The 112,257-nt window shown below is 71.2% G+C and carries 103 protein-coding genes (2 of these 103 running past the window's edge); 58 read left to right on the top strand and 45 right to left on the bottom strand.

Features of this window, described 5'->3' with window-relative positions; translation table 11 throughout:
- A protein-coding gene (locus ACFPIH_RS16370; protein ID WP_381172318.1) for a DUF4145 domain-containing protein crosses the window boundary here: on the top strand, positions 1-169 show its 3' end. It extends 365 nt beyond the left edge of the window; 169 of the gene's 534 nt are visible here — the last part of the coding sequence; its start codon lies beyond the left edge, outside the window; the stop codon is at positions 167-169.
- A 90-nt stretch (positions 170-259) separates the two neighbouring features.
- Here the strand turns inward: ACFPIH_RS16370 and ACFPIH_RS16365 are convergent, their stop codons facing one another.
- Entirely contained in the window at positions 260-664 is a 405-nt protein-coding gene (locus ACFPIH_RS16365; RefSeq protein WP_381172320.1) for a VOC family protein, read from the bottom strand.
- A gap of 119 nt (positions 665-783) precedes the next feature.
- Complete coding sequence (locus ACFPIH_RS16360; protein ID WP_381172322.1) at positions 784-1,668, bottom strand: helix-turn-helix domain-containing protein; 885 nt, start codon at positions 1,666-1,668, stop codon at positions 784-786.
- A gap of 101 nt (positions 1,669-1,769) precedes the next feature.
- On the opposite strand from ACFPIH_RS16360, the gene ACFPIH_RS16355 reads away from it, so the two are divergent.
- The 3 genes from ACFPIH_RS16355 to ACFPIH_RS16345 all read left to right on the top strand — a co-directional run bounded on the left by ACFPIH_RS16355 (position 1,770) and on the right by ACFPIH_RS16345 (position 3,870).
- Positions 1,770-2,570 (top strand): SDR family NAD(P)-dependent oxidoreductase, encoded by an 801-nt coding sequence (locus ACFPIH_RS16355; protein ID WP_381172324.1) that lies wholly within the window; start codon positions 1,770-1,772, stop codon positions 2,568-2,570.
- A gap of 53 nt (positions 2,571-2,623) precedes the next feature.
- Entirely contained in the window at positions 2,624-3,040 is a 417-nt protein-coding gene (locus ACFPIH_RS16350) for a DUF4267 domain-containing protein (RefSeq protein ID WP_381172326.1), read from the top strand.
- A 320-nt stretch (positions 3,041-3,360) separates the two neighbouring features.
- Complete coding sequence (locus ACFPIH_RS16345; protein WP_381172328.1) at positions 3,361-3,870, top strand: nuclear transport factor 2 family protein; 510 nt, start codon at positions 3,361-3,363, stop codon at positions 3,868-3,870.
- A gap of 45 nt (positions 3,871-3,915) precedes the next feature.
- Here ACFPIH_RS16345 and ACFPIH_RS16340 read toward each other — a convergent pair whose 3' ends face one another.
- The 9 genes from ACFPIH_RS16340 to ACFPIH_RS16300 all read right to left on the bottom strand — a co-directional run bounded on the left by ACFPIH_RS16340 (position 3,916) and on the right by ACFPIH_RS16300 (position 12,537).
- On the bottom strand, positions 3,916-4,578 hold the full coding sequence (locus ACFPIH_RS16340) for a TetR/AcrR family transcriptional regulator (RefSeq protein WP_381172330.1): 663 nt from the start codon (positions 4,576-4,578) through the stop codon (positions 3,916-3,918).
- A 65-nt stretch (positions 4,579-4,643) separates the two neighbouring features.
- A complete protein-coding gene (locus ACFPIH_RS16335) occupies positions 4,644-5,417 on the bottom strand; it encodes a TetR/AcrR family transcriptional regulator (RefSeq protein WP_381172332.1) in 774 nt (257 codons plus the stop codon).
- A 106-nt stretch (positions 5,418-5,523) separates the two neighbouring features.
- Positions 5,524-6,060, bottom strand: coding sequence for an NAD(P)H-dependent oxidoreductase (locus tag ACFPIH_RS16330; RefSeq protein WP_381172335.1), 537 nt, complete (start codon positions 6,058-6,060; stop codon positions 5,524-5,526).
- Positions 6,061-6,140: 80 nt separating this feature from the next.
- Entirely contained in the window at positions 6,141-7,064 is a 924-nt protein-coding gene (gene mmsB, locus ACFPIH_RS16325) for a 3-hydroxyisobutyrate dehydrogenase (RefSeq protein WP_381172337.1), read from the bottom strand.
- On the bottom strand, positions 7,061-8,152 hold the full coding sequence (locus tag ACFPIH_RS16320; RefSeq protein ID WP_381172339.1) for an enoyl-CoA hydratase/isomerase family protein: 1,092 nt from the start codon (positions 8,150-8,152) through the stop codon (positions 7,061-7,063). Before ACFPIH_RS16320 ends, mmsB begins: the two co-directional genes overlap by 4 nt.
- A 71-nt stretch (positions 8,153-8,223) precedes the next feature.
- Positions 8,224-8,985 (bottom strand): SDR family NAD(P)-dependent oxidoreductase, encoded by a 762-nt coding sequence (locus tag ACFPIH_RS16315; protein ID WP_381172341.1) that lies wholly within the window; start codon positions 8,983-8,985, stop codon positions 8,224-8,226.
- A gap of 89 nt (positions 8,986-9,074) precedes the next feature.
- Positions 9,075-10,493 (bottom strand): FAD-binding oxidoreductase, encoded by a 1,419-nt coding sequence (locus ACFPIH_RS16310; RefSeq protein WP_381172344.1) that lies wholly within the window; start codon positions 10,491-10,493, stop codon positions 9,075-9,077.
- Positions 10,494-10,747: 254 nt separating this feature from the next.
- Positions 10,748-11,641 carry an NADP-dependent oxidoreductase gene (locus ACFPIH_RS16305; protein WP_381172346.1) on the bottom strand — a complete coding sequence of 298 codons (894 nt, stop codon included), beginning with the start codon at positions 11,639-11,641 and terminating at the stop codon, positions 10,748-10,750.
- Positions 11,642-11,697: 56 nt separating this feature from the next.
- Positions 11,698-12,537, bottom strand: a complete 840-nt coding sequence (locus ACFPIH_RS16300; RefSeq protein WP_381172348.1) for an ester cyclase — start codon at positions 12,535-12,537, stop codon at positions 11,698-11,700.
- 131 nt (positions 12,538-12,668) lie between these two features.
- Between ACFPIH_RS16300 and ACFPIH_RS16295 the strand changes: the two genes are divergently transcribed.
- The 3 genes from ACFPIH_RS16295 (at position 12,669) to ACFPIH_RS16285 (ending at position 15,711) form a co-directional block, all read left to right on the top strand.
- Complete coding sequence (locus ACFPIH_RS16295; protein WP_381172350.1) at positions 12,669-13,334, top strand: TetR/AcrR family transcriptional regulator; 666 nt, start codon at positions 12,669-12,671, stop codon at positions 13,332-13,334.
- A gap of 67 nt (positions 13,335-13,401) precedes the next feature.
- The gene (locus ACFPIH_RS16290) at positions 13,402-14,469 is read left to right on the top strand and encodes an LLM class flavin-dependent oxidoreductase (RefSeq protein WP_381172352.1); all 1,068 of its coding nucleotides are present in this window, start codon (positions 13,402-13,404) and stop codon (positions 14,467-14,469) included.
- A gap of 93 nt (positions 14,470-14,562) precedes the next feature.
- A complete protein-coding gene (locus ACFPIH_RS16285; protein ID WP_381172354.1) occupies positions 14,563-15,711 on the top strand; it encodes a thiolase family protein in 1,149 nt (382 codons plus the stop codon).
- A 114-nt stretch (positions 15,712-15,825) separates the two neighbouring features.
- On the opposite strand, the gene ACFPIH_RS16280 is transcribed toward ACFPIH_RS16285, so the two are convergent.
- Positions 15,826-16,455, bottom strand: coding sequence for a TetR/AcrR family transcriptional regulator (locus tag ACFPIH_RS16280; RefSeq protein WP_381172356.1), 630 nt, complete (start codon positions 16,453-16,455; stop codon positions 15,826-15,828).
- Between the two features lie 145 nt (positions 16,456-16,600).
- Between ACFPIH_RS16280 and ACFPIH_RS16275 the strand changes: the two genes are divergently transcribed.
- The 4 genes from ACFPIH_RS16275 to ACFPIH_RS16260 all read left to right on the top strand — a co-directional run bounded on the left by ACFPIH_RS16275 (position 16,601) and on the right by ACFPIH_RS16260 (position 18,873).
- Positions 16,601-17,368 (top strand): SDR family NAD(P)-dependent oxidoreductase, encoded by a 768-nt coding sequence (locus ACFPIH_RS16275; RefSeq protein ID WP_381172358.1) that lies wholly within the window; start codon positions 16,601-16,603, stop codon positions 17,366-17,368.
- A 76-nt stretch (positions 17,369-17,444) separates the two neighbouring features.
- On the top strand, positions 17,445-17,633 hold the full coding sequence (locus ACFPIH_RS16270; protein WP_385876993.1) for a hypothetical protein: 189 nt from the start codon (positions 17,445-17,447) through the stop codon (positions 17,631-17,633).
- Complete coding sequence (locus ACFPIH_RS16265; protein WP_381172363.1) at positions 17,630-18,289, top strand: DsbA family oxidoreductase; 660 nt, start codon at positions 17,630-17,632, stop codon at positions 18,287-18,289. The genes ACFPIH_RS16270 and ACFPIH_RS16265 overlap by 4 nt, the downstream gene beginning before the upstream one ends.
- Positions 18,290-18,351: 62 nt before the next feature.
- Positions 18,352-18,873 carry a nuclear transport factor 2 family protein gene (locus ACFPIH_RS16260; RefSeq protein WP_381172365.1) on the top strand — a complete coding sequence of 174 codons (522 nt, stop codon included), beginning with the start codon at positions 18,352-18,354 and terminating at the stop codon, positions 18,871-18,873.
- Between the two features lie 68 nt (positions 18,874-18,941).
- Here ACFPIH_RS16260 and ACFPIH_RS16255 read toward each other — a convergent pair whose 3' ends face one another.
- Both ACFPIH_RS16255 and ACFPIH_RS16250 read right to left on the bottom strand, forming a co-directional pair.
- A complete protein-coding gene (locus tag ACFPIH_RS16255) occupies positions 18,942-22,586 on the bottom strand; it encodes a S8 family peptidase (protein WP_381172367.1) in 3,645 nt (1,214 codons plus the stop codon).
- 275 nt (positions 22,587-22,861) lie between these two features.
- Positions 22,862-23,701 (bottom strand): helix-turn-helix transcriptional regulator, encoded by an 840-nt coding sequence (locus tag ACFPIH_RS16250; RefSeq protein WP_381172369.1) that lies wholly within the window; start codon positions 23,699-23,701, stop codon positions 22,862-22,864.
- Between the two features lie 175 nt (positions 23,702-23,876).
- Between ACFPIH_RS16250 and ACFPIH_RS16245 the strand changes: the two genes are divergently transcribed.
- Together ACFPIH_RS16245 and ACFPIH_RS16240 are read left to right on the top strand one after the other, a co-directional pair.
- A complete protein-coding gene (locus tag ACFPIH_RS16245) occupies positions 23,877-24,578 on the top strand; it encodes an alpha/beta fold hydrolase (RefSeq protein WP_381172371.1) in 702 nt (233 codons plus the stop codon).
- Between the two features lies 1 nt (position 24,579).
- Positions 24,580-25,437, top strand: a complete 858-nt coding sequence (locus ACFPIH_RS16240; protein ID WP_381172373.1) for an alpha/beta hydrolase — start codon at positions 24,580-24,582, stop codon at positions 25,435-25,437.
- 198 nt (positions 25,438-25,635) lie between these two features.
- On the opposite strand, the gene ACFPIH_RS16235 is transcribed toward ACFPIH_RS16240, so the two are convergent.
- Entirely contained in the window at positions 25,636-26,016 is a 381-nt protein-coding gene (locus ACFPIH_RS16235; protein WP_381172375.1) for a nuclear transport factor 2 family protein, read from the bottom strand.
- A 52-nt stretch (positions 26,017-26,068) separates the two neighbouring features.
- Positions 26,069-26,818: an SDR family oxidoreductase gene (locus tag ACFPIH_RS16230; protein ID WP_381172377.1), complete on the bottom strand. Its 750-nt coding sequence runs from the start codon at positions 26,816-26,818 to the stop codon at positions 26,069-26,071.
- 276 nt (positions 26,819-27,094) lie between these two features.
- Here ACFPIH_RS16230 and ACFPIH_RS16225 point away from each other — a divergent pair, with 276 nt between their 5' ends.
- Genes ACFPIH_RS16225 through ACFPIH_RS16210 form a run of 4 tightly spaced genes read left to right on the top strand, consistent with a single transcriptional unit; the run spans position 27,095 to position 29,800 of the window.
- Positions 27,095-27,403 (top strand): 2Fe-2S iron-sulfur cluster-binding protein, encoded by a 309-nt coding sequence (locus tag ACFPIH_RS16225; protein ID WP_381172379.1) that lies wholly within the window; start codon positions 27,095-27,097, stop codon positions 27,401-27,403.
- Between the two features lie 52 nt (positions 27,404-27,455).
- Positions 27,456-28,040 (top strand): VOC family protein, encoded by a 585-nt coding sequence (locus tag ACFPIH_RS16220; RefSeq protein WP_381172381.1) that lies wholly within the window; start codon positions 27,456-27,458, stop codon positions 28,038-28,040.
- Positions 28,041-28,053: 13 nt separating this feature from the next.
- A complete protein-coding gene (locus tag ACFPIH_RS16215) occupies positions 28,054-29,250 on the top strand; it encodes an NAD(P)/FAD-dependent oxidoreductase (RefSeq protein WP_381172383.1) in 1,197 nt (398 codons plus the stop codon).
- A gap of 37 nt (positions 29,251-29,287) precedes the next feature.
- The gene (locus tag ACFPIH_RS16210) at positions 29,288-29,800 is read left to right on the top strand and encodes a flavin reductase family protein (protein ID WP_381172385.1); all 513 of its coding nucleotides are present in this window, start codon (positions 29,288-29,290) and stop codon (positions 29,798-29,800) included.
- 46 nt (positions 29,801-29,846) lie between these two features.
- Here the strand turns inward: ACFPIH_RS16210 and ACFPIH_RS16205 are convergent, their stop codons facing one another.
- The 3 genes from ACFPIH_RS16205 to ACFPIH_RS16195 form a co-directional block, all read right to left on the bottom strand.
- Positions 29,847-30,935 (bottom strand): FAD-dependent oxidoreductase, encoded by a 1,089-nt coding sequence (locus ACFPIH_RS16205; RefSeq protein ID WP_381172387.1) that lies wholly within the window; start codon positions 30,933-30,935, stop codon positions 29,847-29,849.
- Between the two features lie 187 nt (positions 30,936-31,122).
- Positions 31,123-31,638, bottom strand: a complete 516-nt coding sequence (locus tag ACFPIH_RS16200; protein ID WP_381172389.1) for a chromate resistance protein ChrB domain-containing protein — start codon at positions 31,636-31,638, stop codon at positions 31,123-31,125.
- Between the two features lie 30 nt (positions 31,639-31,668).
- On the bottom strand, positions 31,669-32,664 hold the full coding sequence (locus ACFPIH_RS16195) for a fumarylacetoacetate hydrolase family protein (protein ID WP_381172391.1): 996 nt from the start codon (positions 32,662-32,664) through the stop codon (positions 31,669-31,671).
- A 209-nt stretch (positions 32,665-32,873) separates the two neighbouring features.
- Here ACFPIH_RS16195 and ACFPIH_RS16190 point away from each other — a divergent pair, with 209 nt between their 5' ends.
- From ACFPIH_RS16190 to ACFPIH_RS16145, 10 genes are all read left to right on the top strand, one after another.
- Positions 32,874-33,182 (top strand): 2Fe-2S iron-sulfur cluster-binding protein, encoded by a 309-nt coding sequence (locus ACFPIH_RS16190; RefSeq protein ID WP_381172393.1) that lies wholly within the window; start codon positions 32,874-32,876, stop codon positions 33,180-33,182.
- Between the two features lie 133 nt (positions 33,183-33,315).
- Positions 33,316-35,661, top strand: coding sequence for a transketolase-like TK C-terminal-containing protein (locus ACFPIH_RS16185; protein WP_381172395.1), 2,346 nt, complete (start codon positions 33,316-33,318; stop codon positions 35,659-35,661).
- A 150-nt stretch (positions 35,662-35,811) separates the two neighbouring features.
- On the top strand, positions 35,812-37,365 hold the full coding sequence (locus ACFPIH_RS16180; RefSeq protein WP_381172397.1) for an FAD-dependent monooxygenase: 1,554 nt from the start codon (positions 35,812-35,814) through the stop codon (positions 37,363-37,365).
- Positions 37,362-37,856 (top strand): acyl-CoA thioesterase, encoded by a 495-nt coding sequence (locus ACFPIH_RS16175; RefSeq protein ID WP_381172399.1) that lies wholly within the window; start codon positions 37,362-37,364, stop codon positions 37,854-37,856. The genes ACFPIH_RS16180 and ACFPIH_RS16175 overlap by 4 nt, the downstream gene beginning before the upstream one ends.
- Before the next feature lie 8 nt (positions 37,857-37,864).
- Positions 37,865-38,713 carry a VOC family protein gene (locus tag ACFPIH_RS16170; RefSeq protein ID WP_381172401.1) on the top strand — a complete coding sequence of 283 codons (849 nt, stop codon included), beginning with the start codon at positions 37,865-37,867 and terminating at the stop codon, positions 38,711-38,713.
- Entirely contained in the window at positions 38,710-39,993 is a 1,284-nt protein-coding gene (locus tag ACFPIH_RS16165) for an alpha/beta fold hydrolase (RefSeq protein WP_381172403.1), read from the top strand. Before ACFPIH_RS16170 ends, ACFPIH_RS16165 begins: the two co-directional genes overlap by 4 nt.
- Complete coding sequence (locus tag ACFPIH_RS16160; RefSeq protein ID WP_381172405.1) at positions 39,990-41,696, top strand: (2,3-dihydroxybenzoyl)adenylate synthase; 1,707 nt, start codon at positions 39,990-39,992, stop codon at positions 41,694-41,696. The genes ACFPIH_RS16165 and ACFPIH_RS16160 overlap by 4 nt, the downstream gene beginning before the upstream one ends.
- Before the next feature lie 56 nt (positions 41,697-41,752).
- Positions 41,753-42,163: a GlcG/HbpS family heme-binding protein gene (locus ACFPIH_RS16155; RefSeq protein WP_381172407.1), complete on the top strand. Its 411-nt coding sequence runs from the start codon at positions 41,753-41,755 to the stop codon at positions 42,161-42,163.
- Positions 42,164-42,272: 109 nt separating this feature from the next.
- The gene (locus ACFPIH_RS16150; protein WP_381172409.1) at positions 42,273-43,526 is read left to right on the top strand and encodes a CaiB/BaiF CoA transferase family protein; all 1,254 of its coding nucleotides are present in this window, start codon (positions 42,273-42,275) and stop codon (positions 43,524-43,526) included.
- A gap of 63 nt (positions 43,527-43,589) precedes the next feature.
- Positions 43,590-44,525, top strand: coding sequence for a hydroxymethylglutaryl-CoA lyase (locus ACFPIH_RS16145; RefSeq protein ID WP_381172411.1), 936 nt, complete (start codon positions 43,590-43,592; stop codon positions 44,523-44,525).
- A 77-nt stretch (positions 44,526-44,602) separates the two neighbouring features.
- Here ACFPIH_RS16145 and ACFPIH_RS16140 read toward each other — a convergent pair whose 3' ends face one another.
- Positions 44,603-46,027: an FAD-binding oxidoreductase gene (locus ACFPIH_RS16140; protein ID WP_381172413.1), complete on the bottom strand. Its 1,425-nt coding sequence runs from the start codon at positions 46,025-46,027 to the stop codon at positions 44,603-44,605.
- 29 nt (positions 46,028-46,056) lie between these two features.
- On the bottom strand, positions 46,057-47,241 hold the full coding sequence (locus ACFPIH_RS16135) for an acyl-CoA dehydrogenase family protein (protein ID WP_381172414.1): 1,185 nt from the start codon (positions 47,239-47,241) through the stop codon (positions 46,057-46,059).
- Between the two features lie 277 nt (positions 47,242-47,518).
- Between ACFPIH_RS16135 and ACFPIH_RS16130 the strand changes: the two genes are divergently transcribed.
- Entirely contained in the window at positions 47,519-48,733 is a 1,215-nt protein-coding gene (locus ACFPIH_RS16130; protein WP_381172415.1) for a cytochrome P450, read from the top strand.
- Here the strand turns inward: ACFPIH_RS16130 and ACFPIH_RS16125 are convergent.
- Positions 48,705-49,058 (bottom strand): aldo-keto reductase family protein, encoded by a 354-nt coding sequence (locus ACFPIH_RS16125; protein WP_381172417.1) that lies wholly within the window; start codon positions 49,056-49,058, stop codon positions 48,705-48,707. The genes ACFPIH_RS16130 and ACFPIH_RS16125 overlap by 29 nt on opposite strands.
- 239 nt (positions 49,059-49,297) lie before the next feature.
- Between ACFPIH_RS16125 and ACFPIH_RS16120 the strand changes: the two genes are divergently transcribed.
- Complete coding sequence (locus ACFPIH_RS16120; protein WP_381172419.1) at positions 49,298-50,194, top strand: helix-turn-helix transcriptional regulator; 897 nt, start codon at positions 49,298-49,300, stop codon at positions 50,192-50,194.
- Positions 50,195-50,314: 120 nt separating this feature from the next.
- Here the strand turns inward: ACFPIH_RS16120 and ACFPIH_RS16115 are convergent, their stop codons facing one another.
- The 7 genes from ACFPIH_RS16115 to ACFPIH_RS16085 all read right to left on the bottom strand — a co-directional run bounded on the left by ACFPIH_RS16115 (position 50,315) and on the right by ACFPIH_RS16085 (position 57,685).
- Entirely contained in the window at positions 50,315-51,451 is a 1,137-nt protein-coding gene (locus tag ACFPIH_RS16115; protein ID WP_381172422.1) for an XdhC family protein, read from the bottom strand.
- Between the two features lie 82 nt (positions 51,452-51,533).
- Positions 51,534-53,729: a xanthine dehydrogenase family protein molybdopterin-binding subunit gene (locus tag ACFPIH_RS16110; RefSeq protein ID WP_381172424.1), complete on the bottom strand. Its 2,196-nt coding sequence runs from the start codon at positions 53,727-53,729 to the stop codon at positions 51,534-51,536.
- The gene (locus ACFPIH_RS16105) at positions 53,726-54,706 is read right to left on the bottom strand and encodes an FAD binding domain-containing protein (RefSeq protein ID WP_381172426.1); all 981 of its coding nucleotides are present in this window, start codon (positions 54,704-54,706) and stop codon (positions 53,726-53,728) included. Before ACFPIH_RS16105 ends, ACFPIH_RS16110 begins: the two co-directional genes overlap by 4 nt.
- A gap of 6 nt (positions 54,707-54,712) precedes the next feature.
- The gene (locus tag ACFPIH_RS16100) at positions 54,713-55,354 is read right to left on the bottom strand and encodes a (2Fe-2S)-binding protein (RefSeq protein ID WP_381172428.1); all 642 of its coding nucleotides are present in this window, start codon (positions 55,352-55,354) and stop codon (positions 54,713-54,715) included.
- Between the two features lie 233 nt (positions 55,355-55,587).
- Positions 55,588-56,412 carry a flavodoxin gene (locus ACFPIH_RS16095; protein ID WP_381172430.1) on the bottom strand — a complete coding sequence of 275 codons (825 nt, stop codon included), beginning with the start codon at positions 56,410-56,412 and terminating at the stop codon, positions 55,588-55,590.
- Between the two features lie 137 nt (positions 56,413-56,549).
- Entirely contained in the window at positions 56,550-57,401 is an 852-nt protein-coding gene (locus ACFPIH_RS16090) for an aldo/keto reductase (RefSeq protein ID WP_381172432.1), read from the bottom strand.
- A gap of 44 nt (positions 57,402-57,445) precedes the next feature.
- Positions 57,446-57,685 carry a hypothetical protein gene (locus tag ACFPIH_RS16085; protein WP_381172434.1) on the bottom strand — a complete coding sequence of 80 codons (240 nt, stop codon included), beginning with the start codon at positions 57,683-57,685 and terminating at the stop codon, positions 57,446-57,448.
- 164 nt (positions 57,686-57,849) lie between these two features.
- Here ACFPIH_RS16085 and ACFPIH_RS16080 point away from each other — a divergent pair, with 164 nt between their 5' ends.
- On the top strand, positions 57,850-58,746 hold the full coding sequence (locus tag ACFPIH_RS16080; protein WP_381172436.1) for a helix-turn-helix transcriptional regulator: 897 nt from the start codon (positions 57,850-57,852) through the stop codon (positions 58,744-58,746).
- Positions 58,747-58,758: 12 nt separating this feature from the next.
- Here ACFPIH_RS16080 and ACFPIH_RS16075 read toward each other — a convergent pair whose 3' ends face one another.
- The 3 genes from ACFPIH_RS16075 to ACFPIH_RS16065 all read right to left on the bottom strand — a co-directional run bounded on the left by ACFPIH_RS16075 (position 58,759) and on the right by ACFPIH_RS16065 (position 63,419).
- Positions 58,759-59,673 (bottom strand): helix-turn-helix transcriptional regulator, encoded by a 915-nt coding sequence (locus ACFPIH_RS16075; protein WP_381172438.1) that lies wholly within the window; start codon positions 59,671-59,673, stop codon positions 58,759-58,761.
- Between the two features lie 489 nt (positions 59,674-60,162).
- Positions 60,163-61,830 carry an amidohydrolase gene (locus ACFPIH_RS16070; RefSeq protein WP_381172440.1) on the bottom strand — a complete coding sequence of 556 codons (1,668 nt, stop codon included), beginning with the start codon at positions 61,828-61,830 and terminating at the stop codon, positions 60,163-60,165.
- A 47-nt stretch (positions 61,831-61,877) separates the two neighbouring features.
- Positions 61,878-63,419 carry an APC family permease gene (locus tag ACFPIH_RS16065; protein WP_381172442.1) on the bottom strand — a complete coding sequence of 514 codons (1,542 nt, stop codon included), beginning with the start codon at positions 63,417-63,419 and terminating at the stop codon, positions 61,878-61,880.
- Positions 63,420-63,568: 149 nt separating this feature from the next.
- Here ACFPIH_RS16065 and ACFPIH_RS16060 point away from each other — a divergent pair, with 149 nt between their 5' ends.
- From ACFPIH_RS16060 to ACFPIH_RS16050, 3 genes are all read left to right on the top strand, one after another.
- Complete coding sequence (locus ACFPIH_RS16060; RefSeq protein ID WP_381172444.1) at positions 63,569-64,282, top strand: TetR/AcrR family transcriptional regulator; 714 nt, start codon at positions 63,569-63,571, stop codon at positions 64,280-64,282.
- A gap of 160 nt (positions 64,283-64,442) precedes the next feature.
- Entirely contained in the window at positions 64,443-65,288 is an 846-nt protein-coding gene (locus ACFPIH_RS16055) for an oxygenase MpaB family protein (RefSeq protein WP_381172446.1), read from the top strand.
- A gap of 54 nt (positions 65,289-65,342) precedes the next feature.
- The gene (locus ACFPIH_RS16050; protein WP_381172449.1) at positions 65,343-67,631 is read left to right on the top strand and encodes a serine/threonine-protein kinase; all 2,289 of its coding nucleotides are present in this window, start codon (positions 65,343-65,345) and stop codon (positions 67,629-67,631) included.
- A gap of 43 nt (positions 67,632-67,674) precedes the next feature.
- Here ACFPIH_RS16050 and ACFPIH_RS16045 read toward each other — a convergent pair whose 3' ends face one another.
- Positions 67,675-68,523 (bottom strand): NUDIX hydrolase, encoded by an 849-nt coding sequence (locus ACFPIH_RS16045; protein ID WP_381172452.1) that lies wholly within the window; start codon positions 68,521-68,523, stop codon positions 67,675-67,677.
- A gap of 25 nt (positions 68,524-68,548) precedes the next feature.
- On the opposite strand from ACFPIH_RS16045, the gene ACFPIH_RS16040 reads away from it, so the two are divergent.
- Complete coding sequence (locus ACFPIH_RS16040) at positions 68,549-70,111, top strand: phytoene desaturase family protein (RefSeq protein WP_381172454.1); 1,563 nt, start codon at positions 68,549-68,551, stop codon at positions 70,109-70,111.
- Between the two features lie 3 nt (positions 70,112-70,114).
- Here the strand turns inward: ACFPIH_RS16040 and ACFPIH_RS16035 are convergent, their stop codons facing one another.
- Positions 70,115-70,900 carry an SDR family NAD(P)-dependent oxidoreductase gene (locus ACFPIH_RS16035; RefSeq protein ID WP_381172456.1) on the bottom strand — a complete coding sequence of 262 codons (786 nt, stop codon included), beginning with the start codon at positions 70,898-70,900 and terminating at the stop codon, positions 70,115-70,117.
- Positions 70,901-70,987: 87 nt separating this feature from the next.
- On the opposite strand from ACFPIH_RS16035, the gene ACFPIH_RS16030 reads away from it, so the two are divergent.
- The 8 genes from ACFPIH_RS16030 (at position 70,988) to ACFPIH_RS15995 (ending at position 80,444) form a co-directional block, all read left to right on the top strand.
- Positions 70,988-71,854: a helix-turn-helix transcriptional regulator gene (locus tag ACFPIH_RS16030; RefSeq protein WP_381172458.1), complete on the top strand. Its 867-nt coding sequence runs from the start codon at positions 70,988-70,990 to the stop codon at positions 71,852-71,854.
- A gap of 54 nt (positions 71,855-71,908) precedes the next feature.
- Positions 71,909-73,018 (top strand): NAD(P)H-dependent flavin oxidoreductase, encoded by a 1,110-nt coding sequence (locus tag ACFPIH_RS16025; RefSeq protein WP_381172460.1) that lies wholly within the window; start codon positions 71,909-71,911, stop codon positions 73,016-73,018.
- On the top strand, positions 73,015-74,574 hold the full coding sequence (locus ACFPIH_RS16020; protein WP_381172462.1) for an acyl-CoA synthetase: 1,560 nt from the start codon (positions 73,015-73,017) through the stop codon (positions 74,572-74,574). Before ACFPIH_RS16025 ends, ACFPIH_RS16020 begins: the two co-directional genes overlap by 4 nt.
- A gap of 49 nt (positions 74,575-74,623) precedes the next feature.
- A complete protein-coding gene (locus ACFPIH_RS16015) occupies positions 74,624-75,715 on the top strand; it encodes a sensor histidine kinase (RefSeq protein WP_381172464.1) in 1,092 nt (363 codons plus the stop codon).
- The gene (locus ACFPIH_RS16010) at positions 75,712-76,371 is read left to right on the top strand and encodes a response regulator (RefSeq protein ID WP_381172466.1); all 660 of its coding nucleotides are present in this window, start codon (positions 75,712-75,714) and stop codon (positions 76,369-76,371) included. The genes ACFPIH_RS16015 and ACFPIH_RS16010 overlap by 4 nt, the downstream gene beginning before the upstream one ends.
- 89 nt (positions 76,372-76,460) lie before the next feature.
- On the top strand, positions 76,461-77,384 hold the full coding sequence (locus tag ACFPIH_RS16005; RefSeq protein ID WP_381172468.1) for a hypothetical protein: 924 nt from the start codon (positions 76,461-76,463) through the stop codon (positions 77,382-77,384).
- Positions 77,381-78,892, top strand: coding sequence for an acyl-CoA synthetase (locus tag ACFPIH_RS16000; RefSeq protein WP_381172471.1), 1,512 nt, complete (start codon positions 77,381-77,383; stop codon positions 78,890-78,892). The genes ACFPIH_RS16005 and ACFPIH_RS16000 overlap by 4 nt, the downstream gene beginning before the upstream one ends.
- 82 nt (positions 78,893-78,974) lie before the next feature.
- Positions 78,975-80,444 carry a purple acid phosphatase family protein gene (locus tag ACFPIH_RS15995; RefSeq protein ID WP_381172473.1) on the top strand — a complete coding sequence of 490 codons (1,470 nt, stop codon included), beginning with the start codon at positions 78,975-78,977 and terminating at the stop codon, positions 80,442-80,444.
- Here the strand turns inward: ACFPIH_RS15995 and paaK are convergent.
- Positions 80,410-81,708, bottom strand: a complete 1,299-nt coding sequence (gene paaK, locus ACFPIH_RS15990; RefSeq protein WP_381172475.1) for a phenylacetate--CoA ligase PaaK — start codon at positions 81,706-81,708, stop codon at positions 80,410-80,412. The two genes, ACFPIH_RS15995 and paaK, sit on opposite strands and share 35 nt — an antisense overlap.
- A gap of 154 nt (positions 81,709-81,862) precedes the next feature.
- On the opposite strand from paaK, the gene ACFPIH_RS15985 reads away from it, so the two are divergent.
- On the top strand, positions 81,863-82,747 hold the full coding sequence (locus ACFPIH_RS15985) for an alpha/beta fold hydrolase (RefSeq protein ID WP_381172477.1): 885 nt from the start codon (positions 81,863-81,865) through the stop codon (positions 82,745-82,747).
- Here ACFPIH_RS15985 and ACFPIH_RS15980 read toward each other — a convergent pair.
- Positions 82,705-84,309: an acyl-CoA synthetase gene (locus ACFPIH_RS15980; RefSeq protein ID WP_381172479.1), complete on the bottom strand. Its 1,605-nt coding sequence runs from the start codon at positions 84,307-84,309 to the stop codon at positions 82,705-82,707. The two genes, ACFPIH_RS15985 and ACFPIH_RS15980, sit on opposite strands and share 43 nt — an antisense overlap.
- A 167-nt stretch (positions 84,310-84,476) precedes the next feature.
- Between ACFPIH_RS15980 and ACFPIH_RS15975 the strand changes: the two genes are divergently transcribed.
- The 8 genes from ACFPIH_RS15975 to ACFPIH_RS15940 all read left to right on the top strand — a co-directional run bounded on the left by ACFPIH_RS15975 (position 84,477) and on the right by ACFPIH_RS15940 (position 93,415).
- Positions 84,477-85,277 carry a crotonase/enoyl-CoA hydratase family protein gene (locus ACFPIH_RS15975; protein ID WP_381172481.1) on the top strand — a complete coding sequence of 267 codons (801 nt, stop codon included), beginning with the start codon at positions 84,477-84,479 and terminating at the stop codon, positions 85,275-85,277.
- A 120-nt stretch (positions 85,278-85,397) separates the two neighbouring features.
- Positions 85,398-86,339: a Zn-ribbon domain-containing OB-fold protein gene (locus tag ACFPIH_RS15970; protein ID WP_381172483.1), complete on the top strand. Its 942-nt coding sequence runs from the start codon at positions 85,398-85,400 to the stop codon at positions 86,337-86,339.
- Entirely contained in the window at positions 86,336-87,379 is a 1,044-nt protein-coding gene (locus ACFPIH_RS15965; RefSeq protein ID WP_381172486.1) for a thiolase domain-containing protein, read from the top strand. The genes ACFPIH_RS15970 and ACFPIH_RS15965 overlap by 4 nt, the downstream gene beginning before the upstream one ends.
- Positions 87,376-88,542: a thiolase domain-containing protein gene (locus tag ACFPIH_RS15960; protein ID WP_381172488.1), complete on the top strand. Its 1,167-nt coding sequence runs from the start codon at positions 87,376-87,378 to the stop codon at positions 88,540-88,542. The genes ACFPIH_RS15965 and ACFPIH_RS15960 overlap by 4 nt, the downstream gene beginning before the upstream one ends.
- 82 nt (positions 88,543-88,624) lie before the next feature.
- Positions 88,625-88,867, top strand: coding sequence for a DUF397 domain-containing protein (locus ACFPIH_RS15955; protein ID WP_381172490.1), 243 nt, complete (start codon positions 88,625-88,627; stop codon positions 88,865-88,867).
- A gap of 120 nt (positions 88,868-88,987) precedes the next feature.
- Positions 88,988-89,896: a universal stress protein gene (locus ACFPIH_RS15950; RefSeq protein WP_381172492.1), complete on the top strand. Its 909-nt coding sequence runs from the start codon at positions 88,988-88,990 to the stop codon at positions 89,894-89,896.
- A 121-nt stretch (positions 89,897-90,017) separates the two neighbouring features.
- A complete protein-coding gene (locus ACFPIH_RS15945; RefSeq protein ID WP_381172494.1) occupies positions 90,018-92,810 on the top strand; it encodes an ATP-binding protein in 2,793 nt (930 codons plus the stop codon).
- A 107-nt stretch (positions 92,811-92,917) separates the two neighbouring features.
- Positions 92,918-93,415, top strand: a complete 498-nt coding sequence (locus tag ACFPIH_RS15940) for a hypothetical protein (protein ID WP_381172496.1) — start codon at positions 92,918-92,920, stop codon at positions 93,413-93,415.
- 12 nt (positions 93,416-93,427) lie between these two features.
- Here the strand turns inward: ACFPIH_RS15940 and ACFPIH_RS15935 are convergent, their stop codons facing one another.
- Positions 93,428-95,377: an N-acetylmuramoyl-L-alanine amidase gene (locus tag ACFPIH_RS15935; protein WP_381172498.1), complete on the bottom strand. Its 1,950-nt coding sequence runs from the start codon at positions 95,375-95,377 to the stop codon at positions 93,428-93,430.
- Positions 95,378-95,554: 177 nt separating this feature from the next.
- Positions 95,555-96,694, bottom strand: coding sequence for an aminoglycoside phosphotransferase family protein (locus ACFPIH_RS15930; RefSeq protein ID WP_381172500.1), 1,140 nt, complete (start codon positions 96,692-96,694; stop codon positions 95,555-95,557).
- A 232-nt stretch (positions 96,695-96,926) separates the two neighbouring features.
- On the opposite strand from ACFPIH_RS15930, the gene ACFPIH_RS15925 reads away from it, so the two are divergent.
- Positions 96,927-98,435 carry a DNA-binding protein NsdB gene (locus ACFPIH_RS15925; protein WP_381172502.1) on the top strand — a complete coding sequence of 503 codons (1,509 nt, stop codon included), beginning with the start codon at positions 96,927-96,929 and terminating at the stop codon, positions 98,433-98,435.
- 54 nt (positions 98,436-98,489) lie between these two features.
- Here ACFPIH_RS15925 and ACFPIH_RS15920 read toward each other — a convergent pair whose 3' ends face one another.
- The gene (locus ACFPIH_RS15920) at positions 98,490-99,887 is read right to left on the bottom strand and encodes a PP2C family protein-serine/threonine phosphatase (RefSeq protein WP_381172504.1); all 1,398 of its coding nucleotides are present in this window, start codon (positions 99,885-99,887) and stop codon (positions 98,490-98,492) included.
- A gap of 360 nt (positions 99,888-100,247) precedes the next feature.
- Between ACFPIH_RS15920 and ACFPIH_RS15915 the strand changes: the two genes are divergently transcribed.
- Positions 100,248-100,661, top strand: coding sequence for an SsgA family sporulation/cell division regulator (locus tag ACFPIH_RS15915; protein WP_381172506.1), 414 nt, complete (start codon positions 100,248-100,250; stop codon positions 100,659-100,661).
- Positions 100,662-100,677: 16 nt separating this feature from the next.
- Here the strand turns inward: ACFPIH_RS15915 and ACFPIH_RS15910 are convergent, their stop codons facing one another.
- On the bottom strand, positions 100,678-101,697 hold the full coding sequence (locus tag ACFPIH_RS15910; protein ID WP_381172509.1) for a Gfo/Idh/MocA family protein: 1,020 nt from the start codon (positions 101,695-101,697) through the stop codon (positions 100,678-100,680).
- A 125-nt stretch (positions 101,698-101,822) separates the two neighbouring features.
- Here ACFPIH_RS15910 and ACFPIH_RS15905 point away from each other — a divergent pair, with 125 nt between their 5' ends.
- The gene (locus tag ACFPIH_RS15905) at positions 101,823-102,608 is read left to right on the top strand and encodes an alpha/beta fold hydrolase (protein ID WP_381172511.1); all 786 of its coding nucleotides are present in this window, start codon (positions 101,823-101,825) and stop codon (positions 102,606-102,608) included.
- Here the strand turns inward: ACFPIH_RS15905 and ACFPIH_RS15900 are convergent.
- Both ACFPIH_RS15900 and ACFPIH_RS15895 read right to left on the bottom strand, forming a co-directional pair.
- The gene (locus ACFPIH_RS15900; RefSeq protein WP_381172513.1) at positions 102,601-104,061 is read right to left on the bottom strand and encodes a glutamate synthase-related protein; all 1,461 of its coding nucleotides are present in this window, start codon (positions 104,059-104,061) and stop codon (positions 102,601-102,603) included. The genes ACFPIH_RS15905 and ACFPIH_RS15900 overlap by 8 nt on opposite strands.
- A complete protein-coding gene (locus ACFPIH_RS15895) occupies positions 104,062-105,672 on the bottom strand; it encodes an alpha/beta hydrolase (RefSeq protein ID WP_381172515.1) in 1,611 nt (536 codons plus the stop codon).
- A 282-nt stretch (positions 105,673-105,954) separates the two neighbouring features.
- On the opposite strand from ACFPIH_RS15895, the gene ACFPIH_RS15890 reads away from it, so the two are divergent.
- Positions 105,955-106,644, top strand: coding sequence for a chaplin (locus ACFPIH_RS15890; RefSeq protein WP_381172517.1), 690 nt, complete (start codon positions 105,955-105,957; stop codon positions 106,642-106,644).
- 769 nt (positions 106,645-107,413) lie between these two features.
- On the opposite strand, the gene ACFPIH_RS15885 is transcribed toward ACFPIH_RS15890, so the two are convergent.
- On the bottom strand, positions 107,414-107,890 hold the full coding sequence (locus ACFPIH_RS15885; RefSeq protein WP_381172519.1) for a nucleoside deaminase: 477 nt from the start codon (positions 107,888-107,890) through the stop codon (positions 107,414-107,416).
- A 93-nt stretch (positions 107,891-107,983) separates the two neighbouring features.
- On the opposite strand from ACFPIH_RS15885, the gene ACFPIH_RS15880 reads away from it, so the two are divergent.
- The gene (locus ACFPIH_RS15880; protein ID WP_381172521.1) at positions 107,984-108,760 is read left to right on the top strand and encodes a GNAT family N-acetyltransferase; all 777 of its coding nucleotides are present in this window, start codon (positions 107,984-107,986) and stop codon (positions 108,758-108,760) included.
- A gap of 490 nt (positions 108,761-109,250) precedes the next feature.
- Here the strand turns inward: ACFPIH_RS15880 and ACFPIH_RS15875 are convergent, their stop codons facing one another.
- Positions 109,251-109,514, bottom strand: coding sequence for a GlsB/YeaQ/YmgE family stress response membrane protein (locus tag ACFPIH_RS15875; RefSeq protein ID WP_381172524.1), 264 nt, complete (start codon positions 109,512-109,514; stop codon positions 109,251-109,253).
- Positions 109,515-109,769: 255 nt separating this feature from the next.
- Here ACFPIH_RS15875 and ACFPIH_RS15870 point away from each other — a divergent pair, with 255 nt between their 5' ends.
- A complete protein-coding gene (locus ACFPIH_RS15870) occupies positions 109,770-111,227 on the top strand; it encodes a hydrolase (RefSeq protein WP_381172526.1) in 1,458 nt (485 codons plus the stop codon).
- A 27-nt stretch (positions 111,228-111,254) separates the two neighbouring features.
- On the opposite strand, the gene ACFPIH_RS15865 is transcribed toward ACFPIH_RS15870, so the two are convergent.
- Positions 111,255-111,854, bottom strand: coding sequence for a GNAT family N-acetyltransferase (locus tag ACFPIH_RS15865; RefSeq protein ID WP_381172528.1), 600 nt, complete (start codon positions 111,852-111,854; stop codon positions 111,255-111,257).
- An 86-nt stretch (positions 111,855-111,940) separates the two neighbouring features.
- Here ACFPIH_RS15865 and ACFPIH_RS15860 point away from each other — a divergent pair, with 86 nt between their 5' ends.
- Positions 111,941-112,257, top strand: partial view of an ArsR/SmtB family transcription factor gene (locus tag ACFPIH_RS15860; protein ID WP_381172531.1) — the 5' end (the start) only. It continues 460 nt past the right edge of the window; 317 of the gene's 777 nt are visible here — the first part of the coding sequence; the start codon lies at positions 111,941-111,943; the stop codon falls past the right edge of the window.

The raw sequence follows: 112,257 nt of genomic DNA, 5'->3' as shown, positions 1-112,257 counted from the left end.
TGTCGGGAGCCATGAGGACCGCTTGCAGATCCCTGACGTCCTGGACGGCGTCGAGATGCTGGACTTCACGCTCGAACTGATCTATGACGACAGGCGAGATGAAATCAAGAAGAAGGCGGCTGCGATCACTGCCCGAAAAGGGATTCCAAAGAGGGCCAGAGGCGTGTGACCAGACAGCCCCTTCCGGCCTTGCGTTGATGCGCGCCTTGTCTGGACTGACGACGGCTCAGTGGCTGTGACCAGCGCGGTCGCACAATGCCTAGTCGTCGAGCTCGGTGAAGAGAGTCAACTGAAGAGCGCCCGGTGCCTCAAGCCGTGAGTTCAGTGAGTTCCAGGGGGTGCGCGTCGGCTCGGCGACCACCTGGGCTCCGGCGGCGGCCAGCTTCGACGTGGTGGCGACGGAGTCGTCGACCTGGAAGGCGACCCGGATGGGGCCGGCTACTCGCCGCCCGACCTCGACTTCGTCGATGAAGGCAGCGTGGTTGGGATCTGTCAGCTCCAAGGTGGCCCGGCCGGCGTCAAGGATGGTGACGCGTCCGTCGGGAGAGGTGAACGCGCCGCGCTCGGTCAGGCCGAGGACGTCGCGGTAGAAGTGCAGCGCCTCATCGTAGTCGGCTGCCGTGACCACTAAGCGGAGTTCACGGACGGCGGGTTCGTCGGTCATGCCAGCTCCTCTGAGATCTCGAGTACTGACTCGGCAACCCGGTGATCGGCCTGACGATTCCCCGGCCGGATGGCTTTGACGATCTCGCAACCGCTGCACGACCGTGCCGGTCGCACGCCCTACGTGCTGTCGGCTCCGGGGTCGACGGACGGGACGGCATCGACGGCATCGACGTCGTCGACGTCCCAGCTGGCCAGGATGGGCAGGAGCCGGGCGGTGGGCGAATGGGGTTCGGCGGTGTAGACGATGAGCATCTGGTCCGCGTCGTGCGGTGAGACGACGATCTCGATGTCGAAGGACAGGGCTCCGGCGGTGGGGTGCCGGATGCGCTTGGAGACGGACGTGTAGTCGCGGACGGTGTGGTCCTCCCACCAGCGGGCGACGTCGGCGTCGGTGGCGCGCAGTTCCTCGACGAGGGCCAGCAGCGCCCGGTCGTGCGGTCGGCGGCCGCTTTCCCTGCGCAGCGTGGCGACGGCGGCGGCGGCGACTTCGGGCCAGTTGGTGATCCGTTCACGGGCGACCGGGTCCTGGAGCAGGTAGCGCATGAAGGAGGTGCCAGGCTCCAGGGGGCGGCCGAGTACGGCGCGCAACAGCGTGTTGCGGGCGAGCACGTCTCCGCGGTGGCCGAGCAGCAGCGCCGGGACGTGGTCGAGCGTGCGGATCAGACGCAGCATGCCGGGGTCGGGACGCTGGGCCGCCGGCGCGTGCGTCTGACGGCGGGGCGCGGGGGCGGCGAGGTCGTGCAGGTGGGCGCGTTCGACCTGGTCCAGGCGCAGCGCGCGGGCGAGGGCGTCGAGGACCTCGGTGGAGATGTTCGCCTGGCGTCCCTGTTCGAGCCTGCTGTAGTAGTCCGTGCTCAGGCCGGCCAGGAACGCGAGTTCCTCGCGGCGCAGGCCCGGAACGCGCCGGTCGCCGGGGAACGCTGTGATTCCCGCCTGGGCGGGGGTGAGGCGGTCACGGCGGGAGCGTAGGAAGGCTGCGAGCGCGGCACGGTCGGAGGACATGTCTCCAGGGTAGGAGCGATGGCTGGGGAGTGGGTGGTCCTGTCATGCCTAGGTACGTCCTGACCTGGCCCGATGCCGCACGCGGCCGTAGACATGGAGGCATGACTTCCACCTCTGTGAACCCCGGCAACCCCCTCACCCCCGCCGCCCGTCTGGCGGGGCGCACCGCCCTCGTCACCGGCGCGACCAGCGGGCTCGGTGCCGCGATCGCCCGGACGCTGGCCGGCGAGGGCGCCCATGTCGTCGTCAGCGGCCGGGACGCCGCTCGCGGCAAGGACGTCGTCGAGGAGATCCGTGGCGCCGGCGGCCGTGCCGACTTCGTCGAAGCGGACCTGGCAGGCAGCTACGAACAGCTGCGTGCCTTCGCCGCAGACGCCACCTCCGCCCTCGGCGGGCGCGTCGGCATCCTGGTCAACAACGCGGGCCTGTACCCGACCACCGCGACCGCGGAGCTGCCCGACGCCGACCTCGACGCCATGCTCGCGGTCAATGTCCGCGCCCCGCACGTGCTGGTCGGCACCCTGGCGCCCGCCATGGCCGAGCGCGGCAGCGGAGCGATCATCAACCTGGGTTCCTGGATGGCCCGGGTCGGCAATCCCTTCGGGGCGATGTACACCGCGACCAAGGCCGCCGGCGAGCAGCTCACGCGCGCCTGGGCAGCCGAGTTCGGGCCGCGCGGCGTACGCGTGAACGCCGTGGCGCCCGGCGTGACGCTCACCGAGGGCAACGAGGCACAGCGTGAGCTGATGGACGCGATGACCGCCCCGACTCCTGCCGGTGAGGTGCTTCAGCCCGACGACATCGCTCAGGGAGTCCTGTACCTCGTCTCCGACGCCGCCGCCAAGGTCCACGGCGTCACGCTCTACATCGACGGCGGAATCTCCCACACCCGCCTGAACTAGAGCTGCCGCGAGGCACCAACACCGCAGGACAAAGAACCCTTCAGGAGACCCTCGTGACAACCGCAACCGCACTGCCTCCCCTCGTCAAGAGACTGAGCCTCATATCGGCCGCCATGCTGTTCGGCGCCGGTCTGGGCTGGATCGCCCTGCCGTCCACACTCGTCGATCTGTTCGGCGTTCCGCTGGCAGACGAGTCGCACGCCTACGCCACCCTCAAAGGCATGGAGGACATCCTGCCCGCACTGCTGGTCGGGCTGTTCGTCATCCAGAACAACCGCCGGGCGCTGCGCACCTCCCTGTACGTCATGCTGCTCCTGCCCATGGTGGACAGCACGCTTGTCGTGATCGAAAAGGGCCTGACGACGGCCCTTCTGATGCAGCTGCCGTATGTGCTCGTTCCGCTCGCGGCCGCACGTCTCCTCGGTGAGTCCGCTCGCGTCCCTTCCGCGGCAGGAGCCGTCAGCGGGTGAGTGGGTGACGGCCACCACGTACAGGGCGAGGTCGTCGGGTTTCCTGCTGTCGGCTGCCGCTGAGGCCGGCGCGGCACGTTGGATACGCCGTACAACGCCGTCACGGTTCCGCCCTCCTCATGACGGGGCGACGACCTGGGCGCCTGCGGGAGCGTTGCCGCAAGTAGGGACCGCCAATCCATGGACAAACTCTCCTCTCCCGCCCTTGCAGAGATGCTTTTACGGTCGGTACTGCACCTCCCGGCTGGTGGGGCGACGCTCCGCAGCCGGACCGCCTCGGGGCGCGCGAACCAACTGTGTCCAACCCCCTGGAGATGACCATGAAGACCTCTGTCTCTCGCCGTCAAGCCGCCCTGGCTGCTGTCGGCGCGATCACCGCAGTCACGCTCACCGTCGCGGGTACGGCCTCGGCCAGTCCGGAGTCCGGTGGCAGAGACCACCGCCCGGAGAGCCAGGTGCAGCACAACGAGCGCGTCGCCGTTGCCTTCCTGGACCTGGCCTTCAACAAGAAGCAGCCCCAGGCGGCCGCGGACCGTTACGTGGGCGCGCGGTTCATCCAGCACAACCCGCTGTCCGCCGACGGTACGAAGCCGTTCGTCGAGTACGTGACGTGGCGGACCACCCTGTCGCCGGAGCTGAAGTTCGACTTCAAGCGGGTGTTCGGCGAGAAGAACCTGGTGGCGGTGCACTACAAGAGAACCTACGACGCGACCGACCGCGGCGCCGCGGTGATGGACATCTTCCGGTTCGCGAAGGGCAAGATCGTCGAGCACTGGGACGTCATCCAGGACATCCCCGAGACGTCCGCGAACGACAACACCATGTTCTGAGCAGCTGCCGTCCTGTCGACCAGTGAGCTCTCGACTCGCCTTTGGTCATAGGCCGTACATGGTGCGGAAGAACTGGTCGATCTCCCGGCGGCCGGGGGCCGGTTGGGCCAGTGTCTCGGTGCCGGGGGCGCGCAGTCCGTCGAGGAGTACGCCGACACAGCGGTCGGTCAGGTCCGCCGTGGGGCCGTCGTCCTCGGCATCGGGCAGGCGTGGCGGGATCGAGTTGAGCATCAGTACGACGTCGTAGGCGGTCACGTCCTCGCGCATGGCTCCCGCGCGCTGGGTCCGGGCCACCAGGTCTTCCAGGGCGGTCAGGAGCTGTGTACGGATGGCGGCCAGTTCGGGGCCCGGCTCCTTGGCACGGCCGCGGGACACGGGGAAGAGCTGGCTGCTGCGCAGCCGCACCATGTGGCGCACCACCCGGGTGAAGGCGCTCCACGTGGCCGGTTGTTCGGCCACGGCGCGTTGCACCTCGGCCAAGCTCTCCTGCATCACCTTGACGGCGATGTGCTCCACCAGGGCGGTCTTGTTCGGGAAGTGCCGGTAGATGGTGCCCATGCCCAGGCCGGAGCGCCGGGCGACCTCGGCGATCGACGCCTGGTATCCGAGGTCGGCGAAGACGTCCTGGGCGACCTGGAGGATCTGCTCGACGTTCTGACGGGCGTCGGCGCGCAGCGGTCGCTCATCAGGGGGTGTGGACGGGCTCATGAGACTCCGATGTCAGCCACCGTACGATGTGGCAGGAAACTGATTCTCCGGTCGACGGGGATCTCCTAGGAGTCGTCGCGGGTCTGTTCGTCGAGTGTCCGTTCCAGGTAGTCGAGGTCCTGGCGCAGTAGCGCGAGGGCGGCCTTGGGGCCGGGAGTGTCGGGGGTCCTCAGGGTGGTCTGCTGCACCATGGCCACCGTTAGTTCCGCGATCTGGTCCGCGACGTCCTCGGGGCTCTGGCCGTGCTCGCCGCCCGGGTGGTACCACCAGGCCACCCAGTTGCACATCCCGGCGACCGCGAGTGCGGCCGTGCGTGTCTCGACCGGACGGAACTGTCCTTTGAGGACGCCTTCGTCGATCACCTGGATCAGGTGGCGCAGGGTGCCGCGCTGGGCGGCCCGCTGGGCCTCGGCCACCGCCGGCGGAAGGTCCGCCTCCGAGCGCAGCAGCAGCTGGAAGCGGCTCGGCTGGCTCGCCCGTTGCAGAGTGATCAGGTGTGCGATGCGGCGCAGCCGGTCCGAAGGATCAGCTGCGGTGTCCGCCGCGAGGGCCTCGATCTCCGTCGCCGGCCCTTCGGTCATCTCCTCGACGAGCTTGGCCAGCAGCTCGTCCTTGCTCTTCACGTAGTAGTAGAGGGCCGGGCGGGTGATGCCCATGGCCTCCGCGATGTCCCCCAGGTTGGTGCCGGCGAAGCCTCGCTCGGCGAACAGCCGGGACGCCTGCTCGAACATCTCGTTCTCGACGAGCTCGCGCCGGGCCGAAGGCCGACCGGCCGAAGTCTCCTTCGCCCCGCTGGTGGGTGTGGACTCGGCTGCGGTCTTTCGCGTGCTTTTCGTCATGAAGACGATGGTAGCGACGCCGGACACACTGGAGTTGCATAAATTCTTTGCTGATAGCGAATTTTTGACGTTGAAGTAGTTCGGGTCGGCCTCGGCTCGTCGCAGGTCAGGAGAAGGAGGTCAGCAGTGCGCGGTACTGCTTGCCCGCGGTCACGACGTCCTCGTGCGGGACGCCGAAGTCGGTGCCGTACAGCTTGAAGACCGGCTGTATGTCGAACTGGCACAGGCGCAGTGTGCTGTCCCAGTTGTTGAGCAGTTCCTCGGCGGTACGGCCGACCAGGCCCTCGCAGGTGTAGTGGTCCTGTGTACCGCCGATGGTGACGACGACCATGCCCTTCTTGCCGGCCGTCCGGCTCCGTCTGCCCTCGTAGTTGAAGGCCCAGCCGTAGGTCAGGACGGTGTCCTGCCACTGCTTGAAGAGGGGGGTGGTGTTGTACCAGTACACGGGGTGCTGGAAGACGATGACATCGTGCTGGGCGATCAGGTCCCGCTCCGCGTCGCCGTCGACGGCGAAATCGGGGTACGTGGCGTAGAGATCGTGCACGGTCACGTGGTCGAGGTCCTTGACACCGTCGAGCAGCGCCGCGTTGTGCTTCGACCGGGACAGATCGGGATGGCCGACGAGGATGAGTACTTTCGACATGGTGGGCCGACCTTTTCGTTGTTTCCGGGGGAGGGAATCGGAGTCGGTGCCGGAAGGGTTCGTCTGTGCGGCGGCGCCGGTCACCCGGGACTGCTGCCGTCCGGTGGGCGCGTGTTCTCCCCCTCCCTGATGACTCGTACGATCCCGGAGAAGTCCTCGTGCGCCCCCGCGCCCTGGGCGAACTCCGCGTACAACTCGGCTGCGCGCAGGCCCAGTTCGGCGTTCACCCCGCCGGCCCGGGCGGCGCTCGCGGCGAGGCCCAGGTCCTTGGCCATCAGTGGGGCGGCGAAACCGGGCCGGTATCCGTGATTGGCGGGGCTCGTCGGAACCGGGCCGGGTACCGGGCAGTTGACCGTCAGTGCCCAGCACTGTCCGGAGGAGGTGGAGGCCACGTCGTAGAGCGCCTCGTGGGACAGGCCCAGGCTCTCGGCGAGTACGAACGCCTCGCTCACCGCGATCATGGAGATGCCCACGATCATGTTGTTGCAGATCTTGGCCGCCTGGCCGGCGCCCGGGGGACCGCAGTGCACCACCTTGCGGCCCATGGCCGCCAACAGCGGTTCGGCCTGCGGGAGATCCTCCGCGCCACCGCCCACCATGAAGGTCAACGTGGCGGCCTCGGCACCGACCACACCCCCGGACACCGGCGCGTCCAGGGCGCGGTGACCGGCCCGGACGGCGGCTTCGTGGGCAGCGCGCGCATCGGCCACGTCGATGGTCGAGCAGTCGATGAACAGGGTGCCGGGCGCTGCCGCCGCGAGCAGTCCCTCCTCCTGGTAGACGGAGAGGACATGACGGCCGACGGGCAGCATCGTGATCACCACATCCGCGCCCGCCGCGGCCTCCGGCGCAGCCCCGACCACTTGGACGCCCGCCTCGGCTGCCGCCGCCCGCGCTTCGGGGGCCAGGTCGAAGCCGCGTACCCGGTACCCGGCCTTGACCAGATGGGCGGCCATCGGTCCGCCCATGTGGCCGAGACCGACGAAACCCACGTGTGCGTTCACTGGGGCACCTCCTGTACGAAGTCGTCGAGGGCGATGGTGAGTTCCCGCTCGCCGAGCGGGGCGAAGAAGCGCGCCACGGTGTCGTCCGTGACATCGCGCAGGGAGGCGGGGGACCAGCGTGGGGCGCGGTCCTTGTCGATGATCCGGGCCCGGATGCCCTCCACCAGATCGGGAGAGGCAAGGGCCGCACACGACACCCGGTACTCCTGCTCCAGCACACGTTCCAGCGAGTCCAGGGAACGAGCCCGGCGCAGCGCGGCCAAGGTGACCTTGAGAGCGGTGGGTGACATGGTCAGGATCGTGTCGGCGGTGGCTTTCGCCTCCGGGACGCCGCACCCGAGCAGTCGGTCCACGATCTCCTCGACCGAGTCCGCGGCGTAGCAGTGATCGATCCACTCGCGGTGCCCGGACAGTTCACCGGCCGGTGGCTCCGCGGCGTAACGGGCGAGCCCCTCGGGCACGGGTGCTCCGGCGAGGGAGGCGAGGAGCCCCGGCACCAGTACGGACGGCACGAAGTGATCGGCGAGCCCGCAGAGGACGGCATCGGCCGCGCCGACCGGAGCGCCGGTCAGCGCCAGATGCGTACCGAGTTCGCCGGGCGTGCGTGCCAGCAGATACGTGCCCCCCACGTCGGGGGCGAGGCCGATGGCGGTCTCGGGCATGGCGACCTGCGAGCGTTCCGTGACGATCCGTACGCTGCCATGGGCCGACACGCCGACCCCGCCGCCCATCACGATGCCGTCCATGACGGCGACATAGGGCTTGGGGAAGCGGGCGATCCGGGCGTTGAGACGGTACTCGTCGGCCCAGAAGGCAGCCGACGCCCTGCCGTCCCCGGTGCGCGCGTCGTCGTGGAAGAGGCGGATGTCGCCGCCGGCGCACAGGCCCCGCTCTCCCGCGCCGGTCATCACCACCGTCGCGACAGCCGGGTCGCGCGCCCAGGCGGCGAGCGCCGCGTCGATCGTGCGGACCATGGGGTGGGTCAGGGCGTTGAGCTTTTCGGGTCTGTTGAGAGTGACATGGCCGGCCCGGCCTTCGACCCGCAGCAGTACATCGGTCTCGGCGACGTCACCGCCGGCCGAGGTCATCGGACAGTCCCCGGCGTGCCGTGGGCGACAGCGAAAGGCATGATCGTCTCGTTTCCTTCGCTCCCTGCCGCTCAGTGCATGTCGGTGGGGCGGACCATGACGTCGTTCACGGTGACGCGGCGTGGCCGGGTGACGATGTACTCGATCGCGTCGGCGATGTCCTCGGGCCACAGCTTCTCCACGTTCGCCAGCCACTGCTCGAAGTGCTCCCGGACGACCGGCCGCTGGTGGTCGAACAACTCGGTGTCCACGGCGCCGGGTTCGACGATCGAGACCCGCACGTTGTGCGGAGCGGCCTCCTGGCGCAGGGCTTCGCTGAAGGTGTTCACGCTCATCTTGGTCGCGGCGTAGACGGCCGCACCGCCGCGGGCCGTCCGGGCGGCGCCGGAGCTGACGTTGACCAGGTCGGCGACCCGGCGCGAACTGCTCTCCGCCCCGCTGATGAGGTGGGGGAGGGCCGCGTGCGAGACGTACAGCAGCCCCATGAGGTTCAGTGAGACCATCCGCTCCCACTCCTCCACGGGTGCCTCGTCGGCGGGGCCGGTGAGCATCACCCCCGCGCAGTTCACGACGGTGTCCAGCCGTCCCAGCTCGGTCATCGTGCGCTCCACCGCGGTGGACGCCTGCTTGCGGTCGGTGATGTCCGCGTCCACGACCGTGACGGTGCCTCCCGCCGCGCTGATCTCGTGCGCCAGTTCCGTCAGCCGGTCCTTGCGGCGCGCCACGAGTGCGACGGCGGCACCCCGTGCGGCCAGTTGCCGGGCCGCGGCCCGGCCGATGCCGCTGCTCGCGCCGGTGACCATCGCTACGGTGCCGTCCAGTTGCTCAGCCATGTGTTCGGTACTTCCTTCCGAGAAACGCGGGTTGAGGAATCTGCCGAAGAGATGAAGAAGGGAGGAGGGGCCCGGCCGCTCGCCATGGATCACCCGGCGTCGGCCGGGGTGATGTTCTTGTTGTGGCGGAGCAGGTTGCGCGGATCCCAGGCCGTCTTGACCTCGGTCAGACGGCGGAACTTCTCCGGGCTGCCGTGGACACCACGGCGCCACTCCTCACCCTGGTCGTCGGTGAGGTTGGTGTAGCCGTTCGCCAACGCGTGCGGGCGGACCGCCGCGAGCGTGGCCTCGGCCCACTCGTCGTACCGCGCGTCGTGCTCCGGCGCCTGCCACATGGTGACGGCCTCCCACAGGAAGGCGGCGCCCTCGCGGGAGAAGGCGACGGCGTCCTCGTCGACGTCCTCGGAGATCGCGCCGCCCAGGCACCACACGTTGAACGTCGTGCTCGCGTCGGGGTGGCGCGGTGCAGCGGCGGCACGCTCCAGCAGGACGTCGATGACGTCGTCGGTGAGAGCGGGGAGGTATCCCCCGCGAAGGGTCATCCGTACGCCGTAGGGGGCGATGGCGTCGAGCATCGAGTTGGCCTGTACCCACGGGGTCCTGGCGACCAGATTGGCCACGGAGTGGCCGAGGGCGGCGAGGGGTTCGATCACCTTGTCCGCCGTTTCCGGGTCCCCGGTGTACACCGGGACGAGGACCAGCACCGGCCGGCCGTGCGCCTCCTTGGGCAGGGCCGGCAGCGGGGGTGCGTCGGTGATCGCGATCAGCAGCCCGAGTTCACGGGGGGCGTCCGCCATGTGACCGGGAATCTTGGCGAGGATGGAGGCGGCCTGGTCCCCGGGGAAGATGATCTGCCCGCTGACGACGTCGGGGCCCACCCGGTGGGCCTGGAACTCGAACGCGGTGACGACTCCGAAGTTGCCGCCACCGCCTCGCAGTGCCCAGAACAGCTCGGGGTTCTCCTTCTCGTCCGCGCGGACCCTGCGACCGTCGACGGTGACCATCTCGCAGGCCAGCAGATTGTCGACGGTCGCTCCGAAGCGGCGCATGAGGTGCCCGATGCCACCTCCGAGAGTGAGTCCGGCGACCCCGGTGGTGCTGACCGTCCCGGCCGGCACCACCAGACCGTGCTGCTGTGTGGCGGCGTCCAGTTCCCCGAGCAGCACACCGGGCTGTGCCCGCACTACTCGCGTCTCCGGGTCGACACTGAGCGCCCGCATGCCGGACAGGTCGACGACCAGGGCACCGCCGGGCATCGCCAGGCCGTCCGACATGTGGCCGCCACCCCGCACGGCGACCGGGATGTCCCCGGCGGACGCGTACCGCAGGACGGTGACGACGTCCTCCTCGTCCGTGCACCGCGCGATCAACGCGGGCCCGGAGTCGGCGGCACGGCCGTTGTACACGGCCCTGGCCTCGTCGTAGCCGTCGTCACCGGGGCGGAAGACGGCGCCGCGGAAGTCGGCGGGGAAGTCGAGGTGCGGGTTCGAGGTAGGGGTCGTGCTCATACATGCCTCCAGGCTGGATCACTTCAAGCTAAACGGAAATTGAATTTCCGTTTACGGGACGAGGCTAACGCAGCTCCGGATGATCTTCGGCTTGGGTCCCGAGCCCCTTGCGTCCCCGAGTCCGTCGGGTCCGAGGGTGCTTACCGCCACTCAATGTGTCGACGGTGTCAATTATCTAACCGTAGTGTCGATGGACGTCAAGGTGGCGGGACGGCGAATTTAACGACGCGTTGACACGTCGTTCGCACTCGCGCTCACGGCAGCAGCACCAACCGTCCCCGCACTCCGCCCTCCGCCAGTCGGGCATGCGCCCGCGTCGCCGCATCGAGGGAGAAGGTCTCGGCGACCCGGGTGGTGAGGGTCCCCGCGTCGAGTAGCGCCGTCAGCTCCGCGAGCCGCGCGCCGTCCGCCGCGACCGACACCGTGGCGGTCCGTATCCCCCGCACCGGAGCCGGTTCGGCCTGCGTGACCACGCCGGTGTACGCGCCCTGGTCACGTACCCACTCCAGCGCCGGGGTGCCGACGACCGCCGCGTCCAGGACGGCGTCGTGCGGGGTCGCCGCACTCCCGCGCACCGCGAAACGGGCCGCACCCAGCTCGGTCACGAGTTGCTCGTCGGCCTCGCCCGCGAGGGCGGTCACCTGGATGCCCTGGTGCGCCGCCAACTGCACCGCGTAACCGCCCACGGCGCCCGCCGCTCCTGTGACCAGCAGAGTCTGCCCGGGGCTGAGGTCCAGCAGGTCGAGGGCCTGGGCGGCGGTCAGGGCGTTCAGCGGCAGCGTGGACGCGTGCACCGCGTCCACGGTCTTCGGCGCCGCCGCCACCGCTGTCGCGTCCACGACCACGTACTCCGCGTGCGTGCCCAGGGCTGTCTTCAGCACACCGTGGTGGAGTGCGACCACCGCGTCGCCCACCGCCCAGTCGCTTCCCGGACCGGTCGCGTCGACCGTCCCCGCCGCGTCCCAGCCAAGGCCGAGCCGCACGCCGTCTCCGCCGACCGCGCCGGAGCGGACCACCGCGTCCACCGGGTTCAGCGCCGCCGCGGCGACCTTGATCCGTATCTGTCCGGCAGTCGGCTCGGGTACTTCCGTCTCCACGATCCGCACGACCTCGGGTCCACCGAAAGCCGTCACGACAGCAGCACGCATGGTGTTTTCTCCTCTTGGGGGTGTTGGGTCTTTCCGGGTGCGCGTGGCGAGTGCGGCTACTGGAGCTGGCCGAGAACCGTGGCCTGGTCGTACAGGCCCCAGTGCTCGGCGATCCTGCCGTTCTCGATGCGGCGGACACGGATCTCCGCGAAGCGGACCCGCTTGCCGGTGGCCGGGATGCCGTAGAACTCGGTGCCGGTGTGGGTGCCGACCGTCTCGAAGTGCAGAACCAGCCGATCCCCGTCGACGACGGTGTTGACGGGGGTGAGGGTGGCGTCGGGGAACGCGGCGAAGAACGCTCCGATGACCTCCCGGTACCACTCGATCCCGACGTCGCCCTGCGGTTCGTGGGAGACGAAGTCCGGCGCGTGCAGGGCGACGAGTCCGTCGAGGTCGTGGGCGTTGGCGAGACGGAAGTGCTCGTCGGCGAGACGACGCAGCGCCTCGTCCGTGGTCGGCGTGGCGGCGGTGATGCCGGTGGTGGTGGGTACTCCGTCGGTGAGTTGCTGGAGGAATCCCGCGAAGTCGAGGTCCGCCCAGTGCTCCACGATGTGGCCGTCCTCGACCCGGTCGACGGCCGTTCCGGTCAGGAAGGCGGTCCTCCCCGAGGCGGGTATGCCGGAGAACTCCCCGGTGTGTGTTCCGCCGAGGCGGTAGCGGGTGGCGACCTTGGCTCCCTCGGCGACCTGGTCGAGCACGGTGAGCCCGAAGTCGTCGAAGGCGGGGAAGAGCGTCCTGTCGACGGCGAGCCATGCCGTGCGGTCGTACGCGCCGCCCATCACGTGGTTGACCAGTTCGGTGGAGACGTACTTCTCGAAACTCGCGTCCAGGTCCCTGTCGTTGTAGCTCTCGTAGAACGCGCGGGCGGTGTCCTTGGCGGTCTGGCTGTCGCTCATGAGGTCCCTCTCGGAGCCGGCCGATTATCGGAGCCGGCCGATTATCGGAGCCGGCCGATTAAGTGACGCAGGTGCGTCACTTGCCGAACGGGGCATCCAGGGCTGTTATTCCGGCCCCGTACGATCAGGGCATGAGTGAGTCCGGACTGCGTGCGGATGCCGAGCGGAACCGGCAGCTGATCCTGGCGGCGGCGCGGGAGCTGTTCGCGAGTGAGGGGGTCGGCGTCTCGATGCGGCAGATCGCGCTGCGGGCCGGGGTCGGCGAACCCACCCTGCGCAGGCGGTTCGCCTCGAAGGGCGCGCTGCTGGCGGAGACCTTCCAGGACCGGGCCACCGCGTACGCCGACCTCGCCGAGCAGGCGCTGGACGACCCCGATCCCTGGCACGGGTTCGTGACGTTCGTCGAACAGGTCGCCGGCATGCAACTCGCCGACCGCGGCTTCACCGAGGTACTCACCATGAGCTTCCCCGAGTCCATCCGGTTCGCGAAGGAACGGCGGCGCGCGTATACGGCGTTCCAGCAGGTCATCGCTCGCGCGCAGGAGGCGGGCCGGCTGCGCGAGGACTTCGTCCCCGAGGATCTGATCATGCTGCTCCTCGCCCACGCGGGCGTGGTCGCGGGTGGCGGCGGGCAGGCGGGCCGGTTCTCCGCCAGGCTCATCGCCTACCTCGTGCATGCCGTCAAGGCGACCGCGGAGGCGGAGCCGCTGCCCCCGGCGCCCTCGGCCGCCGAAACCTACGGGGAACTGCGTCGGCTGAGTCGTTCCGCCGGGTCCGCGAAGGACCGGCCGAGCTAAGTGGAATACATGCGCCACTTATGCGGTTCTCCCCGCCGTGAACCCTTGGGGAGAGGACTGATACGGCATGGAGATCGGCGCATTCACCTTCGCGGACGTCGCCATCGGACCAGGTGTCGACGCCGCACGGCGCGTTCCGGAGCTGATCGAGGAGATCGTCCTGGCCGACCAGGTCGGCCTTGACGTGTTCGGCATCGGCGAGCACCATCGCGCCGGCTTCGCGGCGCCGGCACCCGCGGTGATCCTGGCCGCCGCCGCAGCCCGTACCCGGAACATCCGGCTGACCAGTGCCGTGACCGTTCTGAGCTCGGACGACCCTGTGCGCGTGTTCGAGCAGTTCACCGCCGCCGACCTGGTGTCCCGGGGGCGCGTCGAGATCATGGCGGGACGCGGGGCCCTGCTGGACTCCTTCCGGCTGTTCGGCCAGGACGTACAGGACTACGACGCACTCTTCGCGGAGAAGCTCGACCTCCTCCTCGCGCTGCGCTCCGGCAAGCCGGTCACCTGGTCGGGCAGGTTCCGCGCTCCGCTGGTCGACGAGCTGGTCCTGCCCAGGCCCGTCCAGGATCCGCTTCCGGTGTGGCTCGGGGTCGGCGGCAATCCGGGTTCGGTCGTTCGCGCGGGCCGACTGGGCCTGCCGATGGCGCTGGCCATGCTGGGCGGTCACCCTGCCCGGTTCGCTCCGCTGCTGGATCTGCACCGCCAGGCGCTGGAGCAGTCCGGTCACGCCCCGCAGCCGGCTGCCGTCACCCTGCACGGCTTCGTCGCCAGGACGTCCCAGGAAGCCGCCGACACCTACTACCCGGCGGACGCGGAACTGTTCGCGTCGGTCGCCGCCGAGCGGGGCATGCCACCGATGACCCGCGCCGAGTTCGACGAGAAGGCCGGCCCACTGGGTGTCTACGCCGTGGGATCGCCGCAGCAGGTCATCGAAAAGCTCCTGCTGCACCACGAACTCTTCGGTCACCAGCGCACCCTGATCCAACTCGCGGTGGGTTCCCTGCCGCATCTCGAACTGATGCGGGCCATCGAACTCCTCGGGACGGAGGTCGCCCCCGTGGTCCGGGCCGAGGTCCGGCGGCGGACGGCCGCCCAAGCTGACTCCGCTCTCGCGCCGCGACGGAATTTGACGTGATCGATAATTAAGTGACTAGGGTGTTGATGATGGTGGCGTGACGGGGTTAGCGTCTTTCACACAGCGTTTGAACCAGGTGAAAGGTGGCACGCCATGCCCCGTGACGCAGTGGTCGTGGAAGCGGTGCGGACGCCGATCGGCAAGCGCAAAGGCGCGTACGCGGACGTTCATCCGGTGGACCTGTCGGCGCATGTGCTCGACGCGCTGACCCACCGGTCCGGCCTCGACCCGGCGCTGGTGGACGACGTCGTGTGGGGCGTCGTCGAGCAGGTCGGTGAGCAGGCGTTCAACCTGGGCCGGAGTGCCGTACTGGCGGCCGACTGGCCGGAGTCGGTCCCGGCCGTCACGGTGGACCGGCAGTGTGGATCGTCGCAGCAGGCGGTGCACTTCGCCGCCGCCGGAGTGATCTCGGGTCAGTACGACATCGCCGTGGCCGGCGGTGTCGAGTCGATGACGCGGGTGCCGATGGGGACCGCCTCCGGCGGAGACCTGGAGAGGCCGATGGGTCCGATGGCCGTCGCCCGGTATGCCGGGCAGCGGATCCACCAGGGGCTCGGCGCCGAGTTGATCGCCGAGAAGTGGGGGCTGTCGCGGCAGCAGTTGGACGAGTACGCGGCCGTCTCCCACGCGAGGGCGGCGGCGGCCATCGACTCCGGAGCCCTGGACAGGCAGTACACCTTCGTACCGGGGACCGGGCTGACCGCCGACGAGGGCGTGCGGCGCGGGACGAGCGTGGAGAGCCTGTCGACGCTGAAACCGGTCTTCAAGGAGGACGGCGTCGTCCACGCGGGGAACGCGTCGCAGATGTCCGACGGCTCCGGCGCCCTGCTGATCATGACGTCCGAGCGGGCCCGGGAGCTGGGGTTCAAGCCTCTGGTACGGCTGCACTCGTTCGCGTTGGCCGGGGACGACCCGGTGATGGTCCTGACCGGACCCATCCCGGCGACCGCCAAGGCCCTCGCGCGGTCAGGTCTGTCGATCGGCGACATCGGGGCGTTCGAATGCAATGAGGCGTTCGCCCCGGTCGTCCTGGCGTGGATGGCCGAGACCGGCGCCGACCCGGCGCTGGTGAACCCGCTCGGCGGAGCGATAGCCGTCGGCCACCCCCTCGGCGGCTCGGGCGCGATCCTGATGACCCGGCTGATCCACCACATGGTGGACAACAGGATCCGCTACGGACTGCAGACCATGTGCGAGGGCGGCGGGCTGGCCAACGCCACCATCCTGGAACTGATCGCATGAACTAGGTCGTGTGCCTCGGCCTGGCCCCGAACTTCCGCGTGGCACGCGAGGCTGTGCCGTACGGGGCGGCGCTGTCATGTCTGTGGCGAGGCGCAACGGACGCGGCCGGACCCGTCAGGGCGTGCCGGTGAGGTTGCCCATCACCTGGTACATCTGCTGCGAGGTCAGCGGCCCGGTGGGGAGCGGGTGGGCGGCCTCGGTGCGCAGGCCGTCGAGCATGAAGGCGGCACTGCGGCGCCAGGCGTCGGGGGCGGTGTCCTTGGCGGCGCGGGCCAGCAGGGCGTTCGTGCCGAAGATGAACAGCAGGTCCTCGCGGGTGAAGTCGGGGCGCAGGGCGCCGGCCTGCTGGGCGCGTTCGATGATGCGCGCGGTGGCGGCGTAGGAGCGTTCGCAGACGGTCATCAGGCGCTCGGCGCCCGGGTAGCGGCCGGCGACCACGTCACCGATCGCGGGGTCGGTGGCCTGCAGCTCGCAGAGTGTCTCGATGTAGTACGCGAACCCCTCCCAGGCGTCTTCCCGCGCCAGGGCCTGCTCGGCGGCCTCGTCGAGGCGGGTCGCCGCCAGGTCGGTCACCACCTCGTCGATGAGCGCCTCGCGGGTGCCGAAGAGGTTGTAGAGGGTGCCGTGGCTCACGCCGGCCCGGCGGGCGATCTCCTTCAGGGGCGCCTGGAGGCCACGTTCGCGGAAGAGCTCGGCTGCTGCTGTGCGCAGCTTGTCCGCGTTGCGTTGCGCGTCGGCCCGCATTCGGTGTTCCTCCTGGTCGTGTGTCCGGACTCCATGGTCCCATTCCCTCACCCAGTCAACTTGACCTCGGGGTCAACTTCCATGTTACCGTCGGAAGTGAAGTTGACCTTTGGGTCAAGATACCTCTGTCGCAAGGAGCCGCCCCATGTCCAAAGTGATCGCCGTCTTCGGCGCCGGTACCGGCCTCGGTGCGTGCGTCGCCCGGCGCTTCGGTCGTGAGGGGTTCCGTGTGGCCCTGGTCGCCCGTCGCAAGGACCGCCTGGAGACCCTCGTCGCACAGCTTGCCGAGGAGGGCGTCGAGGCGGCGGCCTTCCCCGCCGACCTGTCCGACACCGCCGCGGTTCCGGGCCTCGTCGACGCCATTCGTGACCGCTTCGGCCGCATCGATGTCGTCGAGTACGCCCCGATCGCCGCCGACATGACGTTCACCCCGGCCACCGAACTGGACGCGGCCACCCTGGAGTCGCTGGCCCGGCTGTACCTGTTCACCCCGGTGGAGGTGTTCCACGCGGTGCTGCCGGAGATGATCGAGCGCGGTGACGGCGCCGTTCTGATGGGCACCGGCTACTCGGCGGTCCAGCCGATGCCGAACGCCAGCGGGGTCGGCCCGGCGATGGCCGGGGCCCGCAACTACCTCTACTCCCTCAACGCCGAACTGGCCGACAAGGGCGTCTACGCCGGCACGCTCTCCGTCGCCGCCCTGATCGCCAACAGTGCCGCCGCCGTGGCCGTCGAGGCCCAGACAGGGGCCCCGGTCGGGACCGAGCCCATCACGATGCCCAACGGTTTCGAACTCCCCGTGGTCGACCCGGACGACCTCGCCGAGCACTACTGGGACATGTACACCAAGCGCGACCGCGTCGAGCGGATCCACCCCGAGCCCGTGGCCCCGCAGCCCGGCACCACCGCGTAACCGCCGGGCGACGCTCACCTCTCGTCCGACCCCGCTTCCGCCCCCCCGTACGGCACCGACGGCGCACGCCGACGTGATGACGATTGGATTCCTGATGCCCAACCCCCTTCTCCAGAACGGCACGGCGGGCCCGGCCGTCGAAACCGCTCCCGACGGACCCGACACGACGGCCGAGGACCGTCCCGGTACGGATGCCGCCCCTCTCCTCATGAACCTCGGTTCGGATGACGCGGCCGTCTGCACGGACGGGGTGTGTGTCCTGTGAGCGCGCTGCGTATCGACATCTGGTCGGACGTCGTCTGCCCGTGGTGCTACATCGGCAAGCGACGCCTGGAAACGGCGATCGACCGCTTCGAGCACGCCGACGCGGTCGAGATCCACTGGCACAGCTTCCAACTCGACCCCGACCACCCCAAGGGCCACCGCCGGCCGGTGTTCGAGACACTGGTGCAGAAGACCGGCGCCCCGATCGCCCAGGTGCGGTCGATGACCCGGCAGATCACCGAACTCGCCACCGTCGAAGGGCTGACGTACGACCTTGAGCGGGCCGTCTCGGTCAACACGATCGACGCCCACCGCCTGAGCCACCTGGCCGCCACCCACGGGCTGGGCGACCACATGCACGAGCGGCTGCTGCGCGCCCACTTGGGCGAGGGCGAGATCGTCGACGATCCCGACACGCTGGTGCGGCTCGGCGCCGAGGTCGGCGTCCCCGAGGACGAGACCCGGCGGATGCTGGCCGGCGACGAGTACGCGGACGCCGTACAGGCCGACTTCCGCGAGGCACGCGCATACGGTGCCACAGGCGTGCCGTTCTTCGTCATCAACCGGGCCTACGGTCTTTCCGGCGCCCAGCCGGTCGACACCTTCCTCTCAGCCCTGCGCACCGCCCACGCGGACGCCGTCCAGGCCACCCCCTGAGCCGAACCGGCCCGATCTGCCCGTCCCTTCCTCGAACACGCCCACCACGAGAGCAAGAAGCCATGCACCACCCGTCCAACGGCACCAGGAAGGCGGCCCGTCTCCTCGTGGCGGCAGCCACGTCCGGCGCACTGCTCGCCGGAGCCTCCGCGGCGTCGGCGGCTCCGCCGCGATCCGCTCCGGTGACGCCCGCGTACGGCGCCGAGCACCGGACGGCCCCGAACAAGGCGCTGGTGGTCACGTTCTTCAACCAGCTCTTCGACGACGGCGACCTCGCCGCCGTCGACAGGTTCGTGCGGCCCGACTACACCCAGCACAACCCCATGCTCGCCGACGGCCCGCAGGCACTGGGTGACTGGGTGACCGGCCTGAAGGCGGCCTACCCCGAGTCCCACGTGACGATCAAGCGAGTCATCGCGGAGGGCGACCTCGTCATCCTGCACAGCAACTTCGTCCTGGAACCGGGTACCGCAGGAACGGCGGCCATCGACACCTTCCGGCTCGACCAGGGCATGATCGCCGAGCACTGGGACGTGCTCCAGCCGGTCCCGGAGACCTCCGCCAACGGCAACACCATGTTCTGACGGGAGCGGCTGGAGGGCCGGCGCACATGCTGCCGCGCGGCCCTCCAGTACTTCGGTACTTCGGTGTGTCAGGACTGCTTGAGCTTGTACGCCTTCTTGACCGTGACCTCGAAGGACGAGACGCGATCCGTTCCCTTGACGCGCAGGCTGACGTAACCGTGCCCGTTGCGGTCGAGCTGCCCGGCGGGCAGCGTGGCGAGATCCGGGTGCGTGATGAGTGCCCGGTTCCTGACGACCGGCACCGTCTCCCAGGTCGTACCGCCGTCGAAGGACGCCTCGACGGTCAGCGCGCGCAGCCTGCCGCGTGCCTGGTCGCCGGTGCGCTGGATGTCGAACGGAACGGCGACGACCTGGTTGTGCTCGGCGCGCGACCACTCGTCGACCGGCGGTGTGAAGCGCACGGTGGTGAGGGGCAGTGCGGCCGTCCCGCCCTCGGCGACCCGGCCGGAACGGAAGGTCCAGACGGCGTCCAGTTCAGGGGCCGTGCTCCACTTCGGCTTGCCGTCCCACGTCAGGCGGCTGGCGCGGGCCCTGAGGGTGTACGTGCCGGTGTCGGCAGGGACCGTCCAGGCCGCGAGCGCGGTGTTGCGCGGGGACTCCGTCGCGCCGTTCCTGCTCTTGGCGATCTCCTTGCCGTCCCGGCTGAGGGCGTAGGAGTAGTCGGCACTGAAGTCCTCGGTCCGGAACAGGTGCCGTCTGTCGGTGTCGCCGCCCAGCGGCAGGTCGACGGTGACGGTGTCGCCGGTGCGGGTGAACTGGCGGCCGTCGGGGGAGAGGGCGACGGTGCTCACCGGATAGTTCCAGTACTCGGTGCGGGGTCCGGGCCGGTACGCCCGGGGCTCGGTGAACAGGGCGCCGTTCGCCACCGAGCCCGTGCCGTCGGCGTTCTGCCAGTACCTGCGCAGTTCCTGGGTCCAGGTGATGTCCTTGGAGGCGGTGTAGAACTCCGTGCGTGTGCTCGGCGAGGGCACGTTGACGCGACGGCCGCCGAGCGGGATGCCCTTGAGGGTCGCGGTGGCCAGCTTCGACCTCAGCGGGAAGTACCGGTCGGCGGTGCCGGTCTGCTCGGCGGAGCCGTAGTGGGCCTCGGTGCGCGCGAGTTGGGAGTCCCTCACCCGAGGGGTGAGGTCGGCGGGGATGCCGCCCTCATGGATAGCGCCGAGGTAGTAGATCGGGCCGCTGGCGGTGGGGTAGTCGTACCCGTCGCTGGGTGCGCCGTCGGGGATGTCGCCGGTCCGGTAGCCCTCGGCGAGGTCCTCGCGGTAGTACGTCGTGTAGGTGGCCTCGCTACGGGTCGTGGAGGGGACCGCCCAGTACACCGGCGGGAGGTGGTTGAACGACACGGTGGTGTCCACGCTCAGCGGGCTGTCGAGCCCGGCCGGTGTCGTCTTCTGCTTCTGGAGGATGCCGATGGCCTGGTGGATCCGCTCCACCTTGTCGTTGTCCACCGTGTGACCGAGCTTGACGGCCGCCGTGCCGCCCAGCGTCATGGTGGTGTCCTTGTCCACCTGTACCAGCGGTTCACCGGCGGCGATGATGTCGCTGTCGTACCAGTACGTGTCGGGACCGGTGTGGCGTCCGACGAGCGCGGAGACGCCGTACGCACCCGCGGGCACCCGGAGTTCGATGGACGAGCCGACGGTGACCTGGTGCATGCCCTCGAACGGCTCCAGGCCCCGGTCGAGCGGCATGACATCGACGATCGAGATGCCGTGGGCCGGATCGCCCAGCTGGTCCCGGAGGTTGAGCGTGAGCCCGTAGCTCTCTGGTTCGAGGGTGAGGCCGACCGGAACCTGTACGGTCGTCGCGCCGTCACCGCTCCCGGCGGCGCTCTTGGCGGTCAGCAGGGCGGAGAGGGTACCGCCGGTACGGACACCCGTGTCGCGGAACTCGACGACCGCGGAGGCCGTGCCGTGGGCGGGCACGGTCAGCCGGTTCTCGGCCAGGCCGAGCAGTGCGGCGGGCAGGTCGCCCCGGGTGGACGTGACGTCGAGGGAGAGGTCCAGTGCGACCTCCTGGTCGGAGTCGTTGGTGAAGGCCACCTTGCGCCGGTTGTCGTCGGTGCGGGGCCAGGTGAGGCGGCCGAAGTCGATGGTGGACAACGTGGCCTGCACCGGTTGGTCGATGGCCCGCTGGACGTCGATCAGGCCGGCGCCCTGGTCGTACACGGTCTCGCCGGGACTGGGGCGGGCGCTGGAGGTGAGCGCCCGGGTCACCTGCTGAGGCGTCCAGTCCGGGTGGGCCTGCATGACGAGGGCCGCCGCTCCGGTGACCGCGGGCGCCGCCATCGACGTACCGGACAGGCGGGTGTAGTTGTCGTCGACCGGTCCGACGGGACCCGCCGGGTCGGCGTCGCCGATGGAGGTGCCCTTGGCGCGGGCCGCCGTCACGGCGACCCCGGGTGCCTTGACGTTGGGCTTGACGTTGTAGTCGCCGAAGAGCGGGCCACGGCTGGAGAAGCTTGCTATCGCGTCGTCGCCCCCGGCCGCACCGACGGCCAGCGCTCCCTCGGCGGCGGCGGGCGGGGAGACGGAGAAGGAGCCCGGGCCGGAGTTGCCTGCCGAGACGACCGGGAGCACTCCCCGCTCCAGCAACGCGTCGGTGGCCAGCGACCAGGGGTCGGTGCCGTCGGTCCGCGCGCTCGACCCGAGGCTCATGTTGACGATGTCGACGCCCTCGTCGGCCGCCCACTCCATGCCGTCGATGACGTCGGAGATCGAGCCGCCCAGCGGGCCGGACAGCACCCGGCCGCTGAGGATCTCGGCCCCGGGCGCGACACCCGTGTACTTCCCGTTGGAGGCCGCACCCGTACCGGCGATGATTCCGGCGACGTGCGTACCGTGCCCGTCGATGTCGCCCGTCTCGTTGTCCGAGCCGATGAAGTTCGCGGACTTGGAGACCCGGTCGGCCAGGTCGGGGTGGGTGGCGCGTACGCCCGTGTCGATGACGGCGACCCGGACGCCCGTGCCGTCCAGGCCCTGGTCCCGGACGCCGTCCGCGTTGATCTGCCCGACCAGGTCGGAGACCGTGACATCCCCTTGCGGGGTGGTCTCCGGGGGGTCCGCCGCGACCTGCGCGTCCGTGAGCTCGACCGGTGTGTCCAGCCACACGGTCTCGATCGCGGGACGGAGGCCGCCTTCCGCACTCCCGGCCGGGGCGGTGAGGGTCTTCCACAGCTCGCCCTTGTCGCGCTCCGGGACGGTCACGGCGGTGGAGTCGATCGATTCCAGCGGGACGGTTTCCTGCTGGACGGCCTCGGCACGGGTGGCGGCCGGCAGCCGCTGGCCACTGTGCCGGATGATCAACGGCAGTGCCCGGTTCCCGGCGGCGTCGTCGAGGCCCAGGCGTTCCAGGGCGCTGAGGTTGAAGAGCTGTTCGTCGACCTGGCCGGAGGCCACCAGCGGGGCGACATCGGTGGGGACGACGCTGATGTCGTCGCCCGTCCTGGTCTGCAGGAAACCGACGCGCTCGCGGCCCGGAGCCGGTTCGGTATCGACGCGGGCTCCGCTTCCGGACCCCTCGACGGTGACGACGTCTCCGGTGACGAGCGTGAACGTCTTGCCCTGAAGGGCGGCGGGAGCGGCATCAGCCGCGGTGGGTAAGGGGGAGGCGCTGGGCAAGGAGGAGGCGGTGGATATACCGCTCTGGGTGGTGACGAGCAGGACGGCCGCGAGGGCACCGCTCGTCCAGGCCGCGACATGACGTCTTGTCACGCGAACTCCGTTCGATGTGGGGGTGCTGTGGGGAAGGAGGAACGAAGGAGCAAGCGTGAAGATAGCGTAAAGAGTAGGCTCAGTTGTACGATTTTTGTCCCTCAAGTCAAAAGAACAGCAAGGGAGTTGAGGAAGCGAGTCGCTGTTCAGGATGACGGTGCGGCCATGGACTGTCGCGGTCGCCGAACCGGCGGGAGAGCGTGCTCTCCCCACCCTGGCCGCTCGCCGCAGCCGACGACACGGACCGAGGCGGGATCCGACCCCGGTCCAGGACGTCAGGGAGTGAGCTGCTGGTGTCCTATGACGGAGAGCAGTTCGAGCTTGCTGTGGCTCTCCGTGCCGGGGCGGGTGGTCAGCACCACGAGGGTCTGGGCGCGGTTGTCGGTGAAGAGGACCTGGCCGTCGACCTCGATGCGGCCGAGTTGGGGATGGACGATTGTCTTGCTCTCGTCGTAGCGCTGGGCGACCTCCTGGAGTTCCCACGCGCGGACGAACTCGGGGCTGCGTTCCTGGAGTTCGGCGAGGATGCGGGCGGCCCGGGGGGTGTCACTGCCGGCGGTCAGCGCGACCCGCAGCCGGGCTGCCTGGGTGCGGCTGTGGTGCGCGTGGTCTTCCTCTGGGTAGACCAGGCGTTCGGCGGGGTCCATGAACCAGCGGTAGTAGGCGCTGCGGGCCAGGCCGGTGTGGCGGGTCTGGTCGCCGAGCAGTGCGATGGCGAGCGGGTTCATCGCGAGGGTGTCGGCCATGTCGGTCAGCACCAGGGCCGGGGAGTCGTCCAGGCGGTCCAGGACCCGCATCAGGGTCGGGCTGACGTGCTCGGAGCGCTGGAGGCGGGCCGGGGCGTTGTGGCCGATGAGGACGAAGAGGTGGTCGCGCTCGTCCAGGGTCAGCCGCAACGCCCGGGCGAGGGCGGTGGTGATCTGAATGGAGGGCTGCGGGGCACGCTGCTGTTCCAGGCGGGCGTAGTAGTCCGTGGACATGCCGGCGAGCTGGGCGACCTCCTCGCGGCGCAGCCCCTGGGTACGCCTGCGCGGACCCTCGACCATTCCGACGTCGCGGGGGCGCAACATCTCACGCCGCCGGCGCAGGAATTCCGCCAGTTCCTTCTTGTCCATGTCCCCATCCTCGCCGCATCCCGCCCGGCTATCCAGAGACCGCCGATCCATGGACAAGCGGTCCCCTCCCGCCCCCGCGAAGGTGCTCATAGGGTCGGCGCCGAGGGCGCTCACAGCAAGACGAGCCGCGTCACGCCGCTGCCGACCAGCTCCCTCCGAGCGAACGGAAGAACAGATGACCGTTTTCAGCGATCACAGCATCGAGCTTTCGCAATTGACTTTTCACTATCGCGAGGCGGGCGATCCGGCTGCGCCGCCAGTCGTTCTGCTGCATGGTCTCATGTACGACGCGCGGGACTGGGACGAGATCGCGAGCTTCCTCGCCGAGCACTATCACGTCCTGGCCCTCACGCAACGCGGCCATGGCGAAAGTGCGTGGCCCGGCACGTACTCCTTCGAGCTGGGGTGCGGCGATCTCGAAGCGTTCACCGCCGCGCTTTCCCTGGACCGCTTCACGCTGATCGGCCATTCGATGGGCGCACGGGTCGGGTGCATCTTCGCGGAGAAATGGCCCGAGCGGATCGAGCGGATGGTCTGGGAGGACACCGCTCCCATCGACGTGGACTTCCCTGAAGGTTCCGGCGAGGTTCCTGGTGGGGTGTCCATCGACTTTTCCGCGGCCACCTCACTCGTACACCAGATCCACAACCCCGATCCGTCCTGGTGGAACGACCTCCCCAAGATCACCGCCCCGACGCTCATCATCGGCGGAGGGGCCACCAGCTACACCCCCCAGGACAAGCTGGCCGAGGCTGCCCGACTCCTCCCCGCGGGTCACCTGGAGACGATCGAGGGCGCGGGACACATGGTTCACCGGACTTTCCCGCAGGAATACAAGGAGCTTTTGCAGAAGTTCCTTCTGGAGAACGGCAACTAGAATGACTGCGCACCGCATCACACTCGACCTGGGGGACACCCGGATTACCGGCATAGAGGAACCGGGCCGTCCCGGAATGCCGTTGCTGATCTGCATTCCGGGGGGTGGTTACAACGCGTCGTACTTCGACGTGGCCGGGTATTCGCTGGTGGACGTCGCGCGGCGCGAAGGCTTTCCCGTGGTGTCCCTCGACCGTCCGGGCCATGGCGGCAGCACCGCGCTGAAGGGGGAGATCTCGTTCCGCCGGAATGCCGAAGTGCTCCAGGAGGCCATCGCCGAACTCTGGCACCGGCACCTCTCGAACGCTCCCGGGATCGTCCTCGTCGGACACTCGATAGGCGGTGCGATCGCGCTGCACCTGGCAGCCGGCGACCGTACCTGGCCGCTCCTCGGTGTCTCCGTCACCGGAATCCACCACGAGTCGCAGCGGTCGAACGAGGCGTTGAAGTCCCAGCCGCCGGCCACCTTGCTCGAGTTCAGCCGTGAGCACCTCCTGCGGTTCATGTACGGACCTGAGGGCACGTACGACCCGGGTGTGCTCGACATCGCGAAGCACGCCGAATCGCCTGTTCCCATAGCGGAGTTGGTGGAGGTGGCGGGCGACTGGTGCGCCGATTTCGCGGGGGTCGCCGCAAGGGTCGAGGTACCCGTCCACTACGGGCTGGCCGAGCACGAGGGGTTCTGGCACAGCAGCGACGAATCGGTCGCCGCCTTCGGGAACGCCTTCACCGCCGCACCCTCGGTGACTGCCCGGCGCATCCTGGGCGGTGGCCACAACATCGATCACCACTACGTCGGCGCGGCCTTCCACAAGGAACAGCTCGACTTCGCGAAGGCGCTGGTCACCCCCGCTCGGTAGCGACCGCCGGGAACCGACATCGCTCCGGCAACTCGCGGGGGAGCGGCTCAGGCGAGCGCGTGCGATGGCGTCGTCCTCGTCGCCGAAGAGGCCCACCGCGCCTCCAGCCATGGGCTGCGGACGGCGCCGCCCCACCAGTCCTGCGTATCCGCAGGGCTGGTGGGGCGGTATGTGCCGGCCAGGCTGTCGTCCCGATGGTCAGTTGTTCAGGCGTATGGCCCGCTTGGAAATGCGCCAGCCGTCGGCGGTGTGCCGCAACTCGTCCGTGTACACGGCGCTGATGACTGTGCCGCCGTCCACGACGCCCAGGCCCTTGGACAGGACACGAGCCTCGTCGCCCGGGCCCTCCGTCACGACGATGTTCGTCGTGTGATGGGCTCGCGCGTGCCCCTCGGCACCCAGGACGGCGGTGACCGCTTCCAGTCCGACGGCCGGTTCGAGTCCGAAGGCGCTCGCGTCCCACACCGCGTCCTCGGTGAGGACTTCGCCGAGGCGGTCCAGCTCGTGGTCGTCCATGATGTGACCCCACAGGGCCAGCACCCGTGCTATTTCGACGGTGTCCTCGTTCGTGGGCTTCACGTCGTCGCTTCCCCTCTGTGCCCTCTGTGCCTTCTGTGCTTCACGAACAGGCTCAGACGCCGCTGAGCATGGCGAGGGCCTGGTCGTATGCGCCGTTGGCCTCCGCGTAGCGGACGAACTTGGCGCGCTCGACGACGAGTTCCTTGGCGTCGGGGTTCTCGCGCAGGAGGCCGAGGGTCTCGTCGAGGAACTCGTCCAGCGGCATGGCGTTCGGGGAGTCCTGCTGGCCGAGCAGGGTCGTGCGCACGCCGGGCGGGGCCGACTCGATGACCTGGACGCCGGCGCCGGCTCCGTCGAGCTGGACGCGCAGGCTCTCGGAGAAGGAGCGCAGGGCGGCCTTGGTCGCGTTGTAGGTGGGGGTGATCGGCAGCGGGACGAAGGCCAGTGCGGAGGTGATGTTCATGACGGCCGCGCCGTCCTTGCCGATCAGAAGGGGGAGGAAGGCGTACGTCACCCGGATCGCGCCGAGCAGGTTGACCGTGATGTGGTCCTCGGCGATCTGAAGGTCGGCCGGGTCGAGGATGTTCTCCTGCAGCATGATGCCGGCGTTGTTGACCAGGACGTTCAGCTCCGGGTAACTCGCCGCCACGGTCTCACGGGCCTGGGCTATCGAGTCGGGGTCCGCGACGTCGAGGACGAGTCCGTCGATGCCCGGGTGCTCGGCCGCGATCTCGTCGAGGAGTTCCTTGCGCCGACCGGCGACGATCACCTTGTTGCCCCCCTCGTGCAGGCGTACGGCGAGTCCGCGGCCGATGCCCGAGGTGCCGCCGGTGATCAGGATCGTGTTGCCGGTCATCTTCATGGGGGTCTCTCCTTCGCTATGGCGGGCCGGTGAGCGCCCGCACTCTCGACCGTAGAAGCACCTGCGCGGGGGCGGGAGAGGAAGGTTTATCCATGGATCAGCGGTCCCTGTCTGGTGGGGGCTGGCCATGCCCCGCGCGGGGCATGGCCAGCGGAGAGGCATCCGAATTCAATTCGGGTCCGCCATCTTGACGGCTCTCAACGTCTACGTAAGATAGTTGACGGGCGTGACGGCAATCTGGATGTGGAGCACGCCCGACGCCCGAGGAGCCGCCAAATGATCATCATTCATGACCGGGATGACGTCCGCCACGAGCTCGAACCCCACGACAAGAAGGCCCTTCTGCTCCAGCTCCGGCCGATGAAGGTCGGGATCATCGGTCTCTGCAACGGCAACGCCGCCTGCGGGACATGCCACGTCTACGTGGAGAAGGAGTGGCTGGACCGGTTGCCGGAGCCGGACGAGTACGAGGCCGAGATGCTCGAAGAGGTCGCGGGACGCCGGGAGAACTCCCGGCTCTCCTGCCAGATCGAGTACGGCCCCGAACTCGACGGTCTCGAAATGACGGTCGCGCCCCGCAGCTGACCGGTTCGTAGCACCAAGCACACCGCACCACATTCACAAGGGAGTGAAGGCAATGGCGGAGATCGAGCCGAAGATCACCAAGAGCTACCGCACGAAGACCCCACTGCTCGACATCAAGATGATTTCCCACGGCACTCTGTCGGTCGTCAACATCCAGGATTCCCGCCGCTTCTACGAGGAGGTCCTGGGCCTGGAAGTGATTCAGCACGCCCCGGTGGGCCTGATGATCCGGCTGGGCAGCGCGCACTCCTACGTCGTCATCGAGGACGGGCAGAAGAGTCCCATGCGCCTCGTGGACCACAACGGCCTGGACGTACGCACCAACGACGCCGTCAACGACGCCTACCAGAAGCTGCTGAGCGTCAAGGCCGAGTACGGCCTGGGGCGCATCGCCAAGCCCCAGGACCAGCACGGCGCGTACTCGTTCTACTTCCAGGACATGGACGGCAACTGGTGGGAGATCCTCGCGGAGGCCGGCGGCCCCGACAGCAACGACGGATACTCCATCGCCTTCAACGACCCCAACCGTGACATGACCGGCGCGGACGACATCGACCCCGAGCTCATGGAACACGTCCTCGACAACGAGTTCGTGGCTGAGCTCACCGCGAAGCGCGCCCAGTCCGGCAAGAGCTGAGGGCAGCGCGGACATGCTGAGCAACATCGTCGTGGTCGGCGGCAGCGTCGCGGGTGTCCAGGCGCTGGAGACGCTGCGTGCCGCCGGCTACGACGGTCGGCTGACGCTCGTGGGCGCCGACCCGGAACTCCCCTACAATCCGACGCCGTTGTCGAAGGAACTCCTCATCGGAGAGATGGAGGAGGACGAGGTCCGCCTCATCACCGAGGAGGAACTCGCGGACCTCCAGGTGGACCTGCACCTGGGGACCCCCGCGCAGTCCCTCGACCTGACATCGCGCAAGCTGCGTGTGGGCACGTCGCATCTTCCGTACGACGGACTGATCATCGCCACCGGATCCCAGGCCGTACGCCCGCGAGGCTGGTTCGACCTCGACGGAGTGCACACCCTGCGCACGCTCGACGACGCCCGGCGCATCAAGGAGGCCATGAGCACGGGCAGTCCGTCCGTGGTGGTGGTCGGAGCCGGTTTCATCGGCTGCGAAATCGCCGCGGCCGCACGACACTTCGGCCTGGACGTCACACTCGTCGAAGCCGCACCCTCCGCACTCCAGCGGGCTGTGCGCCCTGACCTGGCGGAACCCGTCGTCCGTCTCCATCGCGCCAACGGAGTACGGGTGACCTGCGGGGTCGGGGTGGCCAGGCTCCTGGGGACTGAGCGGGTCGACAAGGTCGAGCTGACGGACGGCACCGTGCTGGACGCGGATCTCGTGGTCGTCGGTATCGGCGCGGTGCCGGCGACCGGGTGGCTGGCCGACTCGGGGCTGGCCGTCGACGACGGTGTCGTCACCGACGCGACACTGCGGACCTCCGCCCCGGGTGTCCACGCCGTCGGGGACGCGGCCCGGTGGCCGCGCCCGGGAACCCACGAGACCATCCGGGTCGAGCACTGGACCAATGCCCGGGAACAGGCGAGACGGGCGGCGCTGAACCTGCTCGACCCAGGAGCGGCGGAACCGTACACCGGGGTGCCCTATGTGTGGTCCGACCAGTTCGGCCAGCGCTTTCAGCTCGCCGGAACAGCACGCGCGGAGCATGTCCACTTCCTCGACGGAAGCCCGGAGGAAGAGAGTTATCTGGCTGTGCTCGGCGACGGCGACAAGGTCGTGGGCGCGGTGGGATTCGGAGGAAGTCCCCGGCAGTTCAACAGGGCCCGACGCCTGGTCGCGGGCGGCGCCTCCTGGCCGGAGACAGTAGGCCGGGACACCTGATCAACAGCGCTTGCACCCTTACTTACACGAGGACCGCATGTCACTGGCGAACACTGTTCCGCACATGGGCGGAGATATCGATCCGAGGAAGTTCCGCGATGTCCTCGGCCAGTTCTGTACCGGCCTGACCGTCGTGACGTCGATGACCGACGGCGCACCCACGGGATTCACCTGCCAGTCCTTCTCGTCCCTGTCCCTGGATCCGCCGCTGGTCGTTCTCTGCCCGTCGAAGTCGTCGACCACCTGGCCACGGATCAGGAACTCCGGACGTTTCTGCATCAACATTCTCGCGGATCACCACGAGACGCTCAGCGACAGGTTCGCCGTGTCCGGGGGCGACAAGTTCACCGACATCGAGTTCGGCTCCTCGCCGAACGGATCCCCGCTGCTCCCGGACGCCTTGGCCTGGCTCGACTGCACTCTCCATGCCGAGTACGACGGCGGGGACCACTCGATCGTCGTCGGCAGGGTGCACGCACTCGACGCCGTCTCGGACTCGCGTCCCCTGCTCTTCCACCGCGGCCGGTACGCCCGTACCGCCGAACAGTGAACGCCGCTGTCCCGGATCCCTGGACCCGGGACAGCGTTTCGGACGATCAGGCCGTCCCCGTGCCGAAGAGCATCTCCCTGAACCGCTCGGTCATCATGTCGGCGCCCTTGTACCGGGCGGTGACCTCGGCGCCCAGCACTCCCTGACCGGGCATCTGGGATGCGCCTGCGTTGGGACCGAGCGGCAACAGGATGGCGGGCGGACCGGGCTGATACGTGGTCAGCTCCCCTTCGCCCGTGATGAGGGCCTTGATGTTGGCCGCCACCACCTCCGAGTGCCGTATCGCCGCGCTGGCGCGCTTCTGCTCGGCGACGTCGGTGCTGTCCCCGAGGCAAAATACGCTGCTCTGGCCTTTGACCTGAAGAGTGTCGGTCACCGCGACCCGTCCGTCCTCCCAGCGAGCGTCCGCCAGGGCGCCGGCGAGGAACGCCGTGTTGGGGACGACCCCGAAGCAGCGGAACCAGATGTCGCCGGTGATCTCGACGTCCGAGTCGGTGGTCACGTGGAACGTGCCGCGTTCGCCGGGCGCGGTGGGCGGGTCCTCCTGCAGCGGGGAGCCGAGGACGAGTTGCACGCCCAGCTCCGCGAGCTGACGGCGGACCTCCTCACGCAGCTCGGACTCGTACTCGCTGAGGATGTCGGCGACCGGATCGACGATCACCACCTTCTTCCGCGGCCAGACGGCCTTGATCTCACCGGCGAACTCCAGCCCCACCGGACCGCCGCCCAGCAGCAGCACATGCTCGGCGGTGGCGAGATCGTCATGTGCCTGCCGGTACTTCGCCCGGGCGGCGGCGGTGTCGTCGAGGTCGTGCTTGGCGGGGAAGGGATAGCTGGAGCCGGTGGCCAGGACGAGGTAGTCGGCGTTCATCTCCTTACCCGAGGCCAGTGTCACGACGCCGGGCTCCACGTGTACCGCCCGGTCGCGCACCACCTGTCCGTTGGCGAGCAGTCCCTCGTAGGGAAAGAACACCTGGGGCATGAACTCCGGGTTCACCGTGGCCCGCAGGGCACCGACGGTGTGGAAGAACGCGTCCTTCGGCTCGACCAGGACGACATCGGCGACAGCGTCCAGGGCCTTGGCCGTGGCGCATCCGCCGTAACCGCCTCCGATGATCACTACGGTTGGGGACATCTGTGCTCCTTCAGGTCTTGCTTGGCTATGAGCATTTCGAGCATCCGCGGGTTTCCGAGGTGGCCGTGCTGGTCGTAGTGGGCGAACGTCGAGATCACGTCGGCAGCGGCCATGGGGTTCGCGGTTGCGGCCGGCGGCAGAGTGAGCGAGGTCGGCTCAGGTCGCGGTAGATTATTCGACAATTTCGTCAATCCCTGTTCGGCCATGCCGATCGCAGCTCGGCGATCCGGTCCCAGAACGTCGCCGGGCCGGTCCGGGGATCGCGGTGCCGGCCCCAGAAGTAGGCGTAGAGCGCGTCGTAGATCTCCATCGAGTGCTCGAGGTTCCGCTGGTCGGAGGGGTGCCGGAGCATGATCCCCTCGGCGAGCGCGAGCAGGCCGAACCCGAGGGAGACGGACTCCGCTGACAGGTCGCCGAGGTCGCCCCCCAGCACCTGGTGGACGCCGGCGCGGACCCCGTCGGCGATGTCGAGCAGCACCGGGTCCGTCAGCTCGTAGCGGGCGAGGAGCTTGTCGAAGGTGGTGCCGTCCTCGTCGTGGATCCCGATCTCCGCACCCGGCATGGCGAAGGAGACGGCGTCGGTGGGCCATGGCCCGTCGGGGTCGATGAACACGAACTCGGCCTCGGGATCGATGAAACGGAGGATGAGCCAGGGTGAGGCCACCCGGTCGAGATGGACATCGGCTCTTGTGACCCAGCGCATGTGTCCCTTCCCAGGGTTCTCGGGTTTCGGTCAGCCCTTCAGCGCCACTCGGTTGCGCAGCGTCCCGGCCCCCTCGATCAGGACCTCGACGAGGTCACCGTCCTTCAGGTACGGGCCGTCGAGACCCTGTTCCATCGCGGTGCCGCCCGGGGTTCCGGAAAGGATCATGTCGCCGCCGGCGAGGGGTGCGTACTCCGAGATGTGGGCCGCGGTGGCCCCGAAGGAGTACTGCATGCCGGAGGTCGAGCCGTCCTGGCGCACCTCGCCGTTGACCTTGCACATGATCCCGAGGCCGTCTTCGGGGATCGGCTCGTCCACCACCATGAACGGGCCGCAGCTGTTGCCGGTACGGAAGTTCTTGGTCAGCGACCACGTCAGCGGACCGTGGTCGGTCTTCGACAGGCCGAGCGCCGCGTCCCTGATGCTGAAGTCGTTCCAGGCGGTGAAGCCCCAGACGTCGATCCGGTCACTGCCCGGCTCGTGTTCACCGCCGCCGAGCACGACCCCCACCTCCGCCTCGTAGTCGAGCTTCTGGGTGCCGGGCGGCGGGGTGACCCCTGCGTCCTGGCCGACGACGGTGCCGGGGATGACGTAGAACCCCCACGGCGGAACGCCACCCGCAGCCCCCTGCCGCACCGAGTCCGGGAGCTCCATGGCTCCGCCTCCGTCCATCCCGGAGACGTGCAGGGGGAAGTTGCCGCCGAGGGCGAAGATACGGACGCCCGGGTCGGGCAGTGGCGGATCCAACCGGACCGCCGTCAACGGCTGGACGGCCGAGAGCGTGTGCTGTCCGCTCCCCACGGCATCCACCAGAACGCGCAAGTGGTCGCGGACTTCCTGCCACCGCTCGATCAACGGAAGCCAACTTCCTCCGCCCTGGGGGAAGTACGGCTCCAGAGTCTCCACCAGTGTTCGCTCGCGCCGTCGGAGTTCATCCAGGCCGCGCGCGATGTCCATGACGACCTCGCCATTGGCAGGGCCGGCCACCAGGCCGGTACCCGCGCCATGGATGCGCACAAGCTTCATGACGTTCTCTTCCCTGTTGAGGAACAAGCCCGATTTGCCTCACCTGCTGTATCGACAATTGTGATGGTTATTAGACGAGCATGTCAACGAGTGGCGATCGGGCAGCCGTTCGCCCCTTGACGGCGATCGACGCTTACGTAAGATAGTTGACATATGTGATGGTCGAATCTCGCTGCGCTGCCCGCAGCGTGTGCGCCAGGAGCCGCCAAATGATCATTGTTCACGACCGCAAAGACGTCCGTCATGAGTTCGATGTCCCCGAGGGCAAGGCCCTCATGCTCCAGCTCCGGCCGAAGAAGATCGGGATCATCGGTCTGTGCAACGGCAATGCCGCCTGCGGGACGTGCCACGTCTACGTGGAGAAGGAGTGGCTGGACCGGTTGCCGGACCCGGACGAGTACGAGGCGGAGATGCTCGACGAGGTCGCGGAGCGCCGGGAGAACTCCCGTCTCGCCTGTCAGATCGAGTACCGGGCCGACCTCGACGGCCTCGAAATGACGGTCGCGCACCGCAGCTGATCGCCCGTAGGGCACCGGCGGAGCGTGCGGCCGGTCCCTCCTGCGTGCCCTGATTCATTGAAATCCGACATTCATTGAAATCCGACCGCGGCGCTGTTCACACCGGTCGCCGGGGAGTTCAGAGAGGCAAGTCATGGTCGTTGGTGTCGCTTCGGCGGGTCCGGGGATACGGGACGATTCCCGGCGGGAGTTGCTGCGGGTTCTCGGTAGCGTCGAGCAGCGTGTGTTGTGGCTCGCGACCGCGATCGTCGATCATGCGAACCGGGTGCGGCCCAATCCCTCCGGTCTGAAGGTCGGTGGTCATCAGGCGTCGAGCGCGTCGATGACCTCGATCATGACGGCCCTGTGGTTCCACGAACTCACCCGGGACGACCGGGTGTCGGTCAAGCCGCACGCCTCTCCCGTGCTGCACGCCATCAACTACCTGCTCGGCGAGCTCGACCCGTCGTACCTCACCGAGCTGCGGTCCTTCGGTGGTCTGCAGAGCTACCCCAGCCGTTCCAAGGACCCCGATCCGGTCGACTACTCGACGGGCTCGGTGGGCATCGGTGCGACCGCGCCCGTCTGGGGAGCCGTCGCCCGGCGTTACGTCGACGGCCGGTTCGGCGGTGCCGGAGCCGGCCGGCAGTACTCGCTGCTGGGCGACGCGGAACTGGACGAGGGTGCGATCTGGGAGGCGGTACAGGATCCCACCGTGGCAGGCCTCGGCGAGATCGTCTGGGTCGTCGACCTCAACCGCCAGTCCCTGGACCGTGTGGTGCCCGGCCCGGCGGCGGAGCGGGTGCGCGGCATGTTCACCGCGGCCGGCTGGCAGGTCCTGACCCTCAAGTACGGGCAGCTTCTGGAGGAACTGTTCGCCCGTCCCGGCGGCGAGGAACTGCGGCTGCGCCTGGACACCATGGAGAACCCGGAGTACCAGCGGCTGCTGCGCTGCACCCCGCAGCAGTTGCGCGAGCGGCTGGCCGGCGCCGGGTCGGGTTCGCAGCCCATCGCCCGGCTGGTCGCGGACGTCGACGACGACACGCTGCACAGTGCGGTCCGCAACCTCGGCGGCCACGACCTCGGGGCCCTGCTGGACGCGTACGACGAGATCGACGACTCCCGCCCGACCGTGATCTTCGCCTACACCGTCAAGGGGCACGGCCTGCCGACCGAGGGGCATCCGCAGAACCACTCCTCCCTCCTGACGGGTGATCAGATGACGGAGCTGGCAACCCGCCTGGGCGAGGATCTCGACGCCCCCTGGCGGGACTTCGCCGACGGTTCCGCGGAGGCGGCGCTGTGCACGGAGGCGGCGCAGCGGCTTCGCAGGCCGCGACCGGAGCTGCTGGAACCGCCCGCGATCCCCGCCGACCTCGGCCGAACCGCCCCAGGCGGCGTCGGCAACACCCAACAGGCCCTCGGGCGCGTGCTGTTGGACCTGACACGCAAGGCTCCGGACGCGGCGGGCCGGATCGTGACGGTGAGCCCGGACGTCAGTTCGTCCACCAATCTGGGCGGCTGGCTCAACAAGGTGGGGGTCTGGTCGCCGGCCGAGCGCACCGACTGGTTCGCCGACGACGCCGAGACCATCCTGCACTGGCGGGAGAAGCCGTCCGGACAGCACGTGGAGCTGGGCATCGCGGAGACGAACCTGGTGGGGGTGCTCGGCGAGCTGGGCGCCACCTGGAGCCGCTGGGGGCAGCCCCTGCTGCCCATCGGCGTGGTCTACGACCCGTTCGTCAACCGCGCCCTGGAACCCTGGTCGTTCGGCATCTACGCCGGCGGCCAGTCCATCCTGGTCGGCACCCCCTCCGGCGTCACCCTCGCCTCCGAAGGCGGCGCCCACCAGTCGATCACCACGCCGTCGCTGGGCATCGAACAGCCCGGATGCGTGTCGTACGAGCCCGCGTTCGGCATCGACACGGAGTGGTGCCTGCTGGCATCACTGTCCAACCTCGGTAAACCGAAGGGCAGTTCGGCCTATCTACGGCTGTCCACCCGGCCGGTGGACCAGAGCCTGGCCGCCGTACCGGCCGACCCCGCGGCCAGGGAACGCCGTCGGCGCCAGACGGTCGCCGGGGCCTATGCGATCAGACGGGCCGACGCGCCCGCCGTCACGATCGCCGTCATGGGTGCCATGGTCCCCGAGGCCCTGGCCGCTGCCGACCGCCTCGCCGGGCTCGGCCACGCGGCCGACGTGGTCTGCGTGACCAGCCCCGACCTCCTCTTCCGAGCCCTGCAGGCCCGGCGGGGCCAGGGCGATGCCCCCGGCTGGATCCTGGACCAGGTGTTCCCGGCGGAGCGGGCCGCGCCCCTGGTGACGCTGGTGGACGGCCACCCGCACACCCTGGCCTTCCTCGCCACGGTGAACAACGTTCCGGTGACGACGCTCGGCGTGAGCCGGTTCGGCCAGTCGGGAGCGCTGGACGACGTGTACCGCTACCACGGCATCGACGCCGACAGCGTCGTTCGGGCCGCCCTCGACCTCATCGACTGAGGGCTGCCCGAGCAGCGCCGCTCGGGATCAACCAACCGCCGGCCGAGCCCTGTCCTGCCCGACAGTCGGCCGGCGGTTCCTTGCTCCCATGAATTTGACGTCAATGAAAAATGATTGACTAAGTAGTAGAACTCGGGGTATTCGTAGAGCATGACAGTTCGACGTGTTCACGTACTCGGGGGCGGACCCGCAGGGCTCTTCGCGGCCCGGCTGCTGGCCCTCCGGCGCCCCGACTGGCTCGTGTCACTGCACGAACGGAACCCTCCCGAGGAGACGTTCGGCTTCGGGGTCGGCCTCACCGGGGGTCTTCTCAAGGCGCTTCGGCAGGCCGACCCGGACCTGTACCGGGAGATCACCGAAGCGGCGTACACGTTCTCGTCGAGCGGTTTCCGGCTGCCGCAGGGGGATGCGAGCCTCGGCCGCTTCCACAGCGGTGCGATCAGTCGCGCGCGGCTGCTGCGGATCCTGCTGGAGGGGGCGACCGGCGCGGGCGTACAGGTGGAGAGCCACTCGTGCGACGTCACCGACGTGCTCGACGACTCCGACCTGGTGATCGCCGCCGACGGGGCCGCCAGCGCCACCCGGAGCCGCTATCGGGAGGAGTTCGGAGCCGAAGTCACCCCGGGCCGGGGCCGGTTCATCTGGTGCGGAGCCGAAGCGCCACTCGACGGCGGCGTGTTCGTCCCCGTGAAGACCCGGGACGGGCTGTTCGTCGCCCACGCCTACCCGTACGGCGAGAAGCGCTCCACCTTCGTGATCGAGGCGTCCGCCGAGACCGTGAGCCGGGCCGGGTTCGGCGACCGGCAGTGGTCCGACGAGGGCGAGTCGGACGACGCTGCACTGGAGTACCTGTCCAGGGCGTTCTCCGCACAGCTGGGCGGCGGATCCTTCTCGGGCAACCGGTCGCGATGGGGCTGGTTCAACACCGTGCGGTGCGCCCGCTGGCATCACGGCAAGGTCGTACTGCTCGGGGACGCCGCGGCGACCGCACACCCTTCGCTGGGCTCCGGGACGAAGATCGCGATGGAGAGCGCCATCGCGCTGGCCGACGCGTTGACGCCCCTGGGGGACGAACCGGTCACAGCCGCCCTGGAGCGTTTCGAGCAGGCCCGGCATCCCCAGGTCGAACGACTGCAGGAACGTGCCACGCGAAGCCGGTTGTGGTGGGAGTCGTTCGAAACGCGGCAGTACCTCAGTCCGGCCCGGATGGCCATGGCCTACCTCAGCAGGGCGGGAGCCGTGTCACTGGACGACGTACTGGTCTCCGACCGGGAACTCGCGGTCCAGGCCCTGGCGGAGTTCGCCGGCGTCGGGCCGGACGAAGTGCCCGACTCGGGGCTCGCGGACTGGGTGCTGGGGCAGCCCGTCACCACGCCGCATCACCAGTACGCCCGCCGTCTCCACGACAGTCCCGGCCGAACCACCGCGACCGTCCGGGTCGACAGCGGCGACGCCTGGGGGCCGGACGGCACCGAACTGATCGAACAGGCGGAGGAGTTCCTGCACCGGGGAGCCGCCGTCATCCGGCTGACCGGCGAGGACTCCCAGGGCGCCCTGCTCGACCGCCTGGCCGTCGGGGAACGGATCAGAGCCGAGCTCCCCGTCCTTGTCGACGTCGCGGCCGGCCCCCGGTATCTGCGTCACGCCGTCGACGGGGTGGTCGCCGGGCGTACGGACCTCGTCCACGTCACGGAGGGGTCATGAGCACGGATCCATGGGTGAGCGGCGCCGTACCGCTCCTGCGCCGCAGGTTCCGGGTCGCGATGGGGGATACGGACGCGGCCCAGGTGATCTACTTCGCCGCGCCCACCAGGTGGGCCGAGAGCATGTCGAGCGAGTGGCTGGCGGATGTGGGGTTCTCGACGTCGCGGATGCTTGCCTCCGGCTTCGGCCTGCCGGCCGTGCACGCCGAACTCTCCTATCGCGGCCCCCTCCGGCTGGACGACGAGCTGGACGCCACCCTGTGGCTGGACAAGCTCTCGAAGCGCTCGCTCACCTTCCGCAGCGACTTCGCACTGGTGGGTGCCCTGGAGCCGGCGGTGCAGATGCGTCTCACCCAGGTGTACGCGCGGACCTCGGGGGAGGCGCTCGAGTCCGTTCCCCTGCCCGACGAACTGGTCGCACACCTGCGAGGGGACGGCGAGGGGTCGTTGCCCACTCCACCTATTGACACACGCGTTGAAAAATCGCCATGATAGAAAACATGGAATCGGCGAAGGGAACTGCCGTGCTTCTCCAGAAGGCCTCCACCGGCAAGGGTGAGGCCAACAAGGTCGGAACTCTCGGGGCGAATCACACCGCCTTCCCGTGCTGGGACCCGGTCGAGACGGTCCGGTTCTACGGGGAGCTCCTCGGATTCCCGCTCGTCCACGCTGTTCCGGCCGTGGGCTGGGGCAAGGACGACAACCCCGACATGGTCCACTTCTTCTTCGACATCGGTAACGGGGACACCCTCGCGTTCTTCTACTACTTCGGCTGGCCGCGGCCGGAACCCGTCCACCAGGTGCTGCGGCAGTCCAACCACATCGCCGTCGAGGTGCCCGACGAGGCGGCTCTGATGGCGTACCGCGACAAGCTCAAGGCCGCCGGGTACAAGGTCATGACGGTGGAGCACGAGACCATCGAGTCGATCTACGTGGACGACCCGAACGGGATCTTCTTCGAGTTCACCCGGCCGCTGAGGGAACTGACCCGGCTCGACGCCGAGGACGCTCAGCGGACCATGGCCGGGCTGGCCACGGCGATCGAGTCGGGCGGCACCTCCGTCCAGGACGTCTGGCGAGCGAAGGCACAGGCCCACTCCCCGGTCGGCGGCCCCGCCATCCATGTGGTCGACCAGCCGGAGTGGAGCGGCGCGGTGGAGTACGCCCGCCGGTCCGGCCTGCTCGTCGAACAGCGCGACGGTTATGTCGTCATCCACAGCGACGGCCCGTTCGAGATCGACCGCAAGGAGTCCGGGCTGCACCTGGCCGTGTGGTTCACCCTGCCCGCCGGCGGCCTGGAAGGCCGGATCACCAGGTTCGACCGCGACGTACTGAGGGTGGAGGCATGACCGAGGCCACGACGACCGGCACGACGCCCGCCCGGATCCCCTCGGGTCGCGGCAGGGCGACCCTGGCGACGGACTGGCATCCGGCGCCCCTGCCCGACAAGACCGCCATCAGCCTGCACACCCTGATCTCGTACGACGGCGAGGTGTCCCGGGGCACCCTGTACGAACCCGCCGCGGCGAGCCGCACGGTGTTCTGCCTCATGCACCCGCGCCAGGATCTGCAGCGGCACCCGCTGATCCCCGGGCTGCTGGGGGCGGGACACTCCGTCTGGGCCCAGGCCGGCCGCGAAGTGGGAAACGACCTGCGGCTGGTCCACGAGACCGCGCTGCTGGACGTCGCCGCCGGAATGGAGTTCCTGCGGGAACGCGGCTTCGAGCACATCGTGCTGATCGGCCACTCCGGGGGCGCCGGCCTCTACTCCTTCTACGCCGAGCAGGCACTGACGGCACCCTCGGACCGCATCACGAGGACTCCGGGCGGGGCACCGGTCAAGCTGGGTGAGGCGCCGATGCCGGCGCCGGACGGGCTCGTGCTCGTCGCCCCGCACCCCGGCCAGGGACGGCTGCTCCTCTCCATGATCGACGCCTCGGTCACGCACGAGGAGGACCCCTTCTCGGTGGACCCCGACCTCGACCCGTACAACCCGGCGAACGGCTTCGGCGAGGCGCCCGAAGGATCGAGCTACTCCGCCGGATTCCTCGACCGCTACGGAGCGGCCCAGTGGGCCCGGGTCGCACGGATCGACGAGCGGGCGCGCGAACTCATCGCCGGCCGGCTCGCGGCCCGCAAGAGGTTCAAGGGCGGCTCGGGCGACCCGGCGGACCGCCGACGCAGTGTCCTCACACCGATCATCACCACCTACCGGACGGACGCCGACCCTCGCTGCACCGACCTCCACCTGGACCCGTCCGACCGGCCCTACGGTTCGGTGATCAGCGCGCGGCCGTCGGTGTCGAACTACGGCGTCACCGGCTTCGGACGCCTGACCACACCGGAGGCATGGCTGTCGACCTGGTCCGGCGTCTCGTCGAACGCGTCGCTGGTCCGGTCCCTGAGCGGGGTGACCATCCCCACCCTGGTCATCGAGTACACCGGCGACTGCTCGGTGTTCCCCGGCGACGTCCGGGACGCACTGGCGGCCCTGAAGGCGGACGATGCCACACACCTGCGTATCCGGGCCGATCACTTCGGCAGACCACTCGCCGAGGGCGACGAGTCCGGGACCGCGGCGGCAGTACGCGAACTGGTTCCCTGGACAGAGGAGCGGATGAGCCGATGACGACCACCTCCGAGTCAGCGCCGACTTCGGAACCCGAACTCCCCGACACCGTGGCCTTTCCCGAGGAAGCGGTACGCCGCTACCGTGCCGCCGGTTTCTGGTCCGACCGCACGCTGGCGCAGGAGTTCCGCGCGGTGGCGGACACCCACCCCGACCATCTCGCGGTGGTCACCCCCGACGCCCGCCTCACCTATGCCGAACTGGACCGCCGCACCGACCGGATCGCACTCGGGCTGCGGGACCTCGGGCTGCGGCCCGGGGACCGGGTGCTGTTGCAGATGACGAACCACGTCTGGTCCGCGCTGGCCTGGTACGGAATCCTCAAGGCCGGGCTGGTGCCCATCGCCACCCTGGCCCTGCACCGCCGGCACGAGATCCTCGAGATCGCCCGCCAGGCCGAACCGGCGGCGCATCTCATCGAGCCCGGTTTCCGCGGCCACGACCTGATCGCCCTGGCCGCGGAAGTCGCGAAGGAGCAGCCGACGCTGCGCCGACTGCTCACCCTCGGCAGCGCATCGCCGCCCGCGGGCGCGATCGCCCTGGAGGCGCTGGAGTCGACGGGTCGCGCGGAGGATCCCGCGGTCGCCCGCGCCGCCGTCGAGGCCATCCAGAACGCCATCCCCGCCGACTCCCTGGCCGTACTCCAGCTCTCCGGCGGCACCACGAACATCCCCAAGCTGATCCCCAGGCTGCACACCGAGTACTGGTACAACGCGCGGGCCTACGCCGAGGGCATCGACCTCGACTCCACCGGCACCGTGGCCCACCTCCTGCCCATGGTGCACAACGCGGGGATCGTCTGCGCAGTGCACGCCGCGCACTCGGTCGGCGGCTGCGTCGCCATCGCCGCGCCGGACGCCGTCCAGTTCAAGGCGATCGCCCCGCACATCACCCACACCATGCTGTCGCCGGCGCTGGCGGCCATGGTGACGCAGGATCCAGAGCTGTTCGACGCACTGGCCGGCCTCCGTGTGCTCGTGTGGGTGAACGGCCCCCTGTCGGCCGACATCGTGGCGACCTTCGAGACACCGTCGCGCCGGATCATCCAGATGTTCGGAATGGGCGAGGGACTGTGCATGGTCACACCGACCTCGTCGTCCCCCGAGATCAGGCACCGCACGGTGGGCACGCCCGTCAGCCCGTTCGACGAGGCCCGTGTGTACGCGCCGGGAACCGAGGACGCCGTGCCGCCGGGAACGCCGGGCGAGCTGTGCGCCCGTGGTCCGTACACCATCCGAGGCTACTTCCGGGCACCGGAACGCAACGCCGAGGCCTTCACCTCCGACGGCTTCTACCGCACCGGCGACATCGTCGTCGAGGTCCCGGAGGACGGCCGCAGCTTCTACCGGCTCGAAGACCGCATCAAGGACCTGATCAACCGGGGCGGCGAAAAGGTCAACGCCGCGGAGATCGAGCACCTGCTCGTCCGTCACCCCGCCGTGGAGCGCGCGGCCCTGGTCGCCATGCCCGACGAACGACTCGGGGAACGCGCCTGCGCCTTCATCGTGCCCAGGCCCGGCGCGCAGGCCCCCGACCTCGGCGAGGTCCAGCAGTATCTCGACGGGATCGGCGTCGCCAAGTTCAAGTGGCCCGAGCGCATCGAGCCGATCGACGAGTTCCCCCTGACCAACATCTCCAAGGTCGACAAGCGCATTCTGCGAGCCAGGATCACGGACATCCTCGCCACCGAACGCCCCCAGTAATTCCCCAACTCCCCAGTCGTACCAGACGTTTTGGCCCACCTCGGGAAGGCAACAGCATGTCCGAAACAGTGATCACCGAACAGCTCGGCGAGCGAGGCGCTCTGAAGATGCTGAAGTTCGCCGTGGAGAAGGCCCGCGAACTCGGCACCCCGGTCGGCGTCGGCATCGTGGACGCCGGCGGTCATCTGCGGTCCTGGGCACTGATGGACGGTGCGCCGAAACTGGCGTACGACGTCGTGCTGAAGAAGGCGAGGACAGCGGCGTACATGGGTCAGCCGACCGGTGACATTCCGCCCGAGCCGGCCGCAGTCCTGAGCCAGGCCGCCACCGACTTCGTCAACCTGCCCGGCGGGCTGCCGGTGATCAAGGACGGCCAGGTGCTCGGCGCCATCGCCGTCGCGGGCAGTGACCCCAAGACCGACGTCGTCGTGGCGGAGGCGGGCATCGCCGCACTCGACCTGGCCTGAGGGCCCCAAGTCGCCCGCAGGGCAGCGACCCTGACAACTCTTCAGCTGTCCTGCGGGTCACCCTCCCTCCGCCTCCCACGCCGAGGCGGAACACGACCGAAGGAGCGTCATGCCGGTGCGTGCGGAAGCCGAAGACGCCGCCGAGGCTTCACACAACGAGATGACCGGCGGTGCGCTGACGGGCGTGCGGGTGCTGGAGATCGGCTCCATCGTCGCGGGCCCCTTCGCCGGCCGGCTGCTCGCGGACCACGGCGCCGACGTCATCAAGATCGAGGCACCAGGGCGTCCGGATCCCCTGCGGGACTGGGGGCAGCACGCCTACCGCGGGCACCGGCTGTGGTGGACGATCCACGCACGCAACAAGAGGTGCGTCACCCTCGACCTGCGCTCGGAACGCGGACAGAACCTGTTCCTCGACCTCGTACGCCAGGCCGACGTCGTGATCGAGAACTTCCGTCCGGGCACGCTGGAGCGGTGGAACCTCGGTTACGACCGGCTGAGCGCGGCCAACCGCGGCCTCGTGCTGGCCCGGGTGTCGGGGTTCGGACAGACGGGCCCCTACCGCCACCGTCCGGGATACGCCTCGGTGGCCGAGGCCATGGGAGGGTTGCGGGCGATCAACGGGTTCCCCGGTCAGGCCCCGCCCCGGATGGCGGTGTCCCTCGGGGACTCGCTCGCCGGAATGTTCGCCGTGCAGGGCGTGCTCGCCGCCCTGCTCCACCGGCAGCGGACGGGCCAGGGACAGGTGGTCGACGTGGCCCTGACCGAGTCGTCGCTCGCCCTGCTGGAGTCGGTGATCCCGGAGTACGACCGGCTCGGCAAGGTCCGTCAGCCCTCGGGGACCCGGCTCGACGGCATCGCCCCCTCGAACCTCTTCCTCACCAAGGACGAGAAGTGGCTGATCGTGGCGGCCAACCAGGACACGGTCTTCGGGCGGCTGTGCGCCGCGATGGAACGCCCCGAGCTGGCCGTCGACCCGCGCTTCGCCACGCATGTGGCCCGCGGGGAGCACCAGGAACTGATCGAGTCGATCGTCGCGGACTGGGTGTCCGAGCGGACCGCCGCCGAGACGCTGTCCCGGCTGGAGGCGGCGGACGTCGTCGCCGGCCCGGTGTACACGGCCGCGGACATCGTCGTCGACCCCCAGTTCCGGGCCCGGGACATGCTCGTTCCCCATCACGACGAACGCCTCGGTGAGGACGTCCTCGGCCCCGGCGTCGTACCGCGGCTGTCCGGGACCCCCGGCGCGGTGCGCTGGGCGGGCCCGCCGGAACCCGGGTGGCACAACGAAGAGGTCTACGGACAACTCCTCGCCCTGGGACCGGACGAGATCGCGGAGCTGCGGCGCGAGGGTGTCGTGTGACAGACCCCGGCGCCGCGGAGACACACCTCGGCGCCATGGACTCGACTGAAGGATCCGAACTCCATGAGGACGACACCGCCTCTGCCGCCGCGCATCAACCTGCGGGAAGTGGGCCCGCGTGACGGTCTGCAGATCGAGCGCCCGATCCCCACCGCCGAGAAACTCCGACTGCTGGACCTGCTCGTACGCAGCGGCCTCAAGCGCATCGAGGCCACAGCCTTCGTCTCCCCGCGTGCCGTGCCCGCCATGGCCGACGCCCGCGAGGTCGCGGAGGCGCTGCGCCAGTGGCCGGACGTCCAGTGGTCCGCGCTGGTGGCGAGCGAAGGCGGAGCCCACCGGGCCCTGGAGGCGGGGGTCCGCACCATCGAGTACGTCGTGTCCGCCGCGGACGGCCACAGCCGAGCCAACGTCAAGCGCACGACCGCCGAGTCGCTCGCCGGAGTCGGCAGGATCGCCGACCTGGTGCACGACGCGGGCGGCACCTGCGAAGTGATCGTCGCCACCGCATGGGACTGCCCCTTCGACGGCCCGACGCCGGACGACCGCGTTCTGAACATCGCGCGGGAGGCAGTGTCCCAAGGAGCCGACGCCCTGTGCCTGGGCGACACCATCGGGACCGCCACACCCCTCCGGGTCGTCCAACTGATCGGCGCCGTACAGGAGATCGCCCCGCGCGTCCCCGTGGGCCTGCACATGCACAACACGCGCGGCGCCGGACTCGCGTGCATTCTGGCGGCGATGCAGATCGGCGTCGTCGACATCGACGCGTCCATCGGCGGCCTGGGCGGCTGCCCGTTCGCGCCGGGGGCCAGCGGCAACGTGCCCACCGAGGAACTCGTCCATCTCTGCGAGGAGATGGGCGTGGCCACCGGGTGCGACCTGGACGCCCTCGTCGAAGCCGCGGGCTTCGCCCAGCAGGCCGTAGGCCGCCCCCTGCCGAGCGGCGTACTCAAGGCGGGCGGCAGGCCCGGAGCTCTGAGCCGAGTGCCTGGGCGCTGAAGAGGGGGACCAGAAGCTGAGGAGGGCGGCTCTCCTTTCGGGAGCCGCCCCTCCTCTTCCCTCCGGGTTCCTTCCGGTCAGCTGGAGCCGAGTGGCTCGATGTTCTTGTTGAAGCGCAGCAGGTTCTGCGGATCCCACGTGGTCTTCGCCTGCACCAACCGCGCGTACTTCTCGGGGCTGCCCCATACACCGCGGCGCCACTCGGGCCCCATGTCGGTGGTGAGGTTGACGTAGCAGTTGTCCCGCGCGTGCGGCCTGAGATCCGCGTACAGGGCGTCGACCCAGTCGTGGAAGCCCTTGTCGTCCTCGGGCCGGTCCCACTGGGTCACGGCCTCCCAGAACCAGACGGTGCCTTCCCGGGAGAAGGCTGTGGAGTCCTCGGCGAAGTCCTCGCTGATGGCCCCTCCCATGGCCCAGAGGTTCTGGACGGTGCTGGGCAGCGGAGGGTCGGCCTGTGGCAGATGGCCCGCGGCGTGCCGGACCGTGAGGTCGATGACGTCGTCGCCGAGTCCGGACAGGTACGCGCCCTTGGTGTACACGCGGCGGCCGAGCGGGGCGATCACGTCGAGCATGCTGTTCGCCGCGGACCAGGGGACCGGCGCGATCAGTTTGGCGATGGCCGGTCCGAGCGCCGCGAGCGCGTCCGTCACCGCCTCGGTCCTGTCCGCCGGACCCGTGTACACCACGATCAGCATCAGGGCGTCCGCGCCGTGGTGTTCGACCGGCAGCGGGGGCAGGGGCGGACACTCGGTCAGGGCGGCGATGACGGACAGTTCCCTCGGCGCCGTGGGCATGTGCTCGCGCAGTGCGGCGAGCACCTCGGGGGCGTGCGCCAGTGGGAAGGGGATGAAGCCGGCGGCCACCTGGCGCGACATAGGCCGGGCCTGGAACTCCAGGCCGGTCACCACACCGAAGTTGCCGCCTCCGCCCCGCAGCGCCCAGAACAGGTCCGGGTTCTCCTGTTCACTCGCCCGCACCCGGCGCCCGTCGAGCGTCACCACGTCGCAGGACAGCAGGCTGTCCACGGTGGCCCCGTACCGGCGCATGTTGTATCCCACGCCGCCGCCCAGGGTGAGGCCGGCGACGCCCGTGGTACTCACCGTGCCGGCCGGGACGGCCAGTTCGTACTTCTCCAGCGCGGAATCCATCTCGCCCAGCAGCACCCCGGCGCCCAGGCGTACGACGCCGGTCGCCCTGTCGACGTCGATGGCTTTGAGCGCGGTGAGGTCGAGGACGAGTGCGCCGTCCGGCATGGCCGTTCCGTCGACGCCGTGGCCTCCGGCGCGTACGGCCAGCGGAGTGCCTGTCTCCGTGGCGAAGCGTGTGACGGCCAGTACGTCCCGCTCGTCGGCGGCCCGTGCGATCAGGGCCGGCGTCGCCCCGCCGTCGTGCATGTTGAAGATGGCTCGGGCTGCCGTGTAACCGGGGTCCCGGGGGCGGAGGAGTTCGCCTCTGAAATCGGTGGGGAAGTGCTTGAACACGCCCTGTTCGGTCTCGGGCATGACTTTCCTTTCCGGGGAAGAGCTACGGCTCAGATGAACGCCACACCGGGTTCGAGACCGCACAGGACGCGGCCGTGCAGTTCCGCGTTGGTGCTGTGCAGGATGAAGGAGTGCACCGACAGGGCCTGTATGTCGCTGACGATGCGCGAGAGCGGATCCTTGCGGTGAATGGCGGAGGCGCCGGACGCCTGCTGGACGATCTCCACGACCTCCCGGCACAGCAGTGCGGTCCACGCGGCGTCGGCACGGCATCGGACCCGCAGCGCGGTGTCCGACGGGTCCTCGGCCACCATCGCGACGGTGGCCGCGGCCCGTTCGGAGTGGAACCGGGCCTGGTCGAGCTTCATGACCGCCGAGTCCATCTGGAAGTGCGTGATGGCGGCGTCCGCCTGGCGCGTGTACTGCGTATAGGTGATACCCCGCTTCTGGACACGGTCCTTCATGAGGTCCAGGGCGGCCCCGGCCATGCCGAGGGGCGTCCCCGTGGCGCCCGTTGCGAAGAACGGGATGAAGGGCATCCTGAAGTAGGGGTCGTCCGCGAGGGTCTTGGAGAGCGACAGCACCTTGGTGGGGTCGGCGAAGGGCAGCACCCGGTGCTCGGGCACGAAGACACCGTCTGTGGACAGGGAGGCGGAGCCGGTTCCGGAGAGCCCCGAGACGTCCCAGTCGTCGGCGCTTCGGCACTCACCGCGTGGGACGAGGAACTGCGCGGGCGTGGGCGGCCGGCCGTCCCTCATGATCAGGGACGAGAGCAACGCCCAGTCGGCGTGGTGCTGTCCCGAGCAGAAACGCCAGGTTCCGGTCAGACGGTAGCCACCGCTCACCGGCACCGCTTCGCCCGCGGGGTTGAACGCGGCCAGCGTCTTCGGAGTGCCTACGGAATAGACCTCGTCCTGCGCCTCGTCGGAGAAGCCGGCGACCATGTACAGGGTTCCGATGTAGATGCTGGCGACCCAGGTCGTCGAGGCGCAGCCGCGCGCCAGTTCCTCTCCCACATCGATGAACGTGCTCAGGGGGACCTGCCGGCCGCCTCGGACCTTGGGAGCCATGAGCATCAGGAGCCCGGAGTCCTCCAGCGCAGCCATGGCCTCGTCGGTGGGGCGTGCCAGACGACGTGCTTCCTCGGCGTTCGACTGCAGGAGCGGCACGAGGCGGGATGCTGTCTCGACCGCCTCGGCTGCGATCGAGTCCGGCTCGTCCACGGCTGACGCCAAGCCCGTCCCCGTGGCTGCCCGCGTCGGTCCAATCGCCATTGATTGCCTCCTCGTGGAATCCACCGGGATCCGCCCGCAGGTACTCGGCGATGGTGGTGGTGTGGAACATAGAGGAGTTTGACGTCAGCGTCCATAGTTTGTCACTGACGTCATCGGCCGGGGTGTGGCGGGGCGCCTTGGGGGAAGTCGTTGTGTGGGTGATTTTTCGATGTTAGCATCAAATAATCGACGCGATAGTAGAATCGCGTCGACTGGTCTGCTGGAAGGGTGCCTGACAATGCCGTCACCATCCCCTCGGAGCGACGATCTGCAAGAGTCCGCTCTGACTGATTTCAGTACCTATGGAACGACGCCGGCCGAGGCCCACGAGCGACTCGCGGCGGCTCGGGGGAAGTGCCCGGTCGCTCGCAGTGAGGAACTGGGCGCTTTCGACATCCTGCTTCGGTATGCCGACGTCAGGAACGCCGCAAAGGACTGGAGAACGTTCTCGTCGAGGCCCTCGGCGGTGCGTCCGGTCGCGGCCAGGGCCCGTCTCGCGATCGACTGGGATCCGCCGGAGCACACCGCGTGGCGCGAGATTGTCAACCTCGGGGTGGATGATTCGACTCCTGATCGCATCGAAGGGCTGGTGCGCGCCGACACCGTCGATCTGATCGATTCGTTCGCTTCCAGAGGGGAATGCGATCTGGTCGCGGAATACTGCGAGCAGGTGCCGCTGCTGGCGATCTGCCACATCCTGGGATTCGACTCCGAGCACAAAGCCGAAATTCGTCGCCTGTCCAGCGACGTACTCGCGAGCCTGAAGGAGCCGGAGCGACTCAGGAAAGCGCTGGGCGACTTTTCGCAGATCGCTACGGCGCCGGTGCTGGAACGTCGGGGCAAGGAGGGCGGGGATTTTCTGACCCTGCTCGCGAACGCCGAGATGAACGGTCGGCCGCTCGATGTGCAGGAGATCACGGACACCATGGTCAGTCTGCTCCTCGCAGGGCATGAGACCACGGTCTCCGGTTTGAGCAGCCTCCTCTACGAGGTACTGCGGCGCCCAGAGGTACGCGACAGGCTCATCGCGGATCCCGACCTCATCCCGGCGGCGGTGGAGGAGGCGCTGCGTCTGCATCCCCCTGTCTTCGGGTTCTATCGGCGCGTCACATCGGATGTGAGCATCGAGGGTGTGGACCTCGCCGAGAACTCGACGGCCTACCTGTGCTGGGCCGCGGCGAACCGCGACCCGGAGAAGTTCACCGACCCCGACGAGTTCCGGCTCGACCGAGGGATGTCACGGCACCTGACGTTCGGATTCGGCATACATGCCTGCCCTGGCCAGGCGGTCGCCCGAATGGAGATGACCGTCGCCGCGACCGAACTTCTGAAGCGGCTCCCGGACATCCATCTGGGCGCCGACGATATCCGGCACGAGTTCCGTGGTTCGGAAACCGAGTCCCTTTCATCGCTGCCCGCAGTTTTCACACCGACCTCATATCGGCGGGGCTGAACCTGACTTCGTCCACGTCCTGGGCCGACGTGGCGCCCTTGGGTACGGCCCAGTCCTGGAGCAGCGGACTGATCGTCCCGGTCGTGAAGGCCATGCCGAGAGGAGCCCAGCACACGAAGCCGATGCCGAGTTCCTCACAGAGCGGGAGGACCTCCGCGTCGATGTGGTCCGTCCGCAGGCGCCGCAACATGCCGTCGACGGCTCGGCGAACGTGCTCCGGGCGGCTGTTCAGGCCGCCTCGGGTGCCCGTGTCCGGGTCGATGTCCCAGCCGAACTTCGACGCGATCACCACGTCCTCGCGGACGGGACGGGCCCCGGTGCCCATGGCGGGCGACGACCAGCGAGGTCGCTGCGAGTGCGGCCGCGCTCAGGAAGCCGCGACGGCCGCGGTCTGTCGAATCGCGGTTCGGCGCGCTGTCCTGTTGGTGCATGGATTACATCCCTCATGGTCGTCTCATCGGCACTGCCCCCACCTCCGGAACGTACGGATCGACGCCACCCGTCGGCGCAGCCGGACAAGCCCCCATCGGTCAGTTGTGGTCAGTGGCTGTCACACTGAGGGACGTGGCAGGCGAGCAGCGGGAGAGGAACAGCGGCACCGACCTCGGGCGTTTCCTGCGCGCCCGCCGGACGGAGGTCAGTCCCGAAGAGGTCGGCATCAAGGTGGGCCCGGGGCTGCGACGGACGCCGGGGCTGCGACGGGAGGAGCTGGCCACCCTCGCCGGGGTGAGCATCGACTACTACGCCCGCTTGGAACGCGGCCGGGAGATCCACCCCAGCCCGGCTGTGCTCGACGCCCTGGCACGGGCGTTGCGCCTCGGGGAAACCGAGCACAAGCACCTGCACGACCTCTGTCTGCGTGCCGCTCGCGGGCAGTCTCCGAACCAGGGCATGCCCAGCCGCTCCGTGGACCTCGGCACCGAGTTGCTGCTGGAGCGTCTGCGGCCCTTCCCGGCCCGGGTGCTCAGCCGCACCATGGACCTGCTCGCCGCCAACCCGGGAGGACTGCGGACGCTGACCGGCATCGAACGCTGGCCCGTCAAGCAGCGCAACATCGCGAGATACGTCTTCCTCCACCCCATGGCCCGCGAACTCTTCCCCGACTGGGAGGTGATGACCCGCGGCTGCGTCGCCAGGCTGCGAGCCCTGGCGGGCACCGAGCCGGACGCTCCCGACCTCGCCGAACTCGTTGACGAACTGCTCCTCAAGAGCCCGGAGTTCACAAAACTGTGGGAGTCCTACGACGTGCGGGCATTCGCCAAGGGTCACAAGACGCTGCAGCACCCTGAGGTCGGCACTGTCACCCTCCGCTACCAGTCCCTGCTGATCGAAGGCACCCCGGGGCATCGCCTGGTGGCGTACTACGCCCTGCCGGACACGCCCGACTACGACGCCGTGGTCCTCCTCGACCGGGCGGATCAAGGCCGCGGTGCGACCTCCACCGAGAGACACCCGGGCTGACCCGTTCTTCGGAGGCGTCGGCACCGGCGCCGGGCGTGGGGTGCGCGGGCATGCCGGCCACCATCACCTCCCGGGCCGGAAGTTGGCACCGGTGCGAAGTGCGGGTCCGCGGATGCCGCGCTACGGCGTCGTCCGGTGGTGGATGGGCCCTGTGTGCCGGGTAAGGGGCGTACCCGAGGCCTGATGGGTGTGAGCGATGATCTCCGCGGCGATGGAGATCGCTGTCTCTTCGGGAGTGTGCGCGCCGAGATCGAGTCCGATCGGCGAGTGCAGGCGGGCGAGATGCGCTTCCGGGATGTCGGCCTCCCGGAGCAGTTCCAGACGGTGCTGGTGGGTGCGGCGCGAGCCCATCGCGCCGACGTAGCCCACCGGCAGGCTCAGCGCCTGGCGCAGCAGGGGGATGTCGAACTTGGCGTCGTGGGTGAGGACGCAGACGGCCGTGCGGGCGTCCACTTCGGTGGCGGCGAGGTAGCGGTGCGGCCAGTCGGCCACGACCTCGTCGGCATGCGGGAAACGGGCAGGGGTGGCGAAGACGGGACGGGCGTCGCACACGGTGACCCGGTAGCCGAGGAACCTGCCGATCTCACTCAGCGCGCCGGCGAAGTCGACAGCGCCGAAGATCAGCATCCGCGGACGGGACGCGTGGGTGTGGACGAGGACGGACAGTCTCTCCGGGCAGGTTGTCGTGTCTCCGCCGACCTCGACCCGGCCGCTACGGCCCGCGCGCAGCAGTGCGCGGGCCTGTCCCGCCACCGACCGCTCCCACGGCTCCCACCGCTTGCCCTGCTCGCCGCCCGCGGCCGCCTCGTGTGTGCTGCCGTCGCCGGTGAAGCCCAGGGTGCGGCCGAGGAGTTCCTCGGGCCCGTCGACGATCTGGGCCACAGCGGCGGGCCGGCCGGACGCCACCTCGTCGAGGGCCGCGATGAGGTGGGGCTGGTCGGTGGGGTCGATCCGCTGTACCAGGACGTCCAGTTCACCGCCGCAGGTCAGGCCGACGGCGAAGGCGTCGTCGTCGGAGTAGCCGAAACGTGCCCGAGTCGGGCGTTCGTCCGACTTCAGTACCTGTTGGCACAGCTCGTAGACCGCCCCCTCCACGCAGCCTCCGGACACGCTGCCGATCACGTCGCCGTCGGCGTCCACGGCCAGGGCGGTGCCGACGGGCAGCGGTGCGCTGCCGCTGACCCGGATCACGGTGGCGAGGGCGAAGGGGCGGCGTTCGCGGCACCAAGTGCGCAGCGTGTCCGCGATGTTGAGCATGGGGGGAACTCCAAAGAGGGCCGAGGGCTTGCGGGGAACGGCCCTGGGCAGCGGCGCGGATCACCGCTGCCCAGGGCGTGGCTCAGAGCAGAGCCTCGGCGGTGATGGGCAGGTCGCGCACCCGTCGGCCCGTGGCGTGGAAGACGGCGTTCGCGATGGCGGGGGCCACGCCGACCAGGACGACCTCGCCGAGGCCCTTGACGCCGAGGGGGTCGGCCTCGTCGTCCCGGCCGTCGACGTAGATCGCCTTCAGGTCGCGGACGTCGGCGTTGACCGGGACGAGGTAGTCGGCCAGGTTGGCGTTGACGATCCGGCCGTCGCGGTGGTCGGTGACCGTGTGCTCCAGCAGGGCCGCGCCGATGCCGCCGACCATGGCGCCGATGGCCTGGCTGTCGGCGAGCTTGGGGCTGATGATCCGGCCCGCGTCGAAGACGCCGAGCATCCGCCGCACCCGGACCAGCCCCAGGCGGGCATCCACCCCGACCTCGGCGAACACCGCGCCGTAGGCATACATCGAGGACCGGGACTGGCCAGGGGTCCAGGAGCCCATCGCCTCCAGATACTCGCGCCTGTTGCGGGTGAGGAGCCGCCGGTACGTCTCACCGCGTGCGGGGTTGTTCCCCAGGTGCAGTCGGCCACCCCGTACGACGATGTCGGCGGCGTCGGCGCCGTACAGCGGCGAGTCCTCGTCCCCCACGGCGAGTTCGATCGCCTGCTGTCGGAGCTTGTCGCAGCCGTCCTGGACGGTGGAACCGACGCTGGCCATGGTCAGCGAGCCGCCGTGGAGCGGGGCCGTGGGCAGGTCCGTGTCGCCCAGCCGGAAGGTCACGTGACGGACCGCGAGGCCCAGGGCATCGGCGGCGACCTGCGTCATGGACGTGTAGGTGCCGGGGCCCATGTCACTGGTCGAGGACTCGACCAGGGCGGTGCCGTCGGCATCCAGCCGTACCCGGGCCTGGCCCGGCGCCCGCAGGGTGTCGTAGACCGCGGTCGCCATCCCGGTGCCGATCAGCCAGTCGCCGTCGCGGGTGGAGCGGGGCCTCGGGTCGCGGCGGTGCCAGCCGAACTCCCGGGCGCCCACGGTGTAGCACTCGCGCAGCCGCCGGGTGGAGAACGGGCGTCCGCTGGCCTGGTCGTTCTCGGGTTCGTTGCGCCGCCGCAGCTCGATGGGGTCGATGCCGAGCTCGTGGGCGAGTTCGTCCATCGCGCTCTCGATGGGGAAGGCGGCGCTGGAGTAACCCGGGCCGCGCATCGGGGTCGGGGTGTTCACGTCCAGCGGCACCGTCCGGTACGTCTGGGCGACGTTGGGCGTGGTGTAGAGCATCCGCCCCGGGGAGAGGACGCCGCGCTCCGCGAACGTCTCGTACCTCGACGTCTCGGCGCGCAGGTCGTGGGTCATGGCCGTCAGCCGCCCGCCTCGGTCGCTGCCCAGCCGCACCCTGTACTCGTACGACGGCCGGTAGCCCACCCCGAAGTAGAGCTGCCGGCGCGTCAGGACGAGCTTGACCGGGCGGCCCGTCTCGCGGGCGGTGAGGGCCGCGACGGTGATGTGCGGCCAGGCCCGCGCGGCGTTGCCGAACGCGCCGCCGACGAAGGGCGAGATGACGCGGATGGACTGCGCCGGAATGCCGAAGTTCGCGGCGAGCTCGTCCCGCGGACTCTGCACCCACTGCGTCTTGTCCCACAGCGTGAGCCGGTCGCCGTCCCAGTGGGCGACGGTGGCGTGGAGTTCCATCGCGTTGTGGTGGTTGCGGGCGGGGCGGTACGTCATCTCCAGCTGGACGGGGGCCTCGCGCAGGGCGGCCTCCGCGTCGCCGCGCGCATAGGTCACCGGCGCGCCCGCCGCCGGGGCGTCGGCCAGGTCGGTGGCGGGCCGCTCGGTGTCGTAGTCGACCTCCACCAGGCTCGCGGCGTGCTGGGCGGCCTCCAGGGTGGTGGCGACGACGACGGCGACCGGCTGGCCGTGGAAACGGACCCGGTCGTCCTGGAAGACCCGCAGCCGCTCGCCCGGGAGGTTGAGCGACCCGGGGTTGCGCCCGTAGGGCAGCGTCGGGGCGTTGCGGTGGTGGATCACCTTCAGCACCCCGGGCTGGGCTTCGGCGGCGCGGGTGTCGAGGCCGGTGATGCGGCCGAGGCCGACGCTGCTGTCGACCACGACCGCGTGCACGACCCCGTCGAGTTCGTGATCGGCGGCGTACTTCGCCTGGCCGGTCACCTTCAGGCGCCCGTCCACGCGGGAGAGCGGTGCGCCGACGGCTGCCTGCGGCTGAGGGCTCATGCCATGTCTCCTACGATGCGCAGCTGGCGTTCGACGGTGCGTTTGAGCAACTCGACCTTGAACCGGTTGTGCGCCAGCGGGCGAGCCCCGTCCGCGGCCGACGCGGCGGCCCGGGCCCAGAGCCGTTCGGAGGGGCGTTCGCCGATGAGGGCTCGCTCGACGGCGGGCAGCTTCCAGGGCACCGTCCCCACGCCGCCGGCGGCCACCATCGCCTCCCGGATCGCGCCGCCGCGGATGTGCAGGGCGACGGCCGCGGAGGTGAGGGCGAACTCGTAGGACTGGCGGTCCCGCACCTTCAGATAGCCGGACTTCAACGGGCGTGGATGGGCCGGAATCTCCACCGCGGTGATCAGTTCGCCCTTTTTCAGCGCCTGTTCGCGGTTCGGAGTGCGACCGGGGCGCAGCAGGAAGTCGGCGAAGGGGACGGTGCGCTCCCCGTCCGGGCCACGCAGATGTACCCGAGCGTCCAGGGCGGCGAAGGCGACGGCCGCGTCGGAGGGATGGGTGGCCACGCAGTCCTCGGAGGCGCCCAGAATCGCGTGGGTGCGGTTGAAGCCCTCCCGCGCGGCACAACCCGAGCCGGGTTCACGCTTGTTGCAGGCCGCCGTCACGTCACGGAAGTACGTGCACCGGGTGCGCTGCATGATGTTGCCGCCGATGGTGGCCATGTTCCGTAACTGGGCGGACGCGCTCAGCTCCAGTGCCTGCGAGATGACCGGATAGGTGGTGCGCACCTTACGATGGGCGGCGGCCTCGGCCATGGTCACCAGCGCGCCGATGCGCAGACCACCGCGCTCGGTCACGGTGACCTCGCGCAGTGGCAGTGCGCTGATGTCGACCAGCGTGCCGGGGCGTTCGACGGTCTCGCGCATCAGGTCGACCAGGGTGGTCCCGCCGGCGATGTAACGGCCGCCGCGCCGGCCCGCCTCGAGAGCCTCGCGCGTGCTCGGCGCCTTGGTGAAGGAGAAGGGATACATCGGCACTCACTTCCGGCCCGAGGCCTGCTCGACCGCGCGCACGATCTTCACGTAACAGCCGCAGCGGCAGATGTTGCCGCTCATCCACTCCCGGATCTCCTCGGCGGAGCCGGTGTGACCCTCCTGCGTACAGCCGACGCCCGACATGATCTGGCCCGGCGTGCAGTAGCCGCACTGGAAGGCGTCCTGGTCGATGAACGCCTGCTGGAGCGGGTGGAGTTGGTCGCCCTTGGCCAGACCCTCGACGGTAGTGACCTCGGCGCCCTCCAGACGCACCGCAAGGGTGAGGCAGGAGTTGACCCGTCGTCCGTCGACCAGCACCGTGCAGGCCCCGCAGGCGCCGGCGTTGCAGCCCTTCTTCGACCCGGTCAGACCGAGGTGCTCGCGCAGCAGGTCCAGCAGCGAGGTGCGGTTGTCGACCGTGACGGTGTGCCGCTTGCCGTTGACGGTCAACGAGACGCTGCTGCTGGGCGACGCCTCGGCGGCAGCGGCCTCCTCGACGCCGAGCAGTGACGAACCCGCGCCCAGCCCGCCTGCCGCGATGACACCGCCGGCCGCGGACGTCGTTGCGATGAAGGTGCGACGCGATGGTGTGGACGGGGGACGGGTGGGGGGAGCCATGGCTGACTCGGAAGCTTCGGTGGACATGCTCACTCTCTCGACACGAGGAAGGTGGGGGACTTGCTGATCGGCGTGAGCTCACGACGGAGGGTTGCCCTGCCTGGCACGGCATTTCGGGTTCCGCCCAGCCTGGCGGGTCAACTGGCTGTGTGGCAGGACGTGTTGTGCAGGGGAACGGTGAGCCAGGCTGTGACAGGGCCCCTCTCCCACCTGTCTCACGGGGCACGGCGCTGTCAGACTGGGGCGTTTGGGAAGCGGGTTCAGTCCCGGAGAAGTCCGATGCGCCGCAGCCACGACCGGACCTCGGTGTCGGCCTTCCGGACCTCCTCGCCGCGCACCGCGAGCCCTTCCCCGATGGTCGCGCTCGGGCAGGACGCCGCGTAGTCGCGTTCGGTGGTGCCCAAACCGCTCATCGCATACGTCGTGACCGGATGGACCGTCTTGCCGCGGAAGTCGTACCGCTCGGCGAAGGTCGACATGATCATCGGTGCTCGGACGTTCCAGATGGGGCTGCCCAGCAGCACCACGTCGTAGCGGTCGATCGACGCCGGGGGATCGACGACGGCCGGCCGCGCATCGGCGTCCTGCTCACGGACATTGCGCGCGACCGTCGCGTCGTAGTCGTCGGAGTAGGGGTCGACGGCTTCGATGCGGTGCACGTCGCACGCGAGCAGCTCGGTGATCATTCCGGCGAGGACCTCGGTGTTGCCGACCTTGAGATCCCTGCGCCCGCGGTAGTGGTAGTTCTCGCCCGGCCGGGAGAAGTAGGCCAGCAGGACCCGCTTCCCGGGCGGGGCCGTGGCCGTGGCCGCGGGCCGCTCGGTGGACTCCGGGGCCGCCCCGCCCGACGACGGGGAACAGCCGGTGATCTCGATACCGGTCATGACGGTGGCTCCTCCCAGAAGTACGCCACGAAGGAGCGCGCGTCGCCCCGGCGCGGCGGAGGCGATGAGCTCGAAGGGAGGCCGCTGCCACGGGGCGGCGCCGGGGAGCAGCTGCTCGGTTCGCCGCTCGTCGCGTACGGCGGGCTGTCCGATGCCGCCGGTCGCGCCGGCCATGAGTACGTCGGTGATGTTGTGGGACATGGTGAGGCCCTCGTCCGTGAGGTGGGGGCGCCGTGAGGACGGCGACGAGGTGGAGGCCCTCTCGCGCGGGTGCCTCGGTCCGGGCGGGTGGAGGCACCCGCGCGAGAGCTCTGGGGCGGTTGCCGCCGTCTGCCGGGTCAGCCCTCCAGGCGCCGCGCGCTGAGCCAGTTGACCATGGCCGGGTCGCGGTGGTCGAAGAACAGCGTGCCGCCGGTCTCCAGGGTGGCGATGGCCGTCATCTGGTCGTCGGTGAGCTCGAAGTCGAAGATGTCGATGTTCTCCGCCATGCGCTCGGGGCGCACGGACTTGGGGATCGCGACGACGCCGCGCTGGGTCAGCCAGCGCAGCACGACCTGCGCCACGGACTTGCCGTGCTTCGCGCCGATCCCGCTCAGGACCGGGTGGGTGAAGATGTCGTTCTTGCCCTCGGCGAACCCGCCCCACGACTGGATCTGGACCCCGTGCTCACGCATGACTTCCTGGTCGGCGGTGCGCTGGAAGAACGGGTGGGTCTCGATCTGGTTGACCGCGGGCGTGATCTCGTTGTTGATGACGAGGTCGAGAAGGCGGTCGGGGTAGAAGTTGGCGACGCCGATCGCCTTGACGAGGCCCTCGCGGTGCAGGTCCTGCATGGCGCGCCACTGGCCGTACACGTCACCGAAGGGCTGGTGCATCAGGTACAGGTCGAGGTGGTCCAGGCCGAGCTTGTCCAGCGAGGTCTCGAAGGCACGCCGGGTGTTCTCCTGCGCGGGAGCGTCCTGGACCCACAGCTTGGTGGTGACGAACAGCTCCTCACGCGGGATACCGCTGTTCTTGATCGCGCGGCCGACGGCCTCCTCGTTCAGGTACGCGGCAGCGGTGTCCAGCAGCCGGTAGCCGGCGGCGAGCGCGTCGGTGACGGCCTGCTCGGTCTGCTCCGCCGGGATCTGGAACACGCCGAAACCGAGGATCGGCATCTCGACGCCGTTGTTGAGGGTGACGCTCTGCATGGGACTTTCCTTCTGTACGGAACGGGGGTGGGGCAGCCGAGCGGTCAGGGGCCGGCGTTCACGCGGGCCCGGGCCCGCGGCGGTGGCGGTGGCCGGAATCTGATGTGGGGCAAAAAGGTCTCGCGCAGCAGGGCGGGGGAGGACGGAACGACCGTCGCCGCCCCGGTTCCGATCGTGAAGGAGCCGAGCAGGACGGCGCCGGGCGCCCTACGCTCGCCCGACCCGCTCGGCGGCGGGCCGGCCGCGCCGACCTGGAGCGATGCGGGCGAGGCGGACGTGGACAAGGGACGATCTCCTGGACTGGAAGGCCGGGTGCTGACAGACAACGAGCCTCGCGTCTTTCCCGCCCAGGTGGCAGGCCGGGCTGTGCCGGGGAACGACGTTCAGGGGTGTCACAGGGCCCCCCACACGCCCGCCACGCAGGTCAGAGCGGTGTGACACTGACACCATGGCATCCGAGCAGAGCACCGGCAGGAGCGCCGACCTGGAACTGGGCCGGTTCCTGCGCGCGCGCCGCACCCAGACCAGCCCCGACCAGGTCGGCCTCACCGTGGGCACCGGACTGCGCCGCACCCCCGGCCTGCGCCGCGAGGAACTGGCCACGCTGGCCGGCATCAGCATCGACTACTACGTCCGCCTGGAGCGCGGCAACGAGACCCGTCCCAGTCCCCCCGTGCTCGACGCCCTGGCCCGAGCCCTGCAGCTCGATGACACCGAGCACCAGCACCTGCGCGAGCTCGCCGCCCGGGCCGCGAGGTACGTTCCCGAAACGTCGCCGCCCAGCCGGACCGTGCGCCCGCACCTGAAGCTGGTCCTGGAGACGATGCGGCCGAGCCCGGCCTATGTCATCGGCCGCAGCATGGACCTGCTCGCCTGGAACCCCGGCGGCCTCGCCCTGTACGCCGGACTCGCCGACTGGCCCGCCACGCAGCGCAACCTCGCCCGCTACCTGTTCCTCCACCCCACCGCGCGCACCCTCTTCCCCGACTGGGACAACCAGGTCCGCGGCTGCGTGGCCCGGCTCCGCGCGGTGGCCGGCACCGACCCGGACGCCCCCGACCTCGCCGGCCTCGTGGGTGAGCTCCTGCTCAAGAGCCCGGACTTCGCCAAGCTGTGGGAGCGCTACGACGTCGTCGGGCGGAAGAGGAACCAGAAGACCTTCCACCACCCCCAGGTCGGCATCCTCACCCTCAGCGGCCAGAGCCTGCATATCGAGGACACCCCCGGCCAGCGCCTCGGCGTCTACACCGCCGAACCCGGCACCCCCGACCACGACGCCATGCTCCTGCTCGACATGACCGCACCCGCACCCGAGCCCGCCGCGCAACGGCGCGCACGGTCCTGACGACCACCTGGCTCAGGTGGAGGACGTGCTCTCGTCCGCGGAAGAGGACGTCTCCTTCCGCGGTGCCGGCTGGGAGCCGAGCATGTCGAGGAGGACGAGGGCGTCATAGTCGGCGGTGCCCGGCTCGGCGTAGTACGTGATGAGCCGGTGGCCCGGCGTGCCCTCCAGTTCCATGGACTGGTAGCCGAGGGTGAGGTCGCCGACCTCGGGATGGTGGAAGGTCTTATGTCCGTGAGCGCGGCCCTTGATGTCGTAGCGCTCCCACAGGCGGGCGAACTCCGGGCTCTTGAGCAGGAGTTCACCTGCCAGCCGGATGAGGTCGGGGGCGTCCGGGTCGGTGCCGGCCAGGGCGCGGAGCCGGGCCACGCAGCCGCGGACCTGGCAGGCCCAGTCGTGGAAGAGGGTGCGGGCGGCGGGGTGGAGGAAGACGTACCGGGCGAGGTTGCGCCGCCTGGCCGGCCACTTCTCGATCCCGGTCAGCAGCCTCAGCCCGCCGGGATTGGCGGCGAGCAGGTCATTGGTGCGGCTGACCACGTGCGTGGGGTTCGGCCGCAGGCCCTCCAGCAGCAGCTTCACACCCGGCCGGATGGTCCTGCTGGGTACCGCCGGAGGGTCCGGCGCGGTACGGGCGGCGAGGACGGCCAGGCCGCGCAGGTGCTCGTGTTCGTCCTCCTCCAGGCGCAGAGCCCGGGCCAGGGAGTCGACGACGGACGTGCCGGGTCTGGTTTCCTTGCCGAGCTCCAGGCGGGTGTAGTAGTCGACGCTGATCCCGGCGAGGGCTGCCAGTTCCGCACGGCGCAGCCCGGGCGTGCGGCGCGGGCCCGGGGCGACCGTGAGACCGGCCTCGGCGGGGGTGAGCCGAGCCCGACGGGCGTGCAGGAAGCGCCCCAGCTCGGTACCCCCGCCGAGGGGCTGCTCACGTGTCATGTTTTTGAGTGTGCGGCCGGAGGGTGACCTGCCGGTAGGGCGCGTGGGGGGCCCTGTCACGCCCCTGAACACGGTTCCCCGGAGCAGCACGGTCTGGCACGTGCCACGCGAGCGTGGGGGTGGGCGCCGCACTCACGGGTCCACCGCGTCGAGGAGCAGTTCGGTCACCGCTTCGGGCGCCGTGACCATGGCGTCGTGCGTCGCGTGCAGGACGCGAGGAACTCGGGATCATCGGCGTAGCTGTGGGGTCCTGCACGTGGGTGTCCAGGCCGATCTCCGGACTCAGCAGATGCGCTCGCTCGCCGAGACCCGTCAGCGTGGGCGTGTCCACCGTGTGACCGGCCCGCCGCAGCGCGGCGGCCACGCGCTTCCAGCACCAGCCGCCGTGCCGCCCACCGTGCGGGAGCACGAAGGGCGGACGGGGTGAGACCGGCGCAGCCGACATCACGACGGCGGGCGGCCGACCGCGCGAGGTTCATCACCGTGCCGTCAGGCGTCGGGAGCCGCGTGGACGCGTTCCCCCGCCACGAAGGTCTCGAGGACCCGGGTGGCCGTGATTTCCTCGGGCGGCCCCGTGAACGGGTCCCGGTCGAGGACGACCAGGTCGGCGGCCTTGCCGACGGTGATGCTGCCGGTGACGGCGTCGAGGTGGTTCACATGGGCGCTGCCCGCTGTGTACGCGGCGAGGGCGGCGCCCAGGTCGAGGCGTTGTCCGGGAAGGAACCGCGGGGTGCCCTCGGGGGCGTCCGGGGAGATCCGGTTGACGGCGACATGGATGGCCTGGAGCGGGTCGGGGCTGCTGACCGGCCAGTCGCTGCCGGCGGCGAGCGTCGCTCCCGCGCGGAGCAGGTCACCGAAGGGATACTGCCGGGCGCCGCGTTCGGGGCCCAGGAACGGCAGGGTGAGTTCGTCCATCTGCGGTTCGTGGGCGGCCCACAGCATCTGCAGGTTGGCGGTGGCGCCGAGTGCCCGGAAGCGTCGTACGTCGTGGGGGTGGACGACCTGGAGGTGCGCCAGGTGGTGGCGGGTGTCCCGCTGCCCGTTCGCGGTACGGGCGGCCTCGACCGCGTCGAGCGCCTCGCGCACCGCGCGGTCGCCGAGGGCGTGGAAGTGGACCTGGAAGCCGAGCGCGTCGAGTTCGGTGACGTACTTCCTCAGCTCGCGGGGTTCGACGAAGCTGATGCCGCTGGTGTCCGAGGCGCAGCCGCAGCCGGTGAGGTACGGGTCGAGCATGGCCGCGGTGTGGTTCTCGGCGATGCCGTCCTGCATGATCTTCACCGTGCCGGCGCGGAACCGGCCGGTGCTCAACTCCGCGCGTCGCGCGACGAGTTCGGGGATCTGCTCGGCACCGCGTTCGCGGTCCCACCACAGCGCGCCGACGACGCGGGCGGTGAGCAGTCCCCGGTCCAGGGCCACGCGGTAGGAGGGTGCCGGGTCGGTCATGTTGGCGTAGGCGCCGACGATGGCGTCCTGCCAGGCGGTGACACCGTGCGAGTGCAGCACGGCCTGGGCGCGCAGCAGGGCGGCCAGCTGTTCCTCGGGCGTGGGGACGGGTACCAGCCGGCCCACGAGATGGACGGCGCCCTCCTGGAGCATGCCGGTCGGGTTGCCGTCGGCGTCGCGTTCGATGCGGCCGTCGGCCGGGTCGGGGGTGCGGGCGTCGATGCCGGCCCGCTCCAGCGCCAGGGTGTTGACCCAGGCGCCGTGGTGGTCCCGGTTGGGCAGGAAGACCGGCCGCTCGGGGACGACCGCGTCGAGGGCCGCGGCGGTGGGGGCGCCGCCGGGGAACGCCTCAAGGGACCAGCCGCCGCCGGTGATCCATGCGGCGTCCGGGTTCTCGTCGGCGTACTTCCGGATCCGCCGCAGGTACTCGGCGGGGTCGACGGTGTCGGCGAGATGGCACAGGCCGAGTTCCAGGCCGGCGCCCTGCGGGTGCACATGGGCGTCCTGGAAGCCGGGCAGCAGCAGCTTTCCGGCGAGGTCGACGACCTCGGTGCCGGGGCCGACCAGTGCGTGCACCTCGTCATGGCCGACGGCCGTGATCCGTCCGCCGTGCACGGCCACGGCGGTGGCACGGCTGCGGGCGGGATCGACGGTGTGGACGGGCCCGCCGGTGAGGACGAGATCGGCGGGGCCCGTGACCTGGGACTGCGGCATGGGGGGAACTCCGGGGAGGGGAAGGCTGACGGGAACGGGCGCTGCGCTCAGACGGCCGTGCGGTCCATGGGCAGGACGATGGCCTCGGCGTCGGTGCCGCGTCCGGTCGCGAAGTACGGCGACCGGCGGACGTACTTGGCCACCGCGGCCATGCCGAGCCCGGCGAGGACGATGACGGCGGGCAGGGAGAACATGAACCAGCCGTTGTCGGGGCTCAGTTCGAAGTGGTCGCTCATGGTCAGGTACGAGTATCCGAGATAGCCGCCGAGCCCCAGCAGCACCAGACCGGACACGGCGGGCACGCCCACGGCGAGCACCGCCGTCCGCAGCCCTTCCCGCCCGGCGGACCGGAAGCGGACGGCGCACGCCAGCGCGGTGAGACCGTAGTAGAGGGCGACGAGCAGGCCGATGGCGTTGACGGCGGCCAGCAGCATGTCGCTCAGCCGGGGCAGGGCGACGGCCAGCAGGGCGATCGCGGAGGCGATGGCCAGCACCACGACCGTGCCGGCGGCGGGGGTGCCGTACCGCGGGTGCACCCGGGTCCACACCGGCCCCATGGTGCGGTCCCGGCCCATGGCGAGCAGCCCGCGCGCCGTGGGGATCAGGGTGGACTGCACGGAGGCCGCGGCCGAGAACATCAGGGCGACCACGGGCAGCGTGGCCCAGGGTTCGGCGGCCACCTTCTGCGCGAGGTACGGCAGGGCCTGCGGGCCGTTCTCGATGAGTTCGGTGAGACTCATCTCCCGCTGGAAGGCGACCGAGGCGAAGAGGAACAGGCCGAGCATCGCGAACAGCGCGATCAGGCCGCCGCGTGCCGCGTCGTCCGGCTTCCTGGTCTCCTCGGTGACGCTGAAGGCGGCGTCCCAGCCCCAGAAGAAGAACACCGCGAGCACCATGCCCTGGGCGAAGGCGGTGCCGTCGGCGATCTCGAAGGGGTTGAACCAGGAGAAGGAGAAGGACTGGTCGCCGGTGACGAGGGCCCAGCCGCAGAACCCCAGCAGCACGGCGTACTCGAAGACCAGCAGCGTGAACTGGAAACGGGTGGTGGCGCGCGTGCCGGTGACGGCGAGGGCGGTCAGACCGAGCAGGAGAACCAGCCCGACGGCCGTACTGACGCCGGTGGACGCGGGATCGAGGGCGACGCCCGCCAGGGTGTGCAGGCCGGCCTTGTTGGCGAAGATCAGGACGACCGAGCCCATGACCGCGCTGGTGTAGGCACAGAAGATCACCGAACCGACGACGGTGACCCATCCGGTCAGGAAGCCGGGCCAGGGGCCGAGGGTCTTGCCGACCCAGGTGTAGCCGTTGCCGCAGTTGGGTTCGGATCTGTTGAGGCGGGCGTAGGCGGTGGCGATACCGAGCACGGGCAGGAAGGCGAGGAGCAGGAGTGCCGGGGCCTGCAGGCCCACGATGGTGGCGACCGTGCCCATGCCGATGGCGATACTGGTGGTGGCCGCGGTGCTGGAGGCGGCGATGGCGACACCGTCGACGACACCGAGGGAACGGCGCAGTCCGGTGCCCGGCCCGCCGGACGGCGTGGCCGGCTGGGCCGGTGTGGAGGGCTGGGGAGACGGAGACGGGGACGGCATGAAGGGCTCCTCGCGGGGAGGGGACGGGGGAAGAGCCGCGCGGGACTGTGATGGAACACCTGGTGTCCGTCTTGCGTCAATCCCGTTGACATAAGGGTGGCGGTCCCCTTCACTGCCGGTACGCCGCCCCGACCGACAGGAGCCCCGCAATGACCACCCGAGTCCCGCAGGAGCGCAGACGCCGTCGGCCCACCCGCTCGGGAGTGCTGCTGTCGGAGGAACTGATCGTGGAGACCGCCCTGCGGCTGATCGGCGAGCACGGTCCGGAGGCGCTCAGCGTGCGTCGGCTCGGCACCGCCCTCGGCTGCGACCCCAGCGCCCTCTACCGCTACTTCCACGGCACCGACGACCTGGTCCTCGCCGTCGCCGACCGCATCATCGGCGACGCCATGGCGGGCTTCGCCCCCGGGGACGACTGGGTGGCCGCACTGCGCGAGATGGCCGTGCGGGTCCGCGCCGGATACCTCGCACACCCCCGCGCCGCAGCCTTCGCCTCCTACCGGGTGACCCGCCGCGAGAACGAGATCCGCGCGGTGGAGACCGGGATCGGCCTGCTGCTCTCCGCGGGTTTCGGACCGGCCGATGCGGCGCGCCTGTATCTGACGTTCATCGACACCGTGCTCGGCCACGCGGCCATGGACGCCGCGTTCCAGGCACTCCCGCCACAGCAGCGTGAGTCCGATCACCAGGCATGGAGCGAGGTCTACCAGGGGCTGGACCCCGTCTCGCATCCCGCGCTGACCGCCGTGCGCCAGGAACTGCACACCATGCGGGACAGCTCCTTCGAGGAGGCGGTCGACCTTCTGCTGGAGGCGCTGGCGGCCCGTGCACCGGGACGGCGGCCCCAGGAACCCCTCGGTTGACGCGCCGCCGTTGGTTCGGCTTCGGCGCCCTGGGAAGGATCCGCGGAAGGGGGGTGCCGTTGCGGCAGGCGGAGGCGGAGGGGGCGACTTTGCAGTGCGGGGCAGAAAGGTCCACGAATCCGAACCGATGCGCGGGGCGGCTGTGGTCACGACGGCCGGCATGACGCGCGACGAAGGACTGTTCGGCGTCGAGTCCGTGGCCTGGCAGGCGCACGGTGACCCGATGATGTGGGTCGCCGGTATCCGCGCGCTCTACCTCCAGGCGCTCCACCCCCGTGCCGTGCGCGGGGTCATGGAGAACTCCGACTTCCGGCGCGACGCCTGGGGCCGGCTCATGAGCATCGCGAACTTCGTCGGCACCACGACGTACGGCACGAGTGAGGCCGCCGAGAAGGCCGGCGCCCGCGTCCGCAAGATCCACCGCATGCTCTCGGCCACCGACCCCGACACCGGCGAGCGGTACCCGGTGGACGAACCCGAGCTGCTGCTGTGGGTGCACTGCGCCGAGATCGACTCCTATGTGCACGTCCTGCGCCGCTCCGGCTATCCCCTCACCGACGCCGCCGTCGACCGGTACCTGTCCGAACACCGGGTCAGCGCGCGCCTGGTGGGCCTGGACCCGGAAGGCGTACCCACCGACCGGGCCGAGCTGGCGGCGTACTTCGCGAAGACGCGCCCCGAACTCGCCGTGGGAGCGGACGCACGCGCGGTGGACGACTTCCTGCTCCGCCCGCCGACGCACCCCCTGCTCGTCCCGGCGCGCGCACTGGTGTGGCGGCGCGTGGCGCGGTTGGCGTACGCCTCCCTGCCGCCGTACGCCCACGAGCTGTACGGCAGACGCGCGCCGCGACCCGCGACCGTCACCCGGGATTTGCGCGCCGCCGGCACCCTGCTGCGCTGGGTTCCCGCGCGGGTGCGCTGGCAACTCCCGCCCAAGCACATACTGCGCGCCATGGCGAGACTCGGCCCGGAAGCCCGCCCGGCCCCGTACAAAGTCGGACGATAGACCGTCATACTGGACGAGCCAGGGGAGGGCCGGACATCACGGGGGCGGCACACTATGGCGGACAGCAGGCTGCTCCAGGACCGGTACCGGCTCCTCGAGCTGATCGGGCGCGGCGGTATGGGCGAGGTGTGGCGTTCGCGCGACGAGTCCCTCGGCCGGCTGGTCGCGGTGAAGTGTCTCAAACCGCTCGGCCCGCACCACGATCCCGCCTTCGCGCGCGTGCTGCGTGAACGGTTCCGGCGCGAGGCCCGGGTGGCCGCCGCGCTCCAGCACCGCGGGATCACCGTGGTGCACGACTTCGGCGAGTCCGACGGCGTCCTCTTCCTGGTGATGGAGCTCCTCGACGGCCTCAACCTGTGCCAGCTCCTCGACGACAACGAGCGCCGGCCGCTGCCCGTCCCGGACGTGGTCGAGATCGCCGACCAGGTCGCCGCCGCCCTCGCCTACACCCACCGGCAGGGCATCGTGCACCGCGACCTGAAACCGGCGAACATCGTGCGGCTCGCCGACGGCACCGTGAAGATCTGCGACTTCGGCATCGCCCGCCTCGGCCACGACATCGGCTTCACCTCCCGCCTCACCGGCACCGGCATCGCGATGGGCACCCCGCACTACATGTCCCCCGAGCAGATCGGCGGGGACGAGGTCGACCAGCGCAGCGACCTGTACTCGCTGGGCTGCGTCCTGTACGAACTCGCCACCGGGGCACCGCCGTTCGACCTCGACGACCCCTGGGCGATCCTCATCGGGCACCGCGACACCCCGCCCCGGCCCGCCCGCGAGCACCGGGCCGACCTGCCCGACTACCTCGACCGGATCATCCTCGACCTGCTGGCGAAGACACCGGGCGGACGGCCGTACGACGCACGGGAACTGGGCCGCCGCATCACCGAGGGCCGGACCACGCCCGCCGCCCTGCCGGCCCTGGTCACCACCCGCCCGGAGTCCGCCGAGCGGCTGCCGTCCTGGACGAGCGGAATGACCGCAGGGCCGGAAGTCCCCCCGGCCGCCCCGGCGCGGCTGCCGTCCTGGACCCGTGGGATGACCACCGGCCACAAGGCGATCGGAGCGACCGGTACGACCGGCACGGGTCTGCCCACCGCGGCCCTCGACGCCGGCGCGGCCCTGACCGGCGAGTGGATCCCCCGCCCCGCCCTCGGCGCGGCGCCGACGGCACCCGTCCCGGACGCCCCCTCCGCGCGGACGCTCATCGCGCTCGCCGCCCGCCACAACGCCGGCCTCAGCCTCGGCCGGCTCGGCCGCTGGACCGAAGCCGGGGAGGCACACCGCGCGGTCGCCGCCGAACGCTCCCACCTCCTCGGCCCCGACCACCCCGACACCCTCGCCAGCCGCTACGAGGTCGCCCACACGCTCAGCCGCACCGGCCGCGCCGCCGACGCCCTGCGCGAGTACCAGGACGTGGCCGTCGCCCGCACCCGCACCCTCGGCGCCGACCACCCGGACACCCTCGCCGCCCGCCAGGAGACGGCCTACGTCCTCGGCCGCCTCGGCCGTCACTTCGACGCCCACCAGATCTACACGGCGGTCCTCGCGGCACGGGAGCGCACGGCCGGCGCCGACCACCCCGACACCCTGCGCTGCCGCCACAACCTCGCCTTCAACCTCAGCAGGCTCGGGCGCCTCGAGGAGTCGTACCGCATGGCGCGGGAGGTGGCCGACGCACGGTCCCGGACCCTGGGCCCCGACCACCCGGACACCCTCCTCACCCGCTACGAAGTCGCCTATGCCCTGGGCCAGTTGGGCCGCTGGCCGGAAGCCCTGGAGACCTACCGTGAGGTCGCCGGGGCCCGCGCCCGCGCGCTCGGCCCCGACCATCCCGACACCCTCGCCGCCCGCTACGAGACCGGCATCAGCCTGGGCCGGCTCGGCCGCAGCGCGGAGGCACTCCAGCACTACCGCGCCCTGGTCGACGACCGCACCCGGGTGAGCGGTCCCACCGACCCCGAGACCCTCCGCGCCCGCCACGGACTCGGCGTCAACCTCGGCCGCCTGGGCCGCTGGGAGGAGGCCCTCGCCGAGTCCCGGGACGTGTGCGCGCTCCGCGAGCAGGTACTGGGCCCCGACCATCCGGACACCCTGGTCTCCCGCCGCGAGGTCGCCGTCGGCCTGGGCTGGCTGGCCCGTTGGGCCGACGCCCTGACCGAGTACCGCCGCGTCGCCACGGCCCGCGAACGCCTCCTGGGCCCGGACCACCCCGACACCCTCACCGCCCGCGGCGACGAGGCCCACTGCCTGGAACGCCTCGGCCGAACCGCCGACGCGACGGCCCTGCGCCGCAGCCTGGCGGCACTTCGGGAACGCCGCGCGGCGGACGGAGGGTGAGCGCGGGCTCGGCGGGACTACCCGCGGGCCCGCGTGAGGCGGGTCAGGGCCAGCCGAGTTCCGTGTAGTGCCGGCCGGTGCGGATTCCGTCGATCGCCTCCCGTGCGTAGCCGACCATCGGGTCGGGGAGCGCGTCCAGGGGCCACCAGTCCCAGCTGACGCACTTGTCCGGCTCCAGCAGGCGCGGCTCGCCCCGCCAGCGTGCGGCGCGGAACACGAGCTGGAGGCGGGGGCGCGGGCCGTGGGCGTGGACGACGTGCGCCAGTTCCACGTCCGCCGCGTCGATCTCCAGCCCGGCCTCCTCCCGGGCCTCCCGGACCAGACAGGCGACGGCCGACTCCCGTTCGCAGTGCCCGGCCAGGAAGTGGTGGGTCAGGGGCGCGAACTCGGCGTCCGGGTGGCGCAGGCCGAGCAGGATCCTGCCGTCGCGCTCCAGATAGAGATGGACGCCGACGACGTTGGGCACGGTCCGCCGCACCCGCACGGTCCCGTCGCCCCGGTGCCGGGCGAGCACCTCGGCCGCCCATGGCGCGATCGTCAGGTATGCGGTGGTCGCCACGTCGAAGAAGGCGAACATGATGCCCTCGGTGACCGGCAGCCGGGAGGGATCGCCCTCCCAACTCCCCAGGAACACCGTGGTGTCGTCGATGACCATGAAACGGGTCATCCCCTCGATCACCAGCCCCGTCTCCTCGAGGAGCTCCCGCGCGATCCCCTCCTCCGGCGTCTCGTCCCCCTCCAGCGCACCGCCGGGCAGCGACCACGTGCCCGGGTCGAAGATCGGTTTGTACGCGTCACGCAGATGCAGCAGGTACTGTCCCCGCCGGTTGACCAGCAGTGCGGCCGTGTGGCCCGGCTCGGTGCCCATCGGGTCCCCCCTCGTGTTCGACACGCAGTGGATCGTGTTACGAAGAACCATGCCTGCACACGAGGGACACCACACCTACGACGCCGTCGTCGTCGGCGGCGGCCACAACGGCCTGGTCGCCGCCGCCTACCTGGCCCGGGCCGGCCGGTCCGTGCTGGTGCTGGAACGGCTCGACCACACCGGCGGCGCCGCCGTCTCCACCCGCCCCTTCACCGGGGTCGACGCCCGGCTGTCGCGCTACTCCTACCTGGTCAGCCTGCTCCCGCAGAAGATCGTGCGGGACCTGGGGCTGCGGTTCCGCGTCCAGGGGCGCACCATCTCGTCGTACACCCCGGTCGAGCGTGACGGCGGCCCGACCGGGCTGCTCGTCGGCGGCGGCGAGGAACGGACCCGGGCGGCCTTCGCCCGGCTGACCGGCGGGGAGCGGGAGTACGCCGCCTGGCAGCGCTTCTACGCCATGACGGGCCGCGTCGCCCAGCGGGTCTTCCCCACGCTCACCGAGCCCCTGCCCACCCGTGACGAACTGCGCCTGCGCATCGACGACGAGGAGGCGTGGCGGACCCTCTTCGAGGAGCCGATCGGGGTCGCCGTCGAGGAGCGCTTCACGGACGACCTGGTCCGGGGCGTGGTCCTCACCGACGCCCTCATCGGCACCTTCGCCGACGCCCACGACCCCTCACTCAAGCAGAACCGCTGCTTCCTCTACCACGTCATCGGCGGCGGCACCGGCGCCTGGGACGTGCCCGTCGGCGGCATGGGCGCCCTGACGGACGCGCTGGCCGCCGCGGCACGGGACGCCGGTGCCGTCATCGCCACCGGCCACGAGGCCGTACACATCGCCACCGACGGCCGCGGTGCCGAGGTCACCTACCGCACCGCCGACGGCGAGGGCGTCGCCGCCGCCCGGCACGTCCTCGTGAACGCCTCCCCGCAGCAGCTCGCCGCCCTCACCGGCGGCGAACCGCCCGCCCCCGCCGAGGGCGCCCAGCTGAAGGTGAACATGCTGCTCGAGCGGCTGCCGAGGCTGAGGGACACGTCCGTGGACCCGCGCGAGGCGTTCGCCGGCACCTTCCACATCGCGGAGGGCTACGAACAGCTCGCCGCCGCCCACGCCCAGGCCGCCGCCGGTGAACTTCCCGCCGCCCCGCCCTCCGAGATCTACTGCCACTCCCTGACCGACCCGACGATCCTCGGCCCGGACCTGGTGGCACAGGGCTACCAGACCCTGACCCTGTTCGGCCTCCACACCCCGGCCCGCCTGTTCGAGCGGCACAACGACGCCGTACGCGAGGAACTCCTCAAGGCCACCCTCGCCCAGCTCGACGCCCACCTCGCCGAGCCGCTCGCCGACTGCCTCGCCACCGACGCCGACGGCCGTCCCTGCATCGAGGCGAAGTCCCCGCTCGACCTGGAACGCGACCTGGGCCTGCCCGGCGGCAACATCTTCCACCGCGACCTCTCCTGGCCCTACGCCCAGGAGGACACCGGCCGCTGGGGGGTGGAAACCCCGCACCCCAACATCCTGCTGTGCGGCGCGGGCGCGGTACGAGGCGGAGGCGTGAGCGGCGTACCGGGCCACAACGCGGCGATGGCGGTACTGGAGGCCGGCTGAGCGCTACGCCCGCATGCCCCCGTCCACCCGAAGGACCGTACCCGTCACATAGGACGCCCGGTCGCTGAGCAGCCAAGCCGCCGCCTCGGCGACCTCCTCGGGTGCGGCAGCCCGCCGCAGCGGCGTCTGCGCGTTGAGGAGGCCGACGATCCCGGGGGACTTCGCCTCCCACTCCTGGATCATCTCGGTGAGCGTGGTGCCGGGGGCGATGGCGTTCACCCGGATGCCCTCCGGGCCGTACGTCGCCGCCGCCGACGCGGTCAGGCTGTTCAGCGCCCGCTTCCCCGCGCCGTACGCGGGCAGCGCCGGGTTGGCCCCGAGGCTGCCGACGCTCGACGTGTTCACGATGGCCCCGCTGCCCGCGGTGGCCCGGATCGCGGCGATCTCGGCGTTCATGGCCAGCCAGGGGCCCTTGAGGTTGACCGCGTACAGGCGGTCGAACTCGGCCTCGGACATCTCGTCCATCGGGCCGGGCGCCGACTGGGCGACGGCCGCGTTGTTGAAGGCGACGTCGAGCCTGCCGTACAGCTCGACCGCCCGGTCCACGGCGGCCCGCACGCTCACCGCGTCGGCGACGTCGCAGCGGATGTGGTCGGCGGTGCCGCCGGCCGCGCGGATCTCCTCGGTGACCGCCTTCAGCTGGGCCTCGGTGCGGGAGGCGAGGAGCACCCGGGCGCCCTCGCGGGCGAACAGCCGGGCGGCAGCCGCGCCGATGCCCCGGCCGGCGCCGGTGATGAAGGCGACCTTGTCGGTGAGCAGCCCCGGGGTCGTGAGTGAGGTGTTGTTCATGCCGTCGAGCCTGTGTCCTTCCGCCGGGCCCAACCAGGCACCGGCGGTACCTGGCTGCGCCCACCCGCCCCGCCGCACACTGGAGGCGTGGACCGACGACAACTGGCCGATTTCCTGCGCGGTCGACGCGAACGCATCACCCCCGCCGACGTGGGGTTCCCCGCCGGGCGGCGGCGCCGTACGCCGGGGCTGCGGCGCGAGGAGGTGGCGCAGCTGGCGTACATCTCCACCGAGTACTACACCCGCCTGGAACAGGCCCGCGCCCCGCGCCCCTCCCGCGAGGTGCTCGCGCAGGTCGCCCGCGCCCTGCGCCTGTCGGACGCCGAACGCGACCACCTCCACCACCTCGCGGGCACCCCGCAGGGACCGCCGCCCGGTCCCTCGCGCGAGGTGCGGCAGAGCATCGTCGACCTCCTCGACCGGCTGCCGCAGGCCGCCGTGATCGTCCTGTCGGCCGCCTACGAGGTCATCGCCTGGAACGGCCTGGGCGCCGCGCTGATGGCGGCCGACTTCTCCGCCCTGCCGCGCCGCGACCGCAACCTCGCCCGGCGGACCTTCCTCCGGCCGGACGGCGCAGGCGTCCGGCTGCGCGACCCGGCCGGGGCCGCCGCGTTCGCGCGGACGGTCGCCCTGCATCTGCGCGCCGCCGCGGCCCGCTACCCCGACGACCCCGAGCTGACCGGGCTGGTCCGCGAACTCCGCTCCGGGAGCCGCGCGTTCGCCGAGCTGTGGGCCGCCCACGAGGTGACCCCGCCGCCCGCCCTGCGCAAGACCTTCGACCACCCCGTCGTCGGCGTGATCACCGTCAACTGCGACGTCCTCGACATCGCCGACCAGGACCAGCGGGTCGTCATCTACACCGCCGCCCCCGGCTCGCCCGCCGAGGAGGCCCTGCGGCTGCTGTCCGTCATCGGCACCCAGCGGCTCGACAACGAGTCCGGCGCAAGAATCTGACGGTCTATCAGAAAAACCCTTCCGTCGTTCGGAGGACTGCGGCATCCTGCGCCCATGCAGACGGAGCTGAGCAATCAACTGGGAATCGAGCACGCCGTCTTCGGCTTCACGCCGTTCCCCGCCGTCGCCGCGGCCATCAGCCGCGCCGGCGGCTTCGGCGTGCTCGGCGCGGTCCGCTACACCGCCCCCGACGACCTCAAACGCGACCTCGACTGGATCGAGGCGCATGTCGACGGACGGCCGTACGGACTCGACGTCGTGATGCCCGCGAAAAAAGTGGAGGGCGTCACCGAGGCCGACGTCGAGGCGATGATCCCCGAGGATCACCGGCAGTTCGTACAGGACACCCTCGCCAAGTACGGCGTCCCCGAACTGGCCGAGGGCGAGGCCTCCGGCTGGCGGATCACGGGCTGGATGGAGCAGGTCGCCCGCAGCCAGCTCGACGTCGCCTTCGACTACCCGATCCGGCTCCTCGCCAACGCCCTGGGCTCCCCGCCCGCCGACGTCGTCGCCCGCGCCCACGAGCAGAACGTGCTGGTCGCCGCGCTCGCCGGCAGCGCCCGGCACGCCCGCAAGCACCAGGAGGCGGGCATCGACATCGTCGTGGCACAGGGCTACGAGGCCGGCGGGCACACCGGTGAGATCGCCTCGATGGTGCTCACCCCGGAGGTCGTGGACGCCGTCGACCCGCTGCCCGTCCTCGCGGCCGGCGGCATCGGCAGCGGACGGCAGGTCGCCGCGGCCCTCGCGCTCGGCGCCCAGGGCGTCTGGCTCGGTTCCCTCTGGCTGACCGTCGCCGAGGCCGACCTGCACTCGTCCGCCCTCACCCGCAAACTCCTCGCGGCAGGCTCCGGCGACACGGTCCGCTCCCGCGCCCTCACCGGGAAACCCGCACGCCAGCTGCGTACCGAATGGACCGACGCCTGGGACGATCCCGACGGACCCGGCACCCTCCCCATGCCCCTCCAGGGCCTGCTCGTCGCGGAGGCGGTCTCCCGCATCCAGAAGTACGAGGTCGACCCGCTGCTCGGCACGCCCGTCGGGCAGATCGTCGGCCGGATGAACGAAGTCCGCGGCGTCCAGGCGGTCTTCGACGACCTCACCCGCGGCTTCGAGCAGGCCGTGGACCGCGTCAACCGCATCGCCGGAAGGAGCGGCCAGTGACGAGCACGAGCACACCCCCCGCGGGCTTCTGGGCCCAGGCCACCGCCGACCCCGACCGCCTGGTCCTGGTCGCCCCCGACGGCGAGGAGTGGACCGCCGGACGCCTGCACGCCGCCGCCAACCGACTCGTGCACGGGCTGCGCGCGGCCGGGATGGAACGCGGCGACGCCTTCGCCGTCGTCCTGCCCAACTCGGCCGAGTTCTTCACCGCCCATCTCGCCGCCACCCAGGCCGGGTTCTACCTCGTCCCCGTCAACCACCACTTCGTCGCCCCGGAGATCGCCTGGATCGTCTCCGACTCCGGCGCCAAGGTCCTCATCGCGCACGAGCGCTTCGCCGACGAGGTCCGCCGCGCCGCCGACGAGGCCGCCCTGCCCACGAGCCACCGGTACGCCGTCGGCGCGATCGAGGGCTTCCGCCCGTACCCCGAACTCCTCGACGGACAACCGGAGTCGGCGCCCGAGGACCGCACCCTCGGCTGGGTCATGAACTACACCTCCGGCACGACGGGCCGCCCGCGCGGCATCCGGCGCCCGCTGCCCGGCAAGCTCCCCGAGGAGGCCTACCTGGGCGGCTTCCTCGGCTTCTTCGGCGTCCGGCCGTTCGACGACAACGTGCACCTGGTCTGCTCACCGCTGTACCACACGGCGGTCCTCCAGTTCGCGGGATCCTCCCTGCACATCGGCCACCGCCTCGTCCTGATGGACAAGTGGACCCCCGAGGAGATGCTCCGCCTCATCGACACCCGACACTGCACCCACACCCACATGGTCCCCACCCAGTTCCACCGGCTCCTCGCCCTCCCGGAGGCCACCAGGCAGGCGTACGACGTCTCGTCCATGCGGCACGCCATCCACGGCGCAGCGCCCTGCCCGGACCACGTCAAGCGGGCGATGATCGACTGGTGGGGCGACTGCGTGGAGGAGTACTACGCGGCCAGCGAGGGCGGCGGCGCCTTCGCCACGGCGGAGGACTGGCTGAAGAAGCCCGGCACCGTCGGAAAGGCCTGGCCCATCAGCGAGTTGGCGATCTTCGACGACGACGGCAACCGCCTCCCGGCCGGTGAACTCGGCACGGTCTACATGAAGATGAGCACCGGCGGATTCGCGTACCACAAGGACGAGGCGAAGACGAGGAAGAACCGCATCGGGGACTTCTTCACCGTCGGCGACCTCGGCGTCCTCGACGAGGAGGGCTATCTCTTCCTGCGCGACCGCAAGATCGACATGATCATCTCGGGCGGCGTCAACATCTACCCGGCCGAGATCGAGTCCGCCCTCCTCTCCCACCCGGCCGTCGCCGACGCCGCCGCCTTCGGGATCCCGCACGACGACTGGGGCGAGGAGGTCAAGGCGGTCGTCGAACCGGCCCCCGGCCACACACCGGGAGCGGACCTCGCCGCCGCCCTCCTCGCCCACTGCGCCGACCGTCTGGCCGGCTACAAGCGCCCCAAGTCCGTCGACTTCATCGCCGAGATGCCCCGCGACCCCAACGGCAAGCTGTACAAGCGGCGGCTGCGGGAGCCTTACTGGGAGGGGCGCACCCGCCCAGTGTGATACTGAAACCCCGTCGGGTGCGGCGGGGTGATCGACGGGGGAGTGGGCCGTGCGACTGCCGCTGGGGGCCCGTGAGTTGGGGCCGGCCGTCGGTATGACGGCGGCCATGGTGGCGGTCCGGCTCGGCCCGCGCCCGGAGACCGACGGCCCGCTGCCGCTGGCGTTCGCCTTCGCGGTCGTCATCGCCGGGAGTCTGGCCGTGCGCCGCCGCCTTCCGCTGACCGCGTACGCGGTCGGTACGGCGGGGCTCGCCGCCGAGGCCCTGACGGTGGGGCCCGGTCCGCTGACCCCGGTGGCGAACCTCATCGGCGTGTACTACGTGGGCCTCTGCGCCACCCCGCGCAGGGCCCGGCTCGGCGCCCTGCTCGTCCTGCCCGGTGTGCTGGCCTACTTCGCGCCCGAGGACGCCCCCGCCTCGGTACCGGTCGCCGTCGTCTTCGTATGGCTGCTGGTGTGGGCGGCCGGTCACGGGACGGCGCGCAGGGACCGGGAGGCGGAGGAGCGCAGGACGGCGCAGCGCCGGGAGGCCGTGCTCGCCGAACGGGTGCGGATCGCGCGCGAACTGCACGACGTCGTCGGACACTCCGTGAACGCCATGCTGGTCCAGGCGGGCGCCGCCCGGGTGGTGCTCGACACCCGGCCCGAGCGGACCCGTGAACTGCTGACCGGCGTCGAGCGCACCGGCCGGGACGCCCTCGCCGAACTCGACCGACTGCTCGGCCTCCTGCGCGCCGACGACGGTCCGTCCGCCGACGGCCCGCCCCAGGACGACCCCTGCGGACTCGGCCGGCTGGTGCGCACGCTCGCCGACGCGGGCATGGCGGTCCGGCTGCACATCACGCCGGACGCCGGTGAACTGCCGCCGCACATCCGGACGTCCGTGCACCGAATCGTGCAGGAGGCGCTGACCAACGCGCTGCGGCACGGCCGCGCCCGCGCCGCCGAGGTCACGGTCGGCCGCCGGGAGAACACGCTGTTCATACGGATCGTCGACCAGGGCGACGGACCCGCCCCGCACTACCGGCCGGGCCGTGGCCTGCGCGGCATCGGCGAACGCGCCGCCGCCCTCGGCGGGCACGTCGAGCACGGGCCGGGCGACCACGGCGGGTTCGCCCTGAGCGTCGGAGTACCGCTGCCATGACCCCGCGCGTCCTGCGCGTCCTGCTGGCCGACGACGACCCCCTGCTGCGGACCGGCGTCGCGGTCGTGCTCGAAGCCGCCGGCATCGACGTCGTGGGCGAGGCCGGCGACGGCGTACGGGCGGTCGGGCTGTGCCGCGAACTGGCCCCGGACGTCGTCCTGATGGACGTACGCATGCCCGGCTGTGACGGCATCGAGGCCACCGCCCGCATCGTGGACGCGGGTCTCACCACCCGGGTGCTCGTGCTGACGACGTTCCCCGACGACGCGTACGTGTGGCGGGCCCTGCGCGCGGGCGCCCACGGCTTCCTCCTCAAACGCGCCGAACCCGAAAGGCTCGTGGACGCCGTCCGCACGGTCGCCGCCGGACACACCCTGCTGGACCCGCTGGTCACCAGGCCCCTCGTGGACCGCCTCGTCACCGACGACCGGACCCCGCGCCCCGCGCCCGACGACCCCCGGCTGCGGCGGCTGACCTCCCGCGAGGCGCAGATCCTGCGGCTGATCGCCGAGGGGCTGTCGAACGCGGAACTCGCCGATCTGCTCGTGATCGCCGAGTCGACCGTGAAGACCCACGTCAAACGGATCCTGCACAAGATCGACGCCCGCGACCGGGCGGGCGCCGTCGTCATCGCCTACCGCTCCGGCCTCGTATGAGGGCCTGACGTACCCCCGTGGGGGGACGCCCCGCGCCGGACGCCGCCCTACCGTCGGCACGCGGACGGCGAGAGGGCGGGGGTGCGCGCATGAACGCGCTGGGTGGGCTCGCGGACGAGGTGTGGCGTGCCGTGCGGCCCGTCGACCGGTACCAGCGGCTGCTGTGGTGGTGCGGGACCGCGATGGTGGCGTCCGGCGCGGTGCACGGCGTGGTGGCCGTGGTCGACTTCGCGCCCTGGTGGGGGCCGGTGTCCTGGCGGAAGCCGGTCGTGTTCGGGGTGTCCTTCGGCCTGATGGCGTGGGCCGTGGTCTGGATCCTGCGGCAGTTGCCCGCCCGCTGGTGGGTACGGACCGGCGCGGGACTGGTCGTCTTCAGCTCCGTGGGCGAGGCCGTCCTCATCACCGCCCAGCGCTGGCGCGGCACGGCGTCCCACTTCAACCAGGCCACCGACACCGACGCCGAGATCTGGTCCCTGATCGGCAACCTCGTCCTCCTGCTGGTCCTCGGTGTCGTGGTGCTGCTCGTCGCCGCCCTCGTACGCTTCGACGGCGGTGCCGCCTCCCGGGTCGCGGTGCTGGTCGGACTGGTCGCCGTCCTGGCGGCCGGGGCCGTCGGGCAGAAGATGGCCGCCATCGGCGAGAAGGCGTTCGACGACACGGGACACGTCCCGTACGAGGTGCTCTTCGGGCCCGCCGGCAGCGCCAAACTGGCCCACGCCGTAGGTCTGCACGGTCTGCAACTCCTCGCCCTGCTGGCGATCCTGTGCGAGTCGGGACGCCTCGGCCGACGCGCGGCGGGCGCCGTGACGGGCGCGGCGGCCCTCGGCTACGCCGCCGCCCTCGCCGCGATCACCGTCACGGCCTACGACGGACGCGCGCCCCTCCACCCCACCCCCGCCATGGCCGTGCTGCTGTGCGCCGGCGTGCTGATCGTGGCGGCGGCCGGCGGCGTGGCCGTCGCGCGGCGACGACTTGACCTCCCCCGGCGCCCGCAAGAGGATCATGTGCCATGACGCCCGGACACGGCAGTACCGGCAGTACCGTCGGCGGGACGCTGCGGCGCAGCGCCCGCCGCACCCCGGCCCGCGTCGCGGTCGAGTACCGCGACCGCACCTGGACCTACGAGCAGCTCGACGACGCCGTCTCCCGCGCGGCGGCCGTCCTGCTCGCCCAGGGACTCGCCCCCGGCGACCGGGTCGGTGCCTACGGCCACAACTCCGACGCCTACCTCGTCGCCTTCCTCGCCTGCGCCCGCGCGGGCCTGGTCCACGTCCCCGTCAACCAGAACCTCACCGGCGAGGACCTCGCGTACATCGTCGGCCAGTCCGGCAGCACGCTCGTCCTGACCGACCCGGACCTCGTGGACCGACTCCCGGACGGCGTACGGACGTTGCCCCTGCGTGACGCCGACGACTCGCTGCTCGCCCGGCTGCCCGGCACCGAGCCGTACGACGGTCCCGAGGCGCGCGGCGAGGAGCTGGTGCAGCTGCTGTACACCTCCGGTACGACGGCCCGGCCCAAGGGCGCGATGATGACCCACCGGGCGCTGGTCCACGAGTACCTCAGCGCCATCGCCGCCCTCGACCTCAGCGCCGGCGACCGCCCCGCCCACTCCCTGCCGCTCTACCACTCGGCCCAGATGCACGTCTTCCTGGTGCCCTACCTCGCGGTCGGCGCCACCAACCTCATCCTCGACGCGCCCGACGGCGACCGCCTCCTCGACCTGATCGAGGAGGGGCGCGTCGACAGCCTCTTCGCCCCGCCGACCGTCTGGATCGGCCTCGCGGGCCGCCCCGACTTCGCCACCCGCGACCTGAGCGGGCTGCGCAAGGCGTACTACGGCGCGTCGATCATGCCGGTGCCCGTCCTGGAGCGGCTGCGCGAACGCCTCCCCAAGCTCGGCTTCTACAACTGCTTCGGGCAGAGCGAGATCGGCCCGCTCGCCACCGTCCTCGCGCCCGACGAGCACAAGGGCCGCATGGACTCCTGCGGCCGGACGGTCCTCTTCGTGGACGCCCGGGTCGTCGACGAGAACGGCGAGGACGTCCCCGACGGCACCCCCGGCGAGATCGTCTACCGCTCCCCGCAGCTGTGCGAGGGCTACTGGGAGAAGCCCGAGGAGACCGCCGAGGCCTTCCGGGACGGCTGGTTCCACTCCGGCGACCTCGCCGTCCGCGACGCCCACGGCTACTTCACGATCGTCGACCGGGTGAAGGACGTCATCAACTCCGGTGGCGTGCTGGTGGCCTCACGCCAGGTCGAGGACGCGCTGTACACCCACGAGGCGGTCGCGGAGGCCGCGGTGATTGCCCTGCCCCACGAGAAGTGGATCGAGGCGGTCACCGCCGTGGTCGTCCCGCGCGGCGAGGTCACCGAGGACGAGCTCATCGCCCACGCCCGCGAGCGGCTCACCTCCTTCAAGGCGCCGAAACGGGTGATCTTCGTGGACGAACTGCCGCGCAACGCGAGCGGGAAGATCCTGAAGCGGGAACTGCGGGACCGGTTCGGTCATACGGCCTGACGACCCAAGAAGTCCGGTTCCCGCCCCGGCCCGGCCGTCGGCACCACGTCCGCCGTTCACGGCGGAGGCGCACACCCCAGACATGCGCTGCTGTGTCCCCGCTCCCCTCGCCGCCCTGCCCGGTCCCCGTGAAGTGCTGCGCTCCGGCCTCCTGCTCGCCCCGGCCCTGCTGTCCAGGGCCCGTCCCCGTCACCCCCACCCCGTCGCCGCCGTCCACCTGGAACTGGTCACCCTGACCGAGACCAGCGCCGTCATCACCTGGCACACCGCCCTGCCCGGTACCGACGACGGCCTCGGCCGTATGCTGCCCGCGGTCACCGAGGGCGAGGTCGTCTACGGCACCCACCCCGCCCGGCTCCACCGCACCGCCGGGGAGGACCGGCCCACCGCACACCACCATGTGGAGCTCACCGGCCTGGAGCCGGGCCAGACGTACTACTACCAGGCCCGCTCCCGGGGCGTGGCCGCCACACCCACCTCCCTGCACCTGGTACGCGGCAACGCGGCCGGCACCTCACCCCACGGGCTCGGCTCGCACGGCGGCCCGTACTCCTTCACCACCCCGCAGCCCCCGCCCGGCCGCCACCTGATGTCCCTCGCGCTCTGCAACGACCTGCACGTCGGCGAGACCACCGCGGGGCTGGTGGGCGGTGTCCCCCTGCTGCGCGGGGTCGCCCAGCGGCCGGGACTCGCGCCGTATCCCGAGCTCATGGCCCGGGCGGTGGTCGCCGAGGCCCGCCGGCGCGGGGCGGACCTGCTGCTCGCCGCGGGCGACATCTCGGCCGGCGGCGCACCGCGCGACCTGGCGCAGGCCGGCCGGATCCTGGACGGCTTCGGCGCCCATGGCCGGGACTACCTCGTCGTACGCGGCAACCACGACCGGCCCGGGACCGACGGCGACACCTTCCGGCACCGGTTCGGTGCGGCGGACGGTCCCGGCTACTTCGTCCACGAGGCGGGCGGGCTGCGGATCGTCGGCCTCGACACCTACGAGAAGCAGGGCAACGGCGCCGACGCGGGCGGGCTCGGCGCCGAGCAGCTGTCCTGGTTGCGCCGCCTGCTGCGCGGGAACCGGGACCAGCCGACCGTGGTCTTCGGCCACCACCCGCTGACCGTACGGGACGCCCTCTTCCCGGTGGGCGCCGGCCAGCGCCTCGGCCGCCGCCAGGCCCGCGCGCTCCTGGAGGCCTACGCCGCCGCCCCGGGCGTCTTCCTCCACCACGCCGGCCACACCCACCGCAACAAGCGCACCCTGGTCGCGCTCGCGCCCCACGTGACCCACCAGGAGGTCGGTGCCGCCAAGGAGTATCCCGGCGGTTTCTGCCTGCTGCGGATCCACACCGGCGGCTACGCCCTGAACTTCTACCGCGCCCGGCGCGCCGAGGCCCTGGAGTGGAGCGAGCGCAGCCGCCGGATGGCCGGGGGCCTGTGGCCGCACCACGCGCTCGGCCGTTCGGTGACCGACCGCAACAGCGTGACCTCCCACGACCTGTCCGGCCTCACCCGCCCCGCCCTGTTCACGGGCGCGACCGCAGATCCACGATCCGCCTGATCTTGCCCACCGACCGCTCCAACGACTCCGGGTCGACGATCTCGACGGCGACCGACACCCCGATGCCGTCCTTCACGGCCGCCGCGATGGCGTGCGCGGCCGAGTCCCGGTCCCCGGCCGTCGCGTCGGGCCGGGCCTCCGCGCGCACCGTGAGGGCGTCGAGCCTGCCCTCGCGGGTCAGCCGGAGCTGGAAGTGGGGTGCCACGCCCGGGGTGCGCAGCACGATCTCCTCGATCTGTGTCGGGAAGAGGTTCACCCCGCGCAGGATGACCATGTCGTCGCTGCGGCCGGTCACCTTCCGCATCCTGCGGAAGACACGGGCCGTGCCGGGCAGCAGGGTGGTCAGATCCCGGGTGCGGTAGCGGACGACCGGCATCGCCTCCTTGGTCAGCGAGGTGAAGACCAGCTCGCCCTCCTCGCCCTCCGGCAGCACCTCGCCCGTGATCGGATCGACGACCTCCGGATAGAAGTGGTCCTCCCAGATGTGCAGCCCGTCCTTGGTCTCCACACACTCCTGCGCCACCCCCGGGCCGATCACCTCCGACAGCCCGTATATGTCGACCGCGTCGATCGCGAACCGCTCCTCGATCTCCTGCCGCATCCGCTCCGTCCAGGGCTCGGCACCGAAGATCCCCACCTCCAGGGACGTCGAACGCGGGTCGACGCCCTGCCGCTCGAACTCGTCCAGCAGGGTGAGCATGTAGGACGGGGTCACCATGACGATCCGGGGCTCCAGGTCCTGGATCAGCTGGACCTGACGGGACGTCATACCGCCGGACGCGGGGATCACCGTACAGCCGAGCCGCTCGGCGCCGTAGTGGGCGCCCAGGCCGCCGGTGAACAGGCCGTACCCGTACGCCACATGGACCGTGTCGCCCGGCCGGCCGCCCGCCGCACGGATCGAACGGGCCACCATGTCCGCCCACATGGACAGATCGGCGTCCGTGTAGCCGACGACCGTCGGCCGCCCTGTCGTGCCGCTGGAGGCGTGGACACGGCGGATGCGCTCGCGCGGCACGGCGAACATCCCGTACGGGTAGTGGGCGCGCAGGTCCGCCTTGGCGGTGAACGGGAAACGGGCAAGATCGGCGAGGGTGCGGCAGTCGTCGGGGTGGACGCCCGCCTTGTCGAAGGACTCCCGGTAGAACGGCGCGTTCGCGTACGCGTGCCGGAGGGTGGCTCGCAGCCGCTCCAGTTGCAGCGCCCGCAGCCTGGCCGGGTCGAGGCGTTCGCCCTCGTCCAGCAGGTGCCTCACATCCGACATGGTGACACTCCCTAGATGAACCGCAACAATTCGGGCGACCGATCATTCGGTAGAGGTGCTCGGGGCCAGTAATCCAGCCCGGAGCCGATCAAGCAAGGGGTCGGTCGTGGATTTCCGTTGCGGCCGAGCCGGTCACCCGCCGAGGATCGGGCACATGCCGACCTTCACCGCCCCCGACGGAACCGGGCTCGCGTACCACCTGCGCGGCGAGGGCGCCCCGCTCGTCGTCCTGCCCGGCGGGCCCATGCGGGCCTCCGCCTACCTCGGCGACCTGGGCGGCGTCACCGCGCGCCGCCGTCTGGCCCTGGTCGATCTGCGCGGCACGGGTGACTCCGCCGCGCCGGCGGATCCGGCGTCGTACCGCTGCGACCGGCAGGTCGACGACGTCGAGGCGCTCCGGGTCGAGCTGGGCCTGGACCGGATGGACCTGCTCGCGCACTCGGCCGGCGGCAGCCTGGCGATGCTGTACGCGGCCCGGTATCCGCACCGCGTGTCCCGACTGGCCCTGATCACCGTCACACCGTGGGCCCTGGGCGGCCCGGCCACGCCCCAGGACCGTCTGGCGGCGGCCCGGCTGCGGAAGGACGAGCCGTGGTTCGCGAGGGCGTTCCCGGCGTTCGAGGCCTGGCTGACGGGCGGGGAGGAACCCGACTGGACGGTGGTCGCGCCGTTCTTCCACGGCCGCTGGGACGACACCGCCCGCGCCCATGACGCCGCCACCGACGAGCAGACCAACGCCGAGGCCGGAGAACGCTTCCTCGACCCCGCCGCCTTCGACCCGCCCGCCCTGCGTACCGCCCTCGCGGCCGTCGCCGCGCCTGTCCTCGTCCTCGCCGGTGAAGTGGACGGCGGTCCACGCCCCGAGCCGGCCCGGGTGGTCGCGGATGCCTTCCCGGGCGCCGAGTTCACCGTGCAGTCCGGCGCGGGCCACTATCCGTGGCTGGACGACCCGGAGTGGTTCGCCTCGCGGGTCGTCGACTTCCTCGACGGCGGTGCTCAGCCGTTCTCCGTCACCGCCACCTCGCGTGCCCAGCGGTAGTCCGCCTTGCCGCTGGGGGAGCGGCGGATGGTGTCGGTGATGACCAGCTGGCGGGGGATCTTGTAACCGGCGAGCCGGCTCCGGCAGTGGGTCTGGATGTCCTCCAGGGAGGGGCGCGGGGCCCCGGTGCGGATCTGGACCACCGCCGCCACATGGTTGCCCCAGGTCGGGTCCGGTACGCCCGCCACCAGGGCGTCGTACACGTCCGGGTGTGACTTCAGGGCCTGCTCGACCTCCTCGGGGTACACCTTCTCGCCCCCGGTGTTGATGCACTGCGAGCCACGGCCGAGGACGACGACCACGCCGTCCTCGTCGACGGTGGCCATGTCCCCGAGCAGTACCCAGCGCTCGCCGCCCTTCTGGAAGAAGGTCTCGGCGGTTTTCACCGGGTCGTTGTAGTAGCCGAGGGGGACGTGACCGCGCTGGGCGACCCGGCCGACCTCGCCCGGCGCGATCGGCTCGTACGTCGCCGGATCGACAACCTGTGTACGGGAGTTGACGCGGATGCGGAAGCCGCGCTCGGGGCCGGAGTCGTCCGTCGCCGTGCCGTTGAAGCCGGACTCGGAGGACCCGAAGTTGTTCAGCAGCATCGCATTGGGCATCAGCGCCCGGAACTGACCGCGGACGGTGTCCGACATGATCGCCCCGGACGAGGACACGCTGAACACCGACGAGCAGTCCGTGCCCTTCATCGGCCCTTCGAGCGCGTCGATCAGCGGGCGCAGCATCGCGTCGCCGACCAGGGAGATACTGGTGACCTTCTCCTTCTCGATCGTCCGCAGCACCTCCTCGGGCACGAACTTGCGGTGGATCACCACCCGTTGCCCGAAGTTGAAGCCGATGAAGGCGGTGAGGGTGGAGGTGCCGTGCATCAGCGGGGGAGTGGGGAAGAAGGTGATCCCCGTACCGCCGGCCGCCACCCGCTCGGCGATCTCCTCCGGCTTCTTCACCGGCTCACCCGTGGGTGAGCCGCCGCCCAACCCCGAGAAGAACAGGTCTTCCTGACGCCACATCACACCCTTGGGCATGCCTGTCGTGCCGCCGGTGTAGATGATGAACTGGTCGTCGCCCGAGCGGGGCGGGAACCCGCGCTCCGGCGAACCGGCCGCCTCGGCGTCCGTGAACGCGGTGACACCGTCACCGGCCGGTCCGACACACACCAGCTGCCGCAGCGCCGGGGCCTGCGGCAGGGCCGCCGCCACCCGGTCCGCGAACTCCGCGTCGAAGACCAGCCCGACCAGGTCGGCGTCCCGGTACAGATAGACCAACTCGTCTTCCACGTACCGGTAGTTGACATTGACCGGCACGATCCGGGCCTTCAGGCAGCCAAGCACCGTCTGGAGGTACTCGACGCCGTTGTAGAGGTGGAGGCCGACGTGCTCGCCCGGCCGGATCCCGCTGTCCAGGAGGTGGTGGCCGATGCGGTTGGCCGCCGCGTCCAGCTCCGCGTACGTCAGCCGGCGCTCCGCACCCGTGCCGGGATGGTCGACGTACACGAGCGCCTCGCGGTCCGCCGCCACATCGACGACCGACTCGAACAGGTCGGCAAGGTTGTACTCCAACTGTTCCTCCTGGCCTCGCTCCGAACCGGCTGCCGGTCATCACAGCAAAGGGGGGCGCAACTGTGAAGGGGGCGGCACGAAGAAATCTGACTGAGTGTCAGAAAACCCTTGAAGTGCCTCCGCGCCTCCTGCAACCTGTTCTCGTTCTTTCCGAGGGGAGATGTGTGATGGGCGGAACCGAACACCTCACCGTGCAGCGCGAGGGCGCCACACTCGTGCTCACGCTCAACCGGCCCGAGGCGAAGAACGCGCTCTCGATCGCGATGCTCGTCGGCCTCTACGACGGCTGGCTGGAGGCCGACGAGGACGACTCGATCCGGTCGATCGTGTTCACGGGCGCGGGCGACTCGTTCTGCGCCGGCATGGACCTCAAGGCCCTCGCCGGGCGGGGCATGGCGGGCGAGCAGTACCGGGAACGGCTCAAGGCCGACCCCGACCTGCACTGGAAGGCGATGCTCCGCCACCACCGGCCGCGCAAGCCGGTGATCGCCGCCGTCGAGGGGTACTGCGTGGCGGGCGGTACCGAGATGCTCCAGGGCACCGACATCCGGGTCGCGGGCCAGTCGGCCACGTTCGGGCTCTTCGAGGTGAAGCGCGGACTGTTCCCGATCGGCGGCTCGACGGTCCGGCTGCAACGGCAGATCCCGCGCACCCACGCCCTGGAGATGCTGCTCACCGGCCGGTCCTACACCGCCCGCGAGGCGGCCGACATCGGCCTGGTCGGGCATGTCGTGCCCGACGGCAAGGCCCTGGAGAAGGCGCTGGAGATCGCCGAACGGATCAACGCGTGTGGGCCGTTGGCCGTGGAGGCGGTCAAGGCGTCGGTGTACGAGACCGCGGAGCTGACCGAGACCGAGGGACTCGCCGCCGAACTCGCCCGGGGCTGGCCGGTGTTCGACACCGCCGACGCGAAGGAAGGCGCCCGGGCGTTTTCGGAGAAACGGGCACCGGTCTACAAGCGGGCGTGATGCGCCGTTCGGAAGGCTGCGGACCGTGGTGGCTGGTCGCGCCCACGCGGCGGAGCCGCAAATGCTACAGCCCCGCGCCCCTTCGGGGCGCGCCGCCCCATCGAAGGAGGCAAGCCCCCGATGCCCGAAGTACTCAAAGCCCCGCTCGTTGTCGAGTTTCCGTTCACGCGGTCCCTCGGGCCCGTCCAGAGTGCGTTTCTCACCGGCCTGCGTGAGCAAGTCGTCCTCGGTGTGACGACCACCGACGGCCGCACCCTCGTGCCGCCCGTCGAGTACGACCCCGTCACCGCCGACGACCTGCGGGACCTGGTCGAGGTGGCGCCCACCGGCACCGTCACCACCTGGGCCTGGAACCACGCCCCCCGCCGCGGCCAGCCCCTCACCACCCCCTTCGCCTGGGTGCTGGTCCGGCTCGACGGCGCCGACACCGCCCTTCTGCACGCCCTCGACGCCCCCGGCCCCGACGCCGTCCGCACCGGCATGCGCGTCCGGATCCGCTGGGCCGAGGAGCGCGCCGGAGCCATCACCGACATCGCCTGCTTCGAGCCGTACGACGGCGGCCCGGCCGAACTCACCGGCAGCGATGGTGAGTTCGCGGACCCTGTCGGCGGCATCGTCGCCCCGGCGCGTCTCGACTACACCTACTCGCCCGGCCGGGCCCAGACCGCCTACATCAACGCCCTCGCCGACCGCAGGACCGTCGGCGAGCGCTGCCCGTCCTGCCGGAAGGTGTACGTCCCGCCCCGGGGCGCCTGTCCCACCTGCGGTGTCGCCACGGCGGAACAGGTGGAGGTCGGGCCCGGCGGGACCGTCACCACCTTCTGCATCGTCAACATCAAGGCGCGCAACCTCGACATCGAAGTCCCGTACGTCTACGCCCACATCGCCCTCGACGGCGCCGACCTCGCGCTGCACGGCCGGATCGGCGGCATCCCGTACGACCAGGTGCGGATGGGACTGCGGGTCGAACCGGTGTGGACGGAAGGCGGTCGCTATCCGGACCACTACCGGCCGACCGGCGAACCCGACGCGGACTACGACACGTACAAGGAGGAACTGTGAGCCGGGACATCGCCGTCGTCGCCTTCGCCCAGTCCGACACCCTGCGCACCACCGAGGAGGTGTCCGAGGTCGAGATGCTCATGCCGGTCCTGCACGCGGTCCTCGCGCAGACCGGCCTGAAGACCGCCGACATCGGCTTCACCTGCTCCGGCTCCAGTGACTACCTGGCCGGCCGCGCCTTCTCCTTCACCCTCGCCCTCGACGGCGTCGGCGCCTGGCCGCCGATCTCCGAGTCGCACGTCGAGATGGACGGCGCCTGGGCGCTGTACGAGGCGTGGACCAAGCTGCTCACCGGGGACGCCGACACCGCCCTCGTGTACTCGTACGGCAAGTCCTCGCCCGGCTCGCTGCGGGACGTGCTCACCCGGCAGCTCGACCCCTATTACGTCGCCCCCCTGTGGCCCGACTCCGTCGCCCTCGCCGCCCTCCAGGCGCAGGCGCTCATCGACGCGGGCGAGACCGACGAACCCGCGCTCGCGGCGATCGGCGCGCGCAGCCGCGGCACCGGCAACCCGCACGCCCAGCTGCGCGGCCCGGTGCCGCCCGGCGACTACGTCGTACGGCCCCTGCGCACCGGCGACTGCCCGCCGGTCGGCGACGGCGCCGTCGCCGTGATCCTCGCGGCCGGGGAGCGGGCCCGTGAACTCTGTGAGCGCCCCGCGTGGATCCGGGGCGTCGACCACCGCATCGAGGCCCACTCGCTCGGCGTGCGCGACCTCACCGACTCGCCCTCCACCCGGCTGGCCGCCGAGCGGGCCGGCGTCTTCGAACGGCCCGTCGACACCGCGGAGTTGCACGCGCCGTTCACCGCGCAGGAGGTCGTCCTGCGCCGGGCCCTGAAGCTCGGCGACGACGTCCGCGTCAACCCGTCCGGCGGCGCCCTCGCCGCCAACCCGATGATGGCCGCGGGCCTCGCCCGCGTCGGCGAGGCCGCCGCCCGCATCCACCGGGGCGAGTCCGACCGCGCGCTCGCCCACGCCACGTCCGGACCGTGTCTGCAACAGAACCTGGTCGCCGTACTGGAAGGGGATCCGCGATGAGCAAGGAGCCCGTGGCCGTCGTCGGCGTCGGCCAGACCAAGCACGTAGCCGCCCGCCGGGACGTGTCCATCGCGGGACTGGTCCGCGAGGCGGCCCGGCGCGCCCTCGACGACGCCGAGCTGACCTGGGCCGACATCGACGCCGTCGTCATCGGCAAGGCGCCCGACTTCTTCGAGGGCGTGATGATGCCCGAGCTGTACCTCGCCGACGCGCTCGGCGCGGTGGGCAAACCCATGCTGCGGGTACACACGGCGGGCAGCGTGGGCGGGTCCACCGCGCTCGTCGCCGCCAACCTGGTCGCGGCCCGCGTCCACGGCACCGTCCTCACCCTCGCCTTCGAAAAACAGTCCGAATCCAACGCCATGTGGGGGCTCTCCCTGCCCATCCCCTTCCAGCAGCCGCTGCTGGCCGGGGCGGGCGGCTTCTTCGCCCCGCACGTGCGCGCCTACATGCGGCGCAGCGGCGCGCCCGACACCGTCGGCTCCCTGGTCGCCTACAAGGACCGGCGCAACGCGCTCAAGAACCCCTACGCCCACCTCCACGAGCACGACATCACCCTGGAGAAGGTCCAGGCCTCGCCGATGCTGTGGGACCCGATCCGCTACTCCGAGACCTGCCCGTCCTCCGACGGCGCCTGCGCGATGGTCCTCACCGACCGCGCCGGAGCGGCCCGTTCGCCCCGGCCGCCCGCCTGGATGCTGGGCGGCGCGATGCGCAGCGAACCCACCCTGTTCGCGGGCAAGGACGCCGTGTCACCCCAGGCGGGGAAGGACTGCGCGGCCGACGTCTACCGCCAGGCCGGGATCACCGACCCGCGCCGCGACATCGACGCCGTCGAGATGTACGTGCCGTTCTCCTGGTACGAGCCCATGTGGCTGGAAAACCTCGGCTTCGCCGACGAGGGCGAGGGCTGGAAGCTCACCGAGTCCGGCGTCACCGAGCTCGACGGCGACCTGCCCGTCAACATGTCGGGTGGTGTCCTGTCCACCAATCCGATCGGCGCCTCCGGCATGATCCGCTTCGCGGAGGCCGCGCTCCAGGTGCGCGGCCAGGCCGGAGAACACCAGGTGGAACGGGCCCGCAGAGTCCTCGGGCACGCCTACGGCGGCGGCTCGCAGTTCTTCTCCATGTGGCTTGTGGGAGCGCGCCCGCCGGAGTCCTGAAAGGTCCGGCCGACGTGCACTGTCGGCACCGGTGGGCGATCGCTAGGCTGGCCGCGGACGACGAACCGGGAGGAGCACGGACGTGGCCGAGAGCACCATCCAGCAGCAGCCGCTCACGGGCTGGGACAAGCCGGAGCTGGACCTCAGCAACGCCGAGTGGCAGTCCAGCAGCCGGGGGCGGGGGGATGTCCAGATCGCCTTCGTCGAGGGATTCATCGCGATGCGCAACAGTCGCCGCCCTGAGAGTCCCTCCTTGATCTTCACCCCCGCGGAGTGGGGCGCGTTCGTGTCGGGCGCGCGGGAGGGGGAGTTCGACCTGACCTGAGACCGTCGGTGGCTCATTTTCCGGACACGCGACCTCGTACGCCCTCCTGGGGCCCGGCCTGGGCAAGGCTGGCCCCCATCAGGACAGCTTGACGAGGTTCGTCATCCGGAGGTGAGGACCATGAGCACCACCCTGCCGGTGGTCGCGGCTGTCGACGGATCCGAGGACAGTCTGCGCGCCCTGGACTGGGCCGCGGACACCGCCCGCCGACGCGGGGCGCCGCTGCGGGTGGCGCACGTACGCCACCACTTCGCCTGGACGCGGCCGGACGCCCTCGACGCCTCCGTCGTCGTACCCCCGCCGCCGCGGGACGACCCGGTGCTGGCCGCCGCCCGCGCCCGGCTCGGGGAGCGATCGCGGGGGACGGAGTACGTCTCCCTCGACGGCGCCCCGGGCGCGCTGCTCCCCCAACTCGGTACCGAGGCTCGGCTGTTGGTGCTCGGCTCACGTGGGCGCGGCGGCTTCGCCAGCCTGGTGCTCGGCTCCAACGGCCTGACCGCGGCCCGTGACGCCGAGTGCCCGGTCGTCGTCGTGCCCCGGCCCGGCCGCGAGGTCGACGACCCGCTGCCCGCCGAACCAGGGCGCCGGGTGGTCGTGGGCCTGAAGGTGGACGGCCCCGACGATGCCGCCCTCGACCTCGCCTTCACGGAGGCCGCGCTGCGCGACGCCCGCCTCCAGGTGGTCGCCGCCTACCCCTGGCCGGTCCAGAGCTGGGCCGCCCCCGAAGACCTCGCCCTGCCCGTCTACGACCAGGACGCCCTCGAACACGAGACCCGCATCCTCGCCGACGGCTTCCTCGCCCCGCACCGCGAACGCCACCCCGGCGTCCCCGTGGACTCCCTGCCGGTGCCCGGCGACGCGGCGGGCCTCCTCGTCGCCGCCTCCCAAGGCGCCGAGCTGGTCGTCGTCGGCCGCCATCGCCGCCGGCTGCTCGCCCCCGCCCGCATGCTGGGCTCCGTCACCCACGCCGTGCTGCTGCACGCGGCGGGTCCCGTCGCGGTGGTACCCCCGGCACCGGCCGAGGAATGAGCGCGGCCTCCCGGATCGGGGCGCCGGGCCGTTGCCCCGAGGCGTACGCTGAGGTCCCTGGAGGTCACGGTGCGTCGCCGCTCCCCGCGCGGTGCCGGGCGCCGTGGCCGGGGGGTGGGCCATGGGGCAGGCGGTCGTGCGCGACAGACGGACCCTCTTCGAACGCGAGAGCCAACTCGCCGCGATCGACGAGGCGTTGACGGAACTCACCGGGTCGCACCCACCCGGCGAGACGCTGCCCGGTGCCGGTCCCGGACAGCCGGCCACCGCCTCGCCGGGCGCCGTGCCGCATGGCGCCGCACCGGCGGGAGCGACGAGTTCCGGCGCCGTGCTGTCACCCACCGCCGGGTCGTCCGGGCGGCCCCGTGGTGGGCTGCTGGTGTTCGCCGGGCGGGGCGGTGTCGGGAAGACCACGCTTCTCGGGGAGGTCCGACGGCGGGCGGTGGGCCGGGGCTGCGCCGTGCTGTCCGCACGCGGCGGCGACCAGGAGCAGCGGGTCGCCTTCCACGTAGCCCGCCAGCTCCTCCAGCCACGCTTCGCAGCCTCGACAGAGGCCGATCTCCGTGCCGCGCTGGGCAGTTGGTACGACATCGTCGGCCCCGCCCTCGGCCTGTGCGCCCCCAACGACGGCGCGCCCCCCGACCAACAGGGCCTGCGCGACGGCCTCGACTGGGTACTCACCCAACTCGCCGTCCGCAGCGCCCCGTTGGTCCTCGTCCTCGACGACGCCCACTGGGCCGACCCCGAATCCCTCAGCTGGCTCGCCGGGTTCGCGCCCCGCGCCGAGGAACTCCCGCTGCTGATGGCCGTCGCCTACCGGCCCGAGGAACTCCCCGCGCACGCCGAGGCGTTCCGCTCCCTGCCCGGCCGGGCGGGCAGCCGGCCCATCGGGCTCGAACCGCTCAGCCAGGCCGCCGTCTCCCGCCTCGTGCGCGAGACCCTGGGCACCCCCGCCGACACCGCCTTCTGCCAGGAGTGCTGGGCCGTCACCGCGGGCAACCCCTTCGAGACCGTCGAACTCCTCGCCAAGGTCCGCGACCGCGGCCTGGCCCCCACCGAGTCCGGCGCCCCGCTGCTGCGCGACCTGGCCGCCGCAATCAAGGGCAGCGGTCTCGTCGCCCGCCTCGAATGCCTGGGCACCTCCACCGTCCGCTTCGCCTGGGCCTGCGCCGTCCTCGGCACCGAGATCCCCCCGGCCCTCGCCGCCGCCGTCGCCGGACTCGGCCACGAGGAGGCCGCCGACGCAGCCGACGCCCTGCGCGACGCACGCATCCTCACCGGCGTCGGCACCCTGGAGTTCGTCCACCCGCTGATCGCCACCGCCGTCTACCGGGCCATCCCGGCCGGTGTCCGCGTCGCCCTGCACGGCCAGGCCGCCTGGTGCGTGACCGACGCGGGCCAGGGGCCCTCCGCCGCCGCCCGCCACCTCCTGGAGACCCACCCCGAGGGCGACCCCTGGGTCGTCCGGCAGTTGCGCGCCGCGGCCCGCGAGACCCTCCGCGCCGGCGCCCCCGACACCGCCCGCGCCCACCTCGCCCGCGCCCTGCGCGAACCCCCGCCCGCACACGAACGCGCCGCCGTCCTCCACGAACTCGGCAGCGCCTCCCTCCTCACCGAACCCGCCACCACCGTCAACCACCTCCGCGCCGCCCTCGACGAGCCGATCACCGACCCGGCCCTGCGCCGGCACATCGTCTACCGCCTCTCCCAGGTCCTCGCCCACAGCGACCGCCTCGCCGAGGCCTCCGACACCCTCGCCCGCGAGATCAGGGTCACCCAGGACCCCAAAGACCGGCTGCGGCTGCTCTCCGAACAGTTCATGTGGGACGCCTTCCGCGCCGACGAACCCGATCACCCCGCCCGCTCCCGCCGGCTGGCCCGCCTCGCCGACCGGCTCACCGGCCGCGACCTCACCGAGCGGTACGTCATCGGGCTGCGCACCTGGGACGCGATCCAGCGCGGCGAGCCCGCCCACGTCGCCCTCCAGCACGCCGAACGCGCCCTCGACGGCGGCCTGGGCTGGGCCGAGCCCGACCGCCTCTTCGAGGTCCCCGTCCTGGTCGCCCTCGCCTTCACCTACGCCGACCGCCCCGACCGCACCGAGGAACTCTTCGCCGCCGGGATCGCCGACTTCGAGAAGCAGGGCTGGCGCGGCGCCCACCTCTCCTTCGGCTACACCCTCCTCGGGTACGTCCGCCTCCGCCGCGGCCGGCTCGCCGAGGCCGAGGACCTCGTCCGCGCGGGCCTGCGCCTCGCCGAACGCGTCGGCCCCGGCACCCCCGCCCACTGGTACGCCGTGGGCATCCTGATCGAGACCCTCCTCGCCCGCGGCCGGGTCGCCGAGGCCACAAGAACCGCCGCCGACCACGCCTTCGCGGCACCCTTCCCGGCCGCGGTCGTCTTCCCCGACGCCCAGACCGTCCACGGCGAGCTCCTCCTCGCCCGCGGCCTTACGGGGCAGGCGGCGGCGGAGCTCGCCTCGGTGGGCCGGCGCCTGGACCGCCGCGGCATCCGCAACCCCGCCTGGTGCCCCTGGCAGCTCCACCTGGCCCGCGCCCAGGCCCACGACGCCCCGGAACTCGCCCACGCCACCGCCCGCGAAGCCCTCACCCGAGCCCGCCACTTCGGCACCCCGTCGGCCATCGGCCAGGCGTTGCGCACAGCGGCGGAGGTCACGACGGGCGCGACGCGCGTCGACTACCTGAAAGAGGCCGTCCACCACCTGGAACAGTCCTCGGCGACTTACGAACTGGCCTGCGCGCTGGTGGCGCTGGGTACCGAACTGCGCCGGAAGGGCGAGACGGAGGCTGCGGACTATCTTGAGCGAGGTCATGACATGGCCCGGCGATGTGGAGCCGACGGCCTGGCGGAAGCATCGGGCATGTTGTTGCCGACGTCAGGGAGGGCTACCTAGGGGCGCGGGGCCGAGTCGATGTGCGGCTCCGCCGCGTGGGCGCGACCAGCACCCCAAAGCCCCACCCATTCGACGCACCCGTACGACGGGCCACGTACCATTACGACATGTCGTTCCTCCGCCGCCGCAGCGCCACCCCCGCCGGGCCCGACTTCGACGTTCTGGCCATGGATCCGGGCGACTGGCCCGGCAATCTCGGCGCCGGCCTGCTGCCCGCCCCCGACGGCAGCTGCCAGGGGGTTTTCCTGCGCTACGACCTGTTCGGCGGTCGTGGCCCCGCGATGATCATCGGCAACCTCCCCGAGGGCTCCCCGGCCCGGGACATCGCCGACGACGAGGTCCCCTTCGAGGTGGCCCAGCTGCTGCTCGCGCTGGAGAACGACGAGGAGGTGACCGTCGTGGGCACCGAGGACATGCCGGTCATGCAGGGCGACAACCTCCTCATCGTGCGGCGCCTGAAGCTCTCCGAGGGCCGGATCTCCTGCGTCCAGTTCGACCGCAGCGACAACGTCCTGGTGACCATCGCCGCCTGGGACCGTCCCATCACGGACGACCTGTACGCCCTGCTGAAACCGCTCCCGGCGGAACTGTTCCAGCAGGGCTGAGACGCCGCCGCCCTACACGACCGTCACATCGGCGGCCCGGACGAACGCCACCCGGTGGCCGTACTGGATCTCGTAGTACAGGTCCTTGCCGACCACCACCCGGTGCGTGGCCGGGTCGAAGCCGACCGCGTAGAAGTACTCGCCGGGCACCTTGTCACCGGCGACGTACGTCTGGCCCTTCGGCAGCTTGTACGGCAGCGCGGAGACCGCCTGCACCGGCACCCCGGACGGGTACGCGGACGACTCCGGGTAGGCGCGCCCGTAGACCGGGACGCTGTCCTTGCCCGCCTTGGGCGTGATCAGCACACCGGTCGAGGCCACCGCCGCGGGCGCCGCCTTGGGGTTGCGCAGCCAGGCCTTCTGGCCCAGGTACCAGATCGCCGTCCAGTCGCCCCAGGTGTCGGCGACGGCGTACTGCTGGCCGGTGGAAACCCGTGAGGAGAGGTCGTTGACGCCCGTGGTCGGGGTCGCGCCGGCCTCCCCGACGTCCTTGATCAGAGCCGACTTCTCGTCGTGGTCGGAGTACAGCCGCACCGCGCCGGAGCCGTGCGCCGCGCACGGCTTGCCCGCGCCGGCGCAGCCCGTGTACGCGGGCTTGTTGGCGGTGTAGTCGGGCCGGATCGTCACCACGTCACCGCTCGCGCGCGCCACGGCCCCGAAGGGCTTGCCCAGCAGCTCGAAGTAGTGCCGCCAGTCCCAGTACGGGCCCGGGTCGGTGTGCATCCCGGGAATGGCCGCCGTGGTCGGGCCCGGCACGGTGTCGTGGCCGAGGATGTGCTGCCGGTCCAGCGGGATGCCGTACTTCGCCGCCAGATACGCCACCAGTCGCGCCGACGCCTTGTACATCGCCTCCGTGTACCAGGAGTCCGGCTGGGCGAGGAAGCCCTCGTGCTCCACGCCGATCGACTTGGAGTTGACGTACCAGTTGCCCGAGTGCCAGGCCACGTCCTTCGCCTTGACGTGCTGGGCGATATGGCCGTCGGTGGAGCGCAGCGAGTAGTTCCAGGAGACGAAGGTGGGGTCCTGGACCGAGTTGACGACCCCCTCCCAGCCGCCCTCGGTGTCGTGGACGACGAGGTACCGGATGGACGAGGACGTCGGCCGGTCGCTCTCGTCGTGGTTGCCGTAGTCGCCGTCGCCGAACTCCTCGTACGGCGCCGGGATCCACTCGCAGGACACCGTCGACGGGCACTCGGTGCCCGCCGCGGACACCGTGCGCAGACCGGTCCGCGCCAGCTGGGCGGTGTGCGGGACCAGGCCCGGCCGCGCGGCCAGGGCGACCCGCTCCCCGGCGTCCGTGACCCGCTCCTCGCCGGTGCGCAGCGCCTCGTACACGTCGTTCGCGTAGGCCGCGGCCGTCGCGCGGTCGTCCGCGCCCGAGAAGCGGGCCACCGCGCCGTACCAGTCCGCCGGATCGGAGCTCAGCGGCTCGCCCAGCTGCCGCTGCGCGGCGGCCAGCAGGGCCGCGCCGCCCGCCACGTTGGCCGCGGGGACCGTGCGCAGTGCCTCGGCGTCGAGGCCGGTCAGCTCGGCCGCCCTGGGGAGGGTGGTCAGCCGGGCCGGCAGCTCGGCGTCCGACGGCGGCCGCGAGACCTGGCGCCGGGCCGGGCGGGCGTCGTCGCCGCGGGCGTCAGACGGATCCGCGCCGTGCTGCGGGGCCGTGGCCAGGGCGGTACGCGCGTCCGTGAGATGCATCGGGCCGTAACCGCCGCTGACGCTGGGCGCCCCGGCGTGGGTGTCCCAGCGGGACTGGAGGTAGGAGACGCCCAGCAGCACGCTCTGCGGTACGTGGTACTGGGCCGCCGCTGCGGCGAAGGCCTCCTTCAGGCCGCGCGGGCCGGGGTACGCGGCCGACGGCGCGGCGCCGAGCAGCGGCAGCAGCAGAGCCGCCGACGCGACGGCACCGGCGGCTCTGCGGGTGGGGCGAGGCGGTCTGAGACGGTGGGTGACGGGTCGAGGCACGGCGGTCTCTCCTCCGATGGCCGGTAACCGGTAGCCGATGATCCGTCAATAATGCCCACATATGGGATACATGCTGGATATTTGCGGTGAAAGGGTGACCGGCGCGTCCTCGTGTCGGGTGACGCACGGAAGGCCGCGGTGCGCCGCCGTTCTGGCGCACCGCGGCCTTCCGTCCCCTCAGCGAGTGCCGACCGCCGCGCGCACGGCCCGACGGGCGAGCTGGCAGTCGTCGTGCAGCCGCCGCAGCAGCAGCCGCTGTTCCTCGCCGGACGGCGCGGCACCCGGGTGGGCCGCGCCCGGGGCCGTCGGGGTCGTGTCGTGCATCGAACGCTGCACGGCCGTCTCGTAGGTACGGATCTCCCGGGTCAGGACCAGCATCAGGTTCACCAGGAAGGCGTCCCGGGAGGCCGGGCCCGCCTGCTGGGCGAGCTGGCTGATCTGACGGCGCGCCACCGGCGCGTCACCGAGGACCGACCACAGCGTGGCCAGGTCGTAGCCCGGCAGATACCAGCCCGCGTGCTCCCAGTCCACCAGCACTGGACCGGCCGGGGACAACAGGATGTTCGACAGGAGGGCGTCGCCGTGACAGAACTGGCCCAGGCCCTGCCGGCCCGCGGAGGTCGCGATGCCGTGCAGCAGCTTCTGCAGGTCACCCAGATCCCGGTCGGTGAGCAGACCCAGTTCGTGGTAGCGGGAGATACGGGACGCGTAGTCCAGCGGTGCGTCGAAGGTGCCGGCCGGTGGGCGCCAGGCGTTGAGCCGGCAGATGGCGCCCAGCGCCGCCCGGATGTCGGCCCGGGGCGGGGTCTCCACGGGATGCCGTTGCAGTGCCGCGACCCTGCCGGGCATCCGTTCGATGACCAGGGTGCAGTTGTCCGGGTCCGCCGCGATCAGTCTTGGCGCGCGCACCGGAGGGCGCTGCCGGACGAACGTGCGGTATGCGGCTATCTCGTGCCTGATCCGCTCCGCCCACACGGGGGAGTGGTCGAGTAAACACTTCGCGACGGCCGTACTTCGTCCGGTCGTGCCGACCAGGAGCACCGAGCGCCCGCTGCGGCGCAGTACCTGGACCGGGGCGAACTCGGGGCAGATCCGGTGCACCGAGGCGATCGCCGTGCGCAGCTGCGCGCCCTGGGGACCGGACAGGTCGAGTCTCCCGCTGAGCGGTTGCGTGCCGAGCCCCGCCGTACGCCGGGCCGGACCCGCACCGAGCGTGGGGGCCGCCGGCCGTGCCGGGGCGAGATAGGGGCCGCCACCGCCCGGACGGGTGTGCAGCGACCGGGGCGGGGCGGACACGGAGGACGATGCTGCGTACATGGGCGAAACAGATCCCTTCGTGTGCCTGCTAGTCAAAGCGCTGCCCCGCCCGACCGCCCGGGTGCACCCTGGGGAATGTCCCTCGGCGACCGGGTCGGGGTGGCGCTTTCCTACCTGACACCCATGGCCCACTGGCACACCATCTGGCGGACCCTGGCGAACCCTGGCGAATAGTCGCTCGGCAACTTCCACCGGGCTACTGTCAACTCAGCCGAGAACCTGGGGGCTTGACGTGAGCGGACAACCCAACACCCGCCTTGCGGACCTGTTCGGCCTGGCCGGCTGGTCCAAGGGTGAACTCGCGAGGCTGGTCAACCGGCAGGCGGCGGCCATGGGCCACCCCCAGCTGTCGACCGACACCTCCCGGGTGCGGCGGTGGATCGACATGGGAGAGATCCCGCGCGATCCGGTGCCGCGGGTGCTGGCGGCCCTGTTCACCGAGCGTCTCGGCCGTGTCGTGACCATTGAGGACCTCGGTCTGGTCCGGCACGGGCGTACGGGGAAACGGTCGGGCGGGACATCGGGACATCCCGAGCATCCCGACGGCGTGCCATGGGCGCCCGAACGGACTGCTGCGGTCCTCACCGAATTCACGGGAATGGACCTCATGCTCAACCGACGCGGTTTGGTGAGCGCGGGTGTCGCGCTCACGGCGGGATCCGCACTCAGCAGTGCCATGTACGAGTGGCTGCACACCGATCCGACCCTCTCCGCCGACGCTCCCGTCATCGACGACCCCCTCCTCCACCATGCCGACCCCGCCGGGTTCGACCGCTACGAGGCCGCCCCCATCGGGACGGAGGAGATCGAGGAACTGGAGCGCTCGGTCGAGGTGTTCCGAGCCTGGGACGCGGCCCGCGGGGGCGGGCTGCAGCGCAAGGCCGTGGTGGGACAGCTCAACGAAGTGGGCGGCATGCTCGCCTACCATCAATCCGGCCATCTCCAGCGGCGCCTGTGGGGCGTCGCCGCCAACCTGGCCGTCCTCGCGGGCTGGATGTCGCACGACGTCGGCCTGGAGCCCACGGCCCAGAAGTACTTCGTCATCGCCGCCCATGCCGCCCGGGAGGGCGGTGACCGGCCGCGGGCCGGTGAGGCGCTGTCCCGGGCGGCCCGTCAGATGGTCCATCTGGGCCGCCCCGACGAGGCCCTCGACCTGATGAAACTCGCCCAGTCGGGAGCCGGTGACAACGTGCTGCCGCGCACCCGGGCGATGTTCCACACCATCGAGGCCTGGGCACAGGCGTCCATGGGCAAGGGCCAGGCCATGCGCCGCACCCTCGGCCAGGCGGAGGACCTGTTCGTCTCCGAGAAGGGCGAGATGGAACCGCCGCCCTGGATGCAGACCTTCAAGGACGAGGATCTGTACGGCATGCAGGCCCTGGCCTACCGCACACTGGCCGAGTTCGAGCCGCAGGCGGCCGTGCACGCCCAGTACTACGCGGAGAAGGCCCTGGCGCTGCGCGTCGACGGACGGGAGCGGTCCAAGATCTTCGACCATCTCTCCATGGCCTCGGCCTGCTTCATCGCCGACGATCCCGAACAGGCGGACCGGTACGCCCGGCTGGCCCTGGTGTCGATGGGCTCCAACTCCTCCCGGCGCACCTGGGACCGGCTGCGCGAGATGTACCGGCTCACGGCGGAGTACGCCGGCTACCCCAGCATCAGCGAACTGCGCGAGCAGATCCGCCTGGCGCTGCCCCGTACGAAGGGGGGACGAGGCGGCAACGCCGCCCAGGCGTGAGTGAGTTGAGCGTTCCAGTCAGCTGAGCCGAGCAAACCGGGCAAGCCGGGTCGGTCACGGGGTGACCCGGGCGATCAGCACACAGGCGTCGTCGTCCCGCTCGGTCCCGCCGAACTCCGCCACGACCGTGCGTACGCAGTCCTGTGCGGTGTGCGCCCGGTGGAGGCGGGGACCGAGGCCGAGGAGCCGGTGTATGCCGTCGTCGGAGTCGTCGGGCACCAGCGCGTCGGTGTGCAGCAGGAGCAGGTCGCCCGCTTGGAGGGTCTCCTCGGCCTGTCCGTAGACGGCGCCCGAGGTGGCGCCCAGCAGCACCCCGTCGGGTGCGTCCAGCCGGCGCCCCGTCCCGTCGCGGAAGAGCAGCGGGGCGGGGTGCCCGGCCTGCGCCCAGCTGAGGGTGCGGTCGTCGGGCCGGTACTGGCAGCAGAGCGCGCCGGCCAGGGCCGGTCGGTCGGTGTCGTCGAGTAACCGGTTGAGCCAGGACAGGAGTTGGGCGGGCCGGGTGCCGGCCATCGCCATGCCCCGCAGGGCGCCGAGCAGCATCGCCATGGTGGAGGTGACGGCGGGGCCGTGCCCGGTGAGGCCGCCCACGCTGAGCAGCGTCCGGCCGTCGGGGAGTCCGAGCGCGTCGTACCAGTCGCCGCCGATGAGCGAGCTCGTCGACGCGGGCAGGTAGCGGGCGGCGATGTCGAGGCGGCGCGGGCCCTGGTGCGGGAGCCGCAGGGCGCCGTGCCCGGAGGGAAGCACGGCTTCCTGCAGCTCGACCGCGAGCCGGTGCTCGGTCTGCGCGCGGTGCCGCTGGCGCTGCAGCGAGTCCCGCCGCTCACGCACCTCCCGCTGGCTGCTGCGCAGTTCGCTGACGTCCCGCAGCACGGCCCACATCGATGCGGTGCCGCCGTCGGCGTCGAGCACGGGCTCGCCCATCATGTGCACGGTCCGCGCCTCGCCGTCGGGCCGTACGACGCGGAACTCGCCGTCGATCGGCCGGGCGTCGACCAGACAGTCCGTGACCATCGCCGTCAGCGCGGGCCGGTCCTCCTCGAGGACGAACGACGGCAGTTCGTCGAGGGTGAGCGGGGGAGCGGCCGGGTCACGGCCGAGGATCCGGTAGAGCTCCTCGGACCAGACGGCGCCGTCCGTCAGCAGATCCCACTCCGCGGTGCCCACCCGGCTGAGCAGCGCCCCCCTGCGGTGCGTCGCCGGTGCGGCCGGGGCCGTCGGCGGGCCGTCCCGCAGTTGGGCCAAGTGGGCGTCGAGATCGTCGAGTTGATGCAGCGCCAGGTCGTACAGCGCGCGCTGCCAGCGGCCCTGCGGATCCGCTGTGTCCCCCTGCGCGTCCCGTCGTACGGCGTCCACGTCGCCCTTGAGCCGTCGCGCCTGCGTGATCAGCGCGTCGACCGGGCCGCGCCCCGGCGGCTCGGCGACGGGGTGATCCGCGGAGAGGTGGGACGACATGACGCACTCCGATGGGGGGCGGTCCGACGAAACGGTCCGGCGATAGGGACGGAAGGGCCGTTACGACTGTGGCACAGCCCGCGACGGTGTGTAAGGGATTTGGCAACACACGATTCGGTGGTGCCGTAGGCATATGCCAGAGTCTCCCGGGAGGCTGGGCAGGGGTGCTGGTAGTGGTGGGGCCAGGGGATCAAGTCGTACGTGACGTACGTGACTTGAGGGACCTGTGAGGGGTACGGGAGGCCCTCAGTTCGGGTGTTCGACGGCCGTTTGTTCCCCTGTTCGGTGTCCGTGACGGACGTCACAATAATTGCTCTCGAAATCGCGTAATGCGAAGGGCCCCGATGAAGTCCTAAGAGCATGGACATCACCCTCGAACAGCCGGTGCGCGCCCGCCTGATCACCGCGGAGGACCAGGAGCTGCCGGTACCGGCCACGCTCCGCTACGCCTCCTCCGACCCGTTCGCCGTGCACGTCGACTTCCCGCCCGAGGTCTCCCTCGCGGGCGAAGGCGCCACCTGGACCTTCGGGCGCGCCCTCCTCGATGAGGGGCTGCGCGGCCCGGCCGGCGGCGGTGACGTGCACATCTGGCCCTGCGGCCGGGCCCGCACCGTGCTGGAGCTGCACTCGCCGCTCGGCATGGCCCTGCTCCAGTTCGACACGAACGCCCTGCGGCGCTTCCTGGTCCGCAGCTACGCGGTGGTCGCGGCCGGCCGGGAGGACGTGGGAGCGGCGGTCGACGAGGGGCTTCAGGCCCTGCTCGGCAATGTCTGAGCCCTCTCGGGACACCTCAGTTCCCGGCGTACAGCTCCGGACGCGGGGCGAGGCCGACCGCCGTGCGCGCCCCGCTCTCCAGCGCGCGGACCCCGGCCTCGGCGACCGCGGAGGCCGCGTAGCCGTCCCAGGCGGTCGGTCCGGTGACCCGCCCCTGGCGGGTGGCGTCGACCCACGACTGCACCTCGCGGTCGTAGGCGTCCACGAACCGGACCAGGTAGTCCTGCGGCACCTCAGCCGCGGCGGCTCCCCGCGCGCTCACCAGCATCCCGTGGTCGTCGCCGATACGCGCGCTGCCCGCCTCGCACACGGCCTCGCAGCGCACCTGGTAGCCGAAGCCGCAGTTGACGAAGACCTCCACGTCGACCAGTGCGCCCCCGTCGGTCTCGAAGAGCACGAACTGCGGGTCCGACAGACCCTCCGGAGCACCGGCGGACGGGCGCGGGCGCAGCACGGTGACCGCTGTCAGCTCCTGGCCGAGCAGCCAGCGGGCCGCGTCGATCTCGTGCGACACCGAACTGTCGATCAGCATCGCGCTGGTGAAGTCCTTCGGCGAGGACACGTTGCGGTGCACGCAGTGCAGCATCAACGGCCGTCCCAGCCGCCCCTCGTCCAGCAGCGCCTTCAGCCTGCGGTACCCGTCGTCGTAGCGCCGCATGAACCCGATCTGCGCCAGCCGCCGGCCCAGCCGCGCCTCCGCCTCGACCACGCGCAGAGCGCCCGCCGAGTCCGGCACCATCGGCTTCTCGCACAGCACCGGCAGCCCCCGGGCGAGCGCCGCGAGCAGCGCCTCCTCGTGCGCCGGACCCGGCGAGGCGATCAGCACCGCCCGCACACCGGGCGCGTCCAGCGCGGCCTCCGTCTCCGTGTGCACCGAGGCCCCCGCGATCCCGGCGACGGCCTCCTCGGCGCGCGCCACGTCCGGATCGGCCACGGCGGCGACGCGGGCCCCGCTCACCACGCGGTCGAGACGCCGTACGTGGTCGGCCCCCATGTGCCCGGCCCCCAGCACCGCCACCCCCAGCAGATCACCCACGCGCCCGCTCCCTCCCGCCCGACGATCATGTCGTAGCGTACGCCGGGCCCCAGGACGGTGACGGCGGCCCCCGAGGCCGGTTACCGTACGCGTCAGTAACCGGGACCGCACCGCAGGAGGCACCCATGCCGCAGCTCGAAGTCGACGGCGCGAGCCTGGCGTACGACGACGAGGGACCGCGCGACGGAGGCGCGGTGCCCCTGGTGTTCGTGCACGGCTGGACCGCGAACCGGCGCCGCTGGGACCACCAGATCGCCCACTTCTCCGGGCGGCGGCGCGTGATCCGGCTCGACCTGCGCGGACACGGCGAGAGCGGCGGCGCGGGCGTGCGGACGGTCGAGGAGCTGGCGAAGGACCTCCTCGCCGTGCTCGACCAGCTGAAGATCGAGCGGTGCGTGCTGGTCGGCCACTCGATGGGCGGCATGATCGCGCAGACCGTCGCCCTCTCCCACCCCGACCGCGTCGAGCGGATGGTCCTGGTGGGCTCCATCGCCCGGATGACCTTCAGCCGGGGCCGGGGCCTGCTCATGGCCGCCTCCACCCTCGTCCCCTTCAAGCTGTTCGTCGCCACCAACATCCAGCGCGCCTTCGCCCCCGGCCACCCGAAGGACGAGATCCGCGCGTACATCAGGTCCTCCGCCGACACCCCGCGCGAGGTCGTCATGACGCTGTACGGCGCCATGCGCGCCTTCGACGTCCTGGACCGGGTCGGCGAGATCCGCACGCCCACCCTGATGGTCCACGGCTACTACGACGTCCAGCTCCCCGTCGGGCAGATGCTGCGCATGGCCAAGGCGTACCCGGACGCCACCGTGCGCATCCTGGACGCCGGCCACGAGCTGCCGGTGGAGAAGCCGGCCGAACTGACGGCGGCGATCGAGGCGTTCGTGAACCAGAGCTCTCCTAGCTGAAGGAGTCAGGGTCGGCCGCCGCCCAGTCCGCCGCCCACGAGCGGGGCGGTCCGGCCCGTAGCTCGCCCGGTTCCAGCCACTCGTACAACTCGGCGTAGGAACGGACCCTCGTCGCGTCCGTACGGCGCACCAGATGCCCGGGGCCGAGCAGGCCCGGTTCCGTCACGCCCAGCGCCGCCATGATCCGGACGGCGCCGCGGACCGTGTCCCGCTGGTAGCGGTGGACGCGCCGGGACTTGTCGCCCACATGCAGGGCCCGCGTCCGCAGCGGGTCCTGGGTGGCGATCCCGGCCGGACAGGTGCCGGTGTGGCAGCGCCCGGCCCCGACGCAGCCCAGGGCGCGCAACATCGCGCGGCCCGCGTTGGTGTAATCGGCGCCCTGGGCAAGCCGTTCGACGATGTCCGCGCCCGTGGCGACCCGCCCGCTCGCCCCGATCCGGATCCGGTCCCGCAGCCCGGTGCCGACGAGCGCGTTGTGCACGCCGATCAGCCCCTCGGTGAGCGGCAGGCCCAGCCGGGCGGTGTACTCCGGCGGTGCCCCGGTCCCGCCCTCCGCACCGTCCACCACCACGAAGTCGGGCGTCACGCCCTCCGCGAGCATCGCCTTGCAGACGGCGAGGAACTCCCTGCGCGACCCCACGCACAGCTTGAAGCCGGTCGGCTTGCCGCCCGCCAGCTCCCGCAACCGGCCGATGAACAGCACCAGTTCACGCGGAGTCGAGAACACCCGGTGACACGGCGGCGACACCACCGTCTCCCCTTCCCGGACCGCCCGGACCCGCGCGACCTCCGCGTTCACCTTGGCCCCCGGCAGGATCCCGCCGCTGCCCGGCAGCGCGCCCTGCGAGAGCTTCAGCGACACACAGCGCACCTCGGGCAGCGCCGCCTTGTCCGCGAACTCCCGGGCGTCGAAGTCCCCTTCGGAGGTACGGCAGCCGAAGTACCCCGAGCCGATCTCCCAGATGAGATCACCGCCGCCGCGCAGGTGATGGTCCGTCAGCCCGCCCTCTCCGGTGTCGTGCGCGAAACGGCCCAGCGCCGCACCCCGGTTGAGGGCGAGGACCGCGTTCGGGGACAGCGCCCCGAAGCTCAGTGCCGACACGTTCAGCAGCGCCATGTCGTACGGCAGAGCGCAGTCGGGCCCGCCCACCCGCACCCTCGGCTCCGCCTCGGCCGGCTCGACCGGGCCCATCGACGGGACAAGGAACTCGTCGCCGTCCTCGCCGTCCTCATGCAGCTCAGCGACGTGGGCCCGATACATCAGCCGGCCCACCAGGGGATGCCCGCGCGGGACCGGACGCCGGCGCTGGAACAGGTCCCACAGACCCGCCGCGGTCAGCGCGAGCAGCACCGCCGCCGCGCCCCACCACCATGCCGACGCCCCGACGCACGACACGACCACCGCCCCGACCGCGCACAGGGCCACCAGCAGCAGGGGCGCGTACCGGCGCACTCAGCCGTCGTCCCCGTCGGTGTACGGCCCGCAGGAACTCCCGTCGGGCGGCAGGGAGCCGTACAGCAGGAAGTCGTCGACCTTGCGGTGCACGCACTTGGAGGATCCGTAGCCGGTGTGGCCGTCGCCCTTGTTGTCGAGCACCACGGCGGGGGAGCCGAGCCGCTCGGCCGTCTCCACGGTCCATCGGTACGGCGTCGCCGGGTCGCCGCGGGTGCCCACCAGCAGCATCTTCGGCGTGTCGAGGTCCTTCACCTTGTCGCGGATGAAGTCGGTGCCCCTCGGGCGGCCGTAGCACAGCAGGACCTCGGACAGCCGGTACCGGCCGAAGACCGGGGACGCCTCGTCGTAGGCGGCGCGCAGCCGCTTCAGGTCCGCGGTGATCCGCTCGGCGGTGGGCCGGTCGGGATCGTCGGCGCAGTTGACGGCCATCAGCGCGGCCGGGAGGTTGTCGAGGGGCACGTCCTCGGCGTCGACCAGCGCACCCGGGGAGGGCTCGCCGCCCTGTGCCGTCGGCTTGCGCACCGGGAGGGCCAGGCCGCCGGTGGCGAAGGCCACGACCCCGCTGGTGTCGCCGCTCTCGACGAGCTGGGCCAGCGCCCGCTCCAGCGACGGCCACAGCTCCTTGCCGTACAGCCCCTGCCCGAGGGCGGCGACCAGGTCCTGACCGGTGAAGTCGGGACCGTAGTCGGACGGCACCGGATCCTCGTCGAGCGAGCGCACCAGCCGTACGACCTCCTCGCGGCCCGCGCGCGGATCCTGCCCGAACGGACACGCGATGTCCTTGGCGCACCAGGCGACGAAGTCGTCCAACGCCACCTGCTGCCCCCGGGCGCCCGCGATGCCCTGCTCCGCCACCGGCTCGGTGAGGGTGTCGACGCCGTCCAGGACCATCCGGCCCACCTTGTCGGGGAAGCGGGCCGCGTAGACCGCGCCGAGCCGGGTGCCGTAGGAGAAGCCGAGGTAGTTGAGCTTCTTGTCGCCGAGGGCCTGGCGCATCACCTCCAGATCCTGTGCCGCGTCGACCGTGCCGATGTGCGGCAGCACGGGACCGGAGTGCCGGACACAGTCGGCGGCGGCCTTCCTGAGCTGCTTCAGCAGCCCGGCCGGGTCGGCGTGCGCCGATTCGTCGTCCAGGTTGCCGAGGCCCTCGTTCTCCCCGTCCCCGCAGCTGACCGGCGAGGACCGGCCGACGCCCCGGGGGTCGAAGGAGACCACGTCGTAGCCGTCGGTGAGATCCATGAACTCCTTGCCGCCGTAGGCGAGCCCCGGAACGCCCGCGCCGCCCGGGCCGCCGAAGTTCAGCAGCACCGAGCCCCGCTTCTTGCCCGTGGCGCGGTAGCGGGCGAGCGCCAGTTCGAGCGAGCCGGAGGCGGGGTGCGCGTAGTCGAGCGGGACGGTCACCTTTCCGCACTGGAGGTCCTCGGGCAGGCCGTCACCCTCGCACCGGGACCAGGCGACCTTCTGTTCGTAGAACCGGGACAGGTCAGGGTCCCCGTCCCCGGCCGCGGCTGACGCCGTCGGCAGGCCGGTGCCCAGCAGGGTCAGTGCGGCGCCCGTGACGAGCGCGCGACGGCGGCGCCCGGGCCGCCTCGACAGCATGGCCAGCATCAGTGCCTCCAGGGACGCCCCGCAGCGGACCGGAAAACGGCGCCTCCGGTCACGATAAGCGGCCACCGCACACCCCGCCTCCGGACGGCCGGGAGCCTCCCGGAACCCTGGCCCGAACCACTTTCCGGGGGTGCGGGACCGTTCGACGGGGTGTCCCTCGATGGGGTGAATAGGTAATTACGCATAACTCGACCGGTTCGCCCGCGTTTTATCCGGTGCGGGTGAGTGCCCGTTATCCGGCGCGGGTGAGTGCTCGCGACCATGTCTGGAAGGCAGGGACCCATGAGACGGGCTACCCGAAACGGTGTGATCGCTGTAGCAGCCGCCTCCGGCGCGATGGCCGTCGCGACGATGCCGGCGTTCGCCGACTCCACCGCGGCCGGGACGGCGGCAGGCTCGCCCGGTCTGCTCTCCGGAAACGGCATCCAGCTGCCGGTCCACCTTCCGGTCAACCTGTGCGGTGACACGGTGAACGTGGTGGGCGCGCTGAACCCCGCCTTCGGCAACGGTTGCGCGAACCGGGGCGGCGGCTCCCAGGCCGCGTCGGCCACGGGAGCGTCCGCGCAGGGCGACACCGCCCACTCGCCCGGCGTCGTCTCCGGCAACGGCGTCAAGCTGCCGGTCGACCTCCCGGTGAACGTCAGCGGCAACAGCGTGAACGTCGTCGGCGTCGCGAACCCGGCATTCGGCAACGAGTCCGCGAACACGCCGGGCGAGGAGCAGCCCCCGCCCGTCGCGCCGAAGCCGCCGGCCAAGCAGACACCGGTTCCCGAGCCCGAGGCGCAGCGACCGGGCCCCGGCCCGAAGACCACGCTGCCCGCCGTCGCCCCCCAGGCCCCGGCGCCCCACGCGGGCTCCTCCCTCGCCCACACGGGCAGCGACGCGACCCTGCCCACCCTCGCGGGCAGCATGGCGCTGGTCCTGGGCGGAGCCCTGCTCTACCGCAGGTGCCGCCCACGCCCGGAGAACTGACCCGCTGTTGCTGAGCGCCACCGCGGGGCCCGGCCGACGGCGTGCACCGTCACCGCGGGGCCCGGCCGACGGCGGGCATCGCCACCGCGGGGCCCGGCCGACGGCGGGCATCGCCACCGCGGGGCCCGGCCGACGGCGGGCATCGCCACCGCGGGGCCCGGCTGCCACACGGACCCGCTACCGGCGTGGATCCGACGCGGGAGTGGACCCGCCGCTGGTACGGACCCGCTGCCGCGCGGACCCGCGGTGGGAGTGGACCCGCCGCCACGGACCCGCCGCCACGGACCCGCCGTCGGCACGGACCCGCCGCTGGCACGGGCCCGTCGGTCTTCGGCGGACGCGGACTGCGGGCGTGTACCGCAAGGCCCCGCCACTGCACGGCCGCCCTGCCGCCGCGCGGACCCGCCGGTCTCCGGTGGACGCGGGCTGCGACGCGCGCGGGCTGCGGGCGTGCGCGGGTGAGCCGTCGCCGCGGCGGGTTCGGGGGTGTCGCGGCAGGGCGAGGGCCCGTGACCCGGCCAGGTGCGTGAGCAGCCGCCGCGGCGGCTCGTGGGCTGCGGGCGGGTGAGGGCTTGCGCTCCCGCCCGGTCGAGCCGTCGTCGTGTGGGTCGTAGGTCCGCAGGCGGACAGGGAAGCCCGAGGCCGGGACACCGCTGCGGGGCGGTCTGTGGAGGCACGGGCGGAGGGGGCCGCGGTCCCGCTCGGAGCAGCCGGCGTGTCTGGAGTCGGAGCGTTCCCGGTGGCGATTCGCGGCGGGAGCTTGCCGCGCTCAGGCCGAGTGGAAGCGTCGGTGCAGTGCCCGTACCTCCTCGGTCAGTTCCGGTACCGGTCCTTCCACGACCACCCCGGGGGCGACCTCCTGGACCGGCAGCGCGCGCACCGGTGGTGCCGGTACTCCCCACTCGCCGAGCCACGTCGTGAGCTGCTCGGACGAGGCGACGTACACGATCCGGCCGAGGCCCACCCAGGCGTGGGCCGCCGCGCACATCGGGCAGTGCTCGCCCGAGGTGTAGACCGTGGCCGCCGACCGCTCCTCCGGGGACAGCCGGGCCGCCGACCAGCGGGCCAGCTCGAACTCGGGGTGCCTGGTGCGGTCGCCGGAGGCCACCCGGTTGTGGTCCTCGGCGAGCACCGTGCCGTCCGCGCCGACCAGTACGGAGCCGAACGGCTCGTCCCCGACCCGCAGCGCCTCGGCGGCGAGTTCCACACAACGGCGCAGGTGGGCGAGTTCGGCGTGTTCGACCATGATGTACGGCTCCTGTGGCGGTCGTCGTCGTGGAGTGACGGCGCCCAGCGTAAACGCGTTGTGGCCACAGCGCCGGAGTGCTGAAGTGTGCGCATGGATCATGCCGAGACACTCGCCCTGTACGACCGGGAGATGCGCGAAGGCGCCCGCCCGGAGAGTCCCGACGCCCGGGTCGAACGCACCGGGGGCGTGGTCCGTCACGTCGGCGGCGAGGGCGGCTGGCACGGCGTCCTGTGGTCGGACCTGGACGCCGAGGGCGCCGACGCCGCGATCGCCGAACAGGTCGCCTACTTCAGCGGTCTCGGCCGCGAGTTCGAGTGGAAGCACCACGGGCACGACTGGCCGGTCGACCTGGGGCAACGGCTCACGGACGCCGGGTTCACGGCCGAGCCGACGGAGACCCTGATGATCGGCGAGACGAGCGACCAGCTCGTCGACGCCGTGCCCCCGGAGGGCGTCCGGATCGTCTCCGTCACCGACCCGGCGGGCGTCGAGCTCATGGTCGAGGCGAACGAGAAGGCCTTCGACCGCGACGGCTCGGTGCTGCGGGACCTGGTACTGGCCCGGCTGGCCGCCGACCCGGACTCGATCGTCGCCCTGGTCGCGCTCGCCGGGGACGAACCGGTGAGTTCGGCCCGCATGGAGCTGATCCCCGGCACCCGGTTCGCCGGCCTGTGGGGCGGCGGCACCGCGGAGGCCTGGCGCGGCCGGGGCATCTATCGCGCGCTGATCGCCCACCGCGCCCGCATCGCCGCCGAGCGCGGCTACCACTACCTCCAGGTCGACGCGTCCGACCAGAGCCGGCCCATCCTGGAGCGCCTCGGCTTCGCGCCCCTGACGACGACCACGCCGTACATCTACACGCCGTAGCACTTCCGGCGACCTCGGCCACCCCGCCGAACGGGGTCGCCGCACGTCGCCCGGGCTCGACGCCGCACGAACCCTCCACCCGCGAACCCGGCCTGGGCCGGCCCGACCAGTCTCGGTCAGCCGCCCGGGATCCGTGCTGTGGGCCCGTCCGGTGCGCATGGCCCGTCCCGTGTCACCGCCCGCCGGCCGACCGCTCGGCGTCGCCGCTCCCGCGGTCAGACGCCGAGGGCGCGGCGCGGCTCGTGTCCCTGGCCCGTCCCGTGTCACCGCCCGCCGGCTGGCCGCTCCCACGGTCCGGCGCCGCAGGCGCGACCCGTCCCGTGTCTCCGGGCTGCCCGTGACCCCGCCCGTCGCTGACCGCTCGGCGTCGGCCGCTGCCAAGGCTCGGCGCCGTGGGCCCGGACAGGCCCATACCCATGGCCCGTCCGGGATCCCGTGCCGCAGGCCCGGCCCGGCCAGCCCCGTGACCGTGCCCCGCCCGGATCCCCGCTCAGCGTCGGCCCCTACTGCGGTCCAGTGCCGTCACCCCCACCCCCGCCAGGGCGATCTGGATCAGCCACTCGACCCAGTCGACGCCGTTGGTGTCGGCCACGCCCAGGGCCGAGGCGATCCCCGAACCGATCAGCGCGGCCACGATGCCGACCACGATCGTCCACAGCACGCCGATGCGCTGACGGCCCGGTATCACGAGCCGGCCCAGAACACCGATGACGATGCCGATGAAGATGGCACTGATGATGCCGTCGATCTCCATCTCCGCCCCTCCTTCGCGAGGCCCCGTTGGGCCTCGTTGGAGTGCTTGTGCCCGGTGCGGGACGGGGCAGTCCGTTCCGCACCGGCTGCTGACGTTTTTGCGCACGTTATTGCCCGCGCTTGATGTTCACAGGGCAGCAATGCCATGTACCTTTCAATCGATCCACGCGTGTAGAACCCTTCTCTGCGAGGTCTACGCGCGCAGACAAGCCGCCGCACCCGCCCCTCTCCCCACCCCCTCACGGAGGTTCGCCGGATGCTCGGATCACAGAGATCCCGTCGCAAGGTCACCACGCTCCTGGCCGGCCTCGGGCTGCTCGTCACAGGAGCCGCCCTCCAGGTCTCCACCGGCGCCGCGCCCGCCCTCGCGGCCACCCCCCACCGCATCCTGTTCGACGACGGCCACGCCGAAGAGGCCGGAAACGCCGACTGGATCGTCTCGACCAGCAAGCCCGACCCGCTCTCGCAGGACTCCTCCCCGTCCTCGGAGACGGACTGGACCGGCGCGCTCTCGGCATGGGGCGTCGCCCTGCAGAAGACCGGCGACTACAGCCTCAAGACCGCCACGAGCGCCCTCACCTACGGCGGCTCGTCGTCGACCGACCTGTCGAACTTCGACACGCTGGTCCTGCCGGAGCCCAACACGCTGTTCACCACCGCCGAGAAGACGGCGATCATGAACTTCGTGAAGAACGGCGGCGGCCTGTTCATGGTCTCCGACCACACCGGCGCCGACCGCAACAACGACGGCGAGGACGCCGTCGAGATCCTCAACGACCTGATGACGAACAACAGCGTCGACTCCACCGACCCGTTCGGCTTCTCGATCGACTCCCTCAGCATCAGCTCCGGCTACCCGGCCGCGATCAGCGACAGCACCGACCCGGTGCTGCACGGCTCCTTCGGCACCGTCACCAAGAGCCTCATCGCCAGCGGCACCACCGCCACTCTCAAGCCCGCCGACAACTCCTCCGTCAAGGGCCTGCTCTACCGCAGCGGTTACTCCGGGAACACCGGCGCCTTCTTCGCCACCAGCACCTTCGGCAGCGGCCGGGTCGCCTTCTGGGGCGACAGCTCGCCCATCGACGACGGCACCGGCCAGTCCGGCAACACGCTCTACGACGGCTGGAACGACACCGGCGCCACCAACGCCGCACTCGCCCTGAACGCCACCGAGTGGCTCTCCGGCGCGAGCGGCAGCGACGACGGCGGTGACGACGGGGGCGACGACGGCGGCACCTGCACCGCAGCCCAGCTCCTCGGCAACAACGGCTTCGAGTCCGGCGCCGCCACCTGGAGCGCCAGCAGCGGCGTCATCACCAACTCCAGCAGCCAGTCGGCGCGTTCGGGCTCGTACTACGCCTGGCTCGACGGCTACGGCACCGCGACCACCGACACGCTCTCCCAGTCGGTGACCATCCCGTCCGACTGCACCGCCGCCGCCCTCAGCTTCTATCTCCACATCGACACGGCGGAGACCACCACCAGCATGGCCTACGACACCCTCAAGGTCCAGGTCCTCAACAGCTCCGGCACCGTCCTGAGCACCCTGGTGACCTACTCGAACCTGAACGCCGCCAGCGGCTACACCCAGCGCTCCTTCAGCCTCGCGAGCTACGCGGGCCAGACGGTGACGCTCAAGTTCACCGGCACGGAGGGCTCCACCCTCCAGACGTCGTTCGTCATCGACGACACCGCGCTCAACGTCAGTTGACGCAAGAGTGACGGCCGGGGTGGCGTTCTAGCCCCGGCCGTCGCCGTTCGCCCGGACCCGGAGCGACCAGACGCGCAGCAGGGCCTCCCGCCGCTCCGAACGCCGCGGCACGGGCGGATCGTCGCTCAGCGTGAAGCCGGCCGTCCGCGCCACTCCCTCGCTCGCCGCGTTCCCCTCCTCGATGCACAACACCACACGCCGGGGCCGCAGTTCGCGTACGGCATGCTCCGCGAGCAGCCGCACCGCCCGCCCGGCGAGCCCCTGCCCGCGGTGCTCGGGGCCAACGCCGTAGGCGAGTTCGGCGTCCCGCCCGTCCGACGGGCTGCGGAACAGCAGCACTTCGCCCTTGGGCCGTACGCCGTCCGTCGTGATCGCGAGCTGCACCTTCTGCCCGTCGTCCCGTCCCGTCCGTGCCCTGTCGAGGTAGGCGCGTGCCGCCCCGGCGTCGAAGGGGGAGGCCACCGGGGTCCAGCGGGCGATCTCCGGGTCGTCGTACAGGGTGACCAGGTCGCCCATGTCGTCGTCCGTCCACTCGCGCAGGGTGATCCCGTGGCCCGTGAGCCGCAGCGGCGGGGGTGGCACGGTCAGACTCCCGTTGATGTCCATGCGGCGATCGTTGATGTCCATGCGGCGATCCTGCCCGCCGACGCCGGATTGACATGCAGGTAATTGCCTGCATAACGTCGAGTGTGCGATCGGAGGACGTCTCAGGGATGGACAAGGTCTTCAAGGCGCTGGCGGACGACACGCGCCGACGGCTGCTGGACCGGCTGCACGAGCGCGGCGGGCAGACGCTGGGCGAGCTGGTCGCGTGCGTCGACATGGCGCGGCAGTCCGTGACGCAGCACCTGGCCGTCCTGGAGGCCGCCAACCTGGTCGTCACGGTGCGGCGCGGACGGGAGAAGCTGCACTACCTGAACCCGGTCTCGCTCCACGAGATACAGGAGCGGTGGATCGACAAGTTCGAGCGCCCGCGGCTGCGCGTGCTCTCCGACGTCAAGCGACGAGCCGAGGAAGCCATGGAAGCCAT

The sequence above is a fragment of the Streptomyces vulcanius genome (assembly GCF_042653945.1).
GTDB classification, from domain to species: Bacteria; Actinomycetota; Actinomycetes; order Streptomycetales; family Streptomycetaceae; genus Streptomyces; species Streptomyces mangrovi.
The sequence above is the reverse complement of the archived record's forward strand: the minus strand, read 5'-3'. Positions and strand labels throughout refer to the sequence as shown.

Coding starts and splice junctions, on each gene's coding strand:
- ACFPIH_RS16365 (WP_381172320.1), bottom strand. CDS start 664: ATGACCGACGAACCCGCCGTCCGTGAACTCCGCTTAGTGGTCACGGCA.
- ACFPIH_RS16360 (WP_381172322.1), bottom strand. CDS start 1,668: ATGTCCTCCGACCGTGCCGCGCTCGCAGCCTTCCTACGCTCCCGCCGT.
- ACFPIH_RS16355 (WP_381172324.1), top strand. CDS start 1,770: ATGACTTCCACCTCTGTGAACCCCGGCAACCCCCTCACCCCCGCCGCC.
- ACFPIH_RS16345 (WP_381172328.1), top strand. CDS start 3,361: ATGAAGACCTCTGTCTCTCGCCGTCAAGCCGCCCTGGCTGCTGTCGGC.
- ACFPIH_RS16340 (WP_381172330.1), bottom strand. CDS start 4,578: ATGAGCCCGTCCACACCCCCTGATGAGCGACCGCTGCGCGCCGACGCC.
- ACFPIH_RS16335 (WP_381172332.1), bottom strand. CDS start 5,417: ATGACGAAAAGCACGCGAAAGACCGCAGCCGAGTCCACACCCACCAGC.
- ACFPIH_RS16330 (WP_381172335.1), bottom strand. CDS start 6,060: ATGTCGAAAGTACTCATCCTCGTCGGCCATCCCGATCTGTCCCGGTCG.
- ACFPIH_RS16320 (WP_381172339.1), bottom strand. CDS start 8,152: ATGACCTCGGCCGGCGGTGACGTCGCCGAGACCGATGTACTGCTGCGG.
- ACFPIH_RS16315 (WP_381172341.1), bottom strand. CDS start 8,985: ATGGCTGAGCAACTGGACGGCACCGTAGCGATGGTCACCGGCGCGAGC.
- ACFPIH_RS16310 (WP_381172344.1), bottom strand. CDS start 10,493: ATGAGCACGACCCCTACCTCGAACCCGCACCTCGACTTCCCCGCCGAC.
- ACFPIH_RS16305 (WP_381172346.1), bottom strand. CDS start 11,641: ATGCGTGCTGCTGTCGTGACGGCTTTCGGTGGACCCGAGGTCGTGCGG.
- ACFPIH_RS16300 (WP_381172348.1), bottom strand. CDS start 12,537: ATGAGCGACAGCCAGACCGCCAAGGACACCGCCCGCGCGTTCTACGAG.
- ACFPIH_RS16295 (WP_381172350.1), top strand. CDS start 12,669: ATGAGTGAGTCCGGACTGCGTGCGGATGCCGAGCGGAACCGGCAGCTG.
- ACFPIH_RS16290 (WP_381172352.1), top strand. CDS start 13,402: ATGGAGATCGGCGCATTCACCTTCGCGGACGTCGCCATCGGACCAGGT.
- ACFPIH_RS16285 (WP_381172354.1), top strand. CDS start 14,563: ATGCCCCGTGACGCAGTGGTCGTGGAAGCGGTGCGGACGCCGATCGGC.
- ACFPIH_RS16280 (WP_381172356.1), bottom strand. CDS start 16,455: ATGCGGGCCGACGCGCAACGCAACGCGGACAAGCTGCGCACAGCAGCA.
- ACFPIH_RS16275 (WP_381172358.1), top strand. CDS start 16,601: ATGTCCAAAGTGATCGCCGTCTTCGGCGCCGGTACCGGCCTCGGTGCG.
- ACFPIH_RS16270 (WP_385876993.1), top strand. CDS start 17,445: ATGACGATTGGATTCCTGATGCCCAACCCCCTTCTCCAGAACGGCACG.
- ACFPIH_RS16260 (WP_381172365.1), top strand. CDS start 18,352: ATGCACCACCCGTCCAACGGCACCAGGAAGGCGGCCCGTCTCCTCGTG.
- ACFPIH_RS16250 (WP_381172369.1), bottom strand. CDS start 23,701: ATGGACAAGAAGGAACTGGCGGAATTCCTGCGCCGGCGGCGTGAGATG.
- ACFPIH_RS16245 (WP_381172371.1), top strand. CDS start 23,877: ATGACCGTTTTCAGCGATCACAGCATCGAGCTTTCGCAATTGACTTTT.
- ACFPIH_RS16240 (WP_381172373.1), top strand. CDS start 24,580: ATGACTGCGCACCGCATCACACTCGACCTGGGGGACACCCGGATTACC.
- ACFPIH_RS16230 (WP_381172377.1), bottom strand. CDS start 26,818: ATGAAGATGACCGGCAACACGATCCTGATCACCGGCGGCACCTCGGGC.
- ACFPIH_RS16225 (WP_381172379.1), top strand. CDS start 27,095: ATGATCATCATTCATGACCGGGATGACGTCCGCCACGAGCTCGAACCC.
- ACFPIH_RS16220 (WP_381172381.1), top strand. CDS start 27,456: ATGGCGGAGATCGAGCCGAAGATCACCAAGAGCTACCGCACGAAGACC.
- ACFPIH_RS16215 (WP_381172383.1), top strand. CDS start 28,054: ATGCTGAGCAACATCGTCGTGGTCGGCGGCAGCGTCGCGGGTGTCCAG.
- ACFPIH_RS16210 (WP_381172385.1), top strand. CDS start 29,288: ATGTCACTGGCGAACACTGTTCCGCACATGGGCGGAGATATCGATCCG.
- ACFPIH_RS16205 (WP_381172387.1), bottom strand. CDS start 30,935: ATGTCCCCAACCGTAGTGATCATCGGAGGCGGTTACGGCGGATGCGCC.
- ACFPIH_RS16200 (WP_381172389.1), bottom strand. CDS start 31,638: ATGCGCTGGGTCACAAGAGCCGATGTCCATCTCGACCGGGTGGCCTCA.
- ACFPIH_RS16195 (WP_381172391.1), bottom strand. CDS start 32,664: ATGAAGCTTGTGCGCATCCATGGCGCGGGTACCGGCCTGGTGGCCGGC.
- ACFPIH_RS16190 (WP_381172393.1), top strand. CDS start 32,874: ATGATCATTGTTCACGACCGCAAAGACGTCCGTCATGAGTTCGATGTC.
- ACFPIH_RS16185 (WP_381172395.1), top strand. CDS start 33,316: ATGGTCGTTGGTGTCGCTTCGGCGGGTCCGGGGATACGGGACGATTCC.
- ACFPIH_RS16180 (WP_381172397.1), top strand. CDS start 35,812: ATGACAGTTCGACGTGTTCACGTACTCGGGGGCGGACCCGCAGGGCTC.
- ACFPIH_RS16175 (WP_381172399.1), top strand. CDS start 37,362: ATGAGCACGGATCCATGGGTGAGCGGCGCCGTACCGCTCCTGCGCCGC.
- ACFPIH_RS16170 (WP_381172401.1), top strand. CDS start 37,865: ATGGAATCGGCGAAGGGAACTGCCGTGCTTCTCCAGAAGGCCTCCACC.
- ACFPIH_RS16165 (WP_381172403.1), top strand. CDS start 38,710: ATGACCGAGGCCACGACGACCGGCACGACGCCCGCCCGGATCCCCTCG.
- ACFPIH_RS16160 (WP_381172405.1), top strand. CDS start 39,990: ATGACGACCACCTCCGAGTCAGCGCCGACTTCGGAACCCGAACTCCCC.
- ACFPIH_RS16155 (WP_381172407.1), top strand. CDS start 41,753: ATGTCCGAAACAGTGATCACCGAACAGCTCGGCGAGCGAGGCGCTCTG.
- ACFPIH_RS16150 (WP_381172409.1), top strand. CDS start 42,273: ATGCCGGTGCGTGCGGAAGCCGAAGACGCCGCCGAGGCTTCACACAAC.
- ACFPIH_RS16145 (WP_381172411.1), top strand. CDS start 43,590: ATGAGGACGACACCGCCTCTGCCGCCGCGCATCAACCTGCGGGAAGTG.
- ACFPIH_RS16140 (WP_381172413.1), bottom strand. CDS start 46,027: ATGCCCGAGACCGAACAGGGCGTGTTCAAGCACTTCCCCACCGATTTC.
- ACFPIH_RS16130 (WP_381172415.1), top strand. CDS start 47,519: ATGCCGTCACCATCCCCTCGGAGCGACGATCTGCAAGAGTCCGCTCTG.
- ACFPIH_RS16125 (WP_381172417.1), bottom strand. CDS start 49,058: ATGGGCACCGGGGCCCGTCCCGTCCGCGAGGACGTGGTGATCGCGTCG.
- ACFPIH_RS16115 (WP_381172422.1), bottom strand. CDS start 51,451: ATGCTCAACATCGCGGACACGCTGCGCACTTGGTGCCGCGAACGCCGC.
- ACFPIH_RS16110 (WP_381172424.1), bottom strand. CDS start 53,729: ATGAGCCCTCAGCCGCAGGCAGCCGTCGGCGCACCGCTCTCCCGCGTG.
- ACFPIH_RS16105 (WP_381172426.1), bottom strand. CDS start 54,706: ATGTATCCCTTCTCCTTCACCAAGGCGCCGAGCACGCGCGAGGCTCTC.
- ACFPIH_RS16100 (WP_381172428.1), bottom strand. CDS start 55,354: ATGTCCACCGAAGCTTCCGAGTCAGCCATGGCTCCCCCCACCCGTCCC.
- ACFPIH_RS16095 (WP_381172430.1), bottom strand. CDS start 56,412: ATGTCCCACAACATCACCGACGTACTCATGGCCGGCGCGACCGGCGGC.
- ACFPIH_RS16090 (WP_381172432.1), bottom strand. CDS start 57,401: ATGCAGAGCGTCACCCTCAACAACGGCGTCGAGATGCCGATCCTCGGT.
- ACFPIH_RS16080 (WP_381172436.1), top strand. CDS start 57,850: ATGGCATCCGAGCAGAGCACCGGCAGGAGCGCCGACCTGGAACTGGGC.
- ACFPIH_RS16075 (WP_381172438.1), bottom strand. CDS start 59,673: ATGACACGTGAGCAGCCCCTCGGCGGGGGTACCGAGCTGGGGCGCTTC.
- ACFPIH_RS16070 (WP_381172440.1), bottom strand. CDS start 61,830: ATGCCGCAGTCCCAGGTCACGGGCCCCGCCGATCTCGTCCTCACCGGC.
- ACFPIH_RS16065 (WP_381172442.1), bottom strand. CDS start 63,419: ATGCCGTCCCCGTCTCCGTCTCCCCAGCCCTCCACACCGGCCCAGCCG.
- ACFPIH_RS16060 (WP_381172444.1), top strand. CDS start 63,569: ATGACCACCCGAGTCCCGCAGGAGCGCAGACGCCGTCGGCCCACCCGC.
- ACFPIH_RS16055 (WP_381172446.1), top strand. CDS start 64,443: ATGACGCGCGACGAAGGACTGTTCGGCGTCGAGTCCGTGGCCTGGCAG.
- ACFPIH_RS16050 (WP_381172449.1), top strand. CDS start 65,343: ATGGCGGACAGCAGGCTGCTCCAGGACCGGTACCGGCTCCTCGAGCTG.
- ACFPIH_RS16040 (WP_381172454.1), top strand. CDS start 68,549: ATGCCTGCACACGAGGGACACCACACCTACGACGCCGTCGTCGTCGGC.
- ACFPIH_RS16035 (WP_381172456.1), bottom strand. CDS start 70,900: ATGAACAACACCTCACTCACGACCCCGGGGCTGCTCACCGACAAGGTC.
- ACFPIH_RS16025 (WP_381172460.1), top strand. CDS start 71,909: ATGCAGACGGAGCTGAGCAATCAACTGGGAATCGAGCACGCCGTCTTC.
- ACFPIH_RS16010 (WP_381172466.1), top strand. CDS start 75,712: ATGACCCCGCGCGTCCTGCGCGTCCTGCTGGCCGACGACGACCCCCTG.
- ACFPIH_RS16005 (WP_381172468.1), top strand. CDS start 76,461: ATGAACGCGCTGGGTGGGCTCGCGGACGAGGTGTGGCGTGCCGTGCGG.
- ACFPIH_RS16000 (WP_381172471.1), top strand. CDS start 77,381: ATGACGCCCGGACACGGCAGTACCGGCAGTACCGTCGGCGGGACGCTG.
- ACFPIH_RS15995 (WP_381172473.1), top strand. CDS start 78,975: ATGCGCTGCTGTGTCCCCGCTCCCCTCGCCGCCCTGCCCGGTCCCCGT.
- paaK (WP_381172475.1), bottom strand. CDS start 81,708: ATGTCGGATGTGAGGCACCTGCTGGACGAGGGCGAACGCCTCGACCCG.
- ACFPIH_RS15985 (WP_381172477.1), top strand. CDS start 81,863: ATGCCGACCTTCACCGCCCCCGACGGAACCGGGCTCGCGTACCACCTG.
- ACFPIH_RS15975 (WP_381172481.1), top strand. CDS start 84,477: ATGGGCGGAACCGAACACCTCACCGTGCAGCGCGAGGGCGCCACACTC.
- ACFPIH_RS15970 (WP_381172483.1), top strand. CDS start 85,398: ATGCCCGAAGTACTCAAAGCCCCGCTCGTTGTCGAGTTTCCGTTCACG.
- ACFPIH_RS15960 (WP_381172488.1), top strand. CDS start 87,376: ATGAGCAAGGAGCCCGTGGCCGTCGTCGGCGTCGGCCAGACCAAGCAC.
- ACFPIH_RS15950 (WP_381172492.1), top strand. CDS start 88,988: ATGAGCACCACCCTGCCGGTGGTCGCGGCTGTCGACGGATCCGAGGAC.
- ACFPIH_RS15945 (WP_381172494.1), top strand. CDS start 90,018: ATGGGGCAGGCGGTCGTGCGCGACAGACGGACCCTCTTCGAACGCGAG.
- ACFPIH_RS15940 (WP_381172496.1), top strand. CDS start 92,918: ATGTCGTTCCTCCGCCGCCGCAGCGCCACCCCCGCCGGGCCCGACTTC.
- ACFPIH_RS15930 (WP_381172500.1), bottom strand. CDS start 96,694: ATGTACGCAGCATCGTCCTCCGTGTCCGCCCCGCCCCGGTCGCTGCAC.
- ACFPIH_RS15920 (WP_381172504.1), bottom strand. CDS start 99,887: ATGTCGTCCCACCTCTCCGCGGATCACCCCGTCGCCGAGCCGCCGGGG.
- ACFPIH_RS15915 (WP_381172506.1), top strand. CDS start 100,248: ATGGACATCACCCTCGAACAGCCGGTGCGCGCCCGCCTGATCACCGCG.
- ACFPIH_RS15905 (WP_381172511.1), top strand. CDS start 101,823: ATGCCGCAGCTCGAAGTCGACGGCGCGAGCCTGGCGTACGACGACGAG.
- ACFPIH_RS15895 (WP_381172515.1), bottom strand. CDS start 105,672: ATGCTGGCCATGCTGTCGAGGCGGCCCGGGCGCCGCCGTCGCGCGCTC.
- ACFPIH_RS15890 (WP_381172517.1), top strand. CDS start 105,955: ATGAGACGGGCTACCCGAAACGGTGTGATCGCTGTAGCAGCCGCCTCC.
- ACFPIH_RS15885 (WP_381172519.1), bottom strand. CDS start 107,890: ATGGTCGAACACGCCGAACTCGCCCACCTGCGCCGTTGTGTGGAACTC.
- ACFPIH_RS15880 (WP_381172521.1), top strand. CDS start 107,984: ATGGATCATGCCGAGACACTCGCCCTGTACGACCGGGAGATGCGCGAA.
- ACFPIH_RS15875 (WP_381172524.1), bottom strand. CDS start 109,514: ATGGAGATCGACGGCATCATCAGTGCCATCTTCATCGGCATCGTCATC.
- ACFPIH_RS15870 (WP_381172526.1), top strand. CDS start 109,770: ATGCTCGGATCACAGAGATCCCGTCGCAAGGTCACCACGCTCCTGGCC.
- ACFPIH_RS15865 (WP_381172528.1), bottom strand. CDS start 111,854: ATGGACATCAACGATCGCCGCATGGACATCAACGGGAGTCTGACCGTG.